The following is a 111,118-nucleotide window of genomic DNA, read 5'->3' as shown; positions in this document are numbered from 1 at the left end:
GTCGAGGACGCCGAGGCGCCAGCTCGCCGGATCCTCGTCGCCCTCGGCGCCGGGCAGCAGCCGGAAGTTCCCCGGGTGCGGATCGGCGTGCAGCAGGCCGGTCCGCGCGGGCCCGGAGAAGAGGAAGCGGGCCAGCAGCTGCCCCGCCCGGTCCCGCTGGGCCTCCGTGCCGTCCGCGATCACCTCGGAGAGCGGGATGCCGTCCATCCACTCGGTCACGAGGACCTGTTCCGACTGGTGCACCACGGCCGGTACGACCACGTCGGGATCGTCCGCGAACACCTCCGCGTGCTCCTGCTGGGACGTCGCCTCCAGGGCGTAGTCCAGCTCCTCGGAGACCCGGTCCCGCATCTCGGTGATCAGCGGCTTGATGTCCATCCCCGGGACGAGCGGCCCGAGGAGCCGGGCGAAGCGGCTCAGCTGGGTCAGGTCCGAGAGCAGGGCCTCCCCGGCGCCCGGGTACTGCACCTTCACCGCGACCTCGCGCCCGTCGTGCCACACCGCCCGGTGCACCTGTCCGATCGAGGCGGCCGCCGCCGGCTTGTCCTCGAACTCCAGGAACAGCTCGCGCCAGTTCTCGCCGAGCCGCTCGCCGAGGACCGTGTGGACGGTGGACGTCGGCATCGGCGGCGCCGCGTCCTGAAGCTTCGTCAGCGCCGCCCGGTACGGTCCGGCGACCTCCTCCGGGAGGGCCGACTCGAAGACGGAGAGCGCCTGACCCAGTTTCATGGCCCCTCCCTTCAGCTCGCCGAGGACCTTGAACAGCTGCTCGGCCGTGCGCTGCTGGAGCTCGCGGGCGACCAGCTCGGCGGACCTGCCGCCGATCCGTTTGCCCAGACCCCACGTGGCCCGGCCGGCGAAGCCGAGCGGCAACGCGGCCAACTTGGCGGTCCGGGTGACCGCCTTCCGGGGAAGATCAGACATGCGCCCCTCCAAATTCCCAGACTGCCGTGCCGCGTACGGCCGTTACCCCGCCATTGTGTCCTGCGCGCTCCCGGCTGCCGAGGCGCGCTCCCCTTCTCCACCGCGCGCCGCCCCGCACGGGCAGTCCGGGTGCGGCCGCAGGCGCTCCGTCCGCCACTCCAACAGCGGCAGTGACACCTCCCAGCGGGCGCCCGTGCTCGCCGGGAGGTCCCCGTCAAGGAACGCGAGCGCGTGCGCGGCGGTGAGCCCGGCCACGGCCGTGGCCAGCGCCAGATCGCAGGCGGGCAGCGGATGCGGGGCGCCCGAGCGCCACTGGGCGAGGAGCCGGGGGCGGACGGGCTCCCGGTCCGTCAGCTCCTCCTGGAGGCAGCGGGCGCAGGCCGTCCCGCCCGGCAGGACGAGCGGCCCGACCGTCCCCGTCGCCTCCAGCACGCCCGCGTACAGGTGAGGTGTGCCGGTGGCGATCCACGGCCCGGCCGGGACCGGGTCGGGGACGTACGCGCCGAGACCGTCGCGCGGTGTCACCACGACGAGTGACAGCCCCACCGCGCCGCGCCCGTCACCCGGTGCGGACACCCCGGCTCTTCCCGCACGGCCCCGGGCCCAGCGGCTCACCAGACGCCGGGCCGCCGTCGCCCGGCGCTCGCCGACGGCCTCGGCCGGCAGCCCGCCCGGGGCGGTCTCCCACGGCTCGACCCGGCCGGAGTCCAGTACCTCGACCGTGCCCACACCCGCCGCGGACAGCAGGGCCGCCACCATCGCCCCCACCCGCCCCGCCCCCCGGACCTGGACGCGCAGGGCCCGTCGGGCGGTCAGCGCCCGCGGCGCCCGGTCGGGCTCGCGGTGGACGACGGAGAGCGAGGCCAGGTCGGCGCGGAGCGGATCGAGCACCGTGTCCGCCGCACCGGCGCCCGGCACCGCCTTCCCGGGCCGCCCGGTCGAGGCGTCGGCGAGGAGCCCGGCCGCCGCCAGCCGGCCGAGGAACGCCTCCAGCCGTCCGTCCGGCAGACCCAGCGCCCGCGCCTCCGCCCGCAGCAACTCGGTCCCCCGCGTGCCGTCGAGCAGCGCGAGGAGCGCCCCGGTGCCTGTGTCGACCGGGCTCAGCACCACCGCGTGCGCGGGGGTGATCCCGAACTGGACGCACGGGAGACTTCGCCAGGCGCGTCGCAGCGCCGGTTTCACCATCGGATGCATTTCCCGCCCCCGCCCCCGCTCATGACCCGTGATCCAAGCCCCGATCCAAGCCTCATGACCCAAGACCCATTCAAGATCGACAACGGCTCTTCCGTCGTCCGTCATGAAGCGAGAATGCCCCGCCGCCGTGACGGCCGCCGAAAGTTGTCCACAGGTCAGGGGGATTAGTCATTCAAATGGTGCGCGGTGGGGTCGGATCGTTCTCGAAACCCCTCCGGAGGGAGGACTTCCCCCACCGCCAGCGGGTAACGTCGGGGCCGTGCCCGCCGATCCACAGCGCAGCGTGACCAGCAAGCCGCCCCGCGGCTCGGGGACGAGTGCGGTCGAGGTCCGCAGAAGCGCGCGGCGGAGCCGAACCGTCTCGGCCTACCGCGAGGGCGACCGGACCATCGTGCTCATCCCCGCCCGCATGTCGGAGGCGGAGGAGCAGCGCTGGGTCACCGTCATGCTGGACAAGCTCGCCGCTCAGGAGAGCCGGAGCGTCCTCGGCGACCGCGAGCTCACCGAGCGGGCGCTGCGCCTCTCCGACCAGTACTACGGCGGCCGGGCGCGCCCCGGCTCCGTCCGCTGGGTCACGAACCAGAACACCCGCTGGGGCTCCTGCACCCCCTCCGAGGGCAGCATCCGCCTCTCCCACCGGCTCCAGGGCATGCCCGAGTACGTCGTCGACTACGTCCTCCTGCACGAGCTGGCGCATCTCCTCGTCCCGGGCCACGGACCCGGGTTCTGGCGGCTCCTGGAGGCGTATCCGCGCACCGAGCGGGCCCGCGGCTACCTGGAGGGCGTGGTCGCCGCCGCACGGCTCCCGCACCTCCCGGGTGCTGGCGAGGAGTGACGCCGCAAACACCGGCTGCGCCGGTGTTTCCCGATTCCGTACCGAAAACGACCTGCCCTGTCTCAATGTCGTACGCAGCCGTTAGCCTGGCGCGAGCATTCGCCATTCGGGATGGGGGACGGTCGTTACGCATGGCCAGGGAATTCCAACGCGGCCACAAGGCCAAGATCAGTGATCTGACGGCGGGAACCGATCTGTACGTAGGTGTGCAGATCGCGGCGCCCGGACTCAGCTTCGACATCAGCTGCTTCGGACTCGACGCGGACGAGCGGCTCTCGGACGACCGCTACTTCGTCTTCTTCAACCAGCCGAAGTCGCCGGAGGAGTCCATCCAGCTGCTCGGTGCCCAGTCCGGTGACACCGAGTCCTTCCGCATCACCCTCGACCGCATCCCCGCGAACATCCAGAAGCTCTCGTTCACCGCGACGATCGACGGCGCCGGCCAGATGTCCCAGGTCGGCCCCGGCCACCTGCGGATCGTGGCGGGCGGCGAGGAGGTCGCCCGGTACGCCTTCACCGGCGCGGAGTTCTCCACCGAGCGCGCGGTGATGCTCGGCGACTTCTACCTCAAGGACGTCTGGCGGTTCGCCGCCGTCGGCCAGGGCTTCGACGGAGGCCTGGAGGCGCTCCTGCGGAACTTCGGCGGCGAGGTCGCCGAGGAGGAGCCCGCGGCGCCGCAGGCCCAGGCCCCGGCCCCCGGCTTCGCCCCGCCGCCGCAGGCGACGGCGCCCCCGGCCTTCGGCGCGCCCGCACCGGCGGCGCCCCAGCCGCCGGCCCCGGCTCCCGCGTTCGGCGCCCCGCCGGCTCCGCCCGCGCCCGTCGCCCCCGTGCAGCCGGTCCACACGGCGCCCACGATGGTGGCGCCCATGGCCCCGGCCCAGGTCCCGCCGCCCGCGCCGGCCCCCGCCCCGTACGGGCAGCCGCCGCAGCCGCCGCAGCCGTCCCCGTACGGCCAGGTCCCGGGCCAGGCTCCGGGCCAGGCTCCGGGTCAGTACCCCGGCCAGGGCCAGCCGCCGCAGCAGCCGCCCTACGGGCAGGCACCCCCCGGCCCGTACGGGCAGCAGCCGCAGTTCGGGCAGCAGCCCGCGGGCGTCCCGCAGGGCGTCCCGGCCACCGGCGCGGGGCTCGCCGCCGCGCTCGCGCCGTTCAAGGAGACCGCCACCGGCGCCCGGTGGACCCCGCAGAACCAGCAGCTCATGCGGGTCGACCTCGCCATGGGCGGCGCGCCGGTCCTCGCCCGGCAGGGCTCCATGGTCATGTACCAGGGCAAGGTCGACTTCTCCCACAAGGGCGCGGGCTTCGCCGGCCGCATCGTCGGCAACGCCACGGGCCAGGAGATGCAGCTGATGCGGTGCAGCGGCCGCGGCCAGGTCTTCCTCGCCGAGGAAGGCGCCCATCTGCACCCGATCGAGCTCCAGGGCGACGGCATCTGCGTCTCCGCGGAGAACGTCCTCGCGTTCGACGAGTCCCTCCAGTACGAGGTCCGCCGCATCGAGGGCCACGGCATCCCCGGTGGCGCCCTGTTCACCATGCAGTTCCAGGGCACCGGCACCGTCGTCGTGAAGACCCATGGCATCCCCGTGGTCCTGCCCGTCACGCCGACCACCTTCGCCGACTGCAACGCCGTCGTCGCCTGGTCGTCCGCGTCCCAGGTCATCCTCTCCAGCCAGGTGCGGCTCCGCCGCAACGCCTACCCGGGCCACAGCGGAGAGACCGTGAACCTCCAGTTCCGGGGCGCCCCCGGCAACTTCATCGTCGTCCAGCCCTACGAGGTCTGAGGGAGCCCGAAGTCATGAACCAGCAACTCGCGGGCTACGCCCCGACCCCCGTCGCGGCCCGGATGGAGAACCACGGCCGCGCCATGCTGAAGGTCGCCATGGCCTCCGGCCAGGACCTGTACGCCCGGACCGGCTCGATGGTCGCCTACGAAGGCTTCATCACCTACGAGCCCAACCCGCCCGCCGTCCGCCAGGTCGCCAGGGACTGGGCCACGGGCGAGGGCGCGCCGATCATGAAGTGCTCCGGCGACGGACTGCTCTACCTCGCCGACTACGGCGCCGACGTCGTCGTGATCAACCTCCAGAACGACTCCCTGTCGGTCAACGGCACCAACCTGCTCGCCTTCGACGCCCACCTCCAGTGGGGCGTCGAGCGGGTCAAGGGACTCGCCAAGTTCGCCGGCCAGGGCCTGTTCAACGTGGAGATCGCCGGTACGGGCTGGGTCGCGCTCACCTCGCGCGGCACGCCGATCGTCGTCGACTGCGGTCGCGGCGAGGACGAGACCTACGTCGACCCCGACGCGCTCGTCGCCTGGTCGCCGGCGCTCAAGGTCAAGGGCAAGCGCAGCTTCAAGGCCTCCTCCCTCATCGGGCGGGGCAGCGGCGAGGCCTACCAGATGGCCTTCTCGGGCCAGGGCATCGTCGTCGTACAGCCGAGCGAGGACAGCACCGACCGCCTGCGGGCCCGGGGCTGAGGGGGAGCGAGAACACACCATGCAGAGCCCGCTTTTCAACCACGCCGAACAGCAGAGCCAGGAGCGGTACGTCATCCAGAACCCGCAGCTCCTGCGGGTCAGCCTGACCGGGCAGGACGACATCCTGGCCCGCAAGGGCGCCATGGTCGCGTACCAGGGGCTCGTCGACTTCGACGGCGAGTACCAGACCCCGAACCAGCGCCGGGCCCGCGCCCGCACGGGCGAGGGCCTCGACCTGATGCGCTGCTCCGGCCAGGGCACGGTCTACTTCGCCAACCTCGCGCAGAACGTCCACGTCGTGGAGGTCGACCACGACGGCCTGACCGTCGACAGCTCCTACGTCCTGGCGCTGGACTCGACCCTCCACACCGAGGTCATCGCCGTCGACAGCCAGTACGGCATCTCCGGCTCCGGCAAGTACCAGCTCAACATCTCCGGCCGCGGCAAGGTCGCCCTCATGACCTCGGGCCAGCCGCTGATGATGCAGGTCACGCCCGAGAAGTACGTCAGCGTCGACGCGGACGCGATCGTCGCCTGGTCCACCGGGCTGCGCGTCCAGATGCAGGCGCAGACGCACAACTCCAGCGTCCGCCGCCGCCGCGGCGACACGGGCGAGGGCTGGGAGCTCAGCTTCCTCGGCCAGGGCTTCGCGCTCGTCCAGCCCAGCGAGGTCATGCCCCCGCAGCACGTGGCCATCGGCCAGGGCATCGCCGCCCAGTTCGGCGCCGGCCAGCAGGGTGCCCACGCGCAGAACCAGAACAACGCCTGGAACTGAGCCCGGCATGCGGGTAAGGGGCGGTCGCCACGGCGACCGCCCCTTACCCGTGTCCCGTCACAGACGGGCGAGCGTGCTGTCGAGCAGTCGCACCACCGACGTGTCCGCCACGCCGGCCACCTCCTCGTAAGCGAACCAGCGCAGGTCCAGCGACTCCTCGCTGATCTCCGCCGCGGCCCCCGCCGGAGCGAGCGCCGCGTACTGCACGTCCAGGTGCCAGTGGCACGGCGCCGGAATCGGATGCCGGTCGAGCCGCACCGGACCGCCCGGCAGCAGGCTCAGGCCCGCGATCCCCGACTCCTCCGTCGCCTCGCGCAGCGCGGCCGCCTCCAGCGTCCCGTCACCCGCCTCGCAGTGACCGCCCATCTGCAGCCACATGCCCAGCTTCTTGTGCAGCGTCAGCAGCACCTGACCCCGCGAGGGGTCGATCACCAGCGCGCTGCCCGTGAGGTGGCCCGCCCCGCACGGCTTGTACATGCCGTCCGGGTGGGCGGCCAGGTGATCCAGATAGAGGTCACGCAGCTCCGGCTGGTCCTCGTACGCCTTCAGTACGAGGACCGCGTCATCGTGCAGACTCACGCCTTGTCGTCCCCGTCCTCCGCGTCGCCCTTCCCGGCCTCGCCCTTCCCCGGGTCGCCCTTCGCCGCCTCGCCGAGCATCTTGTCGAGCTCCGAGAAGTCGAGGTGCTCACGGTGGACGAAGCCGTCCGGGTCGTCCAGGTCGGTCGCCGTCGGCAGCATGTCCGGGTGCTCCCACAGACCGTCCCGGCCGTCGACCCCGCGCGCGTCCGTCAGCGAGGCCCACAGGCGCGCCGCGTCCCGCAGTCGCCGCGGACGCAGTTCGAGACCGATCAGCGTCGCGAAGGTCTGCTCGGCCGGACCGCCCGAGGCCCGGCGCCGGCGCAGCGTCTCGCGCAGCGCGTCCGCCGAGGTCAGCCGAGACTTGGCGGCCTCGTGGACCACCGCGTCCACCCAGCCCTCGACCAGCGCGAGCGCCGTCTCCAGACGGGCCAGGGCCGCCTTCTGCTCCGGGGTGTCCTCCGGCTGGAACATGCCCTGCTGGAGGGCCTCCTGCAGCTGCTCCGGGTGCGTCGGGTCGAGCTGGCCGACCGCCTCCTCCAGCTTCGAGGTGTCGACCTTGATCCCGCGCGCGTACCCCTCGACCGCGCCGAACAGATGCGCCCGCAGCCACGGCACGTGCGCGAAGAGCCGCTGGTGGGCGGCCTCGCGCAGGGCCAGGTAGAGCCGCACCTCGTCCGAGGGCACGCCCAGGTCCTTGCCGAAGGCCTCGACGTTCAGCGGGAGCAGCGCCGCGCGCCCGGCCGGGCCGAGCGGCAGACCGACGTCCGTCGAGCCGACGACCTCACCGGCGAGCGCGCCCACGGCCTGCCCGATCTGCTGGCCGAACATGGCGCCGCCCATGGAGCGCATCATGCCGATCAGCGGGCCGGCCATGGCCTGCATCTCCTCCGGCAGGACATCGCCCATCGCCGCGCCGACGCGCTCGGCGACCGGGTCCACGAGCTGCTGCCACGCCGGGAGCGTCGCCTCGACCCACTCCGCGCGGCTCCACGCCACCGCCGTGCTCGCGCCCGAGGGCAGCGAGGTCACGCCGTCCAGCCACAGGTCGGCCAGGCGCACGGCCTCCTCGACCGCGGACTTCTCCGCGGGGCCCACGCTGGCGTCCTTGGTGCCGTCGGCGGTCCCCTGGGCCACCACCTGGCGGGCGATCTGCTTGGCCATGTCCCAGTTCACGGGACCGCCCTCGTAGCTCAGCATCTGACCGAGCTGCTGGAAGGCCGCACCCAGATCGTTGGGGTTCAGGGAGCCGAACATCGCCGCGAACGGATTGTCCGCGCCGCCGGGCCCGCCCATGCCGGGCAGCCCGCCGAAGCCGAACGGGTTCGCCCCGAACGGGTTGCCGCCCTGGCCGCCGGAGCCCTGGCCACCTCCGGCGGGGTCCTTCTTCTTGCCCTCGTCGCCGTTCTCCGGCTCCTCCGGCGGAAGGCCGAATCCGAATGGGGTGTCACTCACAGGTTTCCTCGGCTCGTAGGGCCGCCGGCCTCCTGCCGACGGCGACTGCCCGACCAGGGCCTGTCCAAGACAGGCCCCGCACACCACCAGCGTAGACATCCGGGCCGGAAATGGGCTCGGTGCTCCGCCGGGCCGTGCCCTGCGGCAGGATGGACGCCACCTGGTCCGTACGCGTCATGCGTGTACGTACTGAAGACAACCGCTGGAGACGCCCGGTGAGTTCCCCAGATCCTCAGGTTCGCGGAGCGCGAAACCCCTCAACCCGGTCCGCCGCGCGCGGCCCCGTCGTCGCGGTCACCGGCGCCGCTTCCGGCGTGGGTGAGCTGCTGACCAGGCGCCTTGCCGCCTCCGACGAGATCAAGCAGGTCGTCGCGATCGACGAGCGCCGCGGCGAGGTCGCCGAGGCGAAGTGGCACATCCTCGACGTGCGCGATCCGGCCATCGCGGAGAAGCTCCGCGGCGCGGACGTCGTCGTCCACCTCGCCGTCGATCTCGACCTGGAGACCGACCCCGCCGCCCGAACGGCCTACAACGTGCGCGGCACGCAGACCGTCCTGACCGCCGCCGCGGCCGCCGGCGTGCACCGCGTGGTGCTCTGCACCTCCGCGATGGTCTACGGCGCCCTGCCCGACAACGACATCCCGCTCTCCGAGGACGCCGAGCTCAAGGCGACGGCGGAGGCCACCGGCGTCGGCGACATGCTGGAGATCGAGCGCCTCGGCCGCCGCGCCCCGCGCGCGCACCCCGGCCTCAACGTCACCGTCGTCCGCCCGGCCGTCCTCGTCGGCGGTACGGACACGGCGCTGACCCGCTACTTCGAGTCGCCCCGGCTGCTCGTCGTCGCCGGCTCCCGGCCCACCTGGCAGTTCTGCCACGTCGACGACCTGGTGAGCGCCCTGGAGTACGCGGCCCTGGAGAAGGTCGACGGCGAGTTCGCGGTCGGCTGCGAGGGCTGGCTGGAACAGGAGGAGGTCGAGGAGCTCTCCGGGATCCGGCGCATGGAGCTCCCCTCGGCCGTCGCCCTCGGCGCTGCGGCCCGCCTCCACCGGATCGGGCTCACCCCGTCCCCGGCCGGCGACCTCGCGTACACCATGCATCCCTGGGTGGTGAGCGTCGGACGGCTCCACGACGCCGGCTGGCGGCCGAAGTGGACGAACGAGGAGGTCCTCACCGCGCTCCTGGAGGAGGTCGAGGGCCGCCACACGGTCGCCGGCCGCCGACTGGGCCGCAAGGACGCGACGGCGGCGGGCGCGGCCGGTGCGACGGTGGCGCTGCTCGGTACGGCCGCCCTCGTCCGGCAGATGCGGAAGCGGCGCGGCATCTGACCCGCGCCGGGAGCGGGCCAGGGCCGGGCGTCGGGCCCGCGCCGGGAGCGGGTCCGACGCCCGGCCTGTAGAACCCTCCTACGGAGGGTTCCGACGACCGGTCGAAACCGCTATTCCGGGATGTCGGGGGCGTGCGGCACCATGGGCGCATGGCACCCACCCACGACCACCCCGGCGAGCAGGCCGCCGCCGACCCGATCAAGCTCCTCGCGATCCGGGAGACCCCGCTCTCCGTGGACGAGGTCTTCCGGGCCGTCGGCGACGACGCCTCCGGCGGCACGACGCTCTTCGTGGGCACCGTCCGCAACCACGACGGAGGCGCGGACGTCGACGGGCTCGGCTACTCCTGCCACCCCTCCGCGGAGGCGGAGCTGCGCCGCGTCGCGGAGAAGGTCGTCGCGAACTATCCGGTCCGCGCGCTGGCCGCCGTCCACCGCGTCGGCGACCTCCGGATCGGTGACATCGCGGTCGTCGTCGCCGTCTCCTGCCCCCACCGCGGCGAGGCCTTCGAGGCCTGCCGCAAGCTGATCGACGACCTCAAGCACGAGGTCCCGATCTGGAAGCACCAGACCTTCTCGGACGGTACCGAGGAGTGGGTCGGGGCCTGCTGAGGCCTTGTCTTGCGGGCCCCGGGCCCGCAAGGCGGCGCGCCGACAGCGCGTAGCCGAACGCCCGATTTGCGTAACCGGCCCCCAGGCGCGAGCGTTGATGCCACAGATGAATAGTCTGCTGATCAACTCACTGGGGATGGGAGGTCGGGATGGCAGCGCTGGCCTGGTTGCTGATTCCGCTTTTCGCAGTCGTCGGCGCGGCGATATGGGGAAGCTGGGCTTCGAGGAACAGGACGATAGGTGACGTGGCCGAGCTCGCCGGCTACGCCCGATTCCGGGACGCGATGGAGCGGTCCCACACCACGACGGACGCCCCCGTCGTCCAGGAGCGCGAGCCGGCCACGACGGTGACTCCCGTCTCCACGTCGGCGTCCAGCTGACGCGGTCCCACCGGCCGCCCCGTACGGCCCGCCCCAGGGGTGCACCCACAGGCGAGTCCCGTACTGTCGTTCCATGCCACGCCGCACCGCGACGATGCTCGCCTCCACCCTGGTGTTGATCTGTCTGCTCATCGCAGGCGTCCTGATCCCGGTGCCGTACGCGGAGATGAGTCCCGGCCCCACGGTGAACACCCTGGGAGAGGCCAGGGGAGAGCCCGTCCTCTCGATCTCCGGACGCAAGACCTACCCGACCGACGGGCACCTCAACATGACGACGGTCCGCGTCACCAGCGCGGACTACAAGATGAACGCCGTCGAGGCGGTCTACGGCTGGCTCGCCCACGACAACGTGGTGGTGCCGCACGACACGCTCTACCCGGACGGCAAGACCGAGGAGCAGTCGAGCCAGGAGAACGCCGAGGAGTTCAGCCAGTCCCAGGAGAGCGCCAAGGTGGCCGCCCTCGGAGAGCTGGGCATCCCGGTGACCAGCCGCGTCGTCGTCGCCACCGTCGTCAAGGGCTCTCCGGCGGAGGGCAGGCTGCACGCCGGTGACGTCATCAGGGCCGTGGACGGCGTGGCCGTCACCGAGCCGGGCGATGTCGCGAAGCAGGTCACGAAGCGCAAGCCGGGCCAGGACGTCGTCTTCACGATCGTCCCCGCCAAGGAGGCGGCGCAGGCCGAGAAGGCCGGCAAGGAGCCGACCGTCACCCGGAAGGTGGTCATCAAGACCGCGACCTCCGAGGAGGGCGACCGGGCCATCGTCGGCATCCAGGCCGGGACCGACCACGTCTTCCCGTTCACCATCGACATCAACCTCGCCGACGTCGGCGGCCCCAGCGCCGGTCTGATGTTCGCCCTCGGCATCGTCGACAAGCTCACCCCGGAGAGCCTCACCGACGGCAAGTTCATCGCCGGCACGGGCACGATCGACGACGAGGGGAAGGTCGGCCCGATCGGCGGCATCGACATGAAGCTCGTCGGCGCGCGCAAGGCGGGCGCGGAGTACTTCCTCACCCCCGCCGACAACTGCAAGTCCGCCGCCTCCGACACGCCCGACGGTCTGACCCTGATCAAGGTCGACACCATCGACGACGCCACGAAGTCGCTGGAGAAGCTCCGCAAGGGCGACACGGCGAACCTGCCGAGCTGCTCGAAGAGCTGACCGGCCCGGAAACGGACGAGGGGCGCCCGGTCGGCCGACCGGGCGCCCCCTCTTCGTACCGCCGCCGGGGACCGGCGCGGCTGCGGGCCATGCGGACTGCGCGGACTGTGCGGGCCTGGCGGGCGCCTTACGACTCGAAGGTCGCCGCCAGCGCCTCGGCGAGGCCCGGCACCAGGTCGGGGCCGGTCAGGACCTCGGTCGTCGAGTCCTTCTCGCGCAGCCGGATCGCCGCCTCACGGGCGCCGCCGCGCAGCACCGCCACGGTCATCCGGACCTCCTGGCGGTCCGGGTGCGAGGCCACCCACTTGGTGAGCTGCTTCTCGCTCAGCCCCTGCGGGACCTGGGACTCCGCCGACGGGGGCAGCATCAGCCGCTCCACGGTCAGCGCGCAGCCGGCCACGGAGGCGGGCCAGGCGATCGTGCCGAGGAAGTCGTCGAGCGGCTTCCCGCGCGGCAGCTTGTCCTGCTCGATGGGGGTGAAGGCGGTGGCGTCGTCGCCCAGGCCGAGCTGGGAGGCGAGGGCGGGCTCCTTGGCGCGGAGCCGTGCGGTGTCGACGAGGGCGAACAGACGGGCCGGCTGGTCCCAGCCGAGACCCGACGCGTACTCGTCGATCTCGAGTACCGCGCGGGTGAGGGGGCTCGCGGCCATCGCCGGGCCTGAGGGGGAAACGTTGGACATGACCAATATCCTGCCTCCTCTTCACCCGAAGACGGGAACTAGGTAAAGCCTCAGTAAGTTGCATCAGTGGGCTCTACGATCGCGGGGCCTGCTTTCAGACGCATCAACATCGAGGGGCGCACGTTGGCTTTCCAGATGCCGGACCGCGGCGGTAGCCCGTCCGGGCCGAGGATGAGAGTCGGCCGGCCGTCCCGGCGGGCCCGCACCCTGCTCATGACACTCGGGGTGCTGGCCGTCCTGGCCATGGCGTTCGTGATGTTCGCCGGGTTCTGGACGGACTGGCTCTGGTATCGCTCGGTCGAGTACTCGTCCGTGTTCACCACCACCCTGTGGACCAAGATCGGGCTCTTCGCCGTCTTCGGTCTCCTCATGGGGCTCGCCGTCGGCCTCAACATCTGGCTGGCGTACCGGCTGCGTCCGCCGCTCAGCGCGATGTCGCTGGAGCAGCAGAGCCTCGACCGGTACCGGATGGGGGTCGCCCCCTTCAAGAAGTGGGTGCTGCTCGCGGTCACGGTCCTGGTGGGGCTGATCGCCGGAGCCTCGGCCTCCGGCCAGTGGCGCACCTGGCTCATGTGGGTCAACGGGGTGAAGTTCGGCCAGAAGGACCCGCAGTTCGGGCTCGACGTGTCGTTCTACGCCTTCGACCTGCCCTGGTACCGCTTCCTCCTCGCCTTCGGCTTCGCCGCCGCCGTCCTGTCGCTGATCGCCGCCGCGCTCACGCACTACCTGTACGGCGGACTGCGGATCACCAGCCCGGGCGCCCGCGCGACCGCCGCCGCCACCGGTCACCTCTCGGTGCTGCTCGGCGTCTTCGTCTCGCTCAAGGCCGTGGCGTACTGGCTCGACCGGTACGGCCTGGCGGTGAAGTCCAGCGACTTCAAGGCCACCGGCAACTGGACGGGCCTGCGGTACGTCGACGCCAACGCGTACCTGCCGGCGAAGACGATCCTGTTCTGCATCGCCGCGATCTGCGCCGTGCTGTTCTTCGCGACGCTCTGGCGCCGCACCTGGCAGCTGCCGGTGATCGGCTTCGGTCTGATGGTGCTCTCCGCGATCCTGATCGGCGGCCTGTACCCGGCCATCGTGCAGAAGTTCCAGGTCCAGCCGAACGAGCAGGCCAAGGAAGCGCCGTACATCCAGAAGAACATCGACGCGACCCGCAAGGCGTACGCGATCGACTCGACGAAGCCCGAGAACTACTCGGGCAAGTCGACGGTCAAGGCCAAGGACCAGCTCCGCACGGACGCCGACTCGGCGGCCAGCTACCGCGTCCTCGACCCGAACATCGTCTCGCCGACGTTCCAGCAGCTGGAGCAGAAGCGGAAGTACTACCAGTTCCCGACGACCCTGGACGTGGACCGCTACCAGGGCAAGGACACCGTGGTCGGTCTGCGGGAGCTCAACATCAAGGGCATCCCGAAGCGGAACTGGATCAACGACCACTTCACCTACACCCACGGCTACGGCGCGATCATGGCCGCGGGGACGACGACGGACGCCAACGGCTCCCCGGTCTTCACCGAGTCCGGACTGCCGACGACCGGTGACCTCGGCACGTACCAGCAGCGGATCTACTACGGCGAGAAGACCGACCAGTACTCGATCGTGGGCGGCCCGCAGAAGGAGCTGGACTACGAGGAGAACGGCGAGAAGACCACCAGCTACAAGGAGAAGAGCGGCGTCAGCCTCTCCGGCGCGTTCAACCGCGCCGCCTACGCGGTGGCCTTCAGCGAGCCGCAGATCCTCTACTCGGGGGCCATCGGCGAGGGCTCGCGGATCCTCTACAACCGCACGCCCAAGGAGCGCGTCGAGGCGGTCGCGCCCTGGCTGACCATCGACGGCGACGCCTACCCGGCGGTCGTCGACGGGCGGATCCAGTGGATCGTCGACGCCTACACGACGACGAACGGCTACCCGTACGCCTCGCGCACCACGCTCGGGGACACGACGGCCGACTCCCTGACCGTCGGCAACCAGCAGCGCGCGGTCGTCGCCCAGCAGAACCAGGTCAACTACATCCGCAACTCGGTGAAGGCCACCGTCGACGCCTACGACGGCACGGTGAACCTCTACGAGTGGGACACGCAGGACCCGGTCCTCAAGACCTGGATGAAGGCGTTCCCGGACACGGTGAAGCCGAAGTCCGAGATCAAGGGCGACCTGATGGCGCACCTGCGCTACCCGCAGGACATGTTCAAGGTCCAGCGCGAGCTGCTGACCCGCTACCACGTCACCGACCCCGCGCAGTTCTACAGCGGCTCGGACGCCTGGCAGGTGCCGGACGACCCGACCAACAAGGACGGCAACGCGGTCCCGCCGTACTACCTGAGCATGAAGATGCCCGGGGACACGGCGCAGCGCTTCTCGCTGACGACGACGTTCACGCCGAACGGCCGGCCCAACCTGGGCGGCTTCATGGCGGTCGACGCCGACGCCACCAGCAAGGAGTACGGGCGGCTGAGGCTGCTGCGGGTCACCGAGGACGTCCCGGGCCCGGCCCAGGTGCAGAGCAAGCTCAACGGTCTGCCGGACGTCGCCCAGTTCGTCCGGGACATGAAGGGCGCCGACTCCGACATCCAGTACGGCAACCTGCTGACCGTGCCGCTCGACGGCGGGTTCCTGTACGTGGAGCCGGTGTACGCCCAGGGGCGGAACGCGCTCTACCCGCTCCTGAAGAAGGTCGCGGTGTCCTACGTGGACGCGGACCAGCCGGAGGGTGACACGACCAAGGACACCACGGTGTTCGAGGACAACCTCACCGACGCCCTGAACGCGGTCTTCGGGGTGGAGGCACCGACGAAGCCCACGACCCCGCCGCCGGGCACCACGCCCCCGCCGCCGACGTCGAACGACGCCGCGCTGAAGGCCGCGATCGCCGACGCCCAGAAGGCGTACGACGCGGGCGAGGCGGCGCTCCAGAAGGGCGACTGGACGGCGTACGGCAAGGCGCAGGAGGACCTCCAGGACGCTCTGGAGCGCGCTGCGGACGCCGGAGCGAAGCTCAAGAGCACGGGATCAAGCGGCTGACCTGAGGTTTTGCCTCCCCGCGTCGTGATACTGTGGTTTCACCGACGCGGGGTGGAGCAGCTCGGTAGCTCGCTGGGCTCATAACCCAGAGGTCGCAGGTTCAAATCCTGTCCCCGCTACTCAGAACGAGGGCCCGGATCCATAAGGATCCGGGCCCTCGTCGTGTGTCGAGGTGACGGGGGGCACCGAAGAGCGGTACGGAGGGGGCGAGTTGGTGTGAGGCGTGTTTGACTTGTCTCTCTGTGGGCATGTCGACAAAACGCTGAGTGACCTCACTGGCTGCGGTATACCAGGTGTGCTCGGGTTGCGGGTGGTGCGACGATGGTATTTATGGGGGACAGGGCAACTCTGTTGGAGACAGGGCGGTTTGTGCAGCGGCACGCCAGAAACGCCGCGGACGAGATCATCGAGGCAGTGGGGGCCGTCGATGCGGCCGTCGACATCACCGCCGAGACCGATGCAGACACCGACACCGACACCGAGAACGAGACGGAAACCGAGAGCGAGGCGCGCCACCGGCGCGCGGCCGAGCGCGGAGACCTCGCCTCGATGAGCGCGCTCGGCGCGCTGCTGCTGCGCCGCGGTGACCTCGACGGCGCCGAGCCCTTCCTGCGCGGCGCCACCGCCGAGGGGGACCGGGCCGCCGCCAACAACCTGGGCGTCCTGCTGCACCAGCGGGGGTACGCCGACGAGGCCGCCGGCTGGTGGCGGGTCGCCGCCGTCGCCGGCTCCGCGCCCGCCGCCCACGCCCTCGGCCGCCACCACCGCGAGCGCGGCGACGAGCCGGCCGCCGAGTACTGGCTGCGCCAGGCCGCCGAGCAGGGCCACGCCCTGGGCGCCTACGCCCTCGCCGACCTCCTGGAGCACCGCAGCGACGTCGGCGCCGAGCGCTGGCTGCGCGCCGCCGCCGAGCAGGGCCACCGCGAGGCCGCCTACCGCCTCGCCCTCGCCCTGGAGCGCCGCGCGACCGAGCCGGGCCACGGGCCGCACGAGACCGGCCGCGGGCCGCACGAGACCGGCACGCGGCTCCGGGCGCCCGGTGGCGCCGCCGGCGCGGGCACGGCCCCTCCGGCGGGCGCGGCACCCGGCGGGGTGACGGAGCCCGCCCCGCCGAAGGGCGAGCTCACCGAGGCCGAGCAGTGGTTCCGGCAGGCCGCCGCCCGCGGGCACCGGCGCGCCGCGCTGCACCTCGGCGCGATCCTGGAGAAGCGCGGCGACCTCAAGGAGGCCGGCCGCTGGTACCTGAGCTCCGCCAAGGAGGGCGAGGCCAAGGCCGCCTGCGCCCTCGGTTTCCTCCTCCGCGACGCGGGCGACCAGGAGAGCGCCGCCGTGTGGTGGCTGCGCGCCGCCCAGGACGGCGACGGCAACGCCGCCAACGCCCTCGGAGCGCTGCACGCGGCCCGCGGCGAGCAGCAGACCGCCGAGCGCTGGTACCGCGCCGCCATGGACGCGGGCGACGTCAACGGGGCGTACAACCTCGGGCTGCTCTGCGCCGCCCAGGACCGGATCCCGCAGGCCGAGCAGTGGTACCGCCGCGCCGCCTACGCGGGCCACCGCGAGGCCGCCAACGCGCTCGCCGTGCTGCTCCTCCAGGCCGGCGACGCGAACGGCGCCGAGCCGTGGTTCTCCAAGGCGGCCGAGGCCGGCAGCGTGGACGCCGCGTTCAACCTGGGCATCCTCCACGCGGGCCGCGACGACGACCGCAAGGCCCTCGTCTGGTACGAGCGGGCCGCCGCCGCCGGGCACACCGAGGCCGCCCTCCAGGTCGGCATCGCCGCCCTGCGCGACGGCGACGAGCGGACCGCCGAGCGGCACCTGCGGTGCGCGGCCGGCGGCGGCAGCGCCGAGGCCGCCTTCCGGCTGGCCACGGTCCTCGACGCCCGCCGCCCCGATCCCGGCCCCGCCGTCCTCGGCGCATCCCGGGACGAGAAGTCCGAGTGCGAGGAGTGGTACGAGCGGGCCGCCCAGCAGGGGCACCGGCGCGCCCAGGTGCGGGTCGGGATGCTCGCGGCGGGCCGCGGCGACCTCGCGGAGGCCGACCGCTGGTACCGCGAGGCGGCGGAGGCGGGCAGCCGCAACGGCGCCTTCAACCTCGGGCTGCTCCTCGCCCGTGAGGGCAGCGAGCGCGAGGCCGCCCTCTGGTGGACCCGTGCCGCCCGGGCGGGCCACGGCCGCGCCGCGCTCCGGCTCGCGCTGCTCGCGGCGCGCCGGGGCGAACTCACCGAGGGGCGGCACTGGTGCGCCCGTGCGGTGGAGCTCGGCCCGGCGGAGGTCGCCGAGCGAGCGGCCCGGCTGAGCGAGGCGCTGCACCAGGAGCTGACCGCGTAACCCCTGGTCGGAACGGATTTGCACTGGTCGGGGGCCGTCCCGTAGAGTCGTGTTTACCGACGCGGGGTGGAGCAGCTCGGTAGCTCGCTGGGCTCATAACCCAGAGGTCGCAGGTTCAAATCCTGTCCCCGCTACTCAGTAGCAACGAAGGCCCGGATCCGGTTTCGATCGGATCCGGGCCTTCGTCGTTCCCGGGTGCCGGCCGCACGAGAAGGCCGTCCCACGAGAAGAGCCCCCGCCGGAGCGGGGGCTCTTCTCGTGAAGGCGTCAGGGTGTGAGGCGCGTCAGGCCGTCGTGGCGCAGCTCGGGCAGACGCCGCGGTACGTGACCTCGACGTTGGAGATCGTGAAGCCGAAGCGCTCCGTGTCCGGCAGGTCCGCCATCGGGTCGCCGGCCGGGTGGACGTCGCGGATGGCGCCGCAGCGGCCGCAGACCAGGTGCTGGTGCGGGCGGTGGGCGTTGGGGTCGTACCGCTTGGCGCGGCCGTCCGTCGCGACTTCCATGACCTCGCCGAGGGTGACCATCTCGCCCAGCGTGTTGTACACGGTCGCGCGAGAGATCTCGGGCAGCCTCGAAACAGCGCGGGCGTGGACCTCGTCGGCGGTCAGGTGTACGTGATCCCCGTCGAGGACCTCGGCCACGACACGCCGCTGCGCGGTCATCCGCCAGCCGCGTCCGCGCAGTCGTTCCAACAGGTCACTCATGGGCGCCAGCCTAACAGTCGGGGGACGCGGGTCCCGAACGGGTGTGACTTTGGAAGTCCACTTGACTTAGACATTGTCTATCGTAGGATCGAACCCGGCATTGGCCAAGGACCCGAACAGGGTCCGGGCCGAGGGACAGGACTCGCAGGACATGACGCAGGAGGCGCACGTGACGCAGGGACCGCTCACCACGGAGGCCGGCGCGCCGGTCGCCGACAACCAGAACAGCGAGACGGCGGGCGTCGGCGGACCGGTCCTCGTGCAGGACCAGCTCCTCCTGGAGAAGCTCGCCCACTTCAACCGCGAGCGCATCCCGGAGCGCGTGGTCCACGCGCGCGGTGCGGGCGCCTACGGCACCTTCACGCTCACCCGTGACGTCTCGCAGTGGACGCGTGCCGCGTTCCTCTCCGAGGTCGGCAAGGAGACCGAGACGTTCCTGCGCTTCTCCACCGTCGCGGGCAACCTCGGTGCGGCCGACGCGGTCCGCGACCCGCGCGGCTGGGCGCTGAAGTTCTACACCGAAGAGGGCAACTACGACCTCGTCGGCAACAACACCCCGGTGTTCTTCATCAAGGACGCCATCAAGTTCCCCGACTTCATCCACACCCAGAAGCGCGACCCGTACTCGGGCTCGCAGGAGGCGGACAACGTCTGGGACTTCTGGGGCCTCTCCCCGGAGTCGACCCACCAGGTCACCTGGCTCTTCGGCGACCGCGGCATCCCCGCCTCGTACCGCCACATGAACGGCTACGGCTCGCACACGTTCCAGTGGAACAACGAGGCCGGCGAGGTCTTCTGGGTCAAGTACCACTTCAAGACCGACCAGGGCATCAAGAACCTCACCCAGGCCGAGGCCAACCGCCTCGCCGGCGAGGACCCGGACTCGCACCAGCGCGACCTGCGCGAGTCCATCGAGCGCGGCGACTTCCCGACCTGGACCGTGCAGGTCCAGATCATGCCCGCGGCCGAGGCGGCCGAGTACCGCTTCAACCCGTTCGACCTCACCAAGGTGTGGCCGCACGAGGACTACCCGCCGATCGAGATCGGCAAGCTGGAGCTCAACCGCAACCCGGAGAACGTCTTCGCCGAGGTCGAGCAGTCGATCTTCAGCCCGGCGCACTTCGTGCCCGGCATCGGCCCGTCCCCGGACAAGATGCTCCAGGGCCGCCTCTTCGCGTACGGCGACGCCCACCGCTACCGCGTCGGCATCAACGCCGACCACCTGCCGGTGAACCGCCCGCACGCCACCGAGGCGCGGACCAACTCCCGTGACGGCTACCTGTACGACGGCCGCCACAAGGGCGCGAAGAACTACGAGCCGAACAGCTTCGGCGGCCCGAACCAGACGGACCGGCCGCTGTGGCAGCCGCTCCCCGTCACCGGCCTCACCGGCGACCACGCCGCTCCCTCGCACTCCGAGGACAGCGACTTCGTGCAGGCGGGCAACCTCTACCGCCTGCTGTCGGAGGACGAGAAGGGCCGTCTCGTCGAGAACCTGGCGGGCTTCATCGCCAAGGTCTCACGGGACGACATCGCCGAGCGGGCGATCGACAACTTCCGCCAGGCGGACGGTGACTTCGGCAAGCGGCTCGACGCCGCGGTCCAGGCCCTGCGCGGCTGAGGACGCTTGTCGTAGACAGGGACCGGGCCGGACTCCTCACGGAGTCCGGCCCGTTCTCGTTCACCGGCCGGCGACGCTGTGCACCGGAATCCAGCAGCGGATGATGTCCCGTACGGAGACGATGCCGACGGGTCCCCGGTCGTCGAGGACGACGAGGTGACGGAAGCCGCCGTGCGTCATGGCCTCGGCCGCCTCCGCCAGGGTCCAGGTGGGCGCGGCGAAGACGACGTCATGGGTGGTGTGGGAGCCCGCGGCCTCGACGTCGGGGTCCTGGTCGCGGGCGAGCGAGTTGAGGATGTCGCGCTCGGTGAGGATGCCGAGCCCGCCGGCGTCGGAGTCGAGGACGACGGCCGCGCCGACGCGGCGCGCCGACATCAGCCGGGCCGCTTGGCGGAGGGTGTGGGCGGGGCCGATGGTGAGGACCACCGTGCTCATGGCGTCGCGGACGAGCATGGACGGAGCCACCTCCTTGGTGAAGCCTTCAACGAGAAGGAATTCACAAGTTCACAAGTGGGGGGACTTTCAGAGTGGCACCGGGGGAGGGGGCCGACAAGGGGGCGCGCGAGGCGCCCCGGGGAGCGCGCGGCGGCCGCGTTCATCGTTTGTCTACCGCCACCGTCGAGGATCGGCGCGCACGCAGAACCGACGGAAGGCAACGGGGATGAACACGATCGTGAAGAAGGCGCTGCGCAGGGCGGCGGGGGTTGCGGCGGCCGGCCTCCTTGCGGTGGCGGGGACGGTGGCCGGATCCGGCACCGCACAGGCCGCGTACGACCCCGGCACCCACACGCTGTGGGGCGACGAGCCGCTGTACCAGGGCTGGCACGTGAGCACCGACTACGCACGGCTCATCATGCAGACCGACGGCAACCTCGTCTTCTACCGGACGACCACGGCGGGCGACTGGTCGCGCGCCACGCCCTACTGGGCCACCAACACCGTCGGCTGCGGCTCCAAGGCGGTCATGCAGAGCGACGGCCGACTCGTGGTGCGGAGCGCGGACGGCCGCGAGTGCGCCTCGCGGGGCCACGACAAGGGTGCCGCCGCCTACGCCTGCCTCCAGGTCGGGGAAGGCCCGGGCGGCCTTCACATCTGGTACACGAACACCCGGTGCGGCAGCTTCACGGCCCTCGCGGGGCGGACGCTGAGCTCGACGACCGAGGACAGGATCCTCTCCGACCTGTACTGATTTCCCAGATCCCCCAGATCCCCCAGATCCCCCCGATTCCCCTCCCCCTCCGCACGTGGCCCCGGCCGGAACCCCCTCCGGCCGGGGCCACCTCGCGTCCGCGCCCGGCGGCTCAGTCCGAGAGGCGGCCCACCAGATCCGCCACCGACCACTGCGGCCGGGCCGCGAGCCGTGTCGCCGCCGACCGCAGCCGGGCCGGCAGCCGGCCGCACAACTCGGCCAGTTCCCGCGCGGCGGCGGACTCCCGGCGGATCCGGTCCGGGCCGGCGATCCGGGCGAGCAGCTCGTACGCGTCCTCCGGATCGAGCGGTCCGACCGGCAGCCGTACGGTCCCTGCTCCCGCTGCCGTGCCCGTCTCCCCGACTCCGTCCGCTGCCGTCCCCGCCGCTGTCCCCGCCTCCGCCTCCGTGACCAGGGCCGCGCAGCCCGCACCGCCCGGCAGCAGCGGGCCCGGCTCCGGCACGCCGTCGAGCAGCACCAGGACCCGGCGGCCCGCGAGCGCCGCCCGGTAACGCGCCCCGAGCTCGCCCTTGCCCGTCCCCTCCGGCGGCCGCTCGCCCAGCGCCCGCAGGAACCCGGCCATGACCTCTCGTACGGCTCCGGGGGCATCGCCCCGCGCGTACAACTGGCCGTCCGGGAACGCGTCCCGCACCCGGTGCGCCAGATGCACCGCGAGCGTCGAGGCGCCCGCCCCGAACGGCCCCGAGAGGACCACGACCACCGGGCCGTCACCCCGCCCGCCGCCGGACCGCAGCAGCCGCTCCGCCTCCCGCACCTGCGCCCCCCGCCCCACCAGATCCGGGATGTCCGGCGGCAGCTGGCGCGGACGCGGTACGGCGAACCCCGGACCTTCGCGCCGGATCCGCTCGTACAGGCCGGTCAGCGCCCCGCCCGGATCCAGCCCGAGGCGCCGGTCCAGCCGCTCCCGCAGCGCCTCGAACAGCGCCAGCGCCTCCGTCCGGCGGCCGCACCGGTACAGCGCGAGCAGACACAGCCGGTGCGCCTCCTCGTCCTCCGGTCGCGCCGCCGTCAGCTCGCGCAGCGCCGCGAGGACCTCGGCGTGCCGGCCGAGCGACAGCTCCGCCTCGTACGACGCCATGACCGCCGCGTGGCGCGAGGCCGCGAGCCGCTCCCGGGCGCGTGCCGCGAGCGGCCCCGGCACCCCGTCGAGCGCGGCCCCCGACCACCGGCCCAGGGCGCGCGCCAGCAGCTCCCGCGCCTCTTCGGGGGCGTCGCGCAACCGGGCGGCGGCGCGGCCCGCCTCGTCCTCGTACCGGAAGACGTCCACCGCCTCGCGGGCGACGGCGAGCCGGTAGCCGCCCGGCCCGGCGACCAGGACGCCCGGACGGTCGAGGGCCCGCCGCAGCCGGTGGGCGTGCGTGCCGATCTGGCCGACCGGGTCCTTGGGCCAGTCCTCCTCGTCCTCGCCCCACAGCGCCGTGATCAGCCGCTGGGTGGGCACCAGCTCGCCGGGCGCGAGCAGCAGGGCGCACAGCAGCGCCTGCTGCTGCGGGCGGCCGAGCGCACGCTCCCGTCCGTCGAGCCATGCGCGCGGTGGGCCGAGAACGGCGAATTCGAGTCCCATGACACCCCCTGAGCCATGAGTCCTTCGCGGGTCACGTGGCGCATCATAGGCGGCCGGGCCGCGCCTCCCGGAGGGGTTGCGGACCGTCGGCGCGCCGCGCCGACCAGCGGAAACGAGAGGGGAAGACGGGGGTCATGGGGGACACGGGGGACACGGGAAAGCTGAGGTTCGCGCTGCTCGGGCCGCTGCGCGCCTGGTACGGGGACGAGGAGATCGACCTCGGTCGGCCGCAGCAGCGGGCCCTGCTCGCGGTGCTGCTCGACGCGTCCGGGCGGACCGTCGCGCACGGAATGCTCGCCGAGGGGGTCTGGGGCGAGGGGGCCGCCCCCACCGACCCGCGCAAGGCGCTCCAACTGCTCGTCTACCGGCTTCGGTCCGCGTTCCGGCCGCACCTGGCCGAGTCGCCGATCGTCCGCGTCGGGGACGGGTACGCCCTGCGGGCCCCGGGCGCGTGGGTCGACACGGCCGAGTGGCGGCGGCGGGTCGCCGAGGCACCCGGCGGCGCGTCGCCGGGCGCGGTGCGGGAGGTGCTGCGCGACGCGCACCGGCTGTGGGCCGGCGAACCGCTCGCGGGCCTGCCCGGGCCCCACGCGGAGGCGGTCCGCGCCCGCCTCGCCGAGGAACGGCTCACCGCCCTGGAGCAGCGGCTCGAACTCGACGCCGAGCTCGGCGACCGCCCCGACCTCACCGCCGAGGCCGCCGCCCTCTGCCTGGAACACCCGCACCGCCCCCGCCTCGTCGCCGTCCACATGCGCGCCCTCCACCGCGCGGGCCGCACGGCGGAAGCCCTGGCCGTCTACGAGGACGCCCGCGCGTCCTTCCCCCCGGAAGCACTGTCCGGCCCACCCACCACGTACGCCCTGGGCACCACGTACGCCCCCGGCACCACGTACGCCCCGGGCACGCACCACGGCCCGGCCACCCGCCCCGCCCCGACCGTCCCCGCCCCGACCGTCCCCGCGCCGGGTTCGCCCGCCGGGCTCCAGCTGCGGATTCTGCGGGGCGACCCGACGCTGCTCGGCGAAGTGACGGCCTGGCCCGGTGAGCAGGACGCGCCCGTGTGGTGCGCGCCCGAGCAGCTTCCCGCCGGGATCGTCGACTTCACCGGCCGCGTGGATGCCGTCGACGCGCTCGCGGAGCGGCTCGCGGGGGCGGGTGGCCGGGCCGTCGTGGTGTCCGCGCTCGACGGCATGGGCGGGGTCGGAAAGACCACGCTGGCCGTGCACGCGGCCCGGCGGGCGGCCGGCCGCTTCCCCGACGGGCAGCTCTTCGCCGACCTGCGCGGCGCCGACCGCACCCCGCGCGAACCGGCCGCAGTTCTTGCCGAGTTCCTGCGCGCCCTCGGGGTGGCCGCCGAGGACGTGCCACCGGGCACGGCCGAACGCTCGGCCTGCTACCGCTCCGTGCTCACCGACCGCCGGGTCCTCGTCGTCCTCGACAACGCCGCGGAACCCACGCAGGTCGAGCCGCTACTGCCCGGCTCCGCCGGCTGCGCGGTCCTCGTCACCAGCCGCACCCGTCTGCCGGGCCTGGCAGGCGCCCACCACCTGCGGGTCGACCCGCTCCCGGCGGACGAGGCCGTCGAACTGTTCGCCCGGATCGTGGGACCCGACCGGGTCGCGGCCGAGCCGGGCCTCGTCGAGGAGATCGTCGCGGCCTGCGGGCGCCTGCCGCTCGCCGTACGGATCGCCGCCTCCCGTGTCGCCGCCGGCCCCGGAACCGGCCTCGCCGCGCTGGCCGAGGGGCTGCGGGACGAGCGGCGGCTCGCCGCGCTCGACGACGGGGAGCGGGCCGTCGAGGCCACCTTCGCGCTCTCGTACCACCGGCTCACGCCGGAGGCGGCCCGCGCCTTCCGGTTCCTCTCGCTGCCCGACGCGCCCGACGTCGCCCTGCCCTGCGCCGCCGCCCTCCTCGACCGCTCCGATGCGGAGGCCGACGAACTCCTCGAAGGGCTCGTGGACCTCAACCTGCTGCACTCGCCGGGCTTCGGCCGGTACGGCTACCACGACCTGGTCCGCGCCTACGCCCGCGACCGGCTCGCCGAGGAGGAGAGCGGTACGGAGCGGAGCGCCGCGGCCGCGCGGCTGCTCGACTTCTGCCTGGCCACCGCCCGGCACGCCGACACCGCCGCCCGCTCCGTCGACCCGGCCGAACGGAGCCTGCTCGACACGCCGGTGACCCGGGCCGGCCGTCCCCTCGCCACCGGCGCCGACGCCGTCCGCTGGATGCGCGACCAGGCCCCGGTGCACGCCGCGGCCGTCGCCCTCGCCTGCGCGGACCCGGCCCTGCCGCTCGCCCAGGCCGCCGAACTCGTCGACAAGATGGGCACGATCGTCTTCGAGCGGGACCGGACGACCGTCATCGCCGGCCTCGCCGAGCGGATCGCCGGGGCGGCCGCGGCCCGCGGCGACCGCGCACCCCAGGCCCTCGCCCGGTACGTGCGCGGCACCATGCTCTGGCACGTGAACCGCTACGAGGAGTCCTGGACCGAGATCACCCGCGCGGTCGCGCTGTGTGAGGCCCTCGCCCGGGACCCGGACCCCGCGGCCGGGCCGACCGCCCGCGTGCGGGCCAAGGCACTGCTCACGCTCGCCGGGAACGCGCGCGTGCACGGGCGGCACGCGGAGGCCGCCGAGCATGCCGGGCGGGCCGCCGAGGTGTTCCGGGAGCTCGGGGTGGAGCGGGCCGAGGGCAGCGCCCTGGGGGAGTTCGCCTTCAACGCCGCGCACACCGGGCGGCCGGCCGAGGCCCGGCGGGCCGCCGAGCGCGGCGCGCGGCTGATGAGCGGGACCGGGCCGGTGTCCGCCGCGACCGGGCGCTACTACCTGGCGCGGGTGCTGCGGCTGTGCGGCGACCCGGAGGGCGCGCTCGCCGAGGCGACCGGGGCCCGGGAGGAGTTCGCCCGGCTCCAGGTCGCGGTGTTCGAGGCGGCGGCCGGTGACCTCTCCGCCCGGATCCACGCGGAGTGCGGCCGGGCCACGCTCGCCGCGGAGGCCGCGGAGGCGGCGCTGCCGCCGGCCCGGAAGACCAGCGTGGCCCTGGAAGCGGCCCTGCTCCACACCCTCGGCTCGGCGCTCGTCTCCCTCGGCAGGCCCCGTCGGGCCCGTGCCTGCCTCCAGGACGCGGCGCAGCTGTACGAGCGGCTCGGCATCGCCGACGAGGAGGAGGCCGTACGAGCGTCGCTCGACTCCCTGCCCGCGCCGTGAGCGGCACGCTACGCGCGTTGACCGGATGTCTACCGGTGTCGGTGACCGTACTGCCCGTCAGGTCACCGACACGACTGGAGAGATCACGACATGACGACGCAGCCTCAGAACGGGCAGGTCTTGACGCTCACCGCGGGCAACGGCCTCGCCGCCGACGTCAACGCGAGCCAGACCGGCAACGGCAACCGGATCCAGGGCTGGGCGCCCAACGGCAGTGCCGCCCAGGGCTGGGTCTTCTGGGCCAAGCCGAACAGCGCCTTCCTCCTGGAGACCAGGCTCACCCACAACGCCCACGCCCCCGGCCAGGCGATGGTGATGGACTACGACTACGCGCACTACACCACCCACCTGTTCCAGGAGCACGGCCAGGCCAACCAGCTCTGGCACCTGGAGGACGCGGGCAACGGCCGGGTCCTGCTGCGCAGCGCCCGCCCCGACGAGGGCGCCGCCTACCTCACCGCCGACGCGCACGGCGCCGCGCTCGGCGTCTGGCGGCGCGACCCCGCCAACCAGGGCCAGCTCTGGCAGCTCGCCCCGGTGGGCAGCACCGGCGGCGGCCAGGGCGGCGGCTCCCAGCCGCAGCCGCAGCCCCAGCCCCAGCCGCAGCCCGCACCGGCCGGTGTGCACGGCGAGATGCTGGCCATGGTCAACGAGGAGCGCCGCCGCGCCGGAGTCCCGGCCATGCGGCTCGACGACCGGCTCTCCTCCGCCGCGCAGCGCCACGCCGACGACATGGCGCGCAACGACCTCACCCAGCACAACGGCACCGACGGGTCCGACTTCAGCCGTCGCATCAGCGACGCCGGCTTCCCCGGCAACACCGCCCGCGCCGAGAACGTCACCCCGTCCAACAGCGTCCCCGAGGCCATGCAGATGTGGATGAAGAGCCCCGGCCACCGCAGCAACATCCTCAACGGCGCCTACCGCAACCTCGGCGTCGGTTACGCGCCCCGCCAGCGCGGCAACTGGGGCCGCTTCGTCCAGACCTTCGGGAGCTGAGCCCGATGGGAACGGTCTGGATACCCGGCGCCGTACGCCTCGGCGACGGAGCCATCGGCGGCCCCATGGACAGCCCCGAGCTGCCGCCCCGGGTCGTCTGGCACACCACGGAGAGCGGCGCGGGAAACGCGGCCTTCGACTCCGTCGGCGCGTACCTGATCCGGCAGGGCAGCGAACCCCACTTCCTGTACGACCCCACCACGGACCGGCTCGGTCAGTTCGGGCCGCTCGACCGCAGCGCCCGCGCCCTGCGCAACGACGGGGACACCCGGACCAACCGGACCGGCCGGGTCTGCGTGCAGATCGAGGTCCTGGCCCGCGCCGCGACCCCGTTCACCGGCTACTGGAAGCCGGGCCCGAACTTCCGTGCGCTCATGGCGGCCGCCCGCTCCTGGGGCGTGCCCGACACATGGGCGGGCCGGGAGCGTTCCCGTACGGACTGGCGGGGGAAGGGCGGCCACTTCGGCCACGTCCACGTCCCCGGCAACGACCACTGGGACCCGGGGAAGATCGATCCCGCCCGGCTCTTCGCCGCCGCCGGCGGGTCCACCGCACCGGCACAGGCACCGGCGTCCCGGCCGCAGTTGCGGTCCGTGGTCAGCCTGGCCCGGGTGCTCGCCGCGGCCCGCACCGACCCGGCGGCCGCCCAGGGCGCCGCGGTCCACCGCGCCGACGCGCTGCCCGTCGAGAAGGCGCTCGCCGCCGAGGGGCTGCTGCGCGCCGACTGGGCGGACGGCTCCTTCGGTACCAGGACCCTCGCCGCGTACGCCGCCTGGCAGCGGCGCTGCGGCTACACCGGCGCGGACGCGGACGGCATGCCCGGCCGCACCACCCTGGAACGCCTGGGCACGGCCCACGGCTTCCAGGTCACGGCATGACACCCACCCGTCATCGAGAGAGGACGATCATGACCAGCACGACCATGACCAGCACGAAGCGAACCACCATCCGATCCTTCGCCGCCGGTCTCGGCGCCGCCGTGGCCGTCGCGGGGGCGGCCCTGGCGACCGCCCCGGCCGCGGGGGCCGCCACCACCGACGACTGCGGGATGTTCCCGCCGGGGCTGCACGCCACCACGGAGGTCGCCACCTACCGGGGCGGCGCCCTCGACCTGCCGTCGAACAACGAGGCCAACGGGCAGCGCGTCGGCACCTGGACGCCCAACGGCTCCGCGGCGCAGACCTGGGCGGTGTGGACCTACTGCGACGGCACCAGCGCCATCAGCCACGGCGACGCCGGCAAGGTGCTCGACGTCGACCGCGCATCGGGCGTCCCGCAGCTCTGGGACACGCCCGGCGGTTGGACGGGCCTCAACGACCCGTACGGCAACTGGACCCCCGCCAACCAGAAGTGGCGGCTGACCGACGGCGGCAACGGCTGGCGGATGGCGAAGAACGTGGCCACCGGCCAGTGCCTGAAGTCCAACGGCGTCGGCTACCTCAACTCCACGGCGCCGTGCGACCCGAACGACGCCGGCCAGTGGTGGAAGCTCGGCTGACCCCCGGCCCGGCCCACGCCCGGGTGCGACTCACCCGGGCCCGGCCGAAGGAGCCGCTCAGCCCTCGGCGTTCTCCTGGTTGAGGTAGCTCAGCAGCTCCCCGTGCAGCAGCCCGTTCGAGGCCGCCGCGTTCCCGCTGTGCGGGCCGTGGCGGCCGTCGAGCCCGGTGTACGTGCCGCCGGCCTCCTGGACGACGACCGCCACCGCCGCCATGTCCCACAGGGACAGCTCCGGCTCGGCGCAGATGTCCACGGAGCCCTCGGCGACCATCATGTACGGCCAGAAGTCGCCGTACGCACGCGTCCGCCAGCACGCGCGCGTGAGGTCGAGGAAGCCGTCGAGCCGCCCCTGCTCCTCCCAGCCGCTCAGCGAGGAGTACGCGAAGGAGGCGTCTTCGAGGGTGGCCACCTTCGACACCCCGAGCCGGGTCGCCGAGGCCAGGCTGCGGCCCGTGTACGCGCCCAGGCCCTTCGCCGCCCACCAGCGGCGGCCGAGCGCCGGGGCCGACACCACGCCCACCACCGGCTGGAAGCCGGTCTCCCCGGCCTCCATCAGCGCGATCAGGGTCGCCCAGACGGGCACCCCGCGCACGTAGTTCTTGGTGCCGTCGATCGGGTCGATCACCCAGCGGCGGGGGCCCGAGCCCTCCACGCCGTACTCCTCGCCCAGGATCGCGTCACGCGGCCTGGCGCGCTGGAGCTGGCCGCGGATCAGCTCCTCCGCGGCCTTGTCGGCCTCGCTCACCGGGGTCATGTCCGGCTTCGTCTCGACCTTGAGGTCGAGCGCCTGGAATCGGTCCATGGTGGCCGCGTCGGCGGCATCCGCGAGGACGTGGGCGAGACGCAGATCATCGTGGTAATCGGCCATGGTCGGCACTCTATCTCCGCGTGATCCCCGCGCGGAGAACCGTCCACCGGCGCCCTTGACAGTGCGGGGACGCCTGCCGACGCTGAGCACGGAAACGTTTCGGTCGGTCCCGGGAGGCGAGGATGCCGACGGCCCGCGAGGCCCTGCTCGACGCCGCGCTCGCCGCGCTCGCCGACCGGTCCTGGTCCGCGATACGGATGGTCGACCTCGCGACCGCGGCCCGGGTGTCCCGGCAGACCCTCTACAACGAGTTCGGCAGCAAGGAGGGGCTCGCCCGCGCCCTCGCGCGCCGGGAGGCCGACGCCTATCTCCAGGGCGTCCGGACGCTGCTCGCCGTTCCCGCCCCGCCCGAGCGGAACCTCGTCGCCGTCGCCGAGTGGACGGTCGCCCGGGCCGCCGCCCGCCCCGTGCTGCGGGCCCTGCTCACCGGTGCCTGGAACGAGCGGCTGCCCGCGCCCCGGCCGGTCCGCCCGGGCGCCCCCCTCGCCCCCGTACCCGCCCAGCGGCACGCCGACGAGGGGTCGCCCGCGCCGGGTGAGCTCGTGGCGGCGGCCGCGGCCTGTGCGGGTGAGCGGTGGGCGGCCGGCTGCGAGCTCGCCGTCCGGCTCGCCCTCAGCCACGTCGTCGCGCCCCCGGTGGCGTCCGGCCGGCCGGAGGGTCAGTGCGAGGAGCCGGAGAGCTGGAGGCCGATGACGCCGGCGATCACCAGCGTGATCGAGACGATCTTGAGGGTGGAGACGACGTCGCCGAGGAAGATCATTCCGTAGATCGCGGTCCCGGCCGCGCCGATCCCCGTCCACACCGCGTACGCCGGACCCACGTCCAGCTTCCGCAGCGCGAGGGTGAGCAGCCCGAAGCTGCCCAGGGCGAAGGCCGCGAAGGCGATCGTCGGCCACAGCCGGGTGAACCCGTGCGAGAGCTTCAGGCAGACCGCGAAACCGGTCTCCAGGACACCGGCCACCACCACCAGCAGCCACGCCATCGTCAGTGCCTCCCACGCCGTCGGTGACTGCTTCGTCGCACTTGGTGCGATTATGCACTTACCGGTGGCAGTGGGTCGTAAACGCCGGCGGGTCAGTCGCCCTCGCGTCGCTCGCGGGTCGCGAGCAGCCGCCGCAGCGAATAGAGCCGCGCGGGGTCCGCGTGCCCCTCCGCCACGAAGGCGTCGAGGGCGCAGTCCGGCTCGTCGTGGCTGCACGCGCGCGGGCAGTTCTCCGTACCCGGTACGAGGTCGGGGAAGGCGAGGATCACCCGGGACGGGTCGACGTGGTGCAGCCCGAAGGAGCGCACGCCGGGCGTGTCGATGACCCAGCCGCCCTCCTTGTCGTCGAGCGGCAGGGCGAGCGCCGAGGTCGTCGTGTGCCGGCCGCGGCCCGTGACCGCGTTGACCACGCCCGTCGTCCGCCGCCGGTCCGCCGGGACCAGGGCGTTGACCAGCGTCGTCTTGCCGACACCGGAGTGTCCGACGAAGGCGGTGGTGCGGCCCTTGAGGTGCTCGTGGACCCGCTCGGCCGCGACGCCGTCCACGAACTCGTCGCGGGTGGTGACCACGTGCGGGACGCCGAGCGCCCCGTACATCTCCAGGAGCGAGTCCGGCGACGCCAGGTCCGACTTGGTCAGGACGAGGAGCGGGGAGAGCCCGCCGTCGTATGCGGCGACCAGACAGCGGTCGATCAGCCGGGGACGCGGCTCGGGGTCGGCGAGCGCGGTGACGATCGCCAGCTGGTCGGCGTTGGCGACGACCACCCGCTCGAACGGGTCGTCGTCGTCGGCCGTGCGCCGGAGCACCGAGGTGCGCGCGCTGATCCGGACGATCCGGGCCAGCGTGTCCTTCTCGCCGGACAGGTCGCCGACGATGAGGACCCGGTCGCCGACCACGGCGGCCTTGCGGCCCAGCTCGCGCGCCTTCATCGCCGTCACGATCCGGTCGTCGACCAGGCAGGTCAGCCGCCCGCGGTCGACGGTGAGGACCATGCCCTCGACGGCGTCCTCGTGCTTGGGGCGGATGGTCGTACGGGGACGGGTGCCCTTGCGGTTGGGCCGCTGGCGGATGTCGTCCTCGTCGGTGTTCTTGCCGTAGCGCCGCATGGTTCAGACCCCGAGCATTTCGGTCCACATCGTCGGGAAGTCCGGCAAGGTCTTCGCCGTCGTGGCCACGTCCTCGATCTCCACGCCCTCGACCGCGAGGCCGATGATCGCGCCCGCCGTCGCCATGCGGTGGTCGTGGTACGTGTGGAAGACGCCGCCGTGCAGCGGGCGCGGGCGGATGTGCAGACCGTCCTCGGTCTCCGTCACATCGCCGCCCAGCTCGTTGATCTCCTTGGTGAGGGCCGCCAGGCGGTCCGTCTCGTGCAGCCGCAGATGGGCGACCCCGCGCAGGGTCGAGGGGGAGTCGGCGAGCGCCGCGACCGCCGCGATGCCCGGGGTCAGCTCCCCGACCTCGCCGAGGTCCACGTCGATGCCGTGGATCCGGCCCGTACCGGTGAAGGTCAGGCCGGCCTCGGTCAGCTCGCAGGAGCCACCCATCTCGGTGAAGATCTCCCGCAGCGCGTCACCGGGCTGGGTGGTCCGCCCGGGCCAGTCCGGCACGGTCACCCGGCCGCCGGTCACCAGCGCCGCCGCCAGGAACGGCTGCGCGTTCGACAGGTCCGGCTCGACGACCAGGTCGCGGCCGCGCAGCGCGGAGGGCGCCACCCGCCAGACGTTCGGCTCGCCGCCGTGCTCCGGCTCGTCGACCTGGGCGCCGACCGCGCGCAGCATGTCGACCGTCATCCGGATGTGCGGCAGCGAGGGCAGCTTCGTCCCCACGTGCCGGACCTCGACGCCCTGGTTGAAACGGGCCGCGGAGAGCAGCAGCGCGCTGACGAACTGGGAGGACGAGGAGGCGTCGATCTCGACCGTGCCGCCGTCCAGGCCCCCGGCGCCGTGCACGGTCAGGGGCAGCGCGCCCCGGCCGTCGTCGTCGATCCGGGCGCCGAGCGCGCGCAGCGCGTCGATCACACCGTGCAGCGGACGCTCGTGGGAGCGGGGGTCGCCGTCGAAGCGGACGGGACCGTCGGCGAGCGCCGCGACGGGGGGCAGGAAGCGCATGACCGTGCCCGCGTTGCCGACGTCGACGGTGGCGGGGCCGCGCAGCGGGGAGGGGATGATCCGCCAGGCCTCGCCGGTGCCGTCCGGGCCCACGCCCTCCTCGATCTTCACGCCGAGGGTACGCAGCGCCTCGGCCATCAGGAGGGTGTCGCGGGAGCGCAGCGGGCGGCGCAGCCAGCCCGGCTCCGAGGCGAGCGCGGCGAGGACCAGACCGCGGTTGGTGACCGACTTCGATCCGGGCACGGTGACGGTCGCGTCGACGGCGCCGCGGGCGTACGGGGCGGGCCAGAGGTCGGTGGACGGGTCGGGGCGCACGGAAGCTGCTGCGGTCATGGAATCACTGTACGGGGGTGTCAGAAGCCCAGGAGCCAGCGCCCGCCGCCGATCAGGGAGCAGATCGAGACCGCGTGGAAGAAGAGGAGCCACACCCCCGGGTGCACATGGGTGAGGCGCGCGAGCTGGTCCGCGTCCGAGTCGGGCGCGCCGCCGTGGCGCCGTTTCGCCTGGAGCTCGAAGGCCGGGCGGACGCCGCCGAGGAGCAGGAACCACACCACCGCGTAGGCGAAGAGCGACTGGACCTCGGGACCGGTCAGCCAGGACACGAGGAGGAAGGCCGCGCCCGTCAGGAGGACGGTGAGGATCCCGTACGCGTTCCGGACCATCACGAGCATCGCGAGGAGCAGGCCGGTCGCGAGCCAGAGCAGCAGGGTGACCAGGCCCGCGCCGAGCAGGGCGGCGCCGCCGAGGCCGAGCAGCGGGGCCGCGGTGTAGCCGGCGGCCAGGGTGAGGACCACGCCGATGCCGGTCGGGCGGCCCCGGGTCACGGTCAGCCCGCTGGTGTCCGAGTGCAGCCGGATCGCCTCCAGGCGGCGGCCGGTCGCGAGGGCGACGATCCCGTGCCCGCCCTCGTGGGCGATGGTGATCGCGTTGCGGGCCAGGAGCCAGGCGCGGCGGGGCACGGTGACGGCGAGGGCGGCGACCGCGGTGGCGATCACCAGCCACTCGGCCGGGGCGGCCTTCGGGCTGAAGAGGTCCATCGTTCGGGCCGCTCCTCGGGAGCTCGGGGATCGTGGCAGTGTGGCACGTATGTGCGGACGGTATGCAGCGAGTCGGCGGCCCGAGGACCTCGTCGACACCTTCGGGATCGAGAAGTGGGAGCCGGAGGAGACCCTGGCCCCCGACTGGAACGTGGCGCCCACCAAAGAGGTCTGGGCCGTTCTGGAGCGTCCTCTGAAAGACGCGGAAACGCGGCGGCCGGTTCGCCAGCTGCGCGCGCTGAAATGGGGCCTCGTCCCGTCCTGGGCGAAGACGCCCGAGGGCGCCGCCCGGATGATCAACGCGCGCGCTGAGACCCTCCACGAGAAGCCCTCCTTCAAACGCGCGTTCGCGGCCCGCCGCTGCATCCTGCCCGCCGACGGCTACTACGAATGGGTGACCGCCGCGGGGGAGCGGGACCTGGAAGTGGAGGGGAAGAAGAAGAGGCCGCGGAAGCAGCCGTACTTCGTGACCCCGGCGGACGGCTCGGTCTTCGCGATGGCCGGCCTCTACGAGTTCTGGCGCGACCGCACCCTCCCCGACGAGCACCCCTCCGCCTGGTGGGTGACCTGCTCGGTCGTCACCACCGAGGCCGAGACGGGCCCGCTGGGCGTGGCCCCGGCCGAGGGCCCCCGCTCGCTCGCCGACATCCACCCCCGGATGCCCCTGATGCTGACGGAGGACCGCTGGGACGCCTGGCTCGACCCGGCGCGAACCGGCGAGGACGAGCTGCGCGGGCTGCTCGGCGCGCCGCCGGAGGGGCTGATGCGGGCCTACCCCGTGTCGACGGCGGTGAGCAACGTCCGCAACAACGGCCCCGAACTCCTGACGGAGCTGGAGGGCCCGGAGGAGGGCACGCTGTTCTGAGGTCCTCCGGCCGGACGAGCGCGGACGGCAGGATGGGGACGTGACAGAGTACGAGACCGTTCCCGCCGAGCACGAGACCGTTCCCACCGACGCCGGTGACGCCCGTGTCACCTGGTACGCCGGTACGGAGCCGTGGGCCGTCCTCGCCCTCGGCCACGGCGCCGGCGGCGGCGTCGAGGCCCGTGACCTCCAGGCCCTCGCCCGCGCCCTGCCCGCCCACGGCGTGACCACCGCCCTCGTCGAGCAGCCCTGGCGCGTCGCCGGCAAGAAGGTCGCGCCCGCGCCGAAGACCCTCGACACCGGCTGGCGCGGCCTCTGGCCGGCCCTCGCGAAGCCCGGACTCCCCGTGATCGCGGGCGGCCGCAGCGCCGGCGCCCGGGTCGCCTGCCGGACCGGGCGGGAACTGGGCGCCCTCGCCGTCCTCGCGCTGAGCTTCCCCCTCCACCCGCCGGGGAAGCCGGAGCGCTCCCGCGCCGACGAGCTCCTCGGCACCGGCCTGCCCACCCTCGTCGTCCAGGGCGGCAACGACCCCTTCGGGCGCCCCGAAGAGTTCCCTGCGGGCGGGCACACCCTCGGCGAGGTGCCGTACGGAGACCACGGCTTCGCCGTGCCCAAGCGGGCGCCGCTCACCCAGGACGAGGCCCTCGACGGGCTGGTCGCCGGCGTCGTCGCGTGGCTCGTCACCCTGCGCTGACAACGACTCCCGCACCGGGAATGTTGAGCGGGGGGCCTCTGTTGTGGAGAACGTCGGTGTGAGAACAAGGAAGAGGGAGTCCGTCGCATGGGTTCGACCATCTGCCCCGAGCGCGCGCAGGCCGCTGACCTCGACTGGACAGTGCTGCCCGCGCCCAAGATCGCCCCTATTCGGGCGGCGGGCGGAGCGGTTCCTCGTCTATCCTCCGAAACGAGTGGGTCCGCCTTCGGGCTCGCCACCACGCTGGAGGAGGTGGGTCCGGTCACTGGGACCGACACAGGGACCGACGACGGCCCCGAGGAGACGACCGCCGAGCGCAACGCGCGCTTCGAGCGGGACGCCCTCGGATTCCTCGACCAGATGTACTCCGCCGCCCTGCGCATGACGCGCAACCCCGCGGACGCGGAGGACCTGGTGCAGGAGACCTACGCGAAGGCGTACGGATCCTTCCACCAGTTCCGCGAGGGCACGAACCTCAAGGCGTGGCTGTACCGCATCCTCACGAACACCTTCATCAACTCGTACCGCAAGAAGCAGCGTGAGCCCCAGCGCAGCGCCGCCGAGGAGATCGAGGACTGGCAGCTCGCGCGCGCCGAGTCGCACATGTCGACCGGTCTGCGCTCCGCGGAGTCCCAGGCGCTCGACCACCTTCCCGACTCCGACGTGAAGGCAGCGCTGCAGGCGATCCCCGAGGAGTTCCGCATCGCCGTCTATCTGGCGGATGTCGAGGGCTTTGCCTACAAGGAGATCGCGGACATCATGGGGACACCCATCGGTACGGTGATGTCCCGACTGCACCGGGGCCGCCGCCAGCTGCGCGGCATGCTCGAGGACTACGCCCGTGACCGCGGGCTGGTACCCGCGGGCGCCGGAGAGTCGTCGAACGATCTGAAAGGCTCGGGCTCATGAGCTGCGGAGAGCCGCACGAGACGGATTGCTCAGAGGTCCTGGATCATCTCTACGAGTTCCTCGACAAAGAGATGCCCGACAGCGACTGCACCAAGTTCGAGGTGCACTTCGAGGAGTGCTCCCCGTGCCTGGAGAAGTACGGCCTGGAGCAGGCGGTGAAGAAGCTCGTCAAGCGCTGCTGCGGCAGTGACGACGTCCCCACCGACCTGCGGTCCAAGGTCATGGGCCGGATCGACCTCATCCGCTCGGGACAGCTGGTGCCCGAGCAGGACATCACGGCGGTCGCCCCGGCGACGCCGGCTCCGGCTCCGGCTCCGCAGGAGTAGGCAGGCAGTGCCCCGACGCATCCCGGCCCGGGTGTCCGGGTGTCAGGTGACGAAGGCCGCCGCGAAGTGATCGCGGCGGCCCCACGCATATATCAGCTTGTATCACCCGATGGTGCGAATCGGCCGCAGCGTCACCTCTCGGACCGTTCCACTCGCTAGCGTGACGGGTGTGATGGGCGAGAGGGTCATTCCGCGGGCGGCCGGCGCGTACATCGGCTGCGCCCTGCTCGCCGCCGGAGCCTGCGCCCTGCCCGCGCTGCGCCCTGGCGCCACCACTCCCTGGGGCACCGTCGCGCTCCTCGCCGCCCTGTACGCGCTCTGCGAGCTGCCCGCCCGCTGCCGGCTCCTCGGCCGCGGCCTCGGCGGCTCCGTCCCCATGGGCACCGGCTCCTTCTTCCCCGTCCTGCTCGCCTCCGCGCTGCTCCTGCCGCCCGCGGCCGCCGCGCTCACCGCGCTGCCCGGCAGCCTCCTCGCCCGCGTCGAGGAGCCGCCCGCCGGACCGCGCCGCGCCTGGCGGACCGCCGCCACGGCCCTCGCCGTCTGGGCCGCGGCCCAGGCCGCCGGTGCCCTGGGCGGCCCCGCCGCCCTCGGCCACGGTCCGGCCGCCCCCGACTTCCCGTACGCGCTGCTGCCCGCGGGCGCCGCCGCGCTCGCCTTCTGCCTGGTCCTGACCGCCCTCGACGGCGGCATCCGGGCCACCGCCGACGGACTGCCCGTCGGGGCCGCCTGGCGCGGGCTCCTCGGACGGGCCATCGCCCCGCACGCCGTGCACGGGCTGGCCGGACTGATGATGGCCGTGCTCTGGCGCAGCGCGTACGGACCGGCCGCGGCCCTCTTCGTCCTGTTGCCGATGTACATCTCCTGCTGGGTCTTCGCCCAGTACCACCGCGAGCGGGCCGCCCACCAGGCCACCATCCGCGCCCTCGTCCAGGCCGTCGACATCAAGGACCGGTACACCCGCGGCCACAGCGAACGGGTCGGCCACGCCTCCGTCCTGATCGCCCGTGAGCTCGGCATGGCGGAGGACCGGCTCGACGTCGTGCGGTTCGCCGGCATCCTCCACGACGTCGGGAAACTGGGCGTGCCCACGCGGGTGCTGCGCAAGGACGGGCCGCTGACGCCGGAGGAGCGCCGGGTCATCGAACTGCACCCCGAGTACGGGCACGAGATGGTCCGGGGCATCGGCTTCCTCGGCGAGGCCCGGTCCGCGATCCTCCACCACCACGAGCGCATGGACGGCAGCGGCTACCCGTACGGGCTGCGGGGCGAGCAGATCCCCGAGTTCGCCCGGGTGGTCGCCGTCGCCGACGCCTTCGACGCCATGACCTCCACCCGCTCCTACAGCCGGGCCCGCCCGGTCCCCACCGCCGTCGCGGAGCTGGAGCGCTGCGCGGGCAGCCAGTTCGACCCCCGGATGGTCACCGCCCTGGCCCGGGCACTCGACCGGCACGGCTGGCAGACCGACGTCACCGCCGACGAGACCCCCCAGACGCTCCCGCCGACCCCGGCAGCTCCGGCGGCTCCGGCGAGTCCGCCCGACGAGACCCCGGCGACCCAGGCAGCTCCGGCAGCTCCGGCAGCTCCGGTGACTCCGGCGAGTCCGCCCGACGAGACGCAGACGGCCCCGCCGACCCCGCCGACCCCGGCACCCCCGCCCGGCCCGGCCGACGGGAACCTGCCCCCGCCGCGCGCGGCGGACGCCCCGCTGACCTCGGACACCTCCCTGACCGCCCGGCCGAAGGAGCGCGCATGAGGCCCGGGGCCCTCACCGTCGGAGCCCTGTACGGGGCGGCCCTGCTGCTGAGCGTCGCCGGCTTCGGCGCCACCCTCTGGTACGGCGTCGACGAACCCGGCAACGCCCTCGCCTTCGGCACGCTCATCGCCCTCGGCGAGCTCGCCCGCTGGGGCGCCCTCCCCGGCGAGCGCGAACCCGCGCCGCTCGCCGCCGCGGGAGCCCTCGCGTACGCCCTGCTCGGTACGGACGCCGGGACCGCCACCACCCACGGCGTCCTCCAGATCGTCGCCGTCGTCGTCGCGGGCGGCCTCGCCGGGATCGTCCCCCACCTGGCCAGGGGCCAGGGCCCCGACGCCGACCACCTCGCCCGCCGCGTCCTCACCGTCGCCTTCGCCGCCCTCTGCTTCCAGCCCCTCTACAACTCCGGCGCCGTCGTCGAGCACGTCGGCGAGGGCCCGTCGTACGCCTTCTTCCTGCTGCTCCTGCTCGTCCTGACCGCCCTCTGCGACGCCGTGCTCGCCGCCCTCGTGCTCCGCGCCCGCACCGGATTCCCGTACGGCCCCCTCCTCCGCGACGAGCTGCGCGCCCTCCTCGGCATCGGCTCCGCCGTCTGCGCCACCGGCGCGGTCATGGCGCTCGGCGTGGCCGCCGCCGGACTGTGGGCCCTCCCGGTGCTCGCCGTACCGCTGCTGCTCACCCAGGTCTCCTTCCGGCGGTACGCGGCCGTGCGCACCGTCAACCGGCAGACCATCGCCTCGCTCGCCCGCGCCACCGAGATCGCCGGCTGCACTCCGCCCGGTCACGCCCGCCGGGTCGCCGCCCTCAGTACCGCCGTCGGCCGTGAGCTGGGCCTCTCCGGGACCGACCTGGCCGTCCTCGAACACGCTGCGCTCATGCACGACATCGGACAGCTCTCCCTCGTCGACCCCGTCGAGGGCGGCGCCACCGCCCTCCTCCCGGCCGAGGAGCAGCGCCGGATCGCCCTCCTGGGCGGCGAGGTCGTCCGCAGGACCGGGGTCCCGGCGGCCGTCGCCGTGGTCGTCGAGCGGCAGGCCGACCCGTACCGCGAGCAGCCGCTGCCGGCCCGGATCGTCCGCGCGGTGAACGCCTACGACGACCTGGCGGGCGACGGCGCGGGCGCCGCCCTGGAGGCCCTGGAGCGGCTCCGCCTCGGCACCGCGCGCGACTATCACCCGGACGTCGTCGAATGCCTGGCCAGGGTCCTGGCGCGGGGCGGAGCCCCTGGGGTGACCTCGTCGATCGCTGGGTAACCCATGGGTAATGAGCGCGCGTCCGACCGGGCATGGTTGGATGCGAACAAGAGGGTGAAAGCGACCGGCAGGCGGGAATCGTGAGGATCTTCGGGAAGGTACGGCATCGGCCCTCCGCCTCGTGGCGGCAGGCCACCGACCGCGCGTTCACGCTGATCGGCGACGGGCGGTACGAGGACGCGGGCGCGCTGCTGACACGTGCGGCGGATCTGGAGCCCTGGCTCTCGGAGTCCTGGTTCAACCTGGCCCTGCTGCACAAGTTCCGGCACGACTGGGAGCAGGCCAGGGCCGCCGGGCTGCGCGCGGTCGCGCTGCTCGACAAGGAGACCGGCGCCCCCGACTGGTGGAACGTCGGCATCGCCGCCACCGCGCTCCAGGACTGGCCGCTGGCCCGCCGGGCCTGGCAGGCGTACGGCCTCAAGGTGCCCGGGGCCGCCGCGGGCACCGGCGAGCCCGCCGGCATGGAGCTGGGCAGCGCCGCCGTCCGGCTCTCGCCCGAGGGCGAGGCCGAGGTCGTGTGGGGCCGCAGGCTCGACCCGGCCCGTATCGAGGTCCTCTCCATCCCGCTGCCGTCCTCGGGGCGCCGCTGGGGCGAGGTCGTCCTCCACGACGGCGTGCCGAACGGCGAGCGCACCACCACCGCGGGCCCCTCCTACCCGGTCTTCGACGAGATCGAGCTGTGGGCGCCGTCCCCCGTTCCCACCTGGGTGGTCCTCCTGGAGGCCGCCACCGAGGCCGACCGGGACGCCCTGGAGCAGCTCGCCGCAGAGGCGGGCTTCGCCGCCGAGGACTGGTCGTCCTCCGTGCGGCTGCTCTGCCGCGCCTGTTCGGAGTCGACCATGCCGAGCGCCGAGGGCGAGGGCGAGCACTCCGACCCGCACGACCACAGCGAGCCGGGGCACCCCGGGCCGCTCGGCCACCGCTCGCCCGGCGAGCTGTGGGTCCCGGAGCGGGAGTGCGGCATCGCGGCCCCGGCGGGCCTGGTGCGCGGGCTCCTGGACGGGTGGGTGGCGGACAGTCCCGACAGCCGTGAGTGGCGTGATCTCGAAGAGGTCTGCTGAGCGGCGACCCGCGGGCCCGTAGGCTGTCATCCGACGGAATCGGGTTTTCAGGAAGGCGCGGCCGGACATGGCGCAGCAGGACACGGACGAGCAGACGCAGATCAACCTTGGGGTCTCCCCGCCGCAGGTAGGGGATGGCTACGTCGTCGACACGGAGGACTGTGAGGCGCGCGAGCTCGCCCACCGCGAGCGCGGCACGGCCCGCCCGATCACGGTCGTCGGCAACCCTGTGCTCCACCGCGAGTGCAAGAACGTCACCGAGTTCGACGACGAGCTCGCCCGGCTCGTCGACGACATGTTCGCCAGCCAGAAGGCCGCCGAGGGCGTGGGCCTGGCCGCGAACCAGATCGGCGTGGACCTGAAGGTCTTCGTCTACGACTGCATGGACGACGAGGGCGTCCGGCACGTCGGCGTCGTCTGCAACCCGGTCCTGGAGGACCTGCCGGCCGAGCTGCGCGTCCTGGACGAGTCCAACGAGGGCTGCCTGTCCGTGCCGACCGCCTACGCCGAGCTGGCCCGCCCCGACTACGCGGCGCTGACCGGACAGGACGTCCAGGGCAACCCGATCAAGGTGCGCGGCACCGGCTACTTCGCCCGCTGCCTCCAGCACGAGACGGACCACCTGTACGGCTTCCTGTACATCGACAAGCTCTCCAAGCGCGACCGCAAGGACGCCCTCCGCCAGATGGAAGAGGGCACCCCGCGCTACGAGACGGTCCCCAACGCCTGATCGCTCGCACCTACGGCGAAGGGCCCCGCACTCCAGGAGTGCGGGGCCCTTCGCCGTACAGGGGAGACCTAGAAGTCCTCGTCCAGGTCCACCGAGCCCTCGACGGCCACCTGGTAGGCGGACGGGCGGCGCTCGAAGAAGTTGGTCAGCTCCTGGACGCCCTGGAGCTCCATGAACGCGAACGGGTTCTCCGAGCCGTACACCGGGGCGAAGCCGAGGCGCTGGAGGCGCTGGTCGGCGACGCACTGGAGGTACTCGCGCATCGACTCGGTGTTCATGCCCGGCAGGCCGTCGCCGCACAGGTCGCGGCCGAACTGCAGCTCCGCCTCCACGGCCTCCTTCAGCATGTCGGTGACCTGCTGCTGGAGGGCGTCGTCGAAGAGCTCCGGCTCCTCCTTGCGGACGGTGTCCACGACCTCGAAGGCGAAGTTCATGTGCATCGTCTCGTCGCGGAACACCCAGTTGGTGCCGGTCGCCAGGCCGTGCAGCAGACCGCGCGACCGGAACCAGTACACGTACGCGAAGGCGCCGTAGAAGAACAGGCCCTCGATGCACGCCGCGAAGCAGATCAGGTTCAGCAGGAAGCGGCGGCGGTCGGCCTGGGTCTCCAGGCGGTCGATCTTCTCCACCGAGTCCATCCAGCGGAAGCAGAACTGCGCCTTCTCGCGGATGGAGGGGATCTCCTCGACCGCGTCGAACGCGGCGGCGCGGTCGTCCGGGTCGGGCAGGTAGGTGTCGAGCAGCGTCAGATAGAACTGGACGTGCACGGCCTCCTCGAACAGCTGGCGCGAGAGGTACAGGCGCGCCTCGGGGGAGTTGATGTGCTTGTACAGCGTCAGCACGAGGTTGTTCGACACGATCGAGTCGCCGGTCGCGAAGAAGGCGACGAGGCGGCCGATCATGTGCTGCTCACCGGGGGTGAGCTTGGCGAGGTCGGCGACGTCCGAGTGGAGGTCGACCTCCTCGACGGTCCACGTGTTCTTGATGGCGTCGCGGTAGCGCTCGTAGAAGTCCGGGTAGCGCATCGGACGGAGGGTCAGTTCGAAGCCCGGGTCGAGGAGGTTCTTCTTGAGGGAAGAGGTGCCGGCGCGAAGCGTCGTCGATGAGGGGTGGTGGTCGGGCGACGGGTGGGACATCACTGGCAGGCCTCGCAGGACTCGGGGTTTTCCAGGGAGCAGGCGAGGGCGTCCGCGTCGGGGGTCGCCTGCTGGACGGGGATGGTGGCGGCGGTGGGCGTCGCGGCCTGGGCGGCGCGGGCGATCCGGGTCGCCGGGCGGGAGCGCAGGTAGTACGTCGTCTTCAGACCCTGCTTCCAGGCGTACGCGTACATCGACGACAGCTTGCCGATCGTCGGCGTCTCCAGGAACAGGTTCAGGGACTGCGACTGGTCGAGGAACGGCGTCCGCGCGGCGGCCATGTCGATCAGGCCGCGCTGCGGGATCTCCCAGGCCGTGCGGTACAGCTCGCGCACCTCGGCCGGGATCCAGGTGAAGCCCGCGACCGAGCCGCTGGCGTCGCGCAGCGCGTCCCGGGTCTGGGCGTCCCACACGCCGAGCCGCTTCAGCTCGTCGACGAGGTACGAGTTGACCTGGAGGAACTCGCCCGACAGCGTCTCGCGCTTGAAGAGGTTGGAGACCTGCGGCTCGATGCACTCGTAGACGCCCGCGATCGAGGCGATGGTCGCCGTCGGCGCGATCGCCAGGAGCAGGCTGTTGCGCATGCCGACCGCGGCGATCCGCTCGCGCAGGGCCGCCCAGCGCTCCGGCCAGTTGAGCTCGACGTCGTAGTGGTCCGGGTGCAGGACACCGCGGGCCGTGCGCGTCTTGTCCCAGGCCGGGACGGGGCCGCTGCGCTCGGCGAGGTCGGCGGAGGCCTCGTACGCGGCGAGCATGATCCGCTCGGCGATACGGGTGGACAGCGCGCGCGCCTCGGGGGAGTCGAACGGCAGCTTCAGCTGGAAGAAGACGTCCTGGAGGCCCATCGCGCCCAGGCCCACCGGCCGCCAGCGGGCGTTGGAACGCCCGGCCTGCTCGGTCGGGTAGAAGTTGATGTCGACGACCCGGTCGAGGAAGGTGACGGCCGTGCGGACGGTCGCGTCGAGCCGCTCCCAGTCGATGTCCTGGGTCGAAACGTCCACGAACGCGCCGAGGTTGACCGAGCCCAGGTTGCAGACCGCGGTCTCGCCGTCGTCCGTGACCTCCAGGATCTCCGTGCAGAGGTTGGAGGAGTGGACGGTGTGGCCGGGCTCGGCGGTCTGGTTGGCCGTCCGGTTCGAGGCGTCCTTGAAGGTCATCCAGCCGTTGCCGGTCTGGGCCAGGGTCCGCATCATCCGGCCGTACAGGTCGCGGGCCGGCATCGTCTTGCGGGCCAGGCCCTTCGCCTCGGCGGCGCGGTAGGCGGCGTCGAACTCCTCGCCCCACAGGTCGACGAGCTCGGGCACGTCCGCCGGGGAGAAGAGCGACCAGTCGGCGTCGGCGTTGACGCGGCGCATGAACTCGTCCGGGATCCAGTGCGCCAGGTTCAGGTTGTGCGTACGGCGCTGGTCCTCGCCCGTGTTGTCGCGGAGCTCCAGGAACTCCTCGATGTCCGCGTGCCAGGTCTCCAGGTAGACGGCGGCGGCGCCCTTGCGGCGGCCGCCCTGGTTCACGGCGGCGACGGAGGCGTCGAGGGTCTTCAGGAACGGGACGATGCCGTTGGAGTGCCCGTTGGTGCCGCGGATGAGGGAACCGCGGGCGCGGATGCGGGAGTAGGAGAGCCCGATGCCGCCGGCGTGCTTCGAGAGGCGCGCGACCTGGTGGTAGCGGTCGTAGATGGAGTCCAGCTCGTCCTGCGGGGAGTCGAGGAGGTAGCAGGAGGACATCTGCGGGTGGCGGGTGCCGGAGTTGAAGAGCGTGGGGGAGGACGGCAGGTAGTCCAGGCGGCTCATCAGGCCGTACAGCGCGCCGACCTCGTCGAGCGCGCGGACGCTCTCGTCCTCGGCGAGGCCGCAGGCGACGCGGAGCATGAAGTGCTGCGGGGTCTCGATCACCTTGCGGGTGATCGGGTGGCGCAGCAGGTAGCGCGAGAAGAGGGTGCGCAGACCGAAGTAGCCGAAGCGGTCGTCGGCGGTCTGGTCGATGGTCGCGTCGAGGCGGTCCGCGTGCCGCGCGACGAAGTCGGCGGTGCGGTCGGCGATCAGGCCCTCGCGGTGGCCGACGGCCACGGAGGCCGAGAAGCAGACCGCGCCCTGGCCGGCGGCCTCTTCGGCGATGGTGATCGTCAGGAGCCGGGCGGCGAGCCGGGAGTAGGCCGGGTCCTCGGAGATCAGACCGGCGGCCGCCTCGGTGGCCAGCTCGCGCAGTTCCGCCTCGTCCGACGTGGCGCTGCGGCCGCGGAGCGCGGCGGCGGCGATCTTGCCGGGGTCGGTGTCGGGGAGGTCGGCGGTGAGATCGGTCAGGGTCCGCAGCAGCACGGTGCCGGGTCCGTCGCTCTCGATCGCCGTGGCCGGATCGGCGGGCGCGATGGTCACGTGGGGGCTCTCCCTCGCTCGGCTCGGGGCCGCGGCGGGGGAAGGCGGGCAGGCGGGCATCCGTACACAGGACGCGCCGCGTCCACCGGCCCACTCCGCGAGGCCCGGACGTCAGTGACACCCGGAACGGCTGGACCGGGTGTGCTGTCGGCAGGTCCTCGGACTCACTTCGTACGAATCAACACGAAGCACACCGTTGCGGGACAGTTCCGGATTCGCGCCGGATTTCCCTGCGTCGACAGCGAGGACGAGCATACATGTGGGGGGCGCTGCTCGCAGAACCCCCCACATGTTGTGTCGTCCGTGTGTCAGAACTCCAGGGCGTAGGTCCGCAGCTGGTGGCCGGGAATCGGTTCCCAGTCCCGCTCGGGGGTGCGGACGAAGCCCATCCGCTCGTAGATCCGGTGCGCCGAGACCATCTTCGCGTCGGTGGAGAGCACGAGCCGCGCGCACCCCGGCAGGGCCCGTGCGCGGTCCGCACAGGCGCGGACGAGGGCCTCTCCGACGCCCCTGCCGCGGGCCTCCGGAGCGACCGCGAGCATCCGGAACTCGGCCTCGCCGGCGACGGCGATGTCCGCCCACGGGGTGGAGCCGGGGGCGAAGGTCACCCCGCCGATGATCCGGTCGTCCTCGTCGGCGGCGACGAGCACCTCGGCCTCGCGGGCCCGCCGGGCCGTGTCCTTCAGTACGTCCAGGTAGAAGTCGTCCTCGCCGTACAGCAGCAGCCCGTCGTTCAGGTATGTCAGCCCGGTGAGTTCCCCGAGCTCCTCGTGTTCCTCGGGCCGTACCGCCCTGATCGTGAAGTCCATGGGGGCAGTGTGCCCCGGGGGTACGGGAAGGGGCCCGGGATTTCCTGGCGGAGATCCCGGGCCCCTGTGTCGTACCGCGAGGTCAGTGCGCTCCGGCGCCGACCTTCGGGTCCGCCTGCGGGTCCGGCTTCGGCTTCGCCGCGCGGGCCGGCGCGTCGACCGTGTAGTCCGACGGGGAGGTCTCGTCGACGCCCTCGGGGGCCTTCAGGGCCTTGAGGACGAAGGTCAGGACGACCGTGACGACGACGTTGAGGACGAACGCGGTGAGGCCGATGTAGCCGATCTCGCCGATGCCCGGGATCTCGGCGGAGGAGCCGCCGAAGTGCTTCTGCGTCGGGCTGGCGACGCCGTACGCGGCGACCGTGCCGTAGACCATGCCGACGGCCCAGCCGGCGAGCAGCGCCCAGCGGTGGAACCAGCGGGTGAAGAGGCCGCCGACCAGCGCCGGGAAGGTCTGGAGGATCCAGATCCCGCCGAGCAGCTGGAAGTTGATGGCGACCGTCTTGTCCATGGTGAGGACGAAGGCCAGCGCGCCGACCTTCACCAAGAGCGAGACCAGCTTGGAGACCTTGGTCTCCTGGGCCGGGGTCGCGTCCGGCTTGATGAAGTCCTTGTAGATGTTGCGGGTGAAGAGGTTGGCCGCGGCGATCGACATGATCGCGGCCGGGACGAGCGCGCCGATGCCGATCGCGGCGAACGCGACGCCCGCGAACCAGTCCGGGAACATGGTCTCGAAGAGCTGCGGGATGGCGAGCTGGCCGTTCTTGACCTGGATCCCGGCGGCGATCGCCATGAAGCCGAGCAGCGCGAGCAGGCCCAGCATCAGCGAGTACAGCGGCAGGATCGTGGTGTTGCGGCGGATGACCTCACGGCTCCGCGACGACAGGGTCGCCGTGATGGAGTGCGGGTACATGAAGAGCGCGAGCGCCGAGCCGAGCGCCAGCGTCGCGTACGTCCACTGCCCGGCCTCGCCGGGGACGAGCGCGCCGCGCGGCTTGCCGGTCGCCGGGTTGGTCTGCCCGTACGCCTCGCCCGCCTTGGCGAAGATCTCGTCGAAGCCGCCGAGCTTGATCGGGATGTAGATGATCGCCACCGCGATGACGATGTAGATCAGGGTGTCCTTGACGAACGCGATGAGCGCGGGGGCGCGCAGGCCCGAGGAGTACGTGTACGCCGCGAGGACACCGAAGGCGATGAGCAGCGGCAGGTCCTTGATGAACCAGTGGGTGGTCTCGCCGCCGCCGACGCCCATCACGTCCAGGACGGCCTGGATGCCGACGAGCTGGAGCGCGATGTACGGCATGGTGGCGAGGATGCCGGTGACGGCCACCGCGAGCGAGAGGCCCTTGGAGTCCCAGCGGCCGCGCACGAAGTCCGAGGTGGTGACGTACCCGTGCTTGTGCGAGACCGACCAGAGGCGCGGCAGGAAGGTGAAGATCAGCGGGTACACCAGGATCGTGTACGGGACGGCGAAGAAGCCGGCCGCGCCCGCCGCGTAGATGGCCGCCGGGACGGCGACGAAGGTGTACGCGGTGTAGAGGTCGCCGCCGAGCAGGAACCAGGTCACCCAGGTGCCGAACGACCGGCCGCCCAGGCCCCATTCGTCGAGGCTGTTCTCGTTCTCGGCCCTGCGCCAGCGCGAGGCGAGGAATCCCATGACCGTGACGGCCAGGAAGAAGAAGATGAACACGGCGAGTGCCACGCCGTTCACGCCGGTCACGTCCTTCATCGTGCGTCACCTCCCTTGCGGGCACGCTGGTCCAGCTGCCACAGCTTGTACGCGATCATGGTGAGCGCGGTGGAGATCAGCACCCAGAGCATCTGGTACCAGTAGAAGAACGGGATGCCCGCGAGGAGCGGTTCGGCCTTCGCGTACGAGCTCACCCAGAGCATCGCCACGAACGGTGCGAACAGGCAGAGCGCGATCACCACCCGCAGGGGAGTGATGGCGGGTTGTTTCCCTTGTGCCGTTTCCGACGCTTCTGACGCCTCTGACATGGCGATTCCGTCCCCTCGCTGATCACCTCGGTAATGCTGGGGAAATCTAGGGGACGCTCACGCTCGGCGGAACCCCCGTCCGCATAACGGAAGCGAATTCCCTGGTACGCGAAACGAGGGGGGCCGCCGAGTCCTCGGCAACCCCCCTCGTCAGGCGTGTGGATCCGCTCAGCCGTTGGGCCTCTTCAGGCGCGCCACGAACTTGTACCGGTCGCCGCGGTAGACGGACCGTACCCACTCCACCGGCTCGCCCTGGGCGTCCAGAGAATGGCGAGAAAGCATCAGCATCGGCAGGCCCACGTCCGTACCGAGCAGACCGGCCTCGCGCGGCGTGGCGAGGGAGGTCTCGATGGTCTCCTCGGCCTCGGCGAGGTGGACGTCGTAGACCTCTGCCAGCGCCGTGTACAGCGAGGTGTACTTCACCAGCGAGCGGCGCAGCGCGGGGAAGCGCTTGGCCGAAAGGTGGGTGGTCTCGATCGCCATCGGCTCGCCGCTCGCGAGGCGCAGCCGCTCGATGCGCAGCACCCGGCCGCCGGCCGAGATGTCGAGCAGTCCGGCGAGCGTGTCGTCGGCGGTGACGTACCCGATGTCGAGGAGCTGCGAGGTGGGCTCAAGGCCCTGGGCGCGCATGTCCTCCGTGTACGAGGTGAGCTGGAGGGCCTGCGAGACCTTGGGCTTGGCCACGAAGGTGCCCTTGCCCTGGATGCGTTCCAGCCGGCCCTCGACGACCAGCTCCTGGAGCGCCTGGCGCACCGTGGTGCGCGAGGTGTCGAACTCCGCGGCGAGCGTGCGCTCCGGCGGGACAGGCGTGCCGGGCGGCAGTGTCTCCGTCATGTCGAGCAAGTGCCGCTTCAGTCGGTAGTACTTGGGCACGCGCGCGGTGCGAGTGGCGACCCCGCCCTCCGGTTCCGTGCTGCCCGCGTCCCTGGCCATGGCCTGCCTTCCCGACTCCTGTGCTGCTGCCGTCACCGGCTCCTCCGTCTGTAGCGGCTCACATGGTGGCACGGACCGGTCACGGGTCGTCGCCCTACCTCAGGTGTCGGTCCGATAACGGACGCGACTGCCCTTCTTATACACCCTTGACACCCCTAAAGGTCTAGGCCAAGCTCCGGGTACTGGTCTAAACCATTAAAGACCAGGTCCCAGCCCCACGAGCACTACCTGACGAATGTCTTCGCGCGGTGGGCAGGGGTTTGCAGGCATCCCTGAGGAGGGTGGCGTGAAGCGCAAGCTCATCGCGGCGATCGGCGTCGCGGGCATGATGGTCTCTATCGCTGCATGTGGTTCGGACAGCGACACGGGCAAGGACGGCGCGAAGCCGTCCGCCGGTGGCAACAAGAACCTGACCGTCTGGGTCATGGACGGTTCGGCGCCGCAGACGTGGATCGACGGCGTCAACAAGGAGTTCGAGGCCAAGCACCCGGGCGTCAAGGTCAAGGTCGAGACGCAGCAGTGGACCGACATCCAGACCAAGGTCACCACGGCTCTCTCCGAGGACACCCCGCCGGACGTCCTGGAGCTCGGTAACACCCAGACGACGGGTTACGCCGCCTCCGGTGGTCTCGCCGACCTGACGGGCGACAAGGAGACGCTGGGCTACGCCAACTGGAGCGAGGGCATCAAGCCCTCCGCCGAGCTGGAGGGCAAGCTCTTCGCCGCCCCCTGGTGGGCCGCCAACCGTGTCGTGATCTACGACAAGGCCGCGTACAAGAAGGCCGGCGTCACCCCGCCGAAGACCCGCGCCGAGTGGATCGACGGCCTGAAGAAGCTCAAGGCCGCCGACCCCAAGGGTCAGCCGATCTACCTGCCCGGTCAGAGCTGGTACGTCCTCGCCGGTCTCATCTGGGACGAGGGCGGCGACCTGGCCGTCAAGGACGGCGACAAGTGGAAGGGCACCCTCGGCACCCCGCAGGCCGCGGCCGCCATGAACTTCTACAAGGAGCTGCAGTCCTTCTCGACCGGTCCGAAGGACAAGGACGAGGCGACCCCGCAGCAGTCCGTCGACATCGTCCCCAAGGGCGGCGTCGCGTCCTGGATCGGTCTCGGCTGGGAGGCCGGCGGCGCTGTCGCCGAGATCGAGAAGGCCGGCAAGAAGGCCGACTTCGGCTACTTCCCGATCCCGGGCAAGACCGCTGACAAGCCGGGCTCCGTCTTCTTCGGCGGCTCGAACCTCGCCATCGCCGAGCGCTCCCAGAACAAGGACCTCGCGAAGGAGTGGCTGGCCCTCGCCGTCAGCAAGAAGCAGATGGCCGAGTACGGCAAGGCCAACAAGGGCGGGATCATCCCGAACGACCCGGCCGCGCAGTTCCAGCCGGAGGCCGGCTCCTTCGCCGAGGCCATGGTGAAGGCCGCCAGCACCGGCAAGATCACCCCGGTCACCGAGGGCTGGGCCAACGTCGAGACCGCCCCGAACCCGATCAAGGACTACATGACCAAGGTCCTGAAGGGCGAGGACGCGCAGAAGGCCGGCGAGGCCGCCGACAAGGTCATCACCGAGCGCATCAACCAGCAGTAATCCCCAGCCCGGTGGCGTGGCCGGTACCTTTCGGCCACGCCACCGGGTCGGCGCAGTGATCAGCGGCCCGCTCCCCCGGGCCGCGACCCGGTGGGCGCGGGAGCCCCAGAACCGCGAGGAATAAGACCATGACCGTGGACTCCCAGGGGACGGCGAGCGCCGCTTCCCCGGACGCGCCCGGGAGGGCGGCAGGGAAGTCTCAGACTCCGCCACCCCCTTCCGGTACGAAGGAAGTCCTTCAGCCCTCGCGCGGGAGACGCTCCCTGCCCAGCGGGCTGCTGCCGTACCTGCTCGTCACGCCGGCCCTGCTCTCCATGGCCGTGCTGCTGCTCTACCCGCTGTTCCGCAACCTGATCCTCTCCTTCCAGGGGGTCAACAAGCGCGAGATGATCCGGCGCGAGACGCCCTGGGTCGGCTTCGACAACTACACCCAGCTCCTGCAGGACCCCGACTTCTGGACCGTCGTCGTCCGGTCGGTCGTCTTCACCGCGGCCAACGTGGCCCTGATCATGGTGATCGGCACCCTGATCGGCCTGCTGCTCAACCGCCTCGGCAAGAAGATGCGACTCGTGCTCTCCCTGGCGCTGATGTTCGCCTGGGCCATGCCGGTCATCGCCTCGATCACCGTCTTCCGGTGGCTCTTCGACGAGCAGTTCGGCGTCGCCAACTGGGTGATGCGCACACTCGGCTTCTCCGGCTACGAGCAGCACAACTGGTTCGAGACCGGCTTCGACGCCCTCGTCATCATCCTGATCCTGCTGGTCTGGGGCTCCATCCCCTTCGTCGCCCTCAACATGTACGCCGCCCTCACCACCGTGGGGACCGAGCTGTACGAGGCCGCCAAGATGGACGGCGCGAGCGGCTGGCGCACCTTCTGGTCCGTGGTCTTCCCGAACCTGAAGCCGTTCTTCCTGATCACCACGTTCCTGGAGATCATCTGGATCTTCAAGGCGTTCGCCCAGGTCTACGCGATGAACGCCGGCGGCCCCGACCGCGGCTCCGAGACGCTGCCCGTCTACGCCTACATCGAGGGCCTCGGACAGCAGCACTACGGCCTCGCGGCGGCCATCTCGATCCTCACGATCATCATGCTGATCGTGGCCATGTCCTTCTACTTCCGCCTGATCCTGAAGCAGGAGGATGAGCAGTGAGCACCACCACGCAGACCCCCCAGTCGGAGCGGACCCCGCAGAAGCTGCGCACCCGCAAGCCTCTCCGGCCCGCCGCGGTGGCGAAGAACCTCGCGGCGCTCGTCCTCGCGGCGATCTTCGTCTTCCCCGTCTACTGGATGTTCTCGTCCTCGCTGAAGCCGCAGTCGGAGATCCTCACCAAGGACCCCGTCTTCGTCTTCACCCCGACCTTCGAGAACTACACGACGGCGACCGGCGTCGACCTGTTCTGGACGTACGTCACGAACAGCCTCATCGTGACCGTCGGCGCGGTGCTCCTCGCCCTCGTCGTCGCCCTGGCCGCGAGCTTCGCGATCGCCCGGATGAAGTTCAAGGGCCGCAAGGGCATCGTCCTGATCGTGATGATGGCGCAGATGGCCCCCTGGGAGGTCATGATCATCGCGATGTACATGATCGCCCGCGACGGCGACATGCTGAACAGCATCCCGCTGCTCACGATGATCTACTTCGTGATGGTCCTGCCCTTCACCATCTGGACCCTGCGCGGCTTCATCGCCGCCGTCCCGGTCGAGCTGGAGGAGGCCGCCCAGATCGACGGCTGCACCCGCGGCCAGGCGTTCCGCAAGGTGATCTTCCCGCTGCTCGCCCCCGGCCTGATGTCGACCTCGCTCTTCGGCTTCATCACCGCCTGGAACGAGTTCGCGATGGTCCTCGTCCTGAACAAGGACGCGGAGAACCAGACCCTGACGCTCTGGCTGACGCAGTTCCAGACCGCGTTCGGCAACGACTGGGGCGCCACCATGGCCGCCTCCACGCTCTTCGCCCTCCCCGTGCTCATCGTGTTCCTCTTCCTCCAGCGCAAGGCCGTCGGCGGCATGACCGCCGGCGCGGTGAAGGGATAACGGCTCCCATGACCACTCTCGTACACGCCTCGGACACCCTGACCCGAGACGCGCTCACGGTGCTCCAGCCCGGCTTCGTCGGCACCACCGCCCCCGACTGGCTGCGCCGCCACATCGGCGAGGGCCTGTCCTCGGTCGGCCTCTTCGGCCGGAACATCGTCAGCCCCGAGCAGCTCGCCGCGCTCACCGCGCAACTGCGGGCCGAGCGGGACGACGTCCTCGTCGCCATCGACGAGGAGGGCGGGGACGTCACCCGCCTGGAAGTGAAGCAGGGCTCGTCCTTCCCCGGCAGCTACGCGCTGGGCAGCGTCGACGACGTCGAGCTCACCCGGGCCGTGGCCCGCGAGCTCGGCCGCCGGCTCGCCCAGTGCGGCGTCGACCTCAACTGGGCGCCCTCGGCGGACGTCAACTCCAACGCCGAGAACCCGGTCATCGGCGTCCGGTCCTTCGGGCCGGACCCGGACCTGGTCGCCCGGCACACCGTGGCGTACGTCGACGGCCTCCAGGGCGTCGGGGTCGCGGCCTGCACAAAGCACTTCCCGGGACACGGCGACACCAACGTCGACTCGCACGACGCGCTGCCCCGGATCGATGTGGACCTCGCCACACTGCACGCCCGTGAGCTGGTACCTTTCCGCGCCGCCATCGCCGCGGGTACCAAAGCGGTCATGAGCGCGCATATCCTTCTGTCCGCGCTCGACCCGCACCGTCCGGCCACGCTGAGCCCGCAGATCCTCACCGGTCTGCTGCGCCAGGAGCTGGGCTTCGAGGGGCTGATCGTCACCGACGGCATGGAGATGCAGGCCGTCGCGGCGACGTACGGCATCGAACGCGGATCCGTCCTCGCGATCGCCGCGGGCGCCGACGCCATCTGCGTCGGCGGCGGGCTGTGCGACGAGGACACCGTACTGCGGCTGCGCGACGCGCTGGTCGACGCGGTACGGACCGGTGAACTGCCCGAGGAGCGGCTGGCCGACGCCGCGGCGCGCGTGCGCGCCCTGGCGTCCTGGACCCAGTCGCACCGGGCCAGGGGGGCCGAATCGGCGTCGGGCGCGGCAGTGCAGGAGGGGACCGCGCCCGGCGCCGACATCGGACTCGTCGCGGCGCGCCGGGCCCTGAAGGTGACCCGGGGAGAGCGGCCCTACACGCCGGTGAGCAGCGCTCCCTACGTGGCCTCCTTCACCCCGGTCGCGAACTTCGCGGTCGGCGACGAGACGCCCTGGGGCATCGCGGCGGAGCTGGAGCGCCTGCTGCCCGGCACGGAGACCGGCTCGTACGCCGATGCCTCCGTGGACGCGATCCTCGCCGCCGCGGGGGAGCGCCGGATCGTCGCGGTCGTCCGTGACGCCCACCGCCACCCGTGGATGACCGAGGCCCTGGACGGCCTCCTCGCGGCCCGCCCCGACACCGTCGTGGTCGAGATGGGCCTCAACGAGGCGGAGCCCCGCGGGGCCCTGCACATCGCCACGCACGGCGCGGCCCGGGTCTGCGGCCGCGCGGCCGCCGAGGCCGTGGCCGGCACCGGCGCCTGACCACCGCCACCGTCGTCCGCACGCGAAGGGGCCCGGCACCTGAAACCAGGTGCCGGGCCCCTTCGTCGTGTCCGTGTCCCTCGGACACCCTGCTCGGATGCCCTGCTCGGATGCCCTGCTCAGATGCCCTGCCAGGCCGGCTTGGCGGCGAAGGTCTGGCGGAAGTACTCCGCGAGCTTCAGCTTCGAGGCCGCGGCCTCGTCCACGACGACCGTGGCGTGCGGGTGCAGCTGGAGCGCGGAGGCCGGCACGAGCGCCGCCACGGGGCCCTCGACGGTCTGCGCCACGGCCTCGGCCTTGCCCTCGCCGGTGGCGAGCAGCACCAGGTGCCGGGCCTCCAGGATGGTGCCGATGCCCTGGGTGATGACGTGGTGCGGCACCTGCTCGATGTCGTTGTCGAAGAAGCGCGCGTTGTCCACGCGGGTCTGCTCGGTGAGCGTCTTGATCCGGGTGCGCGAAGCGAGCGAGGAGCACGGCTCGTTGAAGCCGATGTGCCCGTCGGTGCCGATGCCCAGGATCTGCAGGTCCACGCCGCCGGCCTCGGCCAGCGCCTTGTCGTACGCCTCGCACGCCGCCTGGACGTCCTCGGCGGAGCCGTCGGGGCCCATGAAGGCCTCGGGGGAGAGCCCGAGCGGCTCGACGACCTGGCGGAGCACGGTGGAGCGGTACGACTCGGGGTGCCCGGACGGCAGCCCGACGTACTCGTCCAGCTGGGCGATCCGGGCCCGGGAGGCGTCCACGGAACCGGCCGCGACCTGGGCGGTCAGGGCGTCGTAGATGGGGATCGGAGTCGAACCCGTGGCCACGCCGAGCAGCGCGTCGGGCTTGCGGCGCAGGAGGCCGGCGATGCCGTCCGCGATGAGCTCGCCGCCTGCCTTGGCGTCCTTGACGATGACAACTTCCACGCTGTGCCTGCCGATCTGGTGGAGGGGCTGGAGGAGGGGCCATGTGGTATAGACCAATCAAAGCCAAATCTAGCAGAGGGGAGGCCGTCTCCTCATGTCGTTCCGCGGTGCGGACGGCACCGCCACCATCGTCGGCCGCCCCCGTCCCCCCAGCCACTCGAACCCCCGCCCACCGCGGCCTCCACGCCCCCCTGCGCCCCTGTGCTTTGCGCCCCCTGCCCCCGCGCGCCCGAAGCCCCCGTGCGTCGGCTCAGGCCAGCGAGCCGCCCGTGGCGTCGATCCAGTGGCCCGTCACCCAGCGCGCGTCCTCGGAGACCAGGAAGGCCACCACGTCCGCTATCTCCGCCGGCGTGCCGACCCCTCCGAGCGCCGACATCGCCGCCGCCCCCGCCCAGGCCTGCTCGTCGCCCCGCAGCCAGCCCGCGTTGATGTCCGTGTCCACGATCCCCGGCGCCACCGCGTTGACCGTGATCCGCCGCGGCCCGAGGACCTTCGACAGATAGCGGGTGAAGACGTCCAGCGCGCCCTTCGACATCGCGTACGCGATCGTCTCCGGCATGAGGGCCGCCTTGCTCAGGCCCGTCGAGACGTTGACGATCCGGCCGCCGTCCCGCAGTCGCTCCGCACCCAGCTGCGCCAGGAAGAACGGCGCCTTCGTGTTGACCGCGAAGATCCGGTCGTACTCCTCCTCTGCGATCGTCCCGAAGGGCCGGCTCGCCCCGATCCCGGCGTTGTTCACGAGGATGTCCAGGCCGTCCGCGCGCTCGTCGAAGGCCGCCCAGAGTGCCGCCGCGTCTCCCGGCGTCCCGAGCTCCCGCCCGATCGCGAAGGCCTCGCCGCCCGCCGCCTCGATCGCCGTGACGGTCTCCTTCGCCGCCGTCTCGTTGCTCCCGTAGTGCACGGCGACCCGCGCGCCCTCGCGGCCGAGCCGCTCGGCGATCCCCCGGCCGATGCCCCGGCTGCCGCCCGTGACCAGTGCCGTCTTGCCTGCGAGCACGCCCATGGCGACGCCCCCCTGTTTGTGTAGTGGTCGTTACGAAAAGACCGTACCCCAGCTTTCGTAACGCGCGCTATAGAATTCACTCCATGGTGACGAGACAGCGCGGCCGCCCCCGCTCCTTCGACCGGCTCACGGCCCTGGAGCAGGCCACGATGGCCTTCTGGGAGCACGGCTACGAGACGACCTCCGTCGCCGACCTCACCCGCGCCATGGGCATCAGCGCGCCCAGCCTCTACGCGGCGTTCGGCGACAAGCGGACGCTCTTCGAGGAGGTCGTGGAGGCGTACGCGGGGTCGTACGGGGCGTACGGCGGCCGTGCCTTCGCCGAGGAGCCGACGGCCCGCGGTGCCATCGGGCGCGTCCTGCGGGAGGCGGCGGAGCTCTTCACGGAGTCGGGCCATCCGCGCGGCTGTCTGATGATCTCCGCCGCGATCAACTGCTCGACCCCCGAGGTGGAGGAGGCCCTCCGCGCACGCCGGGAGGCCAATCTGACCTCCTTCGAGGCCCGGATCCGCCGGGGCGTCGAGGCGGGGGAGCTGTCGTCGGGCACCGACGCCCGCGCGCTCGCCCGCTTCAGCGGCGCCGTACTCCAGGGCATGTCCCAGCAGGCCCGCGACGGGGCGACGCGGGAGGATCTCGCGGCGGTGGCGGAGTGGGCGATGAGCTCCTGGCCCGTGGAAACGGTCCCGGCCGCGACGTCGCCATCGGCGCCGGCAACGGCCCGGGAGACGGCCCCGGAAACACCCGCGGGCCGCGGCGCCTGACGGGACCCTCAACCCGTCCGGCACCGCAGCCCGGAGTTGCTCGGCCGGGGGTGTGCGGTCCCTCGGCCGTGTGGGAGGTCTCGACGCAGTCAGGGCAGAGAGCGTCGGGTACCTCGTTCCATCCTCCTGTGCGGGGAGGATGGAGGCTTGTAGCGTTCATTGTGGACTAGACCATTCTTGTCTGTCCATCCACAGGAGCGCGGTCCTTCCCGGCCCATCCTCCAACACGGACGCCCGGAGATCCAGGTTCACCGCCCCTGCAATTCCGCAGGTACCCTCGCACCGTGCCCTCCATGAACGACCTCGTGCGCCAGCACACAGCCCTGAGCGACTCCGACCTCGAGTGGCTCCACCTGCTGGTGTCGGAGTGGCAGCTGCTCTCCGACCTCTCCTTCGCCGACCTCGTCCTGTGGGTTCCCACCCTCGACGGCACGCGATACGTCTCCGTCGCCCAGATGCGGCCCAACACCGGCCCCACGTCCTACCAGGACGACATGGTCGGCCACCTGGTGCCGCGCGGCCGCCGCCCCCTGCTCGACGCCGCCCTCGACGAGGGCCGGATCGTCCGCGAGGGCGACCCCGAGTGGCGCGAGGAGGTCCCCGTACGGGTCGAGTCCATCCCCGTACGCCGCGAGGGCCGGGTCCTCGGCGTCATCGCCCGCAACACCAACCTGCTCACCGTCCGCACCCCCTCCCGGCTTGAGCTCACCTACCTCCAGTCCGCCTCCGACCTCGCCCAGATGATCGCGGCCGGAACGTTTCCCTTCCCCGGCGAGCAGGTCGACATGGACTCCTCGCCGCGCGCCGGCGACGGCCTCGTCCGCCTGGACGCGGAAGGCGTCGTCCAGTACGCCTCGCCCAACGCCCTCTCCGCCTACCACCGGCTCGGACTCGCCGCCGACCTCGTCGGCCAGCACCTCGGCCAGATCACCGCGGAGTTCGCCCCCTCCCGAGGTCCGGTCGACGAAGCCCTGGTCAAGGTGGCCTCCGGCTACGCGCCGCGCGAGTTCGAGGTCGAGGGCAACGGCGGAGTGATCCAGCTGCGGGCGATCCCGCTCAGCCCCAAGGGCACCCGGATCGGTTCGCTCGTCCTCCTCCGCGACGTCACCGAACTGCGACGCCGCGAGCGCGAGTTGATCACCAAGGACGCCACCATCCGGGAGATCCACCACCGGGTGAAGAACAACCTCCAGACGGTGGCCGCCCTGTTGCGCCTCCAGGCCCGCCGGATGGACTCCGACCGCGGCCGTGAGGCGCTCAACGAGGCCGTGCGGCGCGTCGGTTCGATCGCCATCGTCCACGAGACGCTGTCTCAGAACCTGGACGAGCGCGTCGAGTTCGACGAGATCGCCGACCGGGTGATCGCGATGGTCGCCGAGATCTCCCCGGGCAAGGTCACCTGCCGCCGCAACGGCCGCTTCGGCATTCTCGACGCCGAGGTCGCGACCCCGCTCTCCATGGTCCTCACGGAGATCCTCCAGAACGCCCTGGAACACGCCTTCGCCCAGGGCGAGCAGGGCACCGTCGAGGTCACCGCCGTCCGCGGCGAGCCCCGCGTCGACGCCCGGCTCCTGATCACGGTCCAGGACGACGGCCGCGGTCTGCCCGAGGGCTTCGACCCGCAGCGGGCCGGCAACCTCGGCCTCCAGATCGTACGGACGCTGGTGGAGGGGGAGTTGGGCGGAACCTTCGACATGGTCCCCGGCGCCGAGCGCGGCACGAAGGTGATCCTCGACATCCCCGTACTGCCGCAGAAGTAACCGCGGTGACCGCTGTGATTGCTGTAACCGCCGTGATCACTGTGACCACTTGAGGCGGGCGGCACAGCAGCGAGCCCCGGACCGAGGAGATCGGTCCGGGGCTCGAATGCTGTGGGTTACTGCTGCGCGCTGCGACTCGAGGGCGGTGATTGCATACGCGATGTATGCGCCGCTGGCCTCAGGCTTTCGGCGGGGTGTCAGGCGGTAGCGTTACGCGCCCGGTTGCGAGCGGCACGGCGCTTCATTGCGCGGCGCTCGTCCTCGCTGAGGCCACCCCAGACGCCGGAGTCCTGGCCGGACTCGAGCGCCCACTGCAGGCACTGCTCCATGACGGGGCAGCGGCGGCAGACGGCCTTGGCTTCCTCGATCTGCAGCAGCGCAGGACCGGTGTTGCCGATGGGGAAGAACAGCTCGGGGTCTTCCTCACGACAAACGGCGTTGTGACGCCAGTCCATGGCTGCTACCTCTCTAGGGTGTTACAAGCTGGTTGCTTGTGAATGTGAACGCTTTCACGAATCCCCCCGTAAGTGAAGGGCCGACTGCCAGATGAACTGGTGTGGTCCAGGTACTGAGGAGGGGTTCTGGCTCTCAGTGGAGGCCGGTGTTGCGGGCCGTCCCGATCGCCAAGAAGAGACTCGCAAACCTCGACACCGGATACAACCCCTTCCGGAAAGTTTTTTTTGATTCCTCGGTGTCGACTAGGTCACAGCCGTACTTCTAAGGGGTGGATGCCAGCCTAAACGTTCGAGTGAAAGGACTTTGGGCCCTTCCACTCACACAATCACACGCAGTGCACGGCGTACGCCTGTGAACGTCACGCTCGTACGCAGTCCCAGGTGGTCTCCGTCCATCTGAAGGGGGAGGGGGACCTTGGAATGCAAGGTGAAGTCGGTCAGGTCGTGCAGAGTCACGGCATGCTTGCCGCGGGGCCCTCGCTCCGGCGTGGAAGTGAGCAGCTGAGTGGCGTAGCGGGCCACCGCCGGAGTGGAAAGACGGCTCAGTCCGAGCACGTCGAGAGCGGTTTCGAAGGACGCCTCCGGGGACGCGTACACCGGACGATTGCCCAGGTAGGTCCAGGGGGAGGTGTTGCAGATTATGGAAAGGACGAGGTCCTCGACCGGCTCCGCGCCGGGGCGCTCCAGGGTGATCGTGCCGTGCCGCCGGTGCGGCTCCTCCAGGAACTGGCGGAACACCTGGCGCAGATAGAGGGCGTGCGTGGATCTCTTTCCGCGCTCCCTCTGCTGTTCGACCCGGCCGATGACGCTCGCGTCGAATCCGAGGCCGGCGCAGAAGGTGAACCAGCGCGACGGCACCGCTTCGTCCTCGGTGCCCGGGGTCCCCGCCGCAAGCCCGAGGCTCACTGTGCGTGCCCGTCGCTCACGCAACGCGTCGAGCAGGGCGCCGGTCGCCTCCACCGCGTCGTTCGGCAGTCCGAGCGCGCGGGCGAAGACATTGGTCGAACCGCCGGGGACGACCGCGAGACCCGGAAGCCGGTCCGGATCGGGCCCGCCGTGCAGCAGTCCGTTGACGACCTCGTTGACCGTGCCGTCGCCGCCGAGGGCCACGACCAGATCGATGTTGCCCTCGTCGGCGGCGCGCCGCCCCAGGTCGCGCGCGTGCCCGCGGTACTCGGTGGTGACCGCCTCCAGCTTCATCTCGCTCGCCAGGGCGTGGATGAGCACGTCACGGGTGCGGGCACTGGTGGTGGTGGCTGCCGGATTGACCACGAGAAGTGCGCGCATGACCGCCAGCGTACCTACCCGGCGGTACCTGTCCCAGCCCAGGACCACCCGTCGGACACTCCGCGGGGCTCGGGGCAGTGCTCCCGGCGGTGCCGCCCGGTGGGGTCTTCCCGGCGGTGCCGCCGGGTCCACCCCGGCCTGCCCGGCCCGGCGGGCGCCCCGGATACCCTGCCCTTCATGAGCAGCAGCAGTACGGAGCAGACCTCCCGCCCCACCCGTCTCGCCGCCGCGGCGGCCGTGGCCGGAATCGAGGCCCTCGGGCTCCTCGCCGGCGGCGTGTACATGCTGGTGAAAGCCCTCTCGGACGGGACCGGCGACCTCACCGGCGCCCTGACCGGCGCGGTGACGCTCGTCGCACTCGGCCTGATCCCGCTCGCCGCCGCCCGCGGCCTGTGGCTGTGCCGCTCCTGGAGCCGGGGCCCGGCCGTCATCACCCAGATCCTGGCCCTGCCGGTGGCCTGGCAGATGCTCCAGGCGAACAGCGCGATGATCCCGGCCGGTGTCGTCCTCGGCGCCTTCGCGGTGACCGGGCTCGTCCTCCTGGTGAACCCGGCCACGACCGAGGCGCTCGGCATCCGGCGCCCCGGCCAGGACACTCCGTAACGAGTCCCTACTCCTCCACGAGAAGTTTCTCCCGCAGCGACGCCAGGGTCCGAGCCAGCAGCCGAGAAACGTGCATCTGCGAGATGCCGACCTCCTGCGCGATCTGCGACTGGGTCATGTTCCCGAAGAAACGCAGCAGCAGGATTCGCTTCTCCCGGGGCGGCAGGTCCTCCAGGAGCGGCTTGAGCGACTCGCGGTACTCGACCCCCTCCAGGGCCTCGTCCTCCGCGCCCAGCGTGTCCGCCACGGCCGGCGACTCGTCGTCCGTGTCGGGGACGTCCAGGGAGAGCGTCGAGTAGGCGTTCGCCGACTCGAGACCCTCCAGGACCTCCTCCTCCGAGATCCCGAGCCGCTCGGCCAGCTCGTGCACCGTCGGGGAGCGGCCGTGCTGCTGGGAGAGCTCGGCCGTCGCCGTGGTCAGCGAGAGCCGCAGCTCCTGGAGGCGGCGCGGCACGCGGACCGCCCACCCCTTGTCACGGAAGTGGCGCTTGATCTCGCCGACGACCGTCGGGGTCGCGTACGTCGAGAACTCGACCCCGCGCTCCGGGTCGAACCGGTCCACCGACTTGATCAGGCCGATCGTCGCCACCTGCGTCAGGTCGTCCAGCGGCTCGCCGCGGTTGCGGAAGCGCCGGGCCAGGTGCTCCACGAGTGGCAGGTGCATCCGGACCAGCCGGTTGCGCAGCTCCGCCTTCTCCGGGGAACCCTCCGGCAGCTCGCGCAGCTCGACGAAGAGGGCGCGGGCGCCGCTCCGGTCGGTCGGGCCGGGAACGGAGGGTGGCTCCGGGACCTCGTCCGCCTCGTCCGCCTTGGCCTCTTCGGCGCTCGGCAGGCCCGAAGAAGCCCCAGTGGCCTCGGAGACCTCGGCGACCTCGGAGGTCCCGGAGGTCGGCGAGACCTCCGGGAGGCCGGGTGTCTCGGGAACCTGGTGGTGCTGCTCGTGCTCGCTCATCTGGTCCGCCTGCTCCGTAGCGACCTCATGCGGCCGCGCCTGCTGCTCAGGGATGCCGGCCGTCGCGTCCCCGCTCCTCACGCCGGGCCTGGCCCCGCGCCGCGCTGTTTGTACAGGCTGATCGAGACCGTACGGTCATCGGCCACCGACGACTCCACCTTCCCGGCCAGTGCCGACAGCACCGTCCAGGCGAAGGTGTCCCGCTCCGGCGCCCGGCCGTCGGTCGTCGGGGCGGAGACCGTCACGTCCAGCGAGTCGTCGACCAGCCGGAAGACGCAGCTGAGGACGGACCCCGGCACGGCCTGCTGGAGCAGGATCGCGCAGGCCTCGTCGACGGCGATCCGCAAGTCCTCGATCTCGTCGAGGGTGAAGTCCAAGCGCGCCGCGAGGCCGGCCGTGGCCGTACGCAGCACGGACAGATAGGCACCCGCAGCGGGCAGCCGGACTTCCACGAAGTCCTGGGTCCCGGGCTCGCCTGTGATCTGGGACACCCTCACCTCCAAGGTGGCACAAGCTCATTCGGGGTCCGGGGGGAGAGGCCCCGGACCGGGCGGTGCGCAGGGGGCTGCGCAGTCCGCCGTGACGCTATCGCGATCCGTCCCGCCGTGTCGCCGTGAGCCCCCCGGGCCCCCGACCACGCTCGTCACCCATGGTAGGCCCATGGATGCGGACGGTGGGTAGAGGCCTGCGGAGGGCGAAAACGAGCGACGGGCGGAGGGATGACGTACCCAACGGGGAAGCCGTCGAACCGTCGGAAGGACCGCCGTACCGGGCGGCCCGGCCGTCAGACGATCGAACTGTCCACGAAGCACCACCGCCAGGCCTCGCCCGGCTCGAAGGTCCGCATCACCGGGTGCCCGGTGGAGGAGAAGTGCCCCGTCGCGTGCCGCCCCGCCGACGAGTCGCAGCAGCCGACGTGTCCACAGGTCAGACAGAGCCGCAGCTGGACCGGGTGCGTCCCGTCGGCCAGGCACTCCGGACAGGTGTCGGCCAGCGCCGCCGGTTCGGGGCGCGGCATTTCGGCAACGTGCGGGCACTCGCTCATGATGGCCAGGTTACTTTGCGACACCGGACAGGGACGGGCACACGGTCATGGACGCACTGCAGTTGGTGGCACTGGTCGCGGCGAGCGCCGCGATCGCGGGGTTCGCGCGCAGGACCCCGGTGCCGGCCCCGCTGCTCCTGGTCGCCGCCGGCCTCGCCGCCTCGTACGTACCCGGAGTGCCGGACTACACGCTCGACCCGCACATCGTGCTGCCGCTGATCCTGCCCCCGCTCCTCTACACGGCGGCCGTCGAATCGTCCTACCTCGACCTGCGGGCCAACATCCGGCCCGTCGCCCTGCTCTCCGTCGGCTACGTCCTCTTCGCCACCGTGGCCGTGGGCTGGCTCGCGTACGTCCTCGTCCCCGACCTGCCGCTCACCGCCGCGCTCGTGCTCGGCGCGGTGGTCGCCCCTCCGGACGCGGTCGCCGCCACCGCCATCGCCCGCAAGCTCGGCCTGCCCGGCCGGATCACCACGATCCTCCAGGGCGAGTCCCTGGTGAACGACGCCACCGCCATCACCGCCTACAAGGTCGCCCTCGCGGCGGCGGTCGGCGAGGGCATCAGCTGGGCCGGCGGCATCGGGGAGTTCGCCCTCGCGGCCCTCGGCGGGATCGGCGTCGGCCTGGTCCTCATGGTCCCCATCCACTGGCTCCGGCGCGGCCTCGGCGACTCCCTCCTCCAGAACACCCTCTCCCTCCTCATCCCCTTCGTCGCCTACGCGGCGGCGGAGGAGGTCGGCGCCTCCGGCGTCCTCGCCGTCGTCGTGGTCGGCCTCTTCCTCGGCCACCGCGCCTGGCAGGTCGACTTCGCGACCCGGCTCCAGGAGGAGGCCGTCTGGAAGATGGTCGCGTTCATCCTGGAGTCCGCCGTCTTCGCCCTGATCGGACTCCAGCTGCCGTACGTCGTCCAGGGCCTCGGCCAGTACGGCATGGCGGAGGCCGTCTGGTACGCGGTCGGGGTCTTCGTGGCCGTGGTCGTCGTGCGGTTCGTCTGGGTCTACCCCGCGACGTTCCTGCCCCGCTGGCTCTCCGTCCGCGTGCGCGAGCGCGAGCCGGAAGTGGACTGGAGAGCCCCGCTCGTCGTCGGCTGGGCCGGCATGCGCGGGGTGGTCTCCCTCGCGATCGCCTTCTCCATCCCCGTCGTCACGGACGGGGTGGAGTTCCCGGCCCGCAACCTCGTCCTCTTCCTCACCTTCACCACCGTCATCGGCACGCTGGTGGTGCAGGGCCTCACCCTGCCCCCGCTCATCCGGCTCCTGAAGCTCCCCGGACGCGACCGGTACGCCGAGACCCTCGCCGAGGCACAGGCCCAGAGCGAGGCCTCCCGGGCCGCGGAGGAACGCCTCGACGCCCTCCTCGCCGACGAGCGCAACGCCCTCCCGAAGCCCCTCGCCGACCGGCTGCGCACGGTCCTGGAACGCCGCCGGAACGCGGTGTGGGAGCGGCTCGGGGCGGTCAACGAGGCCACCGGGGAGACCGTCGACGACACCTACCGGCGGCTCTCCCGCGAGATGATCGACGCCGAGCGCGAGGTCTTCGTGCAACTGCGCGACGCGCGCCGCATCGACGACGAGATGATGCGGACGCTGCTCCGCCGCCTCGACCTGGAGGAGGCCGCCGCGTACCGCGAGGAGACGGCGGACTAGGGCCTGTCCGGCGGATCACGGCAGTCGTGACGCTTCCGGGAGCGGATCGGGGGCGCCCGTCACCACCGCCGCGAGCCGGGTACCCGCCGGGAACGCGCCCTCCTCCGCGAGGGTGACGAGTCCGTGGAGCATTTTGGCGACATACAGTCGCTCGATGGCGAGTCCGTGCCGCGCCTCGAAGTCCTGTGCGAACGCCTCAAGTGCCGGGCTCGTACGGGCGTAACCGCCGCAGTGGAAACGCTCGTCGAGGGCCCAGTCGCCGCGCGGGCCGCCGAACGCCGCCTCCTGGAGGGCGCGGACCTCCGCGCCCAGGAAGCCGCCCTTGAGGACGGGGACCCCCAGCGCCCGCTGCCCGGGGGAGAGGCCGGCCGCGAGGCCCGCCAGGGTGCCGCCCGTGCCGCAGGCGACGGCGACCACGTCCGCCGCCCCGGCGAGCTCCCGGCCCAGCTCCACGCACCCGTGCACGGCGAGCGCGTTGCTGCCGCCCTCCGGGACCACGTACGTCCCGGCGGGGGCCCGTTCCAGGAGCGCGGCGAGCGTGGCGGGGTCGTTCTTCGCGCGGTACGTGGCACGGTCCGTGAACTCCAGCCGCATCCCGTCCGCCGCGCACCGCGCGAGGGACGGGTTCAGCGGGCGCCCGGCCAGCTCGTCGCCGCGGACGACGCCGATCGTGGGGAAGCCGAGGAGCCGGCCCGCGGCGGCCGTGGCGCGCAGGTGGTTCGAGTACGCGCCGCCGAAGGTGAGCACCGGCCGGCCGTCCGCCGCGCGCAGGTTGAGCACGAGCTTGCGCCACTTGTTGCCCGGCAGGTCGGGGTGGATGAGGTCGTCGCGCTTGAGCAGCAGCGTGAGACCGCGCCGGGCGAAGCGCTCGTCCTCCACCGGCTCCAGGGGCGAGGGGAGCCGGGGCCGCAGACGGGAGAGATCGAACGCGTTCACCCGGCCATTGTCCGTCCCGCTCCGCGCGGTCAGCGCAGGCGGTCGGCGATCCGCTCCCGCATCGAGGCCATCGTGAAGCCGCGCGGGTCCACCTTCCCCGGCTGCCACTCCCGGTGCCCGATGACCGAGCGCTGGGTCCAGCCGTGCACCCGGCACACGGCGGCCGCCGCCTTCGCGATGGCCTCCAGCTGGACCTTCGGCCACGGGTCCTCGCCGTCGCCGAGGTTCTCGCACTCGAACCCGTAGAAGTGCCGGTTGCCGTCCGTCGTGGCCTCGTCGTCCGGCGGCAGGCCCTGCTCGGCGACGACCGCCCTGAGCACCTCGTCGTCGCCGAGCCCCGCGTGGTTGGCCCGGCCGTAGCCGACGAGGTGGACCGTGCCGTCCTTGGCGATCACGCCGTGACAGAGCGGCCCCGGCAGCCCCTCGTAACCGTCCCTGCAGATCCGGACGGTGTTCGCGGTGCCGCGGGTCACGGTGTGGTGGATCATCACGCCGTGCACCGGGCCCCAGGGGCCCTTGTGGTTGCGGTTGTGGGTGGACCAGTCGCCGACCTGGACGACCGCGAGGCCCTCGTCGCGCAGCGCGTCGAGGAACCTGCTCGCGGACATGGGTGAGGCCATGACCGACTCCCTTCGGGGGAACGGGGTGAGCTTCCGGAGTACCGGAGTCCGCCACTCCGCGGCCATCCGTTCGGGCGGTGTGCGAGCCGATCCGGACACGACCCGTGGGGCCCGCGGTGCGCCGCTGTTCGGGTGGGAAATCACGTGACATGCCCCGAAGTTCGTCGAACAGTCCCACCCGAATGTGTAATGGCGCCGACACGTTCCGTGCTGAAAGGCTTCTCTCGCTACTCACGTATACGAGAGGGAGTTCCATGTCCGTTGGTTCGGTTGGCGACGAGGTCCGTACGGACCAGGCACCGCAGCAGAGTCTCGGTACCGCCGCCGCGCGGAACCTCGCCACGACCACCAAGTCCGCGCCCCAGATGCAGGAGATCACCTCCCGGTGGCTCCTGCGGATGATGCCGTGGGTGCAGGTGCAGGGCGGTACGTACCGGGTGAACCGCAGGCTCAGCTACTCCGTGGGCGACGGTCGCGTCACCTTCGTCCAGACGGGGCAGCGTGTCGCGGTCATCCCCGCCGAGCTGGGAGAGCTTCCCGCCCTGCGCGGATACGAGGACGAGGACGCCCTGACCGAGCTCGCGTCCCGCTGCTCGCAGCGGGAGTACGCGGCGGGCGAGATCATCGCGACCACCGGCGCCGCCACCGACCGCGTGTACCTCCTCGCGCACGGCCGGATCGAGCAGATCGGCGAGGGACCCTACGGGGACGAGGCCGTCCTCGGCGTCCTCGCCGACGGCGCCTACCTCGGCGAGTCCGCGCTGACCAGCGGCGACGCCGTCTGGGGCTGGACCGCCCGCGCCGCCACCGCCTGTACGGTCCTGGAGCTCACCCGCGACGACGTGCGGAACCTCGCGGACCGCGTCGGCTCGCTCGCCGCCCACCTGGAGGCCGCGTCCGCCCTGCCCGAGCAGCGCACCAACCACTACGGCGAGGCCGCCATCGACCTCTCCGCCGGCCACGTCGGCGAGGCGGTCGTCCCGCACACGTACGTCGACTACGACGCCTCGCCCCGCGAGTACGAACTGAGCGTCGCCCAGACCGTGCTGAAGGTGCACAGCCGCGTCGCCGACCTCTACAACCAGCCGATGAACCAGACCGAGCAGCAGTTGCGGCTGACGGTCGAGGCGCTCCGCGAGCGCCAGGAGCACGAGCTCATCAACAACAAGGAGTTCGGCCTCCTCTCCAACTGCGACTACGGGCAGCGGATCCAGCCCCACGACGGCGCCCCCAGCCCCGACGACATGGACGAGCTGCTCTCCCGCCGCCGGGGCTCGAAGCTCTTCCTCGCCCACCCGCGCGCCATCGCCGCCTTCGGCCGCGAGCTCAACAAGCGCGGCCTCGTGCCCGAGACGATCGACGTCAACGGCAACCGCATCCCGACCTGGCGCGGCGTGCCGATCTACCCGTGCAACAAGATCCCGGTCTCCGACGCCCGGACCACCTCGATCATCTGCATGCGTACGGGCGAGGCCGACCAGGGCGTGATCGGTCTGCACCAGACCGGCCTCCCCGACGAGATCGAGCCCAGCCTCTCGGTCCGTTTCATGGGCATCGACGAGCAGGCGATCATCTCCTACCTCGTCACCGCCTACTACTCGGCGGCCATCCTCGTCCCGGACGCACTCGGCATCCTGGAGAACGTCGAGGTCAGCCGCTGGCGCTGAGCCGGTGACGCCCGGGGGCGGGTCCGAACCCGCCCGCCCCCGGGCGCTCCCAGCGCTCGCACCGCGAAGGACATGAAGGAGTGACCGTGGCCATGACCAGCGCGGATGCCGTCACCGACGGGCAGGGGGCCGTGATGCTCCTGGACCAGACGCGGACCGCCGTCCATCCCCAACTCCGCTCCACCGTCGAGTCCCTGCCGGGCTCCATACGGCGGGTGGCGATGTACCACTTCGGCTGGGAGCACGCCGACGGCACCCCGGCCGCCGGACAGGCCGGCAAGGCGATCAGGCCGGCGCTGGTCCTCGCGGCGGCCCGCGCCCTCGGAGCCGAGTCGGCCCAGGCCGTGAAGGCCGCGGCGGCGGTCGAGCTCGCGCACAACTTCACCCTGCTCCACGACGACATCGTGGACGAGGACCCGACCCGGCGGCACCGGCCCACCGCCTGGACCGTCTTCGGCATCCCCGACGCCCTCATCGCCGGCGACGCGATGAGCGCACTCGCCCTGCGGCTGCTCGCCGAGGACCCGCACCCCGCGTCGCCGGCCGCCGCCGCGCGCCTCGCCGCCTGCATCATCGAGCTCTGCGCGGGGCAGCAGGCGGACTGCGCCTTCGAGCAGCGCGCGCCGCTCGACGTCTCGCTCGACGAGTGCCTGGCCATGGCCACCGCCAAGACCGGTGCCCTGCTCGGCGCTTCCTGTGCCATCGGCGCGCTCTACGCGGGCGCGGGCGAGGAGGAGGTCGCGGCGATGGATGCCTTCGGGCGCGAGGCCGGACTCGCGTTCCAGCTGATCGACGACCTCATCGGGATCTGGGGCGACCCGGACCGTACGGGCAAGCCGGCTGGCGCGGACCTCGTCGCCCACAAGAAGTCGCTGCCCGTGGTGGCGGCGCTCGCCTCGGGGACCCCCGCGGGGAACGAACTGGCCGAGCTCTACGGCCGTCCGACCCTCGACGCGGCGGCGGTACGGGCGGCGGCGGACGCGGTCGAGCGGGCCGGCGGCCGGGACTGGGCACAGGCCCAGGCGGCCGAGCGGATGGGCCGTGCCGTCGAGTACCTGGCGCAGGCGGTCCCGGACCTGGCGGCGGCGGGGGACCTGCTCGCCCTCGCGGAGTTCGTCACCCGGCGTACGCGCTGAGGCCTGCCGGAAGTGCCGGGGGCCGCCGGGGCCGGGGCTGCCGGGGCCGGCGGGAGTGTGGTCACCCCTCCGGGACGATCCGGTCCACCACGGTCTCGACCAGCTCGTCCAGGTCCCGTTCGGCGTGGAGGCCGGGGACGGTGAAGTGGTCGAGCAGCAGGCCGGTGAGGGCGAAGTAGAGCACCCGGACCGTGTCCGCGTCCCCGGGCATCCTGGATTCGACGTGCAGCCGGATGTTCAGGTCGAGGTCGTCCCTGAGTACCTGGGTGAACCGTTTCTGGAGCTCGGGCCGGCGCGCGGCCTCCAGGCGCAGCTCGAAGAGGCCCAGGTAGCAGGTGCGCTCGGCGGCCATGCGCCGGGCGAGCCAGCGCATCAGCTCGACGACGAGGGCGCGGCTGGGCTCCGGCAGCATCGCGGTGTCGACGGCGCCGGGCTCGGGCGTCAGCCGGACGAAGATCCGGTCGGCGACCTCGGACAGCACCTGGTCCCGGTCGGCGAAGTAGTTGGACGAGGTGCCCGTGGGGACCCCGGCCCGGGCGTCGACGGCCCGGAAGGTCAGCCCGCGGGCGCCTTCGTCCGCCAGCACCTCGATCGCGGCGTCGAGCAGTGCCGTACGGCGTTCCGGGTTTCTCGCCATTTCCGACTCCTTTGACGATGGGGCTTGCGAAACCACTACAAGTGAAGCACTATAGCCGTCGTGGTTGCGATCGCAGCCCACCCCCGAAGACGAAGAGGACCGGTTTGCGCAAGCTCACCTATTACATCGCCTGCACCATCGACGGCTTCATCGGTGACCCCGAGGGCGATGCCACGTCCATGTTCAAGTTCGTGGACGCGCAGTACCTGCAGTTCATGGGCGCCGAGTACCCCGAGACGATCCCGACGCAGGGCCGGGAGGCGTTCGGGATCGACGGCGACAACAAGCACTTCGACACCGTCGTCCAGGGGCTGAAGTCGTACCAGCTCGCCCTGGACATCGGCGTCACCAGCCCTTACGGCCATCTGCGCGAGTTCGTCGCCACCCGGTCGCTGACCGAGTCGCCCGACGCCAACGTCGAGCTGATCGCCGACGACCTGGTCGGCCGCGTCCGCGAGCTCAAGGCCGAGGAGAGCCCCCTGGGCATCTGGCTCTGCGGCGGCTCCACCATCGCGGGCGAGCTCATCGAGGAGATCGACGAGCTGGTCGTCAAGACGTATCCGCAGGTCTACGGCTCCGGCATGCCGATGTTCGGCGCCGGCTTCGAGCCCCGCGACTTCACGCTCGGCGAGGTGCGCACCTTCGACAACGGCGTGCTCGTCCGTACGTACACCAGGCAGCGGTAGCGGCGGGGAGCGGGCCCGCGCGAGGCGTCCTACCCTGGAACCATGGGTGACGAGGTGCCTCGCACGACGCGGGACTCCTTGGCCGAGCCCACGTGCCCGGCCTGTGGTGGACCGCGCGACAAGTTGGCCACCCGGCACAAGGTCCTCGGGGCCTGGGTGCCGGAGTGGGAAGTGCAGCCGTGCCGCAATCCGGACTGCCCGCTGTACGGAGGCACGGAGGCGCGGGCCACACGGGGTCCTGACCCGGGTGCGGAAGCCACGAGCGCGCACGTGACCGGCAAGAACGGCGAGATCGGGAGAAGTCCGGCCACTGGGTGACCGGCCGCGCGCCGGAGCCGGTCATACCGCTACAGTCCGCGCATGTCATCGGAGTCGACAGAAGTCTGGACCGGCTGGTACCGGGACCGCAGCGGCGCGGAAGCGATCGTCATCACGGCCACCGGGCGGCACGTCGCCACCCGGATCAGGGGGGTCGAGTACACGGGCGCGACCTTCGCCGCGCTCAGCGCCGCCGAGAGCGGCGGGCAGGCCCTCTTCGGCTGCGTCCTGGAGTGGGACCTGCCGCTCCCCGTCGTCATGGACGGCGTGACCCAACAGGCCACGCTGAGCTGTCTGCTGACGCTCGGTGAGCGTTCGGACCTCAGCCTGACGCTCCACTACGGTGGCGCCGCCTTCGAATCGTGCGTCGCCGGGGGTGACTTCGAGGGGGCGCTGGACCGGGTCCGGCGCCAGCTTCCGCCCGGCGCCGACTTCGGCCGCCGGCTCCTCCAGGCGGCCTGACACCCAGGCGGCCCGCGACACCCCGGCGGCCTGACACCCAGGCGGCCCGCGAGACCCCGGCAGCCTGACACCCAGGCGGCCCGCGAGACCCGGGCGGCCTGACACTCAGGGTCCCGTACCCCACCCGAACGCCGGACGGCGGCGCCCCTCGCGGGCGCCGCCGTCCTCTTCGTACGCGTACGGACGCTTCCCGGGGATCAGGAGGTCTTGAACGCGGAGGTGAGCCCGTACCGCCACAGCTGGTCGACGCGGGAGCGCTCCTGGGCGTTCGGCTGGGCGTTCTGGCAGGACGTGCCGGGGCCGCCGCCCGACATCAGCTCGCTGCACGGCCCGCTGTAGTGGTCCGGCAGGCCGAGGACGTGCCCGGTCTCGTGGGCCGTCACGCGGGTCGAGTTGTACTGCTGGTTCTGCCGGTAGTCGAGGAAGATGTAGCCGCTGCCGTGGCCGTCGGTGCTCGCGTACGAGCCGCGGGAGTCGTTGCCCTCGTAGTAGGTGAAGTCCGGGTTGCTGCCCTCGACGAGCCGGACGTTCACCACCGAGCCGTTCCATATCTGGGCGGAGCGGGCGATCTGGGTGCGGAAGCTCGGCGCGTTGGCGGCGCTGTAGACGACGGTGACCGCGGCCGCGCCAGGGTTGGCGGCCCGCTTCTTAGCCACCGACTTCACGACGGCGTCGAAGAAGGCCTGGTTCGCCTTGGCCTCCTCGGCCGAACCGGCGTACGCCACGGCGGCGGCGCCGGCGGCGGGAACGGCGGCCGGAGCGGCCGCTGCCGGAGCCGTACCGAGCGAGGCGGCGAGGCCGAGGCCGAGGGCGGCCGTCAGTACGGAGTTGAGGACCTTGGGGTGACGCATGGGGGGCTCCTCCTGTAGGGGGTCGGAGCGAGTCTCGGGGAAGCCGGGGCGTGTGGGGATGATGTCAATTGCCGATAGCCCGCCCACATCACCCGGATGGATCCACCCAACTACCTTGAAAACCAAGGTATTTGACGCGCTCCGGCTGTCTGGTGCGACACAGGCCGCCGCCCTACCCTCGGGGGCATGGAGCTGGAGGTGAGACATCTGCGCGCGCTCTGCGCCATCGCGGACGCCGGCAGCCTGCACAAGGCGGCGCGGCAACTGGGCATGAGCCAGCCCTCGTTGACCACCCAACTGCGCCGGATCGAGAACTCCCTCGGCGCCGAACTCTTCTCCCGCGGCCGCACCGGCTGCCTGCCCACCCCGCTCGGCCGCTCCGTGCTCAGCCGGGCCCGCCCCCTCGTCGCGGACATGGCCGCGCTGGTCACCGAGACCCGGGCGGCGGTCGCCCGTACGGAGGGCCCCGGACTCCGCGTCGGCTCCACCGCCAGCCGGGCGCTCCCTGGCTGGCTGCGCCGGCTCCGCCAGCGGCTGCCCGGCACGGACGTCGGCCTCCGCGTGGACGTCTCCGCCCACGCGCTGCTGAGCACGGTCGCGGCGGGCCAGCTCGACGTGGCCTTCGTCCACGAGGTCGAGGGCTGCCCGTTACGGGTGCCCGAGGGGCTTCAGCGACGGGTCCTGGTCGCCCGCGAACCGCAGTTCATCTCCATGGCCCGCGACCACCCCGCCGCCGCGGCACCCGTCGTCGACCTCGCCGACCTCGCCCGTGACCACTGGATGGTCGACCCGACCGTGGACGGCGAATGGGACGGCCTCCGGCGGGTCCTCGGAGCGGCCGGCATCGACCCGCCGCTGTTGCACGGCGACTACCACACGGCCGCGTCGCTCATCGTCCTCGGCGAGGCCGTCGCCCCCTGCCAGCCGACCTCGGTACCCCGCGAGGACATGGCGATCCGCCCCCTGCGCGGCGACCCGCTGGCCGTCCGGCTGCTGCTGTACGCGCGCCCGGAGACGCCCCTGGACACGCTGTACGCGGAGCTGTCCGCCGCCTACCGCGAGGTGGCCCTGCGCGCCGCCCCGTACCGCGAGTGGCTGCGCCGCCAGGGAGCGGCCGCCGGGCTGTCGGTGGGGCCGTGCATGATGGCCGTATGAGCGATCGTGACGGCGGGGACGGAAGGGCCGCGGTCCGCCGCGCCCGCGCGGAGGACCTGGGACGGATCGTCGAACTCGTCGCCGAACACGCCGAGTACGAGAAAGCCGCACCTCCGACACCGGACCTGGCGCCCCGCTTGGCGATCCTCCTCTTCGGCGAGGGGGCCCGGGGCGACGAGCTGCCCGGACGTCCGGGGCCCGGCGGCGAGCTGCCCCGCCTCCGCTGCTTCGTCGCCGAGCTTCCGGACGGGAGCCTCGCGGGCTACGCCACCTGCGCGCCCGAGCTCTCCACCTGGGACGGCGTCGCGTACCTCCACATGGACTGCCTCTACCTCACCTCCACGGCCCGGGGCCACGGCCTCGGGCCGCTCCTGATCGACGCCGTCCGCGCGGAGGCGCGCGCCCTGGGCCTGACGGAGATCCAGTGGCAGACGCCGGCCTGGAACGAGGGCGCGATCCGCTTCTACGACCGCCTGGGCGCGACGTCCAAGGAGAAGCGCCGCTACACCCTGCCGGTGGATCCGGCCTAGAGGGGACGCGGCTCGGCGCGTCGGCTCACCCGGCATCAGTCCGGCGGCGGCCAGGCGCCGTCGAGCAGGCGTTTCGCCTCCTCGGCGATCGCTGCCGCCAGGTGCTCCCGGTCGCCGCGTCCGACCGCCGCCCAGTCGTTGTAGGCGCCGGTCTTGTCGACCAGTGGCCGGAGCGAGTGCGGCCGGGCCAGTGCGGCCCACCCTTCGTACGTGATCAGGTCACCGCCGGGGCCGGGGGCCAGGCTGTCGTTCACGATCAACCGGAGCCACCAGCGGACGAGTTCCCAGCGGGCGGTTTCCCAGGGAAGGTCGGTGGTGTCGGCGGGGAGGTCCTGGAGCAGGCCGAGTTCGGTCAGTACGCGGTCGAACAGGTCCGCGGCTTGGTCGTGTTCGGTGCGGGTGAGGCCGGCGAGGAGGGGGAGGGACTCCGACTCGACATCGAGGACCAGGGCCGCGAGGCCGGCTTCGACGAGCTGCTCCGGGTGGTGCCGTCGGCCGATCAGGCGCTCCAGGGCCAGCATCCGGAGGCAGTCGACGGCCTCCTGCGCGCTCAGGGCGTACGGCGTGAACGGCGTGGGTGCGGTGACGTCGATGCCCGGTCCGCCTTCGACGAAGTACGACCAGAAGTCGACGGTCGTACGGGCGAGGAGGTCGCTCGATCGGCCGGCGAATTCATGGTGGACGTAGTCGGTGAGGTCGTTCCCGTACAGGATGATGTCGGTCTGGTAGACGGACAGGACGGGGTGCCCGTGCTCGCCCGCCGTGCCGGGCAGGTAGCGGTGTCCGTAGACCGGGACCAGCTGCGGCACGCCCTCCAGCTCGGTCCGCGCGACGCGCAGCGCGTCGGACGTCTCGGAGGGCCGCGACGGCCAGGCGGGATGCCAGAACCGGCTGTGCTCCACGTCGAAGAGCACGCCCTCCACCGGCCGCGCCAGTCGCTCGGCCAGGTCTTCGGGGTCGCCGTTCCGCCAGTCGGGCCACCGCGACGAGCCGTGCGGGAGCCCGGCGCCGAGGAACACCCGGTGATCGGCCGAGAAGGTGAAGCCGAACCGCGCCTCGACCGCGTCGAGCTCACGCTCGCTCAGACCCGGGCCGATCTCGGCCCGGAGCATGCCCTGGAGGCGCCGGGCGGCTTCCGGGGTCAGGAGCGGGGGCGACTGCGCGTTCATGCTCCGCAGCCTAGTGACTGAACACGGCCGGAAAAGACCGCACCCGGACCGCCATGGACGCCGTGAAGGCGGCCTGCGGACCGGGTGCGGGCCGGGAAGGAAGCCGGGCGAGCGGGGAAACCGCGGCCCGACGGCATGACCGGAGGTCAGGCCTTCTTCGTCTCCCAGAAGATGCGGTCGATCTCGGCGATGAGCTCCAGCGCCTTCTCGCCCGTCTTCGGGTCGGTCGACGCCTTGGCGGCCGAGAGGGCCTTCAGGGTGTCGTTGACCAGCTGGTTGAGCTGCGGGTACTTCTCGAAGTGCGGGGCCTTGAAGTAGTCGCTCCAGAGCACCGAGACGTGGTGCTTCGCGAGCTCCGCGCGCTGCTCCTTGATGACCGTGGCGCGGGCACGGAAGTGCGCGTCCTCGTTCGCCAGGTACTTCTCCTGGACAGCCTTGACCGACTCGGCCTCGATGCGGGCCTGGGCCGGGTCGTACACGCCGCACGGGAGGTCGCAGTGGGCGCTGACCTTCACCTTGGGGGCAAACAGGCGGGAGAGCATTGAGCCGTCCTTCCTCGTGATCGTCTTCTCAGGTGGGACATTACTCGGTGAGAAGGGCGTTTTCGCGGGCGCCCCCTGGGGCTTAGGTCAAAAGTCCAGGGTCACCATGGGACTCGTGTACGAGTGGACGAGACGGGTCGGCGGGGTGCGCCGGCGCGTGGGTCGGGAGTGCGGATGAGGGAATCGGGGCCGGAGCGGGTGGATGCGGCCGGGGCGCCGTTCGGGATTGCCGAGGTCACGGGGGTGTCGATGGTGCCCACACTGCTCCACGGCGATCAGCTGCTCGTGCACTACGGCGGCCGGTTGAGGCCCGGCGGTGTGGCCGTGCTGCGGCATCCGCTCCAGCAGGATCTGCTCATCGTGAAGCGGCTGATCGAGCGACGTGACGGCGGCTGGTGGGTGCTGGGCGACAACCCGGACGCCGAGGGGGACAGCCGGGTCTTCGGGGCCGTACCGCCCGAGCTGATCCTCGGGCGGGTGCGGGCGCGGTACCGGCCCGTGACGCCGGGGCGTCAGCGGTCGGCCGGGGTGGTGCTCTCCTGGCTGTTCTCGTCGGTGAGGCCCGTGTGGTCGGGCCGCTCGGCCTCCAGGCGCTTGCGGGCGCGGTAGGCGGCCACGTTGGCCCGGGTCGCGCAGCGGTCCGAGCAGTAGCGGCGGGAGCGGTTGGTGGAGGTGTCGAGGTACGCGTTGCGGCAGGGCGGCGCCTGGCACAGGCCGAGCCGGTCCGCGCCGAACTCGGTCAGGTGGAAGGCGAGGCCCATCGCCGCGATCGCCGCGTAGCCCGAGGTCGCGTTCGAGGGGTGGTCGGCGAGGTGCATGTGCCAGCGCGGGCGGCCCTCCTCGTCGAGGGTGTCGTGGCCCGAGATCTGGGGGCTGACCGGGAACTCCAGGAGCAGGGAGTTCAGGAGGTCCACGGCGCCGGTGTGGTCGCCCTCGTCGGCCGCGGTGAAGACGGCCCGCAGGCGGGTGCGTACCGACCGGAAGCGGGTCACGTCGGAGTCGGTCGCCCGCCGGGCCATCTGGGTGGCCTGGCCGAAGAGCTCGCGGATCACCTCGACGGAGGTCAGGGCGTCCTTGTTGCGGGCCGGCTCCTCGGTGTTGACCAGACGCACGGCGTAATCCGAGTAATAGGCCAGTTCCACTTGTAGTCCTTACTCCGGCGGGCTAGGGTCTCGGTCGGTAGGGGTAACGGCTGTTTCCCCTACGAGGGTATTACGAAGAGTGGGGAGGAGCGGCGATGACCGGAACCGACTGGGCGGGCTGGCAGCAGAGCTGGGACCGTCAGCAGGAGTGGTACATGCCGGACCGTGAGGAGCGGTTCCGGGTGATGCTCGACATGGTCGAGGCCCTGGTGGGACCGAAGCCCCGGGTCCTCGACCTCGCGTGCGGTACGGGAAGTATCACGGATCGGCTCCTCCGGAGGTTCCCGGAGGCGACCAGTACCGGTGTCGATCTCGACCCCGCCCTGCTCGCCATCGCCGAGGGGTACTTCGCCGGCGACGAGCGCGTCACCTTCGTGACCGCCGACCTCAAGGATCCCGCGTGGGCCGCGCGGCTGCCCCACGACTCGTACGACGTCGTCCTCACCGCCACGGCCCTCCACTGGCTCCACAGCGAGCCCCTGGCCGTCCTCTACGGGCAGCTGGCCGGTCTCGTCCGCGACGGCGGCGTCTTCATGAACGCCGACCACATGATCGACACGGCCACCCCGCGCATCAACGCCGCCGAGCGCGCCCAGCGCCATGCCCGCATGGACCGCGAGAAGGCCGCCGGGGTCCTCGACTGGGCCGAGTGGTGGGCCCTCGCCGCCAAGGACCCCGTCCTCGCCGAGCCCACCGCCCGCCGCTTCGAGATCTACGGCGAGCACGCCGACGGCGACACGCCGCCCCTCGGCTGGCACGCCGACACCCTCCGTGCCGCCGGCTTCGGCGAGGCCCGGGCGGTGTGGGCCTCGCCCTCCGACGCCCTGGTGCTCGCGGTGAAGTAGCCCGAGAACCCGAAAATCCGAGAACCCGAAATGAGAGAAGGGGCGGTACAGGTGATCCCGTACCGCCCCTTCTTCCTGTGTGCGTCCTACAGGACCTTCGACAGGAATGCCTTCGTCCGGTCCTGCTGCGGGTTGGTCAGGACGTCCCTCGGGTGGCCCGACTCGACCACCACGCCGCCGTCCATGAACACCAGCGAGTCGCCCACCTCGCGGGCGAAGCCCATCTCGTGGGTGACGACGACCATGGTCATGCCCGACTCGGCCAGGTCGCGCATGACGTCGAGGACGTCACCGACCAGCTCGGGGTCGAGAGCCGAGGTGGGCTCGTCGAAGAGCATCAGCTTCGGCTCCATCGCCAGCGCGCGGGCGATGGCCACACGCTGCTGCTGGCCGCCGGAGAGCTGCGAGGGGTAGTTCCCGGCCTTGTCCGCGAGGCCCACCCGGTCGAGGAGCCGCTGGGCACGCTCACGCGCGACGGCCTTCGTCTCGCCCTTCACCTGCATCGGCGCCTCCATGACATTGGCCAGGGCCGTCATGTGCGGGAACAGGTTGAAGCGCTGGAAGACCATGCCGATGTCGCGGCGCTGGAGCGCGACCTCGCTGTCCTTCAGCTCGTAGAGCTTGTCGCCCTTCTGGCGGTACCCGACCAGCTGGCCGTCGACCGAGAGACGGCCGGCGTTGATCTTCTCCAGGTGGTTGATGCAGCGCAGGAAGGTGGACTTGCCGGAACCGGACGGGCCGATCAGGCAGAACACCTCGCCGTTCTGCACCTCAAGGTCTATTCCCCTGAGGATGTGCGCGGCGCCGTAGGACTTGTGGACGCCCTCGGCCTTCACCATTGCGGTCACTTGGCCACCGCCTCACGGTTGGAGAATCGGGAGAGGTTCGCCTTGATCTTCTGCCACGGCGTGGGCGGCAGGGACCGCAGGGAGCCGCGGGCGTAGTGCCGCTCCAGGTAGTACTGGCCCACGCTGAACACCGAGGTCAGGATCAGGTACCAGATCGAGGCGACGAAGAACATCTCCATGACCGCGAACGAGGTCGAGGCGATGTCCTGCGCGGCGCGCAGCAGATCCGGGTACTGCACGGCCACGACCAGCGAAGAGGTCTTCAGCATGTTGATGAACTCGTTGCCGGTCGGCGGGATGATCACCCGCATCGACTGCGGCAGGATCACCCGGCGCATCGTCTTCGCCTGGCTCATGCCCAGGGCGTGCGAGGCCTCGGTCTGACCCTCGTCGACCGACTGGATGCCCGCGCGGACGATCTCCGCCATGTACGCGCCCTCGTTCAGGCCGAGGCCCAGCAGGGCGGCCAGGAAGGGGGTCATGACGTCGGTCATCTCGTCCTTGTAGAACCCGATGTTGAACACCGGGAAGATCAGGGCGAGGCTGAACCAGATCAGCAGCTGCACGTAGACCGGCGTGCCGCGGAAGATCCAGATGTAGAGCCAGGCGACCGAACTGGTCACCGGGTTCTTCGACAGACGCATCACGGCGAACACCACGCCGAGCACCAGACCGAGGGCCATCGAGGCCACGCTGATGAGGATGGTGTGCCAGAGACCGCTCAGGATGGTGGAGTCGAACAGCTTCTCCGGCACGGTCGCCCAGCGCACGTTGCCCTGGGAGAAGGCGTACCCGATGAGCACCAGCAGGGCCACCACCACGACGCCGGCGACCCAGCGCCCGTAGTGGCGGACCGGAATGGCCTTGATGGCCTCCGGCGGGACTCCCGCCGGGGCGGGCGCCCCGGCAGGAACCTTGTCGATCTTGTCAGTCACAACGACTGCCCTTCAGTCTTGCGGGAGAGGGTCAGGAGCCGCCGTTGATCTTGGCCGCGGGGATGGCGCCGTCACCGGCGTTCCACTTGTCGAGGGCGGCCTTGTAGCTGCCGTCCTTGATGGCCGCGTCGAGGGCTTCCTTGAGCGCGTCCCGCAGCTGGGTGTTCTTCTTGTCGACGGCGATGCCGAAGAGGCCCGCGTCCGTCTTGTTGGCGATCGCCTCGAAGTCGTTGCCGCCACCGGCCGTCTGGGCGATGTAGGCGGCGACCGGCGAGTCGTTGAGGTCGGCCACGGCGCCGCCGGCCTTGACGCGGGTCTGCGCCTCGGCGTCGGTCGGGTACGACTCGAAGGTCAGCTTCGGCTTGCCGTCCTTCTCGCACTTGGCGGCCTGGTCCTTGGCGGCCTGCTCGTACGTCGTGCCGCGCTGCACCGCGAGCTTCTTGCCGCACAGGTCGTCGAGGGACTTGATGTTCTCCGGGTTGCCCTTCTTCACCAGGATGCCGGTGGAGGCGGAGAAGTAGTCGACGAAGTCGACGCCGGCGCCGGTCTTCTTGCCCTTGTCGTCCAGGCCCTCCTGGCGGGCCTTGGTGTCCGTCATCGAGGACATGACGACGTTGGTGCGGCCGGTCGTCATCGAGGTGAGCAGGGTGTCGAAGGTGCCGCTCTCGAACGCGAACGTCACGCCGAGCTGCTTCGACAGGGCGGCGGCGACGTCGGGGTCGATGCCGACGATCTCCGCACCCTTCTTGAACTCCATCGGGGCGTACGTGGCGTCCGTGCCGACCTTGATGACGCCGGCCTTCTGGATGTCGGCCGGGAGCTTCGAGAACAGCGGCGCGGTGTTGGCGGAGGCGGAGCCGCCGTCCTTCGTCGGGGTCGAGGAGCCGCCCGAGGTCTGGTCGCCGCAGGCGGTCAGCAGCATCGAGCCGGCGACCGCGATGGCGGCGACCGCGGCAAGACGGGACGTGCGGGTCTTGGCGGCGGTCGTACAGCGCGTGGAGCGTGCGGTCATGGTCGGGTTCCTCCGGCGTGTGAGGGGCTTGCCAGCAGGTCACGTACGCGTCTTCGAGTGTCGCGACCTCGTGTGATTACGGCATCTTGCCATTCGGACTGCCTCAAACCGACGGCCATGGATGTCAAAATCGGGTAACGGGTGACCCCCGAATCGCGACAGGCCGGTACATCAAGGCCGGACCTTCTTCGGGATCCCTTCCCCATCACCGGAAAATCTGCGGTTGATCTCGCCATTCGGACGAGCCGAAGGCGGCCATTCGGGTGCCGTGGGCATCTATGTGGACATCGGGTGACGTGTCGCGCTCCATCCGTGTCCGGATGCTCTCGGTATGAGTCGCGTCACCGAGTGGTTATGGACTCGTCTGCGGTGCCGTCCGTCCGGTAAGAAGGATCCTTACACCCCTCATCCGGGGCTCAGGGCGCGTTGTGCGGCGCGCCCGAGCGGCTGCCAGACAAGGCGGCCGCGGTGCCTCCCCACCCCTCCTCAACCAGGAGTGGCCACCCTCAAATGAAACAGACTTAAGGGGTCTTCCCAATGGCAGCGGAGATCGTCAATCCTCGCAATGACAGTGGTACGGACGGGGCTCCCGAGCCCTTCGATCCTGTCTTCGCCCTTCACCGGGGCGGCAAGATGGCCGTGCAGGCCACCGTTCCCCTCCGGGACAAGGACGACCTGTCCCTCGCGTACACGCCCGGCGTCGCCAAGGTGTGCACCGCGATCGCCGAGCAGCCCGAGCTGGTCAACGACTACACCTGGAAGTCCCAGGTCGTGGCCGTCGTGACCGACGGTACGGCGGTGCTCGGCCTCGGCGACATCGGCCCGGAGGCCTCCCTCCCGGTCATGGAGGGGAAGGCCATCCTCTTCAAGCAGTTCGGCGGCGTGGACGCGGTTCCGATCGCCCTCGCCACCAAGGACGCCGACGAGATCGTCGAGACCGTCGTCCGGCTCGCCCCGTCGTTCGGCGGAGTGAACCTGGAGGACATCTCGGCCCCGCGGTGCTTCGAGATCGAGCGCAAGCTCCAGGAGCGCCTCGACATCCCGGTCTTCCACGACGACCAGCACGGCACCGCGATCGTCACCCTCGCCGCCCTCCGCAACGCGGCGAAGCTGACCGACCGGACCCTCGGCGACCTGCGCGCGGTCATCTCCGGCGCCGGTGCGGCCGGTGTCGCCATCGCCAAGTTCCTGCTGGAGGCCGGCCTCGGCGACGTCGCCGTCGCCGACCGCAAGGGCATCGTCAGCCGCGACCGCGAGGACCTCACCGAGGTCAAGCGCGAGCTGGCCGAGATCACCAACAAGGCGGGCCTGACCGGCTCCCTGGAGACCGCCCTCGCCGGCGCCGACGTCTTCATCGGCGTCTCCGGCGGTACGGTCCCCGAGGAGGCCGTCGCCTCCATGGCCCCGAACGCCTTCGTGTTCGCCATGGCCAACCCGAACCCCGAGGTCCACCCCGACATCGCGCACAAGTACGCGGCCGTCGTGGCGACCGGGCGTTCGGACTACCCGAACCAGATCAACAACGTCCTCGCGTTCCCCGGCATCTTCGCCGGTGCGCTCCAGGTCCGGGCCTCCCGGATCACCGAGGGCATGAAGATCGCCGCGGCGAACGCGCTCGCGGACGTGGTCGGCGACAAGCTCGCCGCCGACTACGTGATCCCGTCGCCGTTCGACGAGCGGGTCGCCCCGGCCGTCACGGCCGCGGTGGCCGCCGCCGCCCGTGCGGAGGGCGTCGCGCGCCGCTGAGCTCGTACCTGAGCCCCCGACAGGGCCCCGTTCCGGCACGCCGGGACGGGGCCCTGCGGCGTGTGCGGGCCGTCGGTTCGGCGGCGGAGGCATGTGTCACACGGGGGCGTGGTTCCGCCGCCTGGCCGTCCGACCCTAGGGTCGGGGCCATGTTCGCTGCCTACGCTGCCCGAATCGACCGCGACCAGCCCCTGAACGGACTCGTCCTGGGCGACCGTCCCGAGCCCGAGGTCCGGCCCGGCTGGACCACCGTCACCGTCAAGGCCGCCTCGCTCAACCACCACGACCTGTGGTCCCTGCGCGGGGTCGGACTGCCCGAGGAGAAGCTGCCGATGATCCTCGGCTGCGACGCCGCCGGCATCGACGAGGACGGCAACGAGGTCGTCCTGCACTCCGTGATCGGCCAGACCGGCCACGGTGTCGGGCCGGACGAGCCCCGTTCCATCCTCACCGAGCGGTACCAGGGCACGTTCGCCGAGCGGGTGACCGTCCCCCGCTGGAACGTGCTGCCCAAGCCGAAGGAGCTCTCCTTCGAGGAGGCCGCCTGTCTGCCCACCGCCTGGCTCACCGCGTACCGCATGCTCTTCACCAACGCCGGTGTACGGCCCGGGGACTCGGTGCTCGTGCAGGGCGCCGGCGGCGGCGTGGCCACCGCCGCGATCGCCCTCGGCAAGGCGGCGGGCCTGCGGGTCTTCGCCACCAGCCGCGACGAGGCCAAGCGCAAGCGCGCCGTCGAGCTCGGTGCCGTCGAGGCGTACGAGCCGGGGGCGCGGCTGCCGCAGCGGGTGGACGCGGTCATCGAGACCGTCGGCGCCGCGACCTGGTCGCACTCGGTCAAGTCGCTGCGGCCGGGCGGCACTCTGGTCATCTCGGGCGCCACGAGCGGGGACCGGCCCGCGCATGCCGAGCTGACCCGGATCTTCTTCCTGGAGCTGAAGGTCGTCGGCTCGACGATGGGCTCCAAGGACGAGCTGGAGGACCTGCTGTCGTTCTGCGCGGCGACGGGCGTCCGTCCGGTCGTCGACGAGGTACTGCCGCTGGACCGGGCGCGGGAGGGCTTCGAGAAGATGGCCTCCGGCGAACTCTTCGGAAAGATCGTCCTCACGACCTCTTGATGACTCGTCAGTAATGCTGATGGGATCTCCGGCACGCGAAAGATGAACATCTCTCACATCCTCGTGCCGGAGGTCTTCCTTGTTGCGAACCACCCTTGTGGCGACCGCCGTCGTCGCCGCGCTGATCACCCCCACGGCCGCCCGTGCCGAGACCGGGCGCGGGGGCGGCGACGCCATCCCCGCCCTGACCGACGAGCACGGCCGCACCCTCACCCTCCGCGGCTGGAACCTCGCGGACAAGGCGAACAGCGGCGACGCCGCCCTCTCCGCGATCACCGAGAAGCACTTCCGCGACATGCGCGCCAAGGGCTTCAACTTCGCCCGTCTCCTCGTCTTCTGGGACGACCTGGAGCCCCGCCCCGGCCAGTACAGCCAGGCCTATCTGCGCAAGGTCGAACGGATCCTGGACTGGGCCGAGAAGCACGACGTCAAGGTGCTCATCGACGCCCATCAGGACGTCTTCGGCCCCGCCTTCGGCCACCGGGGCATCCCCGAGTGGGCGACCAGGACCGACGGCCTGCCCTTCACCCCGCACCCCGACGACTGGTTCTCCGAGTACTTCGAGCCGGCCGTCCAGCGGGCCTTCACCCACCTGTACGAGGACGAGGACCTCAAGCTCTCCCAGGCCCGCATGTGGCGGCTGCTCGCCGACCGCTTCGAGGACCACCCGGCCGTCCTCGGCTACGACCCGATCAACGAGCCGATGGGCGAGCTGCGGGAGGGCGAGGACCTGGCGACGGCGGCCCGCCGCATCGAACGCGATCAGCTGACCCCGATGTACAACCGGGTGGCGGACGCGATTCGTTCGGTCGACCCGGACGCCTGGATCTTCGTCGAACCGACCCCCATCGTGGGCGAGGGCGTGCCCACCGGCCTCGGGCGGATCGACGACCCGAAGATCGTCTACGCCCCGCACTTCTACAACGCTGGCATGGAGGCGGGCACCGACTACGACCCCGCCGCCCGCTGGATCGAGAACTACGAGCAGGCCGTCACGCTGTACCCCAAGGAGTACAAGGTGCCCGTGGTGGTGGGGGAGTGGGGCCCGCTCAACAACTCCCTGCCGAACATGAACCGCTTCTACCGCGAGGCGATGCCCTCCCTCGGCCGCTACAGCTCGGGCTGGGCGGGCTGGGAGTGGTGCTACGGCGGCGGGTACTGCGCGGTGGACGGCACCGGGGCCTTCCGTACGAACAAGGAGCTCACCGCCGAGCCGTACGCGGAGGCGGTCGCGGGCACGGTCCGCTCGGCGGCCTACGACGCGGCGGCGGGGGTCTACCGCCTGTCGTACGACGCCGCGGGGCGGCGCGGCCCCCGGGTCACCGAGCTCTCCCTGCCGCCCGGCGACTGGCGGGTGACGGCCCGGGGCGGGGCGCTCGTGCTCCGCAAGGACCGGGGGAGGGCCTGGATCCTCGCGGTCCCGGGCGCCCGGGTGACGGTCACCGTCACCCGGGGCTGACCCGGCCCGCCCGCGCCCCGCTCAGCCCTTGCGCCGCGGGTCCAGCAGGCCAGTGATCCGGACCGCCGCCGTCGCCAGATGGCGGCGGGTCTCGGCCAGCTGCTCCTCGCTCACGCCGTGGTCACGGGCGGCGTCCCGGATCTCGTCCCGGAAGCGGTCGAGCAGCCGGTCGAGATCGCGGCCCGGGTCACCCGAACCCTCCGGGTCGCGCGCCCACTCCGGCGTGCGGCCGGTCTCGTCGGCGGGGTCGGCTGCCGCGGCCTCTCCCGCGGTCCCTCTCGTGGCTCCCGTGGCTCCCGTGGTGCCGGTGGCCCCGGCCGACTTGGCCGCCGCCTTCGGGTGGGTCGTGCCCGCCACCAGGCCGCCGAGCTGTGCCGTGATGTCCGAGAGGCCCTCCCAGACGCCCTTGGGCCAGTCGCCCCGCGAGAACCGGTCCTGGACCTCCTCCTGGACCTGTTGGGCGATGCGCTGGAACTCCTTGGCCTGGTGGCGGGCCGACTGGGCCTCCGCCTTGGCCTGGCGGGCCTGCTCCTTCCACTCCTGCTTGGCCCGGCGCAGCTCCTCCTTGGCGTCGGCGAACGACGAACCCTCCGCCGTCCGCGTCTGCCCCGCCGCCGCGCGCATCTCGCTGCGCACCCGGCCGGCCGCGCCGCGCACGTCGTCGCGGATCTCCGCCGCGAGTTCCGAGACCGAGTCCCGGATCTCCCGCTCCAGGTCGGTCAGTTCGGCCCCGCGACCGGCCAGTTCGGCGCGGCCCGCGTCGGTGATCGAGTAGACCTTCCGGCCGCCCTCGCTGGCGTGGGTGACGAGACCTTCGAGCTCCAGCTTGGCCAGTCTCGGGTAGACCGTGCCGGCCGAGGGCGCGTAGAGCCCCTCGAAACGCTCCTCCAGGAGCCGGATCACCTCGTAGCCGTGGCGGGGGGCCTCGTCGAGCAACTTGAGGAGGTAGAGGCGGAGGCGGCCATGGGCGAAGACGGGCGACATGTCAGAGCACCTTTCCGGTCGCGGAGGGCGAGTCCGAGAGGGAGGCCGAGGGGGAGGCCGAGGGGGATTCCGCGGGTGATTCCGAGGGGGAGGCGGTGCGGGTCGAGGAGGGGGCGGACTCGGTGTCCTCGGCCGCCTCGGGGCGGCGGAGCAGGGCGATGGAGCCGGAGACGGTGGTCGCCTTGAGCGTGCCCCGACCGGAACCCAGGGTGCCGGTGACGGACTTGGTGCCCCACTGCCCGGTGACCCGGAGGTCCTCGAAGGCGTTCGACACGGAGCCGCTCGTCGTGCTCGCCTCGACCCGGGCGTCCGCCGGGTGCGGCAGCCGGATGGCGACCTGGCCGGAGACGCTGGTGAGCCGGATGTCGGCGGGCGGCCCGTCGAGCTCGCCCGGGTCGAGGTCGATGACCATGTCGCCGCTGACCGTCTCGGCCTTCACGGAGCCGCCCGCGCCCTCGATCACGGTGACGGGACCCGTCACCGAGGTGATCCGCAGCGCGCCCGTGACCGACTGGGCCTCCAGGCTTCCGGAGACGCTCTCGGCGCGGACCGGACCGGAGAGCCCGAGGAGCGTCGTGTCGCCCGTGACGCCGCGCACCTCCGTACGCCCCCGGATGCCGGAGACGACCGCGTCGGCGTCGACCGCGCCGACCTCGACGTCGACGCCGGCGGGGACCGCGACGGAGACGACGGCCCGGCGCCTGTGGCCCTTGCGGTCGAACCACTTGAGGAGGTTCTTCCAGTGCAGGTCCTCGTAGGTCACGGTCAGGGTGGAACCGTCCTGCGACACGATCAGCGGCGGGCCCTCGATCTCGGAGATCTCGACGCGGGCGGAACTCTCGTCCGTCCCCACCACGTTCACCGTGCCGTTGACGATGCGGACCTGCAGGCGCGTCACGGGGTCGGCCGGGGCAAGTTTCGTCGGCTCGGTGACGGACCACTCTGTCATGGTGCTGACCTCCCGTTTCGGCAACGCAACATATCGCGACTCTCGATAGACACGATATATCGCGGTCGGGCGAAGTCAACCCTGACTCTTCCCTGATGCCCAGGGGGCAATCACCGCCGTATACGGACAAATTGGCTAGCGTGGGGGCATGAACGCGACATCCGGATCGAGCCCCTCAGGCGCACTGCTCCTCTGCCGTGCCGACCCGCCGGCGGTCAGGCCGCCGGCCCAGCTCCTGCGGGAACAGCTGCTCCTCGCCCCGGCGGGCGACGACTGGAGCGTGCTCGTACCGGAGGGGAAGCCCTGGCTCCACGGCGGGGAGCCCGTCGAACAGGTCGTCACCGGCTGGGTCACCGCCCTCGCCGTCTCCGCCGCGACCTGGCCCGTCCTCGCCCTGTGGTGGGACCGCGACCGGGCCGGGATCACGCTCGCCGCGGGCTTCCGCCGCACCGTCGGCTACACCTGGCTCGCGGACGGCACGCCCGTCGGCGAGGACGAGGCCATGCGCACCTTCGCCGCCCGGCTCGCCCTCGACCCCGTCCTGGACGTGCAGGCCCTGGAGCCGCTCACCGAGCCAGACCCGGACGCCGACGCCCACAGCCGGCTCGTCGGCGTCGTCGCGGTCCTCGCCCGCGCCGGCCTCGCCCTGCCGACCGGCCTCGTCCCCGGTGACAGCGCCGACCGGCTCCGCTCCGTCGCCCTGGCGCAGGGCGCCGAGCAGCTCGAATGGCGCGGCTGGCGCGACGCCGTGCGCGCCGAGCTCGACGTGGTGGAGGAAGGGCCCCTGGGCCCGTACCTGCGCGGCCCCAAGGCGCGGGTACTGGGCGGGGCGCAACTCGCGGCGGGTGTGCCGCTGCTGATCTGGGGGATCGGCCGGCGCAGCGGCGGCTGGGCGACGGCGGGGGCGCTGCTCGTCGCGCACGGCGCGCTCGGACTCGTCTACGACCGGCTGCGGGACAACTGACCCGCAGGCCGACCCGGCAGCTGACCCGGCAGCCGACCCGGTGGCCGGCCGGGCAGCCCGCTCGGGGGCCGGCCCGGGGGCCCGATCCGGCCCCGCGGCCGGGAAGGCTTCCTACTCGTCGTCGTCCTCGTCGTCGTCCAGACGGGCCAGCCAGGTGGCGAGGCGCTCGACCGGCACCTCGAAGTCGGGGTTGAGGTCGACGAAGGTCCGCAGCTGCTCGGCGAGCCACTCGAAGGTGACCTCCTCCTCGCCTCGCCGCTTCTCCAGTTCCTCGATGCCACGGTCGGTGAAGTACATGCGATCAGGATAGGCCGTACCTCCCACGTCCCCTGTCGCCTGTCGGTCCCACCGATTAGCCTTCTCCCCCACTGATCGCTTCGGGGAGCGGGGGGCCGCTGTGGCACACGGGATCGCTCGGATTCGGCTGGACGACGGCACGCCCGTGTGGGCGCGGATCAGTGAGGCGGAGGAGCTCGGCAGAGGCGGCGGGTTCCAGGACACCGGCGTCCGGGACCGGGTGGTCTCGATGGCCGGAGGACTCACGGACGTCGTGCGCGGGGTGGTCGGCTCGCTCCGCGCCGGACTCGAACCGCAGGGGCCGGTGGAGGTCGCCGTCAGCTTCGGCATCGAACTGTCCGCGCAGTCGGGGAAGGTGATCGGGGTCCTCGCCGACGGCGCCGGCAAGGCCTCCGTGAACGTCTCGCTCACCTGGACCGAACCGGGCCCCGCGCCCGCCCCCGCGCCCCTCCCGTCACCCGCCCCCGCCCCCGCCCCCGCGTCCGTTCCGTCACCCGCCCCGGTGCCCGCCGCCGAGGGCCCCGACAGAGGTCCGCACGGGCGCCCGGCGGCCGACGGGCCCGCATGAGCGCCTTCGACGCTCTCGTGCGCCCCGCACTCGTACGCATCGCCGCTCCCGGCACCGGGTATGACCCGCTCGGCGACCGGTACTGGGGCACCGGCTTCTTCATCGCCCCCGGCTGGGTGCTGACCTGCGCCCATGTCGTGGCCGAGGGGGGAAGCGCGGTGTGGAGGAGCGAGCCGGCCGTCGGCGTCACCTGGGAGGACGGCAAGACCACCCGGGAGACCACGGGCACGGTCGTGCTCGCGCTGCCGCGCCCCGACCGCCCCGAGGACCCGCCGGACCGGTGGGCCTTTCCCGACATCGCGCTCGTCCGGGTGTCCGGCGCGCAGAAGGCGTCCTGCGTGCGCCTCAGCGAGCGCCCGGCCGTCTGGCCGGCCGCCGTCAGCCTGCACGGCTGGTCCCGGGAGACCGGCGAGCTCGGCATCCGGCACGTCCACGGCACCCTCAACGGCAGCGACGGCCAGGCCCTCGTCACCCGGGGCGTCATGCCCGTCGAGGGCTGCTCCGGCGGCCCGGTCGTCGACCACGCCCAGGGAGCCGTCGTCGGCCTCAACAAGGGACGCGGCCCCGACGGAGGCGCCGTCGTGCCCGTCACCGCCCTGCGCCGGCTGCACGACCTCCCCGGCGGCGAGGCGATGGGCGAGGCGCTGCGCGCCCACGACCGCTACCACCTCGCCCGCTACCGCTCGCTCGACGACCGGCCCGACTGGACCCGCGCGCAGCTGCTGCTGCCCGGCTCCCCAGGGATCGGCCCCGGCCTGCGCACCCAACTGCACGGCCGGTTCGCCGAGCTGCCCGCGCCCACCGCCCCCGGCGAGATCATGAACCTGATCGACCAGGTCAAGGCCTGGATCAGGGACGACGGCCTGCCGGACGCGCTGGAGGACGACCCGCGCACCTGGAGCGAGGGTGCCGGGCTCCTGCGCGGTCTGCGCGCCGTCCACGGGAGCGCCGCCCGCGACCTCGACCTGGACGCCGTCCTCCTGTACGCGGCCCATGTCGTCCGGCACCTCTCCGTGCGGTACGGCGAGCGGGCCGACACGACCGGGCTCACCCGCTGGATCGTCGACGAGTCGGGCGACGCCGACCGCCATCTCCGGCGCGAGATCGACCGGCTCGTCACCCCCGGGAGGCCGGCCCCCCTCTCCGTACGCGAACCCCGCGCGCGTGCCGATGTCCTCCTGGAGATCGACACCCCGCGCTACGACCGGCGTTACCCGTGGCGGGTCAAGCTCCTCCTGGACGGGCACACGGTCAGCCCGCTGCACTGCGACGACCGGGGCGTCGAGCGGTCCCGGCTCAGGGAGACCCTGCGCGAACCCCTCGCGGACGCCCTGCGGCGCGGCGACAGCGGCGCCCACCTGGCCGCCGTCGAGGCGGTGCTGCCCCGCGAGCTCTTCGACGAACCCCTCGACACCTGGCGGCTCGAACCCGCCCAGGAGCCCGAGGACGCCTGGTCGGCCACCCTCGGCCAGCGCAGGATCGTGGTCATCCGTGACGCCCGCCGCCACGACAGGGAACCGTCCCCCGAGTGGCGCGACCGCTGGGAGGCGGCGGACGGCGGGCCGCTGCGCGCGGCCCCGCTGCGCGCCGAAGTGCCCGGCGCCGGCCGGGACGCCCACACCGCGCGCGTGCGCCGGGAGACCTGGGCGGAGACGTACGACCGGCTCCGCGAGGCCGACGGCGGGACCGTCCCCGTCTACTGCGGGCCGGTGGGCAGCGGCGACGGACTCATGGCGATGAACGCGGCGCTGACCGCCGGCCACCCCCTCGCCCTCTGGCGGACCGGCGCCCACGACCACACCGACTGCGAGGAGTTCCACGAGCGGGCCCACCGGCTGCTCGCGAAGGCCGTGACGGCCCAGGGGCTGCGCGGCCCCGTCCGCTCCCTGCGCACCCGCGCGCCGGACCGGGCCGCCCTGGCCTGGGCCGAGACCCTCGCCGTCCTCTACGACCCGCCCGACCGGCCGCCGCACGGAGGGCGCCTGGAGGCCCCGCCGCTGCTCGGCGAGGGGGACCTGTGACCCGGGCGGCCACGCGTACGCGTGCTGCCCCGGGAGCCGCCACGCGCACGCGTGCGGACCGGCGTGCGACCCCGGCGACGGGCGGCCGGATTGAGCGTCGGCACGCTCCACCGCCGGGCGGTACGTTCGACGGGCCCGGCATCGACACCACAGCCAGGAGGAGTCCATCGTGAACGATTGGCGGATCTACCGTGGTGCCGGTCTTCCGCACGACGAGATTCAGCGGCTGCCCGCCCCGCCGCCCTGGCGCGACTTCTCGGCCGGCGGAGCCGACGACACCCTGGCGGGTTCCGACCGTCGGCTCGGCGTCCGGCGCAGACTCGTCCAGAACCACCACCCCCGGCCCGCCGAGACCGACGCCGTCAACGCCGCCCTGTACCTGCGGCGCCCGCTCCTCGTCACCGGCAACCCGGGCACCGGCAAGTCGACCCTCGCCCACGCCGTCGCCCACGAACTGCGCCTCGGCCGGGTGCTGCGCTGGCCGATCGTCAGCCGGACGACCCTCCAGGACGGCCTCTACCGGTACGACGCCATCGGCCGCCTCCAGGACGTCCAACTGGAGCGCGCCCAGGCCGGGTCGCCCGGTTCCGCCGCCGCGGCCCCGGCCGGTATCGGCTCGTACATCCGGCTCGGACCGCTCGGCACCGCGCTGCTCCCGTCCGAGCAGCCCCGCGTGCTGCTCATCGACGAGCTCGACAAGAGCGACCTCGACCTGCCCAACGACCTCCTGAACGCCCTGGAGGAGGGCGAGTTCGCCATCCCCGAGCTGGAGCGGATCGCCGACCGCGAGCCCGTCGTCGAGGTGCTCAGCGACGACGGCCGCAAGGTGCCCGTGTACGGCGGCCGGGTCCGCTGCAGCACCTTCCCCTTCATCGTGCTCACCTCCAACGGCGAACGGGACTTCCCCGCCGCCCTGTTGCGCCGCTGCATCCGCCTGGAGCTCGAAGCGCCCGGCGAGGAGCAGGTCGGCGCCATGATCGAGGCCCATCTGGGGGCCGAGGCCGCCACGGGGGAGGAGGAGCGGGGCATCGTCCGGCGCTTCCTGAACCGCGAGCCCGGCGAGGTGATCGCCACCGACCAGCTCCTCAACGCCCTCTATCTGACCCAGCACGCCTCCCGCGCCGAACGGGTGACCAGGGAACGCATCGAGGACATGCTCATGCAGCCACTCGACCAGCCGAGGTGAAGGACGCGTGCACCGGATGCAGCTGGAGGAGCTCACCCGGCGCCTGAGGGCGGGCGGCCAGGACCCGACCGCGGAGGACATCGCGGACGCGGTCTGGCTGTCGCGCTGGCTGCCGGGCACGCCCCGGGAGTCACCGGAGCCGGAGCCGGAGCGGGGGTCGTCATCGGAATCGGGGGCGGGGAGCGGCTCGGACGCGGGCCGACTCCCCACCGAGGGGCGAGATTCGGCCAATCGGGGTGCCCACGGGGAGGGGGCCGCGACCGGGACGACGCCGCCCGAGTCCGTCTCCCTGGTCACGAGCACGGGGAGCACGGGGAGTACGGGGAACGCGGGGGGTACGGGAGGACCCGGGGGCTCAGGAGAGCCCGGGGCCGCCGGAGGGCCCGACGGCCCCGGAGGACCCGGCGGCCCCGGTGCCGCAGGCCGTACGGAGCGGGCCGCGACCCTGCCCGTCCGCGCCCCCGGCGCCAACGCGCTGCCCGGCCTCCTCGGCCTCCAGAAGGCCCTCCGGCCCCTGCGCGGCTACGCCCTCGTCCCGCAGCGCCCCGGCGAGGGCAGCCTCGACGAGGAGGCCACCGCCGAGCGCAGCGCCGCCGCCGGCATCCTCACCCCCGTCCTGCGCCCCGCGACCGGCCGCCGCCCCGACATCCAGCTCCTCATGGACACCGGCCCCGCCATGGTCGTCTGGAGCCGCATGGTCGAGGAACTCCGCCAGGCCTGCCAGCAGTCCGGCGCCTTCCGCGACGTCCAGGTGCACCGGCTCTACGACACCGGCGAAGGCCCCCCGCTCGTCACCACCACCTCCGGCGCCGACGGCAGACCCCGGCTGCGCCCCGTCGACCAGCTCCACGACCCCACGGGCCGCCGGCTCACCCTCGTCGTCAGCGACTGCGTCGGCCCCCTCTGGCAGCGCGGCGCCGCCCAGCGCTTCCTGCGTCAGTGGCCCCGCCGCTCCCCGCTCGCCCTCGTCCAGCCGCTGCCGCCGCGCCTCTGGCCCCGTACCGCGCTCCCCGCCGAACCGGGCACCTTCCAGCGCCCCGCGACCCCCGGCGGCCACACCCCCTTCCGCTCCGACGACGACCCCTGGGGGCCGCCCGTCCCCGGCCGCCGGGCCGTCCCCGTGCTCACCCCCACCCCCGAGGCCTTCGCCTCCTGGGCCCGGCTCCACACCGGCCACGGAGGCAACGCCGTACGCGGCTGGGCCGCCTGGCTGGACCCCGAGACGACGGCGCCCCGCGCGCCCCGGACCCCCCGCGTCCCCCGCCCCGACGAGGAACTCCTCCGCGCCTTCCGGGCCAGTGCCTCGCCCGGTGCGATCCACCTCGCCGTCCACCTCGCGGCGGCGCCGCTCGCGCTCCCCGTCATGCAGCTCGTCCAGCGCGCCATGCTCCCCGACACCGGCCCCATGGAGCTGGCCGAGGTCCTGCTCAGCGGGCTCCTGCGGCGGCTCCCCGGCCCCACCCCGTACCCCTGCTTCAGCTATCCGCCCGGCGTCCAGCAGCACTTCCTCGGCTCGCTCGACCCCAGCGCCGCCGCGCTCGTCCTCAAGCACTGCTCCGCCTACGTGGAGCGGAACTTCGGCCAGGGCATGCGCAACTTCCCGGCGCTCGCCGCCGCCCGCCTCGCCGGCACGGACACGGAGCCCGGCGCCGAGCAGGGCACCGACGGCGAAGGGCGGCACGGGACGGGCGACGGAGCCGCCGCCCTCCCCGAGGCGACCGACGAACCCCTCGGCCCCGAGGGAGCCGAGACCGAGCTCTTCGCCCGCATCCCCGCGCGCGTGCTCCGCTTCTACCACCCCGACCTCATCACCCCCGACCCGCTCACCGAGGCCCGCAGCCTCCTCGCCCAGGGCCGCGCCCACTCCGACCCGGCCCTCCTCGCCGGGGCCCGCGAGCGAGCCGAGGCGGCGCTCCCCACCGCCCCCGCAGAGGCCCGTACCGTCCTCGGCCTCGTCCTGTACGCCGAGGCCGGCACCGCGCTCGCCCGCCGCTCCCACCGGCGCCGCGAGCTTCTCGACCAGGCCGCCGACATGCTCGTACGCGCCGGGGAACTGGCCCTGCCCGGCGGCGAGGCATGGGCCGAGGCCCGGCTCGAACTCGCCGTCGTCCACCACGCCCTGTGGCGCGACACCGACGAATCCGGCCACCTCGACGCGGCCCTCGCCGTCCTCGCCGAGGACGCCGACCGATGGCCCGAGACCGCCCGGCACACCCTCCATCTGCGCCGCGGCCGGCTGCTCCTGGCCCGGGGCGACGGCGAGGCGGCGGCCGGAGAGCTCACCGCGGCCCTCGCCCTCCGGGAGAACGCCGCCACCCTCCTCGACCTCGCCGACGCCCTGCGCCTCACCGAGGCCGACCCGGCCGGCGTCGGGCCCGTGCTCGACCGCGCCGAGCCCCTCCTCGGCGACGGCCGCGCCCTGCGGCTGCGCTTCACCACCGCCCGGGCCCGGCTGTACGACACGACCGGCGACGGGGCCGCGGCCGACGCGGCGTACGAGGAGGCCATCCTGCTCGCCCCCGCCGAGAGCGGGCAGCGCGGCCGGCTCCTGCTGACCTGGGGCGAGTCGCTGCTGCGCCGCGCCGCCGCCGGCACGGGCACCGCCCCCGTCGACCGGGCGGAAGGGGTGCTGCGCGAGGCCCTCACCCGGCTGCCCGGCGACGCGCCGGAACGGGCGGGCGCGTCGACGCTGATCGGCAGCGTGCTCGCGCTCCGCTTCCACCGCGCCGGGTTCCTGCCCGACCTCTTCGAGAGCCGTCACCTGCTCGAACAGGCCGTCCGCACCACCGACGACCCGGGAGCTCGCTCCGAGGCCTGGCTGCAACTGGGGCGGGTGAGGCTGGAGTTGTCCGAGACCGCCCGGGACGGCGGCATCGGCGACGCCCTCACCGCGTACCGCAACGCCTGGGAGGACGCCCGCGCCGCCCACGGCGACACCCCGGGCACGGTCACGGGTGCCCGCGCGTTGCACGCACAGGGAGCGGTCCTGTGTCTGATGGGCCGCCCGGCCCGGGCGCGCGCGGTGCTGCGGTCCGCCGACGAGCAGTGGCGGCGGCTGACGGGACGTCTCGTGGACGTGGACTGGGACGACGTGGAGCGGACCAAGGCCCTGCTGAGGGAGACGGAGGGGGCGACGGGCACGGGATACGGGAGGGGCTCGGCAGAGGAGCGACGCAGGATCACGCCGCCCTGGTGGGCCTGGAGCGGCGCCACGGGATGAGCTTCTGTCGATCGGCTGGATAACGGGGGCGCGAATGAGCGCAGTTGAATCGAATGGGTTTCCGGTCTCGTGGCGTCGGGAAGAACCGCTGCGCCGCTACGACCGTGGGGGACATGCGTCGGTGAGGAGGAGCCGAGAGTGTTCGAGCGTACGGAGTGGGCGACCGGTGTCGGCCGGAGTGCCGGCCGGTCTCCGCGTCTGCCCGATCTCGCGGCCGTTGATCTGCGGACCTTGCGCGTCATGGACGACGCCGTCCTCGGTGCGGCGGTCGAGAGAGTGCTGCTCCACCCCTCGGATCTGGTCGTCTCCTGGCCCGAGGACGCCATCGTCGACTGACGCCCGGGTGCCCGGCGCGGCCCGGACCGGAGCCTGTCCGCCCTGTCCGCCGCCGTCCGGCACCCGCGCCGACCGCTCGTTTCCGGCCGTATCCGTCAGGCGGCGGCCGGCGGCTCGGTACGCACGGGCCGAGCGGCGGGCCGAGCGGCGGGCCGGGCGGGCCGGGCAGTCGCCGGCGGGCCGCTCCCGGAGGCGCGAGTGATCGCCGCCCCGCCGCGCCCCGCGGCCTTCGCCGCGCTCGCGGCCACCCGTCCCGCCCCGGCCGGCGCGTCCTTCCTGCGGACCGGCGCGCACGCCCGCCGACTGCTGCTGCTCAAGGCCCTGCTGGTACGGGTACGGCGCCATCGCGACGAGGTCGCTCCCGAGACCCTGCGCGGCTTCGACACCGCCTGGCGCCTCCTGGAGCGGACCGAGCGCACGGCCCCCGCCGTGGTCCGCGCCGTCCTCGACTACCCGACCACCGGGGCCTGGCTCGCCGCCGCCCTGACCGAACCCGCGGGACCCGCCCTCGACCGGCACCTGGCCCGCCTGGAACCGATCGCGGCCACCGCCGCCCTGCGCGCCGGCCGGCGCCTCGACCTCGTGATCCAGGCGCCCGCCGGAGTGCTCTCGCTCCCGGGCGTCGGGAGCGTCCTGGTGACTCCGGGCCCGGTCCGGCTCACCTCCCGCTCCCAGGTCGTCCGGATCCACTCCGAGGGCGCCCGCGGGGCCCCGGCGGCGCTCCTGCGCGTCACCGACGGCCGCCCCGGCGACAGCGACGGAGCCGGCGTCGGCCCCGGAGCGGCCGCCGGTGCCGGCGCCGTGACCGGCAGCGGCCCCGGCTGGCGCGGCCTGCGCGGCCTGTCCGGCGGAGCCGCCCGCCTGGAGGACCTGGACCCGTACCGCGTACCGCCCGGCGGCGTCGGCACCCCGGCCCGGGTGGCGGCCGAGCGGCCCGACATCGACCACGCCGCCTGGTCCGGCCACTGGCGCGCCGCCCGGGAACTGCTGCGGCGGACCGACCGGGAGCGGGCGGCGGAGGTCGGTCGGACGGTCGGCGCCCTCGTCCCCCTCGTACCGCAGGGGCCGCGCTCGGTCGGCGCCACGCTCAGCGTCGCCCCCGGGGCCGTCCTCATGACGCCCTCGGCCGGCGCCTTCGACATGGCGGAGACCCTCGTCCACGAGCTGCACCACGGCAAGCTCTCCACGCTCCACGAACTCGTCCCGCTCTACCGCCCCGGCCACGCCGTGCTGTACCGGGTCGGCTGGCGCACCGACGAGCGTCCGGTCGCCGGGGTCTTCCAAGGCGCCTACGCGCACCTGGCGTTGGCCGATCTGTGGCGGCGGGCGAGGGACGCCCCCGGGGTCCCGGGGCCGTGGCGAGCGCGGGCCGTCCATCAGTTCGACCATGTCCACGATCAGGTGGGCGAAGCGCTCGCGATGCTGCTTGAATCCGATGAACTGACCAATGAGGGGCGGGAGTTCGCCCGGCAAATGAGGCAGCTCCATGCGAGCCTCGGAGCGAGCCACGGCCCCCGTGGGTAACACTGTGCCCACGGCACATGACACTGCGTTGCGCGTGAGCGGGACGGGAGACGTACAGATGGCGGAACAGCGGTCGGGCGGGGGCGCGGAGAGCCACGGCGGCAGGTCCGCCCCCGAACACGTCCTGGTGGTCTTCCCCGGCTACCACCGGCCGTGGGCGGCCTGGATCAACCAGCGGCTCGAAGCCCACGGCGTACGCGCCACCCTCCAGCGGTGGGACCCGCCCCGCGAGGTCCCCCTGGAGGACTCCCTCGGCGACCTGCTCCTCGCCCGCGGCCGGGTCCTCCTCGTCCTCAACGACTGGTTCTTCGAGCTCGGCCCCCGGCCGGCCGGCGAGTGGAACGACGTCCTGCGCGGCTTCGTCGCCGCGCACGCCGACCGGTTCGCCGCCGTCAACCTCACCAACCGCACCCTGCTCCCCTCCACCGCCGTCCTCGAACCCGTCAGCCTCTGGGGCGTCGGCGAGGAGGAGGCCGAGGCACGGCTCCTCAGCAGGCTCTCGATCGAACCCCGCCGAGCCTCCGGCCGCCGCCTCCCGGCCGCCGCCCTCGCCCGCTACCCCGACAACCCGCCCGAGATCTGGGGCGACGTCCCCCGCCGCAACCCCCGGTTCACCGGCCGCGACGACCTCCTCACCGAGCTCCAGGAACGGCTCATGGACGCCGAGCGCGGCAGCGCCGCGTGCACCCTCCTCGGCATGTCCGGCATCGGCAAGACCCAGATCGCCGCCGAGTACGCCCACCGCTTCAGCCCCGACTACGACGTCATCTGGTGGGTCAGCTCCGACGACCGCAACGTCCAGCGCGACCGCCTCGGCGAACTCGCCGTCCGGCTCTCCCTGCCCACCGGCAGCGAGCCCGGCGAACGCATCCGCGCCGTCCGCGAAGCCCTCCGCCGCGGCGACCCGCACGCCCGCTGGCTCGTCGTCTTCGACGGCTGGGACGACACCGACGGCATCGACGTCATGCTGCCCCAGGGCCCCGGCCACGTCCTCATCACCTCCCGCAACCGCGGCTGGCGCGAGCACACCGACGTCCTGGAGATCCCCAGCTTCGACCGCTCCGAGTCCACCGGCTACCTGATGCGCCGCGCCCCGCAGATCAGCGCGGCCGAGGCCGACGAGGTCGCCGCCGAGTTCGGAGACGTACCCCTGCCGCTCGTCCAGGCCGCCGCCTGGCTCGGCGAGTCCGGCATGGAGGCCCCCGAGTACCTCCGCATGGTCCGCGACGGACGGCTCTCCACCGTCGACGAGCCCTCGGCGGGCGACGGCATGCCCAACGCCTCCCTCACCTCCTGGTCGATACTGATCAACCGGCTCCGCCGCGCCCAGCCCCAGGCCATCGACATCCTCAGCCTGTGCGCCTCCTTCGCCCCCGGCCGCATCCCGCTCGGCATCGTCCGCGCCTACCCGCAGGCCCAACTGCCCGAGGACCTCCGCTGGATGGCCACGGACCTGCCCGCCTGGACCCGCGCCCTCGACACCCTCGTCAACTACTCGGTGCTCACCCGCGAGACCCGAGGCCCCATGACCACCGACGAGATCGGCCCCCACCAGGAGTCGATCCACATGCACCGGCTGGTCCACGACATCGTCGCCCGGCTCACCGACGGCGAGCACCGCGACGCCCACCGCAAGGCCGTCCGCACCCTGCTCGCCGAGGCCGACCCCGGCAACCCCACCGACAGCAGGCACTGGCCCCGCTACTCCGAACTCCTCCCGCACCTGGAACCGTCGGGCGCCCTCCGCAGCACCGACCCGCGCATCCAGGTCGCCGTCCTCAACTGCCTGCGGTTCTGCGACCGCAGCGGCGAGTACAAGGCCGGCATCCGACTGGCCGGACGCATCCGGGACGAGTGGACGTCCTTCATGGAGCCGCTCGCCCCGCACATGCAGGAACTCACCACGCTCGAAGGCGACATCCTGCGCCGCTACGGCCGGTTCCGCGAGGCGTACGACCTCGACCTCGCCCAGCGCGAGCGGCTGACCGCCGCCGGGACCACCGACCAGCTCGGCGAACTCCAGACCAAGGTCTCCATCGCCCGCGACCTGCGCTTCCTCGGCCAGTACAAGGAGTCGGAGCAGCTCCAGCGGGAGGCCCTCGCCGAAGCCCGGAGCCTGCTCGGCGAGACCCAGTTCCTCACCCTCGTCGCCCGCCACAACCTCGGCGTCGTGCTGCGGATGCTCGGCCGCTACCAGGAGGCGTACGAGCAGGACGCCGACACCCTCACCCGCTGCGAGACCGTCCTGCGGCCCCACCACGCCTCCACGCTCAACTCCAACAACGCCGTCGCCCAGGACCTGCGCCTGCTCGGCCGCTACCGCGAGGCGCTCGGCCGGCAGGAGGCCAACGTCCGGCTGCACGTGAAGATCCTCGGACCCCAGCACCTCCACACCCTGTACGCGCGCAGCCAGCTGGCGCTCTGCCGCCGCCGCGAGGGCGGTTTCCAGCAGGACATCGGCACCATGATGGCGAGCGTCCTGGAGCACCTGGAGCAGGCCTACGGCCGCGACCACTACGTGACGCTGTCGGCCGTCACCAACTACGCCAACTTCCTCCGCGAGCATGGCGACCTCGACCTCGCCAGGGAGCTCATCACCGAGGCCGAGGCCGGCTACCGCGCCCTCCTCGGCCCCGCCCACCCGGTCTCCACCGGCGTCCTCGCCAACACGGCGCTCGTCATGCAGGCCTCCGGCGAGCGGGCCGCCGCCATGACCATGCTGGAGTCGGCGCTCGCCGGACTCACCGCCACCCTCGGCTCCGACCACCCGTGGGTGTTCGGCTGCGCCCTCAACGCCAGCGCCGCCCGCAACTTCAACGGACGGGTCGCCGAGGCCGCCGAACTCAGCCGGGACACCCTGCGCCGGGCCCGGCACGTCCTCGGGAACGAGCACCCGCTGACCCTGTCCTGCCAGGTCGCGCTCGCCACCGACCTGCGCGGCCTGCGCGAGACCGACGAGGCCGGGAAGCTGGAGGAGGACGCGCTCCTGACCCTCACCAGGACCCTCGGCGCCCAGCACCCGCACACCCTCTCGGCGCGCCAGCGCAACCGTCCGTACTGGGACTTCGAGGCCAATCTCTGACGGCCGCCGCCCCGAGGCGCCCGGAGAACGCCGGAGGCCCGGCACCCCGAGTGGGGTGCCGGGCCTCCGTACGTGCTCCGAGGACGACGATCAGGCGTCGAAGACCTCGTTGACCAGCTGCTGCTGCTCCGCCTGGTGACGCTTGGCCGAGCCGACCGCCGGGGACGAGGAGTGCGGACGCGAGATCCGGCGCAGGCGCTCGCCCGCCGGGATGTCCGCGCCGACCGCCAGGTCGAGGTGGTCGATCAGGTTGAGCGCGATGAACGGCCACGCACCCTGGTTCGCCGGCTCCTCCTGCGCCCAGATGTACTTCGCGGCGTTCGGGTACTTGGCGATCTCGGCCTGGAGCTCGGCACCCGGCAGCGGGTACAGGCGCTCCAGACGGATGATCGCGGTCTCCGTGTCACCGCGCTTCTGACGCTCGGCCTCCAGGTCGTAGTAGACCTTGCCGGCGCAGAAGACGACCTTGCGGACGTCCGCGGGGTTGACGGTCGAGTCGCCGATCACCGGGCGGAAGCCGCCGGTGGTGAACTCCTCCACCTTCGACGCCGCGGCCTTCAGACGCAGCATCGACTTCGGGGTGAAGACGATGAGCGGCTTGTGGTGCGGGTTGTGCACCTGCCAGCGCAGGAGGTGGAAGTAGTTCGACGGCAGCGTCGGCATCGCGATCGTCATGTTGTCCTGGGCGCACATCTGGAGGAAGCGCTCCGGGCGCGCGGACGAGTGGTCCGGGCCCTGGCCCTCGTAGCCGTGCGGCAGGAGCAGCGTGACGCCGGAGGTCTGGCCCCACTTCTGCTCGGCCGAGGAGATGAACTCGTCGACGACGGTCTGCGCGCCGTTGACGAAGTCACCGAACTGGGCCTCCCAGACGACCAGTGCCTCGGGGCGGGCCAGCGAGTAGCCGTACTCGAAGCCCATCGCCGCGTACTCGCTGAGCAGCGAGTCGTAGACGTTGTAGTGGGCCTGGTCGTCGGCCAGGTAGAGCAGCGGGGTGAAGTCCTCGCCGGTCTCCTGGTCCACCAGCACCGCGTGGCGCTGGCCGAAGGTGCCGCGACGGGAGTCCTGGCCGGAGAGCCGGACCGGGGTGCCCTCCATCAGCAGGGAGCCGATGGCGAGGGTCTCGCCGAAGCCCCAGTCGATGGTGCCGTCGTCGATGGAGGCGGCGCGGCGCTGCATCTGCGGCGTCAGACGCGCGTGGACCGTGATCCGCTCCGGGACGTTGACCTGCGACTCGGCGATCCGCTTCACGACCTCGGCGGAGACCGCGGTGGTGACGGAGACCGGGAACTCGGCCTTGGCGTCCGGGACCTGGGTCGGAACCGGGGCGGCGGTGGCCTCGCGGACCTCCGCGAACACCTTCTCCAGCTGGCCCTGGAAGTCCTGGAGCGACTGCTCCGCCTCTTCGAGGGTGATGTCGCCGCGACCGATGAGCGACTCGGTGTACAGCTTGCGCACCGAGCGCTTCTTGTCGATCAGGTTGTACATCTGCGGGTTGGTGAACGAGGGGTTGTCGCCCTCGTTGTGACCGCGGCGGCGGTAGCAGATGAGGTCGATCACGACGTCCTTGTTGAACGTCTGGCGGAACTCGAAGGCGAGCCGCGCGACGCGGACCACGGCCTCCGGGTCGTCGCCGTTCACGTGGAAGATCGGCGCCTCGATCATGCGGGCCACGTCGGTCGCGTACATCGAGGAACGCGAGGACTCCGGGGCGGCGGTGAAGCCGACCTGGTTGTTGATCACGATGTGGACCGTGCCGCCGGTGCGGTAGCCCCGCAGCTGCGACATGTTCAGGGTCTCGGCCACGACGCCCTGGCCCGCGAAGGCCGCGTCACCGTGGAGGGCGACCGGCAGGACGGTGAAGTCCGTGCCGCCCTTGTTGATGACGTCCTGCTTGGCGCGGACGATGCCTTCCAGGACCGGGTCGACCGCCTCCAGGTGCGAGGGGTTGGCGGCCAGGGAGACCGTGATCTGCTCGCCGTCGAGACCGGTGAAGGTGCCCTGGGCGCCCAGGTGGTACTTGACGTCGCCGGAGCCGTGCATCGACTTCGGGTCGAGGTTGCCCTCGAACTCGCGGAAGATCTGCGCGTACGACTTGCCCACGATGTTCGCGAGGACGTTCAGGCGGCCGCGGTGGGCCATGCCGATGACGACCTCGTCGAGGCGCGACTCGGCGGCCGAGTCGATGACCGCGTCGAGCAGCGGGATGACGGACTCGCCGCCCTCCAGGGAGAAGCGCTTCTGGCCGACGTACTTCGTCTGCAGGAAGGTCTCGAAGGCCTCCGCCGCGTTCAGCCGGCGCAGGATCCGCAGCTGCTCCTCGCGCTCCACACGGGCGTGGGGGCGCTCGACGCGGTCCTGGATCCACTTGCGCTGCTTCGGGTCCTGGATGTGCATGAACTCGACGCCGGTGGTGCGGCAGTACGAGTCGCGCAGGACGCCGAGGATGTCGCGCAGCTTCATCATCGACTTGCCGGCGAAACCGCCGACCGCGAACTCCCGCTCAAGGTCCCACAGGGTGAGGCCGTGCTCGGTGATGTCCAGGTCGGGGTGCTTGCGCTGCTTGTACTCCAGCGGGTCGGTGTCGGCCATGACGTGGCCGCGGACCCGGTAGGAGTGGATGAGCTCGAAGACGCGCGCGGCCTTGGTGACGTCGTCGTCGTGCGACGCGTCGATGTCCTTGAGCCAGCGGACCGGCTCGTAGGGGATGCGCAGCGCCTTGAAGATGTCGTCGTAGAAGCCCTGCTCGCCGAGGAGGTAGTTCGCGACGACGCGCAGGAACTCGCCGGAGGCGGCGCCCTGGATGACCCGGTGGTCGTAGGTCGAGGTCAGGGTCATGACCTTCGAGATGCCCAGCTTGTTCAGGGTGTCCTGGGACGTGCCCTGGAACTCGGCCGGGTAGTCCATCGAGCCGACGCCCATGATGACCGACTGGCCGGGCATCAGACGCGGCACGGAGTGGACGGTGCCGAGGCCGCCGGGGTTGGTCAGGGAGACCGTGACGCCGGAGAAGTCGTCCATCGTCAGCTTGCCCACGCGGGCCCGCTTGACGATGTCCTCGTACGCCTGCCAGAACTCGAAGAAGTTGAGCGTCTCGGCCTTCTTGATGCCCGCGACGACGAGCTGGCGGTCGCCGTTGGGCTTCACCAGGTCGATCGCGAGACCGAAGTTGACGTGCTCCGGCTTGACCAGGGTCGGCTTGCCGTCCTTCTCCGCGAAGGAGTAGTTCATCGACGGCATGGCCTTGATCGCCTGCACCATCGCGTAGCCGATGAGGTGCGTGAAGGAGATCTTCCCGCCCCGGGCGCGCTTCAGGTGGTTGTTGATCACGATCCGGTTGTCGAAGAGCAGCTTCACCGGGACGGCGCGGACGGACGTGGCCGTCGGCACCTCCAGCGAGGCGTTCATGTTCTTCGCGACCGCGGCGGCGGGACCGCGCAGCGTGACCAGCTCGGGGCCGGCAGGGGCCTCGGTGGCCTCCTTGGCCTTCACAGGCGCCGGAGCGGCGGCGGCGGGCTTCGCGGCGACCGGGGCGGCAGGCGCGGCGGGAGCCGCGGCCGGCTTGGCCGGAGCCGGAGCCGCGGCGGGCGCCGGGGCCGGAGCGGGCACGGAGGCCGGAACGGCCGCCGGAGCGGCAGGCGCGGCCTGTGCGGGGCCCGTCTGCGGCACGGCGGGCGCGCTCTGAGTGGTGGTGGGGGCCGGGGCGGTCGGGGTCGCCGACGCTCCCGGCTTGTAGTCGGCGAAGAAGTCCCACCAGGCACGATCGACCGAATTCGGGTCCTGGAGGTACTGCTGGTAGATCTCGTCGACGAGCCACTCATTGGCACCGAAGGCGGCGGCAGGGTTCTGACCCTGCCCGTCTTGGTCGGTCGGGGAGCTCGGGGTACTGGGGGACTGAGACGACACGGCGGCAACCGCCCTCTTCCGCTTCACAAGGTGATGGACAGCGGAAATAAAGGCTACGCCTACCCGGCCGGGAGGTGCAGGCCAGGCACTCCAACGTCGCGCAAGTCACACTTGACGAGGTGTTTCGGGACCATGAATGGCGGGAAACAAGCGTGGTTCCGTACGTGTGAGGGTACAGAAAAGCGCGGGCGCGGCCCTCTTCGACCGCATCCCTGATCGCACCCCGTTCACGTGCACGCAGGTCCCGCTCACGTACACGCAGAACGTGCTCTTCCGGTTCGAACCCTACGTCAATCTCTCGGCGGAAGGCTGCCCGGAAGAGTGACCCGGATACGGCAGCCGCGTGACGATTCGGCCACGCCGATCCCGCCACCGTGCAGATCCACGGCCCAGCGGGCGATCGCGAGCCCGAGCCCGGTGCCGCCGTCGCTGCCCGGACCGTGCCGGTGCGCCGCCGTGCCCCGGTTGAACCGCTCGAAGACCTTGTGCCGCTCCGACTCCGGGATGCCGGGACCCTCGTCCTCGACCTCCAGCGCCAGCGAGTCCGGATACGGGCCGCGCCGGGCCCGGACCGTGACCCGGCCGTGCGGCGGCGAGTGCTTCACCGCGTTGTCGATCAGGTTGGCCATCACCTGGTGCAGCCGCTCCGCGTCCGCGTGCGCGACCAGCTCGGGCGGCGACACGTCCAGGTGCAGATGGACGTCCGTGCGGTTGTGCAGCCCCGACGTGGAGAACAGGCCGCGCTGGGACGCGGCGAGGTTCGCCTCGCGCAGCACCCCCGACAGGTACGGCCACACCTCGAAACGGCTGGCCTTCAGCGCGACGACACCGTTGTCAAGACGTGACAGGTCCAACAGCGTCTCCACCAGCCGGCCGAGCCGCTCCGTCTGCTTCAGCGCCGAGCGCATCGTCTCCGGATCGGCCTCGGACACCCCGTCCACGACGTTCTCCAGGACGGCCCGGAGCGCGGCGATCGGCGTGCGCAGCTCGTGCGAGACATTGGCGACCAGCTCCTTGCGGTGCCGGTCGACGGCCTCCAGGTCGTCCGCCATGCGGTTGATCGTCAAGGCGAGGGCGCCCAGCTCGTCCCGCCGGTCCGCGCCCCGCACCCGGCGGCTGAAGTCGCCGCGCGAGATCGACCCGGCGACCGTGGTCATCTCGTCCAGCGGCGCCGTCAGGGACTGCGCCACGAACTGGGTGATCAGCAGGGTCGCGATCATCGCGAAGATCGTGATGTACCGGAACTCCGTGGAGGTCCGGATCGCCACCAGGGCGAGGCACGAGGTCAGCAGCACCGCGCCGACGACCAGGGCACCCAGCTTGGTCTTGATCGAGATGACGATCCGCCGCCGGGCGGGCCGCCGCGCGCCGGCGGTGCCCTCCGTGCGCCTCCCCGGCCGGCTCATGGCGCCGGGGTCTCCAGCGCGTACCCCACGCCATGGACCGTACGGATGCGCTCGGCTCCGATCTTCCGGCGCAGCGCCTTGATGTGGCTGTCCACGGTCCGGGTGCCGGAGGCGTCCGCCCAGTCCCACACCTCGGCGAGGAGCTGCTCCCGCGAGAGGACCGCCCTCGGGGTGCTCGCCAGGCAGACCAGCAGGTCGAACTCGGTCGGGGTCAGGTGCACGTCCTCGGAGCGCACCCGGACCCGGCGCTGCGCGTGGTCGATCTCCAGCTCGCCGAGGCGCAGGATCCCGCTGCGCGGGGTGACGGCCGCCAGCGCGGCCCGCTCGACCCGGCGCAGCAGGACGTGCACCCGGGCGGCGAGCTCGCGCATCGAGAACGGCTTCGTCATGTAGTCGTCCGCGCCGACGCCGAGCCCGACGAGCATGTCGGTCTCGTCGTCCCGCGCGGTCAGCATGAGGACGGGGACGGGCCGCTGGGCCTGGACCCGGCGGCACACCTCCAGGCCGTCGAAGCCCGGGAGCATCACGTCCAGGACCATCAGGTCCGGTTGCCAGGCCTCGGCGGCGTCCACGGCCGCCGGGCCGTCGGTCGCGGTCTGCACGAGGAAGCCCTCTGCGCGCAGCCGCGCGGAGATCGCCTCGACGATCGTCGCGTCGTCCTCGACCACGAGGACCCGTCGCTGGGCCCCGGGAGTGGCCGCCGCACCGTGGTGAGTGGTGTGTGTCTGCTCCATTGCCCCGCCTCGCGTCGCCGATGTCGGTGCAGCAGCCTAGAGGTACGGGTGGTGTCCCGGCTATCCAGGAGTTATCGGGGGCGGACGGCGAGGTGGACCGCGTCGGGGACGCCCCGGGCAACGGGGATCTCTTCCGTCCGTACCCCGCTGAATCCGGCATTCCGCAACGAGTCTTCGAAATCGACCGAGGGCTGCGCGGACCATACGGCGAGGATGCCGCCGGGGTTCAGCCGGGCCGCGCAGGCCGCCAACCCCTCGGCCGAGTACAGGGTTTCGTTGTCCTCGGTGACCGTCCAGTCCGGCCCGTTGTCGATGTCCAGACAGAGGGCGTCGTAGGTGTCGGAGGTGGTGCGGAGGTAGGTCACCAGGTCCGTGTGCAGGATCACGGTCCTCGGATCGGCCAGCGCCCTCCCGGAGATCGAGGAGAGGGGCCCCTGGCGGTGCCAGTCGATGATGGCGCCCTCACGCTCGGCGACGGCGATCCGGCCCCAGCGCGGGTCGGCCGCCGCGTGCGCGAGGGAGAAGCCGACCCCGAGGCCGCCGACGAGGACGGAGGCGCCGGAGCGGGACTTCTCGGGCAGGGCGTCCAGGGCGGCGTCGACGAGCAGCCGCTCGGAGCGCCCGTCGGAGGTGTCCATCAGGAAGGTGCCGTTGGCGATGATCTCGAAATGCTCGGCACGGCGGCGCAGCACGACTTCTCCGTACGGCCCGTCCCGGCGGTCGAGTGTCACGGGGCTGGTCAAGGTCGGTCACTCCGCTCTCGGCTCGGCAGTGGGTGGTCCCGGCCATCCTCGCGGGGCGAAGGAGGCCGGGACAAACACTTAACGGAGTCGCGCGGTTACCGCGTTACGGGGTTACGGGGCGACCGGATTGCGGGGTTGCGGGGTCGCAGGGTTTGCGGGGTTACGGGCGCGGGGCCTCGTGCTCGACGAACCGCTCGATCCGGTTCAGCTCGCGGCGGGCGTCGACCGGCGTGCCGTACGTGCGGTCCCAGGTGATCGGGGCGACCGTGATGTGGCCCTTGTCGAGCAGCCAGGTGGAGTCGGCGTCCTTCCGGCCCTCGGCGCACTCGCCCTCGCCGCCGCCGTCGAACGGACAGAGGCCGAGCGCGATGTCGAAGGAGTCGCTGCTCCCGCGCTGTTCGAAGGCGTGGTAGACGACCGCCCCGTCGCCGACCCGGGTCCAGACCGGGGCCTTCGCCGGCGCGCCGGCGCTGACGTCGGGGTAGTCGATCTTGAGGGCGAACTTCGAGGTCAGCAGGGAGCGCTGCTTGAGTCCCGCGACGAACCGGGCGCCGAACTCGGCGTGGGCGCGGTAGTTGACGCGCGGGAAGGAGGTGTTGGTGGCGTCGCCGGAGGAGGAGAAGGCGAGGGCCGGGACCCCCTGGTCGATGGCGGCGACGGCGGCGCCGACGGTGCCGGAGTCGTTGACGCTGGCGGAGATGTTGGGGCCGGAGTTGATGCCCGTGAGGACGAGGTCGGGGGCCTCGGTCCAGCCGGCCTTCGCTCTGAGCCCGCCGCGCAGGGCGAGCTTGACGGTGTCGGCGGGAGTGGCGCTCGCGGAGTCCTTCGTACAGGGGCCGTCGGAGAGGCAGACGCCGTAGACCGCGCCCCGGGCGGGGGCGCCCGCGCAGTCGTTCTCGTACCCGGCGGGCAGGGCGGTGCGGCGCTGGGCGGTGACGACGCCGCCGTTGGTGACGGCGGTGCCCTTGCCGGACTGCACCTGCCAGGGGGCCATGACGACGACGTCGGCGCCGGCGGCGCACATCGCGCGGCGGAGCTCGTACAGGCCGAGGCCGTCGGAGTTGCTCGCCTTCGCGGCCTGCATCGAGTCGTCGTTGGAGATCAGGATCCGCATCCCGGCGAGCGGCCCTGCGGAAGCGGAAGCGGTGCCGGCGGTGTCCGCGGTGGTGGCGTAGGCGGTGGCGCCCAGGCTGACGAGCAGGGCGGCGGCCGCGGACAGGGCGACGTAGGTGCGCATGGAGAACCCTTCAGGTGCATGACATGTGGCCAGGGAGAAGAGATCCGGGGCCTGGCCCCCCACGGGCAGGCCCCGGATCGGTCGCGGGGTCGTTCAGGTACCCCGCGGTCTAGGGGTGATTTCCGGCCGTTACAGCGCCAGGCCGTGGCCGTGCGCGAAGACCGGGTCCGCCGTGTCGTTCGGCACGTCCGGGCGGGCCGCCTCCACCGCCGCCATCGAGCGCGGCAGCTCGAAGGGGAGCCGTCCCTCGGCCTTCGCCCGCCCGAAGGCCACGTCGAGCAGGGCCTCGTCGCTCGCGCCGAAGTCGGCGATCAGCGCCGCAGCGTGCTCGGCGATCTCCGGCAGGACCGCCGGCCGCTCCAGGTTGACGCAGACGACCGTCGGCACGGCGGCGAGCAGGCCCAGGATCCGGGTCAACTCGGGCTCGGCGAAGGCGAGCGAGCCGGAGTGGAAGAAGGACTCGAAGAGGTTCGGCCGCTCCTCGTACGGGGTGCGCAGCCGCAGCACCGCGAGGTCGGCGTCGGCCGGGTCGGCGACGACCTCGCCGTAGGCGGCCGCGACGGCCGGGTCGACGTTCTCGACGTACAGTTTCGGCCGTCCCGACAGGGGGAGCGGGCCGTCGGTGAGGACGGTGAGGGAGCGGCGCTGGGCGGCGGCGCCCGCGGCCGTGAAGTCGGCGCGGCCGACGGTCTCCGCGGCCTCGTCGGGGTCGACGTACCGGCGCTCGTCGAAGAGGCCGAGGAGGAACTTCTCGCGCAGCAGGCGGCGTACGGAGTCGTCGACGCGGGCCTCGGAGATCCGGCCCGAGGCCATCAGCTCCACGATCACCTCGGGGCACTGCTCGCCGCCGAACTGGTCCACGCCCGCGTCCAGCGCCTTCGCCGTCCGCTCGGCCACGCTCAGGTGCTCCACGCCCCAGGCGCGCGCCGGGTGCATCTCGCCGAAGATCGCCGCGTCCGTGAGCAGGCCCCAGTCGGTGCAGACGATGCCGGTGTACCCGAGCTCCTCGCGGAGCAGCCCCGTGATGACGCCCTTGTTGAAGCCGAAGCCGACCTCTTCCCAGTCGGTGCCGATCGGCTGGCCGTAGTACGGCATCATCTGCGAGCAGCCGGCCGCGATCGCGTGCCGGAACGGCTCCAGGTGGTGCTCTCGCATGCCGCCCGGGTAGACCTGCTCCTTGCCGTGCGCGAAGTGCGGGTCCTCGCCGTCCTTCTGCGGGCCGCCGCCGGGGAAGTGCTTGACCATCGCGGCCACCGAGTTCTTGCCGAGGCTCTCGCCCTGGAGACCGCGGACGTACGCCTCCACCAGCTCGCCCGTCAGCTTCGCGTCGGAGCCGAAGGTGCCGGACTGGCGGGACCAGCGGGGCTCGGTCGCGAGGTCGATCTGCGGGTGGAGAGCCGTACGGAAGCCGACGGAGAGGTACTCGCGGCGGACCGTGTCGGCGAAGGCGAAGACGAGGTCGGGGTCGCCGATGGCGGCGAGGCCGAGCGCCTCGGGCCAGGCGGAGAAGGCGCCGGAGTTGAAGGAGGCGCCGATGTTGTCGGTGAAGGCGTGGCGGGGGTCGGTGGAGAGTGAGACGGGGATGCCGAGGCGGGTGCCGGCGGCCATCTCCTGGACGGCGTTGTGCCAGAGGGCCATCTCGCGGGCGCCGTAGGTGCCGAGCAGGTTGAAGTGGGTGAGCTGCCGGTCCTCGACGAGCTCGGGGGTGGTGAGCGGCAGCATCGAACCGTCCGTGTCGGTCACCGGGGTGCCGTCGGGGTTCATCATCAGCATGGAGTGGAAGAGCTGGCCGGCCTTCTCCTCCGGGGTCATCCGGGCGAGGAGGTCCTCGACGCGCTCGTCGACGGGGCGGGTGGCGTCCTGGTAGGGGTGCATGTCGTACGTCCCTGCTTGCTTGACCGGGTGCTGACGGGTGCTGACGGGTGCTGACGGGTGCTGACGGGTGCTGGCCGGACCACGTGACCGGACCCCGTGACCGGACCGCGTGACCTGTTTTAGGCCTTCGACGAGGTCAGGCTAAGCGTGAAAACCGAGTGACCACTAGGTTTCTGGAATGTGTCCTGGGTCACAGGCTCAAAGCCTCTCTCCGGGGCCGGAATCGGTCCCGGCTAGGGTGGGACGCATGCCGGAGAAGAAGGACCCGAAGCCCCGCGCATCCGCAGGTCGGGGCAGCTATGCGGTCGGTGACGCACGCCGCCGGAAGATCCTGGACACCGCCGTCGACCACTTCGGGCGCTGGGGCTTCCACGCCTCCTCGCTCGCCCGGATCGCCAACGACTGCGGGATCACCCAGGGCGGACTGCTGCACCACTTCCGCAGCAAGGAGGACCTGCTCCTCTCGGTCCTCGGGCAGAGCGAGCAGCACGACATGGAGCGGCTGTTCAGCGTCGCGCCCGAGTCGTACGCGGCCTACCTGGAGACCGTGGTCGCGCTGGTCGAGGAGAACACCCGGCGCCCCGGCATCGTCCGGATGTACAACGTCCTGGTGGGCGAGTCCGGCAACGTCGGCCACCCCGCCCACCAGTACTTCAAGGAGCGCTACGCGCGCGTGCTCCAGCACACGGTCGACCTCCTGGAGGAGGCCGTGCGGCGCGGCGAACTGCGCGCCGACCTCGACTGCCGGGCCGTCGGCCAGGAGCACGTCGCCGTCATGGACGGCCTCCAGATCCAGTGGGCCCTCGACCCGGAGTCGATGGACATGCCCGCACGCGTCCGGTCCTTCCTGGGGCGGCAGTACGCGGAGATGGCGGCGCCGCAGGCGTGACGGCGGGGGTGCGCCGGGTCTGGCCGCCGCCTCCCGTCAGGCCGCCGCCTCCCTGGCCTTCCCCGCCTCCCACTCGTGGCCGATCGAGCGCATCAGCCTCGGGTACACGCCCAGGTAGCGGAAGGGCTTGATCCCCGCCATGTAGACGGCGCCGAGCACCCCGTTGGGCTTGACCAGGACGGCCATCCGGGCGCGGTGACGGTCGGGCTCGCCGGGAGTCGGGTCCGGAACCCAGCAGATGTGCATCACCGCGTGCACGGTCCGGTTGGCGGTCTCCGCCGCCCACTCGTCGTGCGTCTGGAAGACCGGCGTGAACGGCACCGCCCGCAGATCGGGCCCCTGCGTCCCCGCGCGCAGATCCTCCGGCAGTCGCGTCCGGAGGGAACCCACCCGCCCGTCGAGGCCAGCGGCGGCCTTGTCCCAGCCGAGCAGTGCGCCCAGCTTCCAGCGGATCGCGAAGAGCGTGCGGATGACGGGTGCGGAGAGGGCGGTTCCGTCGCCGTTCGTGAACTGCCTTACGAGGCGGTCGAGTTCGTTCGGTCCGCCCGTGACGGGCAGCTCCCACACGTCCTCGACCTGGAAGTCCCCGGCGACCTCGTGGATCCGCCACGGGCGGGAGGTGTGCGCGGTGCGGGGAAGTCTCATGGTCGTACCCCTGTTCCTCCGTCGGTCCACCGCTCCCTGTCTGTACGGTGGCGTATAGATCAAGCGTAGACCCGTCTGTACGGCACCGTATAGTCGGGTCGAGGAGCGGCGAGGTGAGGAGGGACACACCATGGGCGCGATCCGCACACCCCGTGGCCGGTGGATCGAGGAAGGCCTCCGCGCGCTCGCGCGGGGCGGCCCGGAGGCCGTACGGATCGAACCGCTGGCCCAGGCCCTCGGCGTCAGCAAGGGCGGCTTCTACGGCTACTTCACCAACCGCGACGCCCTGCTCGCCGAGATGCTCGATACCTGGGAGCGCGAGGTCTCCGAAGCGGTCATCGAGCGGATCGAGAGCGGCGGGGGAGAGGGCCGCGCCAAACTCGGCCGGCTCTTCGACTTCGTCCAGGGCGTCGCCGAAGGACCGGTGACCGGCCTCACCGTCGACCTCGCCGTCCGCGACTGGGCCCGGCGCGACGAGACCGTCGCCGCACGCCTCCGCCGCACCGACAACCGGCGCATGGAGTACCTGCGTTCGCTCTTCCGGGACTTCTGCGCCGACGAGGACGACGTCGAGGTCCGCTGCCTGATCGTCTTCTCGCTGCGCGTGGCCGACCGCTTCATCGCGGTCGACCACGGCGGGCGTACGCCGGCGGAGATGGCGGAGCTGACGAGGGAGTGGCTGCTGAGGTAGGCGTGATGGCGCTTTCGCGCCGCGGCTCAGGCCTCGCCGGCCGTGCGCCGGGCGCCCCGCCACGCGTACAGCGCCGTGCCGGCGGCGAGGCAGAGGGCGGCAGCCGTCC

The 111,118-nt window shown here is 72.2% G+C and carries 100 protein-coding genes, 2 tRNA genes, 1 pseudogene and 1 riboswitch (2 of these 104 only partly in view); of the genes and pseudogenes, 56 read left to right on the top strand and 47 right to left on the bottom strand.

Annotated features, from left to right (window positions below; genetic code table 11):
- Both ACFC0G_RS10765 and ACFC0G_RS10760 read right to left on the bottom strand, forming a co-directional pair.
- A protein-coding gene (locus ACFC0G_RS10765) for an ABC1 kinase family protein (RefSeq protein ID WP_376400421.1) crosses the window boundary here: on the bottom strand, positions 1–924 show its 5' portion. It extends 426 nt beyond the left edge of the window; only the first 924 of its 1,350 coding nucleotides appear in the window; its start codon is at positions 922–924; the stop codon falls past the left edge of the window.
- Between the two features lie 42 nt (positions 925–966).
- On the bottom strand, positions 967–2,118 hold the full coding sequence (locus ACFC0G_RS10760; RefSeq protein WP_376400418.1) for a TOMM precursor leader peptide-binding protein: 1,152 nt from the start codon (positions 2,116–2,118) through the stop codon (positions 967–969).
- Positions 2,119–2,377: 259 nt separating this feature from the next.
- Here ACFC0G_RS10760 and ACFC0G_RS10755 point away from each other — a divergent pair, with 259 nt between their 5' ends.
- The 4 genes from ACFC0G_RS10755 (at position 2,378) to ACFC0G_RS10740 (ending at position 6,201) form a co-directional block, all read left to right on the top strand.
- Positions 2,378–2,953 carry a M48 family metallopeptidase gene (locus ACFC0G_RS10755; protein ID WP_376400416.1) on the top strand — a complete coding sequence of 192 codons (576 nt, stop codon included), beginning with the start codon at positions 2,378–2,380 and terminating at the stop codon, positions 2,951–2,953.
- Between the two features lie 131 nt (positions 2,954–3,084).
- On the top strand, positions 3,085–4,731 hold the full coding sequence (locus ACFC0G_RS10750) for a TerD family protein (protein WP_376400413.1): 1,647 nt from the start codon (positions 3,085–3,087) through the stop codon (positions 4,729–4,731).
- A gap of 14 nt (positions 4,732–4,745) precedes the next feature.
- Positions 4,746–5,426: an AIM24 family protein gene (locus tag ACFC0G_RS10745; RefSeq protein WP_376400410.1), complete on the top strand. Its 681-nt coding sequence runs from the start codon at positions 4,746–4,748 to the stop codon at positions 5,424–5,426.
- Between the two features lie 19 nt (positions 5,427–5,445).
- Positions 5,446–6,201, top strand: coding sequence for an AIM24 family protein (locus tag ACFC0G_RS10740; RefSeq protein WP_376400407.1), 756 nt, complete (start codon positions 5,446–5,448; stop codon positions 6,199–6,201).
- Positions 6,202–6,258: 57 nt separating this feature from the next.
- Here the strand turns inward: ACFC0G_RS10740 and ACFC0G_RS10735 are convergent, their stop codons facing one another.
- Both ACFC0G_RS10735 and ACFC0G_RS10730 read right to left on the bottom strand, forming a co-directional pair.
- Positions 6,259–6,780 carry an NUDIX hydrolase gene (locus ACFC0G_RS10735; protein WP_376400404.1) on the bottom strand — a complete coding sequence of 174 codons (522 nt, stop codon included), beginning with the start codon at positions 6,778–6,780 and terminating at the stop codon, positions 6,259–6,261.
- Complete coding sequence (locus ACFC0G_RS10730) at positions 6,777–8,234, bottom strand: zinc-dependent metalloprotease (protein ID WP_376400401.1); 1,458 nt, start codon at positions 8,232–8,234, stop codon at positions 6,777–6,779. Before ACFC0G_RS10730 ends, ACFC0G_RS10735 begins: the two co-directional genes overlap by 4 nt.
- Positions 8,235–8,449: 215 nt before the next feature.
- On the opposite strand from ACFC0G_RS10730, the gene ACFC0G_RS10725 reads away from it, so the two are divergent.
- The 4 genes from ACFC0G_RS10725 (at position 8,450) to ACFC0G_RS10710 (ending at position 11,712) form a co-directional block, all read left to right on the top strand.
- Entirely contained in the window at positions 8,450–9,559 is a 1,110-nt protein-coding gene (locus tag ACFC0G_RS10725; protein ID WP_376400399.1) for an SDR family oxidoreductase, read from the top strand.
- Between the two features lie 149 nt (positions 9,560–9,708).
- Entirely contained in the window at positions 9,709–10,170 is a 462-nt protein-coding gene (locus tag ACFC0G_RS10720) for a molybdenum cofactor biosynthesis protein MoaE (RefSeq protein ID WP_376400396.1), read from the top strand.
- Positions 10,171–10,415: 245 nt separating this feature from the next.
- Positions 10,416–10,550: a hypothetical protein gene (locus ACFC0G_RS10715; RefSeq protein WP_376400542.1), complete on the top strand. Its 135-nt coding sequence runs from the start codon at positions 10,416–10,418 to the stop codon at positions 10,548–10,550.
- Between the two features lie 73 nt (positions 10,551–10,623).
- Positions 10,624–11,712 (top strand): PDZ domain-containing protein, encoded by a 1,089-nt coding sequence (locus tag ACFC0G_RS10710; RefSeq protein ID WP_376400393.1) that lies wholly within the window; start codon positions 10,624–10,626, stop codon positions 11,710–11,712.
- Positions 11,713–11,839: 127 nt separating this feature from the next.
- On the opposite strand, the gene ACFC0G_RS10705 is transcribed toward ACFC0G_RS10710, so the two are convergent.
- Positions 11,840–12,391, bottom strand: coding sequence for a PPA1309 family protein (locus tag ACFC0G_RS10705; protein ID WP_376400390.1), 552 nt, complete (start codon positions 12,389–12,391; stop codon positions 11,840–11,842).
- A gap of 135 nt (positions 12,392–12,526) precedes the next feature.
- On the opposite strand from ACFC0G_RS10705, the gene ACFC0G_RS10700 reads away from it, so the two are divergent.
- The 4 genes from ACFC0G_RS10700 to ACFC0G_RS10685 all read left to right on the top strand — a co-directional run bounded on the left by ACFC0G_RS10700 (position 12,527) and on the right by ACFC0G_RS10685 (position 17,880).
- Complete coding sequence (locus ACFC0G_RS10700) at positions 12,527–15,418, top strand: UPF0182 family protein (RefSeq protein ID WP_376400534.1); 2,892 nt, start codon at positions 12,527–12,529, stop codon at positions 15,416–15,418.
- A gap of 45 nt (positions 15,419–15,463) precedes the next feature.
- Positions 15,464–15,537 (top strand) — tRNA-Met (locus ACFC0G_RS10695).
- 202 nt (positions 15,538–15,739) lie between these two features.
- On the top strand, positions 15,740–17,746 hold the full coding sequence (locus ACFC0G_RS10690) for a sel1 repeat family protein (RefSeq protein WP_376400387.1): 2,007 nt from the start codon (positions 15,740–15,742) through the stop codon (positions 17,744–17,746).
- A 60-nt stretch (positions 17,747–17,806) separates the two neighbouring features.
- Positions 17,807–17,880: transfer RNA gene (locus ACFC0G_RS10685), tRNA-Met, on the top strand.
- A 150-nt stretch (positions 17,881–18,030) separates the two neighbouring features.
- Here the strand turns inward: ACFC0G_RS10685 and ACFC0G_RS10680 are convergent.
- The gene (locus ACFC0G_RS10680) at positions 18,031–18,450 is read right to left on the bottom strand and encodes a Fur family transcriptional regulator (RefSeq protein WP_376400384.1); all 420 of its coding nucleotides are present in this window, start codon (positions 18,448–18,450) and stop codon (positions 18,031–18,033) included.
- Positions 18,451–18,601: 151 nt separating this feature from the next.
- Between ACFC0G_RS10680 and ACFC0G_RS10675 the strand changes: the two genes are divergently transcribed.
- Positions 18,602–20,071: a catalase gene (locus tag ACFC0G_RS10675; protein WP_376400382.1), complete on the top strand. Its 1,470-nt coding sequence runs from the start codon at positions 18,602–18,604 to the stop codon at positions 20,069–20,071.
- 60 nt (positions 20,072–20,131) lie between these two features.
- On the opposite strand, the gene ACFC0G_RS10670 is transcribed toward ACFC0G_RS10675, so the two are convergent.
- Positions 20,132–20,524 (bottom strand): cyclic nucleotide-binding/CBS domain-containing protein, encoded by a 393-nt coding sequence (locus tag ACFC0G_RS10670; RefSeq protein WP_376400380.1) that lies wholly within the window; start codon positions 20,522–20,524, stop codon positions 20,132–20,134.
- A gap of 208 nt (positions 20,525–20,732) precedes the next feature.
- Here ACFC0G_RS10670 and ACFC0G_RS10665 point away from each other — a divergent pair, with 208 nt between their 5' ends.
- A complete protein-coding gene (locus tag ACFC0G_RS10665) occupies positions 20,733–21,260 on the top strand; it encodes a hypothetical protein (protein ID WP_376400377.1) in 528 nt (175 codons plus the stop codon).
- 112 nt (positions 21,261–21,372) lie between these two features.
- On the opposite strand, the gene ACFC0G_RS10660 is transcribed toward ACFC0G_RS10665, so the two are convergent.
- Positions 21,373–22,845: a BTAD domain-containing putative transcriptional regulator gene (locus ACFC0G_RS10660; protein WP_376400374.1), complete on the bottom strand. Its 1,473-nt coding sequence runs from the start codon at positions 22,843–22,845 to the stop codon at positions 21,373–21,375.
- Between the two features lie 134 nt (positions 22,846–22,979).
- Between ACFC0G_RS10660 and ACFC0G_RS10655 the strand changes: the two genes are divergently transcribed.
- The 4 genes from ACFC0G_RS10655 (at position 22,980) to ACFC0G_RS10640 (ending at position 28,548) form a co-directional block, all read left to right on the top strand.
- Positions 22,980–26,051 (top strand): BTAD domain-containing putative transcriptional regulator, encoded by a 3,072-nt coding sequence (locus ACFC0G_RS10655; RefSeq protein ID WP_376400371.1) that lies wholly within the window; start codon positions 22,980–22,982, stop codon positions 26,049–26,051.
- 90 nt (positions 26,052–26,141) lie between these two features.
- A complete protein-coding gene (locus ACFC0G_RS10650) occupies positions 26,142–27,050 on the top strand; it encodes a CAP domain-containing protein (RefSeq protein WP_376400368.1) in 909 nt (302 codons plus the stop codon).
- A 5-nt stretch (positions 27,051–27,055) separates the two neighbouring features.
- Entirely contained in the window at positions 27,056–27,928 is an 873-nt protein-coding gene (locus ACFC0G_RS10645; RefSeq protein WP_376400365.1) for a peptidoglycan-binding protein LysM, read from the top strand.
- Between the two features lie 29 nt (positions 27,929–27,957).
- Complete coding sequence (locus ACFC0G_RS10640) at positions 27,958–28,548, top strand: RICIN domain-containing protein (protein WP_376400362.1); 591 nt, start codon at positions 27,958–27,960, stop codon at positions 28,546–28,548.
- Positions 28,549–28,605: 57 nt separating this feature from the next.
- On the opposite strand, the gene hisN is transcribed toward ACFC0G_RS10640, so the two are convergent.
- The gene (hisN, locus tag ACFC0G_RS10635) at positions 28,606–29,415 is read right to left on the bottom strand and encodes a histidinol-phosphatase (RefSeq protein WP_376400359.1); all 810 of its coding nucleotides are present in this window, start codon (positions 29,413–29,415) and stop codon (positions 28,606–28,608) included.
- 122 nt (positions 29,416–29,537) lie between these two features.
- Here hisN and ACFC0G_RS10630 point away from each other — a divergent pair, with 122 nt between their 5' ends.
- Positions 29,538–30,182 (top strand): TetR/AcrR family transcriptional regulator, encoded by a 645-nt coding sequence (locus ACFC0G_RS10630; RefSeq protein WP_376400356.1) that lies wholly within the window; start codon positions 29,538–29,540, stop codon positions 30,180–30,182.
- Here the strand turns inward: ACFC0G_RS10630 and ACFC0G_RS10625 are convergent.
- The 4 genes from ACFC0G_RS10625 to ACFC0G_RS10610 all read right to left on the bottom strand — a co-directional run bounded on the left by ACFC0G_RS10625 (position 30,074) and on the right by ACFC0G_RS10610 (position 33,542).
- On the bottom strand, positions 30,074–30,397 hold the full coding sequence (locus tag ACFC0G_RS10625; protein WP_267045756.1) for a multidrug efflux SMR transporter: 324 nt from the start codon (positions 30,395–30,397) through the stop codon (positions 30,074–30,076). The genes ACFC0G_RS10630 and ACFC0G_RS10625 overlap by 109 nt on opposite strands.
- Before the next feature lie 92 nt (positions 30,398–30,489).
- The gene (rsgA, locus tag ACFC0G_RS10620) at positions 30,490–31,503 is read right to left on the bottom strand and encodes a ribosome small subunit-dependent GTPase A (RefSeq protein WP_376400351.1); all 1,014 of its coding nucleotides are present in this window, start codon (positions 31,501–31,503) and stop codon (positions 30,490–30,492) included.
- A 3-nt stretch (positions 31,504–31,506) separates the two neighbouring features.
- Entirely contained in the window at positions 31,507–32,838 is a 1,332-nt protein-coding gene (gene aroA, locus ACFC0G_RS10615; RefSeq protein ID WP_376400348.1) for a 3-phosphoshikimate 1-carboxyvinyltransferase, read from the bottom strand.
- Positions 32,839–32,858: 20 nt separating this feature from the next.
- Positions 32,859–33,542, bottom strand: a complete 684-nt coding sequence (locus ACFC0G_RS10610; RefSeq protein ID WP_376400345.1) for a M50 family metallopeptidase — start codon at positions 33,540–33,542, stop codon at positions 32,859–32,861.
- Positions 33,543–33,591: 49 nt separating this feature from the next.
- Between ACFC0G_RS10610 and ACFC0G_RS10605 the strand changes: the two genes are divergently transcribed.
- From ACFC0G_RS10605 to def, 8 genes are all read left to right on the top strand, one after another.
- A complete protein-coding gene (locus ACFC0G_RS10605; RefSeq protein WP_376400342.1) occupies positions 33,592–34,407 on the top strand; it encodes an SOS response-associated peptidase in 816 nt (271 codons plus the stop codon).
- A gap of 40 nt (positions 34,408–34,447) precedes the next feature.
- Positions 34,448–35,101 carry an alpha/beta family hydrolase gene (locus ACFC0G_RS10600; protein ID WP_376400339.1) on the top strand — a complete coding sequence of 218 codons (654 nt, stop codon included), beginning with the start codon at positions 34,448–34,450 and terminating at the stop codon, positions 35,099–35,101.
- A 252-nt stretch (positions 35,102–35,353) separates the two neighbouring features.
- Positions 35,354–36,010, top strand: a complete 657-nt coding sequence (locus tag ACFC0G_RS10595; protein ID WP_376400531.1) for a sigma-70 family RNA polymerase sigma factor — start codon at positions 35,354–35,356, stop codon at positions 36,008–36,010.
- Positions 36,007–36,336: a mycothiol system anti-sigma-R factor gene (gene rsrA, locus ACFC0G_RS10590; protein ID WP_376400336.1), complete on the top strand. Its 330-nt coding sequence runs from the start codon at positions 36,007–36,009 to the stop codon at positions 36,334–36,336. The genes ACFC0G_RS10595 and rsrA overlap by 4 nt, the downstream gene beginning before the upstream one ends.
- 172 nt (positions 36,337–36,508) lie before the next feature.
- A complete protein-coding gene (locus tag ACFC0G_RS10585) occupies positions 36,509–38,089 on the top strand; it encodes an HD-GYP domain-containing protein (protein WP_376400528.1) in 1,581 nt (526 codons plus the stop codon).
- On the top strand, positions 38,086–39,342 hold the full coding sequence (locus tag ACFC0G_RS10580) for an HD-GYP domain-containing protein (protein WP_376400334.1): 1,257 nt from the start codon (positions 38,086–38,088) through the stop codon (positions 39,340–39,342). Before ACFC0G_RS10585 ends, ACFC0G_RS10580 begins: the two co-directional genes overlap by 4 nt.
- Before the next feature lie 80 nt (positions 39,343–39,422).
- Positions 39,423–40,403 (top strand): hypothetical protein, encoded by a 981-nt coding sequence (locus ACFC0G_RS10575; RefSeq protein ID WP_189799965.1) that lies wholly within the window; start codon positions 39,423–39,425, stop codon positions 40,401–40,403.
- Positions 40,404–40,470: 67 nt separating this feature from the next.
- Positions 40,471–41,133, top strand: a complete 663-nt coding sequence (gene def, locus ACFC0G_RS10570; protein ID WP_376400330.1) for a peptide deformylase — start codon at positions 40,471–40,473, stop codon at positions 41,131–41,133.
- Between the two features lie 68 nt (positions 41,134–41,201).
- On the opposite strand, the gene ACFC0G_RS10565 is transcribed toward def, so the two are convergent.
- The 6 genes from ACFC0G_RS10565 to ACFC0G_RS10540 form a co-directional block, all read right to left on the bottom strand.
- Positions 41,202–42,269 (bottom strand): ribonucleotide-diphosphate reductase subunit beta, encoded by a 1,068-nt coding sequence (locus ACFC0G_RS10565; protein WP_376400327.1) that lies wholly within the window; start codon positions 42,267–42,269, stop codon positions 41,202–41,204.
- Complete coding sequence (locus tag ACFC0G_RS10560) at positions 42,269–44,641, bottom strand: ribonucleoside-diphosphate reductase subunit alpha (protein WP_376400324.1); 2,373 nt, start codon at positions 44,639–44,641, stop codon at positions 42,269–42,271. Before ACFC0G_RS10560 ends, ACFC0G_RS10565 begins: the two co-directional genes overlap by 1 nt.
- A 131-nt stretch (positions 44,642–44,772) precedes the next feature.
- Positions 44,773–44,913: riboswitch (cobalamin riboswitch) on the bottom strand.
- 36 nt (positions 44,914–44,949) lie between these two features.
- On the bottom strand, positions 44,950–45,450 hold the full coding sequence (locus ACFC0G_RS10555; protein WP_376400321.1) for a GNAT family N-acetyltransferase: 501 nt from the start codon (positions 45,448–45,450) through the stop codon (positions 44,950–44,952).
- A gap of 82 nt (positions 45,451–45,532) precedes the next feature.
- Positions 45,533–47,179: a monocarboxylate uptake permease MctP gene (gene mctP / locus ACFC0G_RS10550; RefSeq protein ID WP_376400318.1), complete on the bottom strand. Its 1,647-nt coding sequence runs from the start codon at positions 47,177–47,179 to the stop codon at positions 45,533–45,535.
- A complete protein-coding gene (locus ACFC0G_RS10545) occupies positions 47,176–47,448 on the bottom strand; it encodes a DUF3311 domain-containing protein (protein ID WP_376400315.1) in 273 nt (90 codons plus the stop codon). Before ACFC0G_RS10545 ends, mctP begins: the two co-directional genes overlap by 4 nt.
- A gap of 168 nt (positions 47,449–47,616) precedes the next feature.
- On the bottom strand, positions 47,617–48,381 hold the full coding sequence (locus ACFC0G_RS10540) for a GntR family transcriptional regulator (protein ID WP_024761167.1): 765 nt from the start codon (positions 48,379–48,381) through the stop codon (positions 47,617–47,619).
- Positions 48,382–48,616: 235 nt separating this feature from the next.
- Here ACFC0G_RS10540 and ACFC0G_RS10535 point away from each other — a divergent pair.
- The 4 genes and pseudogenes from ACFC0G_RS10535 to ACFC0G_RS10520 all read left to right on the top strand — a co-directional run.
- Positions 48,617–49,765: pseudogene (locus ACFC0G_RS10535) on the top strand (extracellular solute-binding protein); the annotation flags it as partial.
- Positions 49,766–50,091: 326 nt separating this feature from the next.
- Positions 50,092–51,114 carry a carbohydrate ABC transporter permease gene (locus ACFC0G_RS10530; protein ID WP_376400312.1) on the top strand — a complete coding sequence of 341 codons (1,023 nt, stop codon included), beginning with the start codon at positions 50,092–50,094 and terminating at the stop codon, positions 51,112–51,114.
- Between the two features lie 44 nt (positions 51,115–51,158).
- Positions 51,159–51,995 carry a carbohydrate ABC transporter permease gene (locus ACFC0G_RS10525; RefSeq protein WP_376400524.1) on the top strand — a complete coding sequence of 279 codons (837 nt, stop codon included), beginning with the start codon at positions 51,159–51,161 and terminating at the stop codon, positions 51,993–51,995.
- An 8-nt stretch (positions 51,996–52,003) separates the two neighbouring features.
- Positions 52,004–53,527 (top strand): glycoside hydrolase family 3 protein, encoded by a 1,524-nt coding sequence (locus tag ACFC0G_RS10520; RefSeq protein WP_376400309.1) that lies wholly within the window; start codon positions 52,004–52,006, stop codon positions 53,525–53,527.
- 119 nt (positions 53,528–53,646) lie between these two features.
- On the opposite strand, the gene nagB is transcribed toward ACFC0G_RS10520, so the two are convergent.
- A complete protein-coding gene (gene nagB, locus ACFC0G_RS10515) occupies positions 53,647–54,432 on the bottom strand; it encodes a glucosamine-6-phosphate deaminase (RefSeq protein ID WP_376400521.1) in 786 nt (261 codons plus the stop codon).
- A 250-nt stretch (positions 54,433–54,682) separates the two neighbouring features.
- Positions 54,683–55,435, bottom strand: a complete 753-nt coding sequence (locus ACFC0G_RS10510; RefSeq protein WP_376400306.1) for an SDR family oxidoreductase — start codon at positions 55,433–55,435, stop codon at positions 54,683–54,685.
- An 83-nt stretch (positions 55,436–55,518) separates the two neighbouring features.
- On the opposite strand from ACFC0G_RS10510, the gene ACFC0G_RS10505 reads away from it, so the two are divergent.
- A complete protein-coding gene (locus ACFC0G_RS10505) occupies positions 55,519–56,196 on the top strand; it encodes a TetR/AcrR family transcriptional regulator (RefSeq protein WP_376400303.1) in 678 nt (225 codons plus the stop codon).
- Positions 56,197–56,489: 293 nt separating this feature from the next.
- Positions 56,490–57,956: a sensor histidine kinase gene (locus ACFC0G_RS10500; protein WP_376400300.1), complete on the top strand. Its 1,467-nt coding sequence runs from the start codon at positions 56,490–56,492 to the stop codon at positions 57,954–57,956.
- A gap of 197 nt (positions 57,957–58,153) precedes the next feature.
- On the opposite strand, the gene ACFC0G_RS10495 is transcribed toward ACFC0G_RS10500, so the two are convergent.
- Both ACFC0G_RS10495 and ACFC0G_RS10490 read right to left on the bottom strand, forming a co-directional pair.
- Entirely contained in the window at positions 58,154–58,411 is a 258-nt protein-coding gene (locus ACFC0G_RS10495; RefSeq protein WP_004937597.1) for a WhiB family transcriptional regulator, read from the bottom strand.
- 318 nt (positions 58,412–58,729) lie between these two features.
- Entirely contained in the window at positions 58,730–59,698 is a 969-nt protein-coding gene (locus tag ACFC0G_RS10490) for a diacylglycerol/lipid kinase family protein (protein WP_376400297.1), read from the bottom strand.
- Between the two features lie 177 nt (positions 59,699–59,875).
- Between ACFC0G_RS10490 and ACFC0G_RS10485 the strand changes: the two genes are divergently transcribed.
- Positions 59,876–60,301 carry a hypothetical protein gene (locus ACFC0G_RS10485; RefSeq protein ID WP_376400294.1) on the top strand — a complete coding sequence of 142 codons (426 nt, stop codon included), beginning with the start codon at positions 59,876–59,878 and terminating at the stop codon, positions 60,299–60,301.
- Positions 60,302–60,308: 7 nt separating this feature from the next.
- Here ACFC0G_RS10485 and ACFC0G_RS10480 read toward each other — a convergent pair whose 3' ends face one another.
- The 3 genes from ACFC0G_RS10480 to ACFC0G_RS10470 all read right to left on the bottom strand — a co-directional run bounded on the left by ACFC0G_RS10480 (position 60,309) and on the right by ACFC0G_RS10470 (position 62,298).
- Positions 60,309–61,334, bottom strand: coding sequence for an RNA polymerase sigma factor SigF (locus ACFC0G_RS10480; RefSeq protein ID WP_376400291.1), 1,026 nt, complete (start codon positions 61,332–61,334; stop codon positions 60,309–60,311).
- Positions 61,331–61,744: an anti-sigma regulatory factor gene (locus tag ACFC0G_RS10475; protein ID WP_024761155.1), complete on the bottom strand. Its 414-nt coding sequence runs from the start codon at positions 61,742–61,744 to the stop codon at positions 61,331–61,333. Before ACFC0G_RS10475 ends, ACFC0G_RS10480 begins: the two co-directional genes overlap by 4 nt.
- Before the next feature lie 293 nt (positions 61,745–62,037).
- Positions 62,038–62,298 carry a UBP-type zinc finger domain-containing protein gene (locus ACFC0G_RS10470; protein ID WP_376400287.1) on the bottom strand — a complete coding sequence of 87 codons (261 nt, stop codon included), beginning with the start codon at positions 62,296–62,298 and terminating at the stop codon, positions 62,038–62,040.
- A gap of 47 nt (positions 62,299–62,345) precedes the next feature.
- On the opposite strand from ACFC0G_RS10470, the gene ACFC0G_RS10465 reads away from it, so the two are divergent.
- Positions 62,346–63,944: a Na+/H+ antiporter gene (locus ACFC0G_RS10465; RefSeq protein ID WP_376400284.1), complete on the top strand. Its 1,599-nt coding sequence runs from the start codon at positions 62,346–62,348 to the stop codon at positions 63,942–63,944.
- A gap of 15 nt (positions 63,945–63,959) precedes the next feature.
- On the opposite strand, the gene ACFC0G_RS10460 is transcribed toward ACFC0G_RS10465, so the two are convergent.
- Positions 63,960–64,880, bottom strand: a complete 921-nt coding sequence (locus tag ACFC0G_RS10460) for a 1-aminocyclopropane-1-carboxylate deaminase/D-cysteine desulfhydrase (RefSeq protein WP_376400281.1) — start codon at positions 64,878–64,880, stop codon at positions 63,960–63,962.
- Between the two features lie 29 nt (positions 64,881–64,909).
- On the bottom strand, positions 64,910–65,500 hold the full coding sequence (locus ACFC0G_RS10455; RefSeq protein ID WP_376400278.1) for an N-acetylmuramoyl-L-alanine amidase: 591 nt from the start codon (positions 65,498–65,500) through the stop codon (positions 64,910–64,912).
- 254 nt (positions 65,501–65,754) lie between these two features.
- Between ACFC0G_RS10455 and ACFC0G_RS10450 the strand changes: the two genes are divergently transcribed.
- Positions 65,755–67,167, top strand: coding sequence for a family 2B encapsulin nanocompartment shell protein (locus ACFC0G_RS10450; protein ID WP_376400275.1), 1,413 nt, complete (start codon positions 65,755–65,757; stop codon positions 67,165–67,167).
- A 92-nt stretch (positions 67,168–67,259) separates the two neighbouring features.
- Positions 67,260–68,303: a family 2 encapsulin nanocompartment cargo protein polyprenyl transferase gene (locus ACFC0G_RS10445; RefSeq protein ID WP_376400272.1), complete on the top strand. Its 1,044-nt coding sequence runs from the start codon at positions 67,260–67,262 to the stop codon at positions 68,301–68,303.
- Between the two features lie 61 nt (positions 68,304–68,364).
- Here ACFC0G_RS10445 and ACFC0G_RS10440 read toward each other — a convergent pair whose 3' ends face one another.
- A complete protein-coding gene (locus ACFC0G_RS10440) occupies positions 68,365–68,940 on the bottom strand; it encodes a TetR/AcrR family transcriptional regulator (RefSeq protein WP_376400269.1) in 576 nt (191 codons plus the stop codon).
- Positions 68,941–69,044: 104 nt separating this feature from the next.
- Here ACFC0G_RS10440 and ACFC0G_RS10435 point away from each other — a divergent pair, with 104 nt between their 5' ends.
- Together ACFC0G_RS10435 and ACFC0G_RS10430 are read left to right on the top strand one after the other, a co-directional pair.
- On the top strand, positions 69,045–69,626 hold the full coding sequence (locus tag ACFC0G_RS10435) for a dihydrofolate reductase family protein (RefSeq protein WP_376400266.1): 582 nt from the start codon (positions 69,045–69,047) through the stop codon (positions 69,624–69,626).
- Between the two features lie 360 nt (positions 69,627–69,986).
- Positions 69,987–70,406, top strand: a complete 420-nt coding sequence (locus ACFC0G_RS10430) for a DUF6304 family protein (RefSeq protein ID WP_376400263.1) — start codon at positions 69,987–69,989, stop codon at positions 70,404–70,406.
- 197 nt (positions 70,407–70,603) lie between these two features.
- Here ACFC0G_RS10430 and snpA read toward each other — a convergent pair whose 3' ends face one another.
- Positions 70,604–71,257 (bottom strand): snapalysin, encoded by a 654-nt coding sequence (gene snpA, locus ACFC0G_RS10425; protein ID WP_376400260.1) that lies wholly within the window; start codon positions 71,255–71,257, stop codon positions 70,604–70,606.
- Positions 71,258–71,443: 186 nt separating this feature from the next.
- On the opposite strand from snpA, the gene ACFC0G_RS10420 reads away from it, so the two are divergent.
- Complete coding sequence (locus ACFC0G_RS10420) at positions 71,444–72,412, top strand: LysR family transcriptional regulator (RefSeq protein ID WP_376400257.1); 969 nt, start codon at positions 71,444–71,446, stop codon at positions 72,410–72,412.
- Positions 72,409–72,942, top strand: a complete 534-nt coding sequence (locus tag ACFC0G_RS10415) for a GNAT family N-acetyltransferase (RefSeq protein WP_376400254.1) — start codon at positions 72,409–72,411, stop codon at positions 72,940–72,942. The genes ACFC0G_RS10420 and ACFC0G_RS10415 overlap by 4 nt, the downstream gene beginning before the upstream one ends.
- Before the next feature lie 35 nt (positions 72,943–72,977).
- On the opposite strand, the gene ACFC0G_RS10410 is transcribed toward ACFC0G_RS10415, so the two are convergent.
- Positions 72,978–74,111 carry a hypothetical protein gene (locus tag ACFC0G_RS10410; RefSeq protein WP_376400251.1) on the bottom strand — a complete coding sequence of 378 codons (1,134 nt, stop codon included), beginning with the start codon at positions 74,109–74,111 and terminating at the stop codon, positions 72,978–72,980.
- Positions 74,112–74,257: 146 nt separating this feature from the next.
- Positions 74,258–74,653 carry a superoxide dismutase, Ni gene (sodN, locus tag ACFC0G_RS10405; RefSeq protein WP_150266174.1) on the bottom strand — a complete coding sequence of 132 codons (396 nt, stop codon included), beginning with the start codon at positions 74,651–74,653 and terminating at the stop codon, positions 74,258–74,260.
- A gap of 174 nt (positions 74,654–74,827) precedes the next feature.
- On the opposite strand from sodN, the gene sodX reads away from it, so the two are divergent.
- Positions 74,828–75,262 carry a nickel-type superoxide dismutase maturation protease gene (gene sodX / locus ACFC0G_RS10400; protein ID WP_376400246.1) on the top strand — a complete coding sequence of 145 codons (435 nt, stop codon included), beginning with the start codon at positions 74,828–74,830 and terminating at the stop codon, positions 75,260–75,262.
- Here sodX and ACFC0G_RS10395 read toward each other — a convergent pair.
- The gene (locus ACFC0G_RS10395; protein WP_376400243.1) at positions 75,166–75,795 is read right to left on the bottom strand and encodes a CGNR zinc finger domain-containing protein; all 630 of its coding nucleotides are present in this window, start codon (positions 75,793–75,795) and stop codon (positions 75,166–75,168) included. The genes sodX and ACFC0G_RS10395 overlap by 97 nt on opposite strands.
- A gap of 95 nt (positions 75,796–75,890) precedes the next feature.
- Between ACFC0G_RS10395 and ACFC0G_RS10390 the strand changes: the two genes are divergently transcribed.
- Positions 75,891–76,640 carry a class I SAM-dependent methyltransferase gene (locus tag ACFC0G_RS10390; protein WP_376400240.1) on the top strand — a complete coding sequence of 250 codons (750 nt, stop codon included), beginning with the start codon at positions 75,891–75,893 and terminating at the stop codon, positions 76,638–76,640.
- Positions 76,641–76,726: 86 nt separating this feature from the next.
- Here ACFC0G_RS10390 and ACFC0G_RS10385 read toward each other — a convergent pair whose 3' ends face one another.
- Genes ACFC0G_RS10385 through ACFC0G_RS10375 form a run of 3 tightly spaced genes read right to left on the bottom strand, consistent with a single transcriptional unit; the run spans position 76,727 to position 79,435 of the window.
- Entirely contained in the window at positions 76,727–77,488 is a 762-nt protein-coding gene (locus tag ACFC0G_RS10385; protein ID WP_376400236.1) for an amino acid ABC transporter ATP-binding protein, read from the bottom strand.
- Entirely contained in the window at positions 77,485–78,423 is a 939-nt protein-coding gene (locus tag ACFC0G_RS10380; RefSeq protein WP_376400233.1) for an amino acid ABC transporter permease, read from the bottom strand. The genes ACFC0G_RS10385 and ACFC0G_RS10380 overlap by 4 nt, the downstream gene beginning before the upstream one ends.
- Positions 78,424–78,454: 31 nt before the next feature.
- Positions 78,455–79,435, bottom strand: coding sequence for an ABC transporter substrate-binding protein (locus tag ACFC0G_RS10375; RefSeq protein WP_376400230.1), 981 nt, complete (start codon positions 79,433–79,435; stop codon positions 78,455–78,457).
- A 537-nt stretch (positions 79,436–79,972) separates the two neighbouring features.
- Between ACFC0G_RS10375 and ACFC0G_RS10370 the strand changes: the two genes are divergently transcribed.
- The 3 genes from ACFC0G_RS10370 (at position 79,973) to ACFC0G_RS10360 (ending at position 83,755) form a co-directional block, all read left to right on the top strand.
- Positions 79,973–81,181, top strand: a complete 1,209-nt coding sequence (locus ACFC0G_RS10370) for an NADP-dependent malic enzyme (RefSeq protein ID WP_376400227.1) — start codon at positions 79,973–79,975, stop codon at positions 81,179–81,181.
- Positions 81,182–81,330: 149 nt separating this feature from the next.
- On the top strand, positions 81,331–82,296 hold the full coding sequence (locus ACFC0G_RS10365; RefSeq protein WP_376400225.1) for a zinc-binding dehydrogenase: 966 nt from the start codon (positions 81,331–81,333) through the stop codon (positions 82,294–82,296).
- Positions 82,297–82,417: 121 nt separating this feature from the next.
- The gene (locus ACFC0G_RS10360; protein WP_376400518.1) at positions 82,418–83,755 is read left to right on the top strand and encodes a cellulase family glycosylhydrolase; all 1,338 of its coding nucleotides are present in this window, start codon (positions 82,418–82,420) and stop codon (positions 83,753–83,755) included.
- 21 nt (positions 83,756–83,776) lie between these two features.
- On the opposite strand, the gene ACFC0G_RS10355 is transcribed toward ACFC0G_RS10360, so the two are convergent.
- Entirely contained in the window at positions 83,777–84,739 is a 963-nt protein-coding gene (locus ACFC0G_RS10355; protein ID WP_376400222.1) for a helix-turn-helix transcriptional regulator, read from the bottom strand.
- A gap of 1 nt (position 84,740) precedes the next feature.
- Positions 84,741–85,688 carry a DUF4097 domain-containing protein gene (locus tag ACFC0G_RS10350; RefSeq protein ID WP_376400219.1) on the bottom strand — a complete coding sequence of 316 codons (948 nt, stop codon included), beginning with the start codon at positions 85,686–85,688 and terminating at the stop codon, positions 84,741–84,743.
- 148 nt (positions 85,689–85,836) lie between these two features.
- On the opposite strand from ACFC0G_RS10350, the gene ACFC0G_RS10345 reads away from it, so the two are divergent.
- On the top strand, positions 85,837–86,652 hold the full coding sequence (locus ACFC0G_RS10345; RefSeq protein ID WP_376400216.1) for a hypothetical protein: 816 nt from the start codon (positions 85,837–85,839) through the stop codon (positions 86,650–86,652).
- Between the two features lie 111 nt (positions 86,653–86,763).
- Here ACFC0G_RS10345 and ACFC0G_RS10340 read toward each other — a convergent pair whose 3' ends face one another.
- A complete protein-coding gene (locus ACFC0G_RS10340) occupies positions 86,764–86,949 on the bottom strand; it encodes a DUF6104 family protein (protein WP_024761804.1) in 186 nt (61 codons plus the stop codon).
- Positions 86,950–87,049: 100 nt separating this feature from the next.
- On the opposite strand from ACFC0G_RS10340, the gene ACFC0G_RS10335 reads away from it, so the two are divergent.
- The 7 genes from ACFC0G_RS10335 to fxsT all read left to right on the top strand — a co-directional run bounded on the left by ACFC0G_RS10335 (position 87,050) and on the right by fxsT (position 98,886).
- Positions 87,050–87,517, top strand: a complete 468-nt coding sequence (locus ACFC0G_RS10335) for a CU044_2847 family protein (protein ID WP_376400212.1) — start codon at positions 87,050–87,052, stop codon at positions 87,515–87,517.
- On the top strand, positions 87,514–89,538 hold the full coding sequence (locus tag ACFC0G_RS10330) for a trypsin-like peptidase domain-containing protein (RefSeq protein ID WP_376400210.1): 2,025 nt from the start codon (positions 87,514–87,516) through the stop codon (positions 89,536–89,538). The genes ACFC0G_RS10335 and ACFC0G_RS10330 overlap by 4 nt, the downstream gene beginning before the upstream one ends.
- A gap of 169 nt (positions 89,539–89,707) precedes the next feature.
- On the top strand, positions 89,708–90,724 hold the full coding sequence (locus ACFC0G_RS10325) for an AAA family ATPase (RefSeq protein ID WP_376400207.1): 1,017 nt from the start codon (positions 89,708–89,710) through the stop codon (positions 90,722–90,724).
- A gap of 16 nt (positions 90,725–90,740) precedes the next feature.
- Positions 90,741–93,944 carry an SAV_2336 N-terminal domain-related protein gene (locus ACFC0G_RS10320; RefSeq protein ID WP_376400516.1) on the top strand — a complete coding sequence of 1,068 codons (3,204 nt, stop codon included), beginning with the start codon at positions 90,741–90,743 and terminating at the stop codon, positions 93,942–93,944.
- A gap of 138 nt (positions 93,945–94,082) precedes the next feature.
- Positions 94,083–94,280, top strand: a complete 198-nt coding sequence (locus tag ACFC0G_RS10315) for a hypothetical protein (RefSeq protein WP_376400204.1) — start codon at positions 94,083–94,085, stop codon at positions 94,278–94,280.
- 198 nt (positions 94,281–94,478) lie between these two features.
- The gene (locus ACFC0G_RS10310) at positions 94,479–95,804 is read left to right on the top strand and encodes an HEXXH motif domain-containing protein (protein WP_376400200.1); all 1,326 of its coding nucleotides are present in this window, start codon (positions 94,479–94,481) and stop codon (positions 95,802–95,804) included.
- Positions 95,805–95,862: 58 nt separating this feature from the next.
- Complete coding sequence (gene fxsT / locus ACFC0G_RS10305) at positions 95,863–98,886, top strand: FxSxx-COOH system tetratricopeptide repeat protein (RefSeq protein WP_376400197.1); 3,024 nt, start codon at positions 95,863–95,865, stop codon at positions 98,884–98,886.
- 90 nt (positions 98,887–98,976) lie between these two features.
- On the opposite strand, the gene ACFC0G_RS10300 is transcribed toward fxsT, so the two are convergent.
- The 6 genes from ACFC0G_RS10300 to ACFC0G_RS10275 form a co-directional block, all read right to left on the bottom strand.
- Entirely contained in the window at positions 98,977–102,789 is a 3,813-nt protein-coding gene (locus tag ACFC0G_RS10300) for a multifunctional oxoglutarate decarboxylase/oxoglutarate dehydrogenase thiamine pyrophosphate-binding subunit/dihydrolipoyllysine-residue succinyltransferase subunit (RefSeq protein WP_376400194.1), read from the bottom strand.
- Positions 102,790–103,079: 290 nt separating this feature from the next.
- On the bottom strand, positions 103,080–104,195 hold the full coding sequence (locus tag ACFC0G_RS10295; protein WP_376400191.1) for an ATP-binding protein: 1,116 nt from the start codon (positions 104,193–104,195) through the stop codon (positions 103,080–103,082).
- On the bottom strand, positions 104,192–104,929 hold the full coding sequence (locus ACFC0G_RS10290; protein ID WP_056644011.1) for a response regulator transcription factor: 738 nt from the start codon (positions 104,927–104,929) through the stop codon (positions 104,192–104,194). The genes ACFC0G_RS10295 and ACFC0G_RS10290 overlap by 4 nt, the downstream gene beginning before the upstream one ends.
- A gap of 71 nt (positions 104,930–105,000) precedes the next feature.
- The gene (locus ACFC0G_RS10285; protein WP_376400187.1) at positions 105,001–105,672 is read right to left on the bottom strand and encodes a spermidine synthase; all 672 of its coding nucleotides are present in this window, start codon (positions 105,670–105,672) and stop codon (positions 105,001–105,003) included.
- 160 nt (positions 105,673–105,832) lie between these two features.
- A complete protein-coding gene (gene surE / locus ACFC0G_RS10280) occupies positions 105,833–106,909 on the bottom strand; it encodes a 5'/3'-nucleotidase SurE (RefSeq protein ID WP_376400184.1) in 1,077 nt (358 codons plus the stop codon).
- Between the two features lie 129 nt (positions 106,910–107,038).
- On the bottom strand, positions 107,039–108,784 hold the full coding sequence (locus ACFC0G_RS10275; RefSeq protein ID WP_376400181.1) for a glycoside hydrolase family 3 protein: 1,746 nt from the start codon (positions 108,782–108,784) through the stop codon (positions 107,039–107,041).
- Positions 108,785–109,031: 247 nt separating this feature from the next.
- On the opposite strand from ACFC0G_RS10275, the gene ACFC0G_RS10270 reads away from it, so the two are divergent.
- Positions 109,032–109,673 (top strand): TetR/AcrR family transcriptional regulator, encoded by a 642-nt coding sequence (locus tag ACFC0G_RS10270; RefSeq protein ID WP_376400179.1) that lies wholly within the window; start codon positions 109,032–109,034, stop codon positions 109,671–109,673.
- Positions 109,674–109,709: 36 nt separating this feature from the next.
- Here the strand turns inward: ACFC0G_RS10270 and ACFC0G_RS10265 are convergent, their stop codons facing one another.
- The gene (locus tag ACFC0G_RS10265) at positions 109,710–110,318 is read right to left on the bottom strand and encodes a DUF2867 domain-containing protein (protein ID WP_376400176.1); all 609 of its coding nucleotides are present in this window, start codon (positions 110,316–110,318) and stop codon (positions 109,710–109,712) included.
- 130 nt (positions 110,319–110,448) lie between these two features.
- Between ACFC0G_RS10265 and ACFC0G_RS10260 the strand changes: the two genes are divergently transcribed.
- Complete coding sequence (locus ACFC0G_RS10260) at positions 110,449–111,009, top strand: TetR/AcrR family transcriptional regulator (RefSeq protein ID WP_376400173.1); 561 nt, start codon at positions 110,449–110,451, stop codon at positions 111,007–111,009.
- 26 nt (positions 111,010–111,035) lie between these two features.
- On the opposite strand, the gene ACFC0G_RS10255 is transcribed toward ACFC0G_RS10260, so the two are convergent.
- Positions 111,036–111,118 carry the 3' end of a hypothetical protein gene (locus ACFC0G_RS10255; protein ID WP_376400170.1) on the bottom strand. It continues 532 nt past the right edge of the window, so only the last 83 of its 615 coding nucleotides appear in the window; its start codon lies beyond the right edge, outside the window; it ends in the stop codon at positions 111,036–111,038.

Source organism: Streptomyces sp. NPDC056169, assembly GCF_042268445.1.
Taxonomy (GTDB): domain Bacteria; phylum Actinomycetota; class Actinomycetes; order Streptomycetales; family Streptomycetaceae; genus Streptomyces.
The sequence above is the reverse complement of the archived record's forward strand: the minus strand, read 5'-3'. Positions and strand labels throughout refer to the sequence as shown.

What these genes read in the sequence shown, in the direction of transcription:
- ACFC0G_RS10330 (WP_376400210.1), top strand. Translation starts at nt 87,514, where the DNA reads ATGAGCGCCTTCGACGCTCTCGTGCGCCCCGCACTCGTACGCATCGCC.
- ACFC0G_RS10710 (WP_376400393.1), top strand. Translation starts at nt 10,624, where the DNA reads ATGCCACGCCGCACCGCGACGATGCTCGCCTCCACCCTGGTGTTGATC.
- ACFC0G_RS10415 (WP_376400254.1), top strand. Translation starts at nt 72,409, where the DNA reads ATGAGCGATCGTGACGGCGGGGACGGAAGGGCCGCGGTCCGCCGCGCC.
- ACFC0G_RS10390 (WP_376400240.1), top strand. Translation starts at nt 75,891, where the DNA reads ATGACCGGAACCGACTGGGCGGGCTGGCAGCAGAGCTGGGACCGTCAG.
- ACFC0G_RS10605 (WP_376400342.1), top strand. Translation starts at nt 33,592, where the DNA reads ATGTGCGGACGGTATGCAGCGAGTCGGCGGCCCGAGGACCTCGTCGAC.
- ACFC0G_RS10745 (WP_376400410.1), top strand. Translation starts at nt 4,746, where the DNA reads ATGAACCAGCAACTCGCGGGCTACGCCCCGACCCCCGTCGCGGCCCGG.
- ACFC0G_RS10355 (WP_376400222.1), bottom strand. Translation starts at nt 84,739, where the DNA reads ATGTCGCCCGTCTTCGCCCATGGCCGCCTCCGCCTCTACCTCCTCAAG.
- ACFC0G_RS10690 (WP_376400387.1), top strand. Translation starts at nt 15,740, where the DNA reads ATGGTATTTATGGGGGACAGGGCAACTCTGTTGGAGACAGGGCGGTTT.
- rsgA (WP_376400351.1), bottom strand. Translation starts at nt 31,503, where the DNA reads ATGCGGCGCTACGGCAAGAACACCGACGAGGACGACATCCGCCAGCGG.
- mctP (WP_376400318.1), bottom strand. Translation starts at nt 47,179, where the DNA reads ATGAAGGACGTGACCGGCGTGAACGGCGTGGCACTCGCCGTGTTCATC.
- hisN (WP_376400359.1), bottom strand. Translation starts at nt 29,415, where the DNA reads ATGGCCGATTACCACGATGATCTGCGTCTCGCCCACGTCCTCGCGGAT.
- ACFC0G_RS10700 (WP_376400534.1), top strand. Translation starts at nt 12,527, where the DNA reads ATGCCGGACCGCGGCGGTAGCCCGTCCGGGCCGAGGATGAGAGTCGGC.
- rsrA (WP_376400336.1), top strand. Translation starts at nt 36,007, where the DNA reads ATGAGCTGCGGAGAGCCGCACGAGACGGATTGCTCAGAGGTCCTGGAT.
- surE (WP_376400184.1), bottom strand. Translation starts at nt 106,909, where the DNA reads ATGCGCACCTACGTCGCCCTGTCCGCGGCCGCCGCCCTGCTCGTCAGC.
- ACFC0G_RS10760 (WP_376400418.1), bottom strand. Translation starts at nt 2,118, where the DNA reads ATGCATCCGATGGTGAAACCGGCGCTGCGACGCGCCTGGCGAAGTCTC.
- ACFC0G_RS10445 (WP_376400272.1), top strand. Translation starts at nt 67,260, where the DNA reads ATGACCAGCGCGGATGCCGTCACCGACGGGCAGGGGGCCGTGATGCTC.
- def (WP_376400330.1), top strand. Translation starts at nt 40,471, where the DNA reads ATGGCGCAGCAGGACACGGACGAGCAGACGCAGATCAACCTTGGGGTC.
- ACFC0G_RS10270 (WP_376400179.1), top strand. Translation starts at nt 109,032, where the DNA reads ATGCCGGAGAAGAAGGACCCGAAGCCCCGCGCATCCGCAGGTCGGGGC.
- ACFC0G_RS10660 (WP_376400374.1), bottom strand. Translation starts at nt 22,845, where the DNA reads ATGGGACTCGAATTCGCCGTTCTCGGCCCACCGCGCGCATGGCTCGAC.
- ACFC0G_RS10455 (WP_376400278.1), bottom strand. Translation starts at nt 65,500, where the DNA reads ATGGCCTCACCCATGTCCGCGAGCAGGTTCCTCGACGCGCTGCGCGAC.
- ACFC0G_RS10520 (WP_376400309.1), top strand. Translation starts at nt 52,004, where the DNA reads ATGACCACTCTCGTACACGCCTCGGACACCCTGACCCGAGACGCGCTC.
- ACFC0G_RS10610 (WP_376400345.1), bottom strand. Translation starts at nt 33,542, where the DNA reads ATGGACCTCTTCAGCCCGAAGGCCGCCCCGGCCGAGTGGCTGGTGATC.
- ACFC0G_RS10675 (WP_376400382.1), top strand. Translation starts at nt 18,602, where the DNA reads ATGACGCAGGAGGCGCACGTGACGCAGGGACCGCTCACCACGGAGGCC.
- ACFC0G_RS10580 (WP_376400334.1), top strand. Translation starts at nt 38,086, where the DNA reads ATGAGGCCCGGGGCCCTCACCGTCGGAGCCCTGTACGGGGCGGCCCTG.
- ACFC0G_RS10265 (WP_376400176.1), bottom strand. Translation starts at nt 110,318, where the DNA reads ATGAGACTTCCCCGCACCGCGCACACCTCCCGCCCGTGGCGGATCCAC.
- ACFC0G_RS10375 (WP_376400230.1), bottom strand. Translation starts at nt 79,435, where the DNA reads ATGACCGCACGCTCCACGCGCTGTACGACCGCCGCCAAGACCCGCACG.
- ACFC0G_RS10720 (WP_376400396.1), top strand. Translation starts at nt 9,709, where the DNA reads ATGGCACCCACCCACGACCACCCCGGCGAGCAGGCCGCCGCCGACCCG.
- ACFC0G_RS10565 (WP_376400327.1), bottom strand. Translation starts at nt 42,269, where the DNA reads ATGTCCCACCCGTCGCCCGACCACCACCCCTCATCGACGACGCTTCGC.
- ACFC0G_RS10430 (WP_376400263.1), top strand. Translation starts at nt 69,987, where the DNA reads ATGTCATCGGAGTCGACAGAAGTCTGGACCGGCTGGTACCGGGACCGC.
- ACFC0G_RS10260 (WP_376400173.1), top strand. Translation starts at nt 110,449, where the DNA reads ATGGGCGCGATCCGCACACCCCGTGGCCGGTGGATCGAGGAAGGCCTC.
- ACFC0G_RS10465 (WP_376400284.1), top strand. Translation starts at nt 62,346, where the DNA reads ATGGACGCACTGCAGTTGGTGGCACTGGTCGCGGCGAGCGCCGCGATC.
- ACFC0G_RS10545 (WP_376400315.1), bottom strand. Translation starts at nt 47,448, where the DNA reads ATGTCAGAGGCGTCAGAAGCGTCGGAAACGGCACAAGGGAAACAACCC.
- ACFC0G_RS10650 (WP_376400368.1), top strand. Translation starts at nt 26,142, where the DNA reads ATGACGACGCAGCCTCAGAACGGGCAGGTCTTGACGCTCACCGCGGGC.
- sodX (WP_376400246.1), top strand. Translation starts at nt 74,828, where the DNA reads ATGAGGGAATCGGGGCCGGAGCGGGTGGATGCGGCCGGGGCGCCGTTC.
- ACFC0G_RS10530 (WP_376400312.1), top strand. Translation starts at nt 50,092, where the DNA reads ATGACCGTGGACTCCCAGGGGACGGCGAGCGCCGCTTCCCCGGACGCG.
- ACFC0G_RS10490 (WP_376400297.1), bottom strand. Translation starts at nt 59,698, where the DNA reads ATGCGCGCACTTCTCGTGGTCAATCCGGCAGCCACCACCACCAGTGCC.
- ACFC0G_RS10470 (WP_376400287.1), bottom strand. Translation starts at nt 62,298, where the DNA reads ATGAGCGAGTGCCCGCACGTTGCCGAAATGCCGCGCCCCGAACCGGCG.
- ACFC0G_RS10495 (WP_004937597.1), bottom strand. Translation starts at nt 58,411, where the DNA reads ATGGACTGGCGTCACAACGCCGTTTGTCGTGAGGAAGACCCCGAGCTG.
- ACFC0G_RS10655 (WP_376400371.1), top strand. Translation starts at nt 22,980, where the DNA reads ATGGGGGACACGGGGGACACGGGAAAGCTGAGGTTCGCGCTGCTCGGG.
- ACFC0G_RS10275 (WP_376400181.1), bottom strand. Translation starts at nt 108,784, where the DNA reads ATGCACCCCTACCAGGACGCCACCCGCCCCGTCGACGAGCGCGTCGAG.
- ACFC0G_RS10645 (WP_376400365.1), top strand. Translation starts at nt 27,056, where the DNA reads ATGGGAACGGTCTGGATACCCGGCGCCGTACGCCTCGGCGACGGAGCC.
- ACFC0G_RS10410 (WP_376400251.1), bottom strand. Translation starts at nt 74,111, where the DNA reads ATGAACGCGCAGTCGCCCCCGCTCCTGACCCCGGAAGCCGCCCGGCGC.
- ACFC0G_RS10630 (WP_376400356.1), top strand. Translation starts at nt 29,538, where the DNA reads ATGCCGACGGCCCGCGAGGCCCTGCTCGACGCCGCGCTCGCCGCGCTC.
- ACFC0G_RS10450 (WP_376400275.1), top strand. Translation starts at nt 65,755, where the DNA reads ATGTCCGTTGGTTCGGTTGGCGACGAGGTCCGTACGGACCAGGCACCG.
- ACFC0G_RS10320 (WP_376400516.1), top strand. Translation starts at nt 90,741, where the DNA reads ATGCAGCTGGAGGAGCTCACCCGGCGCCTGAGGGCGGGCGGCCAGGAC.
- ACFC0G_RS10555 (WP_376400321.1), bottom strand. Translation starts at nt 45,450, where the DNA reads ATGGACTTCACGATCAGGGCGGTACGGCCCGAGGAACACGAGGAGCTC.
- ACFC0G_RS10340 (WP_024761804.1), bottom strand. Translation starts at nt 86,949, where the DNA reads ATGTACTTCACCGACCGTGGCATCGAGGAACTGGAGAAGCGGCGAGGC.
- ACFC0G_RS10500 (WP_376400300.1), top strand. Translation starts at nt 56,490, where the DNA reads ATGAACGACCTCGTGCGCCAGCACACAGCCCTGAGCGACTCCGACCTC.
- ACFC0G_RS10540 (WP_024761167.1), bottom strand. Translation starts at nt 48,381, where the DNA reads ATGGCCAGGGACGCGGGCAGCACGGAACCGGAGGGCGGGGTCGCCACT.
- ACFC0G_RS10440 (WP_376400269.1), bottom strand. Translation starts at nt 68,940, where the DNA reads ATGGCGAGAAACCCGGAACGCCGTACGGCACTGCTCGACGCCGCGATC.
- aroA (WP_376400348.1), bottom strand. Translation starts at nt 32,838, where the DNA reads ATGACCGCAGCAGCTTCCGTGCGCCCCGACCCGTCCACCGACCTCTGG.
- ACFC0G_RS10485 (WP_376400294.1), top strand. Translation starts at nt 59,876, where the DNA reads ATGAGCAGCAGCAGTACGGAGCAGACCTCCCGCCCCACCCGTCTCGCC.
- fxsT (WP_376400197.1), top strand. Translation starts at nt 95,863, where the DNA reads ATGGCGGAACAGCGGTCGGGCGGGGGCGCGGAGAGCCACGGCGGCAGG.
- ACFC0G_RS10640 (WP_376400362.1), top strand. Translation starts at nt 27,958, where the DNA reads ATGACCAGCACGACCATGACCAGCACGAAGCGAACCACCATCCGATCC.
- ACFC0G_RS10705 (WP_376400390.1), bottom strand. Translation starts at nt 12,391, where the DNA reads ATGTCCAACGTTTCCCCCTCAGGCCCGGCGATGGCCGCGAGCCCCCTC.
- ACFC0G_RS10350 (WP_376400219.1), bottom strand. Translation starts at nt 85,688, where the DNA reads ATGACAGAGTGGTCCGTCACCGAGCCGACGAAACTTGCCCCGGCCGAC.
- ACFC0G_RS10370 (WP_376400227.1), top strand. Translation starts at nt 79,973, where the DNA reads ATGGCAGCGGAGATCGTCAATCCTCGCAATGACAGTGGTACGGACGGG.
- ACFC0G_RS10625 (WP_267045756.1), bottom strand. Translation starts at nt 30,397, where the DNA reads ATGGCGTGGCTGCTGGTGGTGGTGGCCGGTGTCCTGGAGACCGGTTTC.
- ACFC0G_RS10420 (WP_376400257.1), top strand. Translation starts at nt 71,444, where the DNA reads ATGGAGCTGGAGGTGAGACATCTGCGCGCGCTCTGCGCCATCGCGGAC.
- ACFC0G_RS10345 (WP_376400216.1), top strand. Translation starts at nt 85,837, where the DNA reads ATGAACGCGACATCCGGATCGAGCCCCTCAGGCGCACTGCTCCTCTGC.
- ACFC0G_RS10750 (WP_376400413.1), top strand. Translation starts at nt 3,085, where the DNA reads ATGGCCAGGGAATTCCAACGCGGCCACAAGGCCAAGATCAGTGATCTG.
- ACFC0G_RS10290 (WP_056644011.1), bottom strand. Translation starts at nt 104,929, where the DNA reads ATGGAGCAGACACACACCACTCACCACGGTGCGGCGGCCACTCCCGGG.
- ACFC0G_RS10585 (WP_376400528.1), top strand. Translation starts at nt 36,509, where the DNA reads ATGGGCGAGAGGGTCATTCCGCGGGCGGCCGGCGCGTACATCGGCTGC.
- snpA (WP_376400260.1), bottom strand. Translation starts at nt 71,257, where the DNA reads ATGCGTCACCCCAAGGTCCTCAACTCCGTACTGACGGCCGCCCTCGGC.
- ACFC0G_RS10670 (WP_376400380.1), bottom strand. Translation starts at nt 20,524, where the DNA reads ATGCTCGTCCGCGACGCCATGAGCACGGTGGTCCTCACCATCGGCCCC.
- ACFC0G_RS10510 (WP_376400306.1), bottom strand. Translation starts at nt 55,435, where the DNA reads ATGGGCGTGCTCGCAGGCAAGACGGCACTGGTCACGGGCGGCAGCCGG.
- ACFC0G_RS10680 (WP_376400384.1), bottom strand. Translation starts at nt 18,450, where the DNA reads ATGAGTGACCTGTTGGAACGACTGCGCGGACGCGGCTGGCGGATGACC.
- ACFC0G_RS10365 (WP_376400225.1), top strand. Translation starts at nt 81,331, where the DNA reads ATGTTCGCTGCCTACGCTGCCCGAATCGACCGCGACCAGCCCCTGAAC.
- sodN (WP_150266174.1), bottom strand. Translation starts at nt 74,653, where the DNA reads ATGCTCTCCCGCCTGTTTGCCCCCAAGGTGAAGGTCAGCGCCCACTGC.
- ACFC0G_RS10740 (WP_376400407.1), top strand. Translation starts at nt 5,446, where the DNA reads ATGCAGAGCCCGCTTTTCAACCACGCCGAACAGCAGAGCCAGGAGCGG.
- ACFC0G_RS10505 (WP_376400303.1), top strand. Translation starts at nt 55,519, where the DNA reads ATGGTGACGAGACAGCGCGGCCGCCCCCGCTCCTTCGACCGGCTCACG.
- ACFC0G_RS10665 (WP_376400377.1), top strand. Translation starts at nt 20,733, where the DNA reads ATGAACACGATCGTGAAGAAGGCGCTGCGCAGGGCGGCGGGGGTTGCG.
- ACFC0G_RS10295 (WP_376400191.1), bottom strand. Translation starts at nt 104,195, where the DNA reads ATGAGCCGGCCGGGGAGGCGCACGGAGGGCACCGCCGGCGCGCGGCGG.